This is a genomic window from Roseovarius sp. CH_XMU1461 (genome assembly GCF_037027165.1).
Classification (GTDB): Bacteria; Pseudomonadota; Alphaproteobacteria; order Rhodobacterales; family Rhodobacteraceae; genus Roseovarius; species Roseovarius nubinhibens.
Window position 1 is genome coordinate 567,596 of record NZ_JAYMDV010000001.1, and the last position, 114,284, is coordinate 681,879.

At 64.4% G+C, this 114,284-nt stretch carries 103 protein-coding genes, 1 tRNA gene and 1 pseudogene (2 of these 105 running past the window's edge); 49 read left to right on the forward strand and 56 right to left on the reverse strand.

Going from position 1 to position 114,284, the window contains the following annotated elements; translation table 11 throughout:
- The 5 genes in view from WA237_RS02720 to tsaD are tightly spaced (at most 53 nt apart) and all read right to left on the reverse strand, a layout consistent with a single transcriptional unit that may run on beyond the window.
- Window positions 1-1,225, reverse strand: partial view of a tetratricopeptide repeat protein gene (locus tag WA237_RS02720; protein ID WP_336096592.1) — the 5' portion only. The gene continues 47 nt to the left of window position 1, outside the view; the window shows 1,225 of its 1,272 coding nt (coding positions 1-1,225); its start codon is at window positions 1,223-1,225; its stop codon lies off the left edge, out of view.
- Window positions 1,226-1,278: 53 nt separating this feature from the next.
- Window positions 1,279-1,698 (reverse strand): EVE domain-containing protein, encoded by a 420-nt coding sequence (locus WA237_RS02725; protein ID WP_336096593.1) that lies wholly within the window; start codon window positions 1,696-1,698, stop codon window positions 1,279-1,281.
- The gene (locus tag WA237_RS02730; RefSeq protein ID WP_009812972.1) at window positions 1,698-1,967 is read right to left on the reverse strand and encodes a YciI family protein; all 270 of its coding nucleotides are present in this window, start codon (window positions 1,965-1,967) and stop codon (window positions 1,698-1,700) included. Before WA237_RS02730 ends, WA237_RS02725 begins: the two co-directional genes overlap by 1 nt.
- Window positions 1,961-2,923, reverse strand: a complete 963-nt coding sequence (locus tag WA237_RS02735) for an NAD(P)H-dependent glycerol-3-phosphate dehydrogenase (protein ID WP_336096594.1) — start codon at window positions 2,921-2,923, stop codon at window positions 1,961-1,963. The genes WA237_RS02730 and WA237_RS02735 overlap by 7 nt, the downstream gene beginning before the upstream one ends.
- On the reverse strand, window positions 2,920-4,011 hold the full coding sequence (tsaD, locus tag WA237_RS02740; RefSeq protein ID WP_336096595.1) for a tRNA (adenosine(37)-N6)-threonylcarbamoyltransferase complex transferase subunit TsaD: 1,092 nt from the start codon (window positions 4,009-4,011) through the stop codon (window positions 2,920-2,922). The genes WA237_RS02735 and tsaD overlap by 4 nt, the downstream gene beginning before the upstream one ends.
- A gap of 75 nt (window positions 4,012-4,086) precedes the next feature.
- Here tsaD and WA237_RS02745 point away from each other — a divergent pair, with 75 nt between their 5' ends.
- The 3 genes from WA237_RS02745 to WA237_RS02755 are packed head-to-tail and all read left to right on the forward strand — an operon-like array spanning window position 4,087 to window position 7,812.
- Complete coding sequence (locus WA237_RS02745; protein ID WP_286908329.1) at window positions 4,087-4,800, forward strand: uroporphyrinogen-III synthase; 714 nt, start codon at window positions 4,087-4,089, stop codon at window positions 4,798-4,800.
- 51 nt (window positions 4,801-4,851) lie between these two features.
- Entirely contained in the window at window positions 4,852-6,222 is a 1,371-nt protein-coding gene (locus WA237_RS02750; RefSeq protein WP_336096596.1) for a COG4223 family protein, read from the forward strand.
- 18 nt (window positions 6,223-6,240) lie between these two features.
- Window positions 6,241-7,812: a heme biosynthesis protein HemY gene (locus WA237_RS02755; RefSeq protein WP_336096597.1), complete on the forward strand. Its 1,572-nt coding sequence runs from the start codon at window positions 6,241-6,243 to the stop codon at window positions 7,810-7,812.
- 39 nt (window positions 7,813-7,851) lie between these two features.
- Here WA237_RS02755 and WA237_RS02760 read toward each other — a convergent pair whose 3' ends face one another.
- The 6 genes from WA237_RS02760 to WA237_RS02785 all read right to left on the reverse strand — a co-directional run bounded on the left by WA237_RS02760 (window position 7,852) and on the right by WA237_RS02785 (window position 15,868).
- Entirely contained in the window at window positions 7,852-8,289 is a 438-nt protein-coding gene (locus WA237_RS02760) for a response regulator (RefSeq protein WP_336096598.1), read from the reverse strand.
- Between the two features lie 127 nt (window positions 8,290-8,416).
- Window positions 8,417-10,051 carry a PAS domain-containing sensor histidine kinase gene (locus WA237_RS02765; protein ID WP_336096599.1) on the reverse strand — a complete coding sequence of 545 codons (1,635 nt, stop codon included), beginning with the start codon at window positions 10,049-10,051 and terminating at the stop codon, window positions 8,417-8,419.
- Window positions 10,052-10,238: 187 nt separating this feature from the next.
- Entirely contained in the window at window positions 10,239-13,529 is a 3,291-nt protein-coding gene (locus tag WA237_RS02770) for a PAS-domain containing protein (protein ID WP_336096600.1), read from the reverse strand.
- Between the two features lie 133 nt (window positions 13,530-13,662).
- A complete protein-coding gene (locus WA237_RS02775) occupies window positions 13,663-14,022 on the reverse strand; it encodes an Hpt domain-containing protein (protein ID WP_009812981.1) in 360 nt (119 codons plus the stop codon).
- A complete protein-coding gene (locus tag WA237_RS02780; RefSeq protein WP_336096601.1) occupies window positions 14,012-14,986 on the reverse strand; it encodes a response regulator in 975 nt (324 codons plus the stop codon). The genes WA237_RS02775 and WA237_RS02780 overlap by 11 nt, the downstream gene beginning before the upstream one ends.
- A gap of 243 nt (window positions 14,987-15,229) precedes the next feature.
- Complete coding sequence (locus tag WA237_RS02785; RefSeq protein WP_336096602.1) at window positions 15,230-15,868, reverse strand: TetR family transcriptional regulator C-terminal domain-containing protein; 639 nt, start codon at window positions 15,866-15,868, stop codon at window positions 15,230-15,232.
- A gap of 147 nt (window positions 15,869-16,015) precedes the next feature.
- Between WA237_RS02785 and WA237_RS02790 the strand changes: the two genes are divergently transcribed.
- The 6 genes from WA237_RS02790 to WA237_RS02815 all read left to right on the forward strand — a co-directional run bounded on the left by WA237_RS02790 (window position 16,016) and on the right by WA237_RS02815 (window position 23,236).
- Window positions 16,016-16,876 carry an ABC transporter permease gene (locus WA237_RS02790; RefSeq protein ID WP_009812984.1) on the forward strand — a complete coding sequence of 287 codons (861 nt, stop codon included), beginning with the start codon at window positions 16,016-16,018 and terminating at the stop codon, window positions 16,874-16,876.
- On the forward strand, window positions 16,873-17,658 hold the full coding sequence (locus WA237_RS02795) for an ABC transporter permease (RefSeq protein WP_009812985.1): 786 nt from the start codon (window positions 16,873-16,875) through the stop codon (window positions 17,656-17,658). The genes WA237_RS02790 and WA237_RS02795 overlap by 4 nt, the downstream gene beginning before the upstream one ends.
- A gap of 7 nt (window positions 17,659-17,665) precedes the next feature.
- Window positions 17,666-18,763, forward strand: coding sequence for an ABC transporter ATP-binding protein (locus WA237_RS02800; RefSeq protein ID WP_336096603.1), 1,098 nt, complete (start codon window positions 17,666-17,668; stop codon window positions 18,761-18,763).
- 40 nt (window positions 18,764-18,803) lie between these two features.
- A complete protein-coding gene (locus WA237_RS02805) occupies window positions 18,804-19,862 on the forward strand; it encodes an ABC transporter substrate-binding protein (RefSeq protein ID WP_336096604.1) in 1,059 nt (352 codons plus the stop codon).
- Window positions 19,863-19,940: 78 nt separating this feature from the next.
- On the forward strand, window positions 19,941-22,016 hold the full coding sequence (locus WA237_RS02810) for an FAD-dependent oxidoreductase (protein WP_336096605.1): 2,076 nt from the start codon (window positions 19,941-19,943) through the stop codon (window positions 22,014-22,016).
- Entirely contained in the window at window positions 22,013-23,236 is a 1,224-nt protein-coding gene (locus WA237_RS02815) for an aromatic ring-hydroxylating oxygenase subunit alpha (RefSeq protein ID WP_336096606.1), read from the forward strand. The genes WA237_RS02810 and WA237_RS02815 overlap by 4 nt, the downstream gene beginning before the upstream one ends.
- On the opposite strand, the gene WA237_RS02820 is transcribed toward WA237_RS02815, so the two are convergent.
- Together WA237_RS02820 and WA237_RS02825 are read right to left on the reverse strand one after the other, a co-directional pair.
- Window positions 23,237-24,307 carry an agmatine deiminase family protein gene (locus WA237_RS02820; RefSeq protein WP_336096607.1) on the reverse strand — a complete coding sequence of 357 codons (1,071 nt, stop codon included), beginning with the start codon at window positions 24,305-24,307 and terminating at the stop codon, window positions 23,237-23,239.
- A 126-nt stretch (window positions 24,308-24,433) separates the two neighbouring features.
- Window positions 24,434-24,520 (reverse strand) — tRNA-Leu (locus tag WA237_RS02825).
- 134 nt (window positions 24,521-24,654) lie between these two features.
- Here WA237_RS02825 and lipB point away from each other — a divergent pair.
- Together lipB and WA237_RS02835 are read left to right on the forward strand one after the other, a co-directional pair.
- Window positions 24,655-25,383, forward strand: coding sequence for a lipoyl(octanoyl) transferase LipB (gene lipB, locus WA237_RS02830; protein ID WP_336096608.1), 729 nt, complete (start codon window positions 24,655-24,657; stop codon window positions 25,381-25,383).
- Window positions 25,384-25,440: 57 nt separating this feature from the next.
- A complete protein-coding gene (locus WA237_RS02835; protein WP_336096609.1) occupies window positions 25,441-25,878 on the forward strand; it encodes a c-type cytochrome in 438 nt (145 codons plus the stop codon).
- On the opposite strand, the gene WA237_RS02840 is transcribed toward WA237_RS02835, so the two are convergent.
- The 11 genes from WA237_RS02840 to WA237_RS02890 all read right to left on the reverse strand — a co-directional run bounded on the left by WA237_RS02840 (window position 25,873) and on the right by WA237_RS02890 (window position 37,873).
- Complete coding sequence (locus WA237_RS02840) at window positions 25,873-27,840, reverse strand: sensor histidine kinase (protein ID WP_336096610.1); 1,968 nt, start codon at window positions 27,838-27,840, stop codon at window positions 25,873-25,875. The genes WA237_RS02835 and WA237_RS02840 overlap by 6 nt on opposite strands.
- Before the next feature lie 67 nt (window positions 27,841-27,907).
- On the reverse strand, window positions 27,908-29,266 hold the full coding sequence (locus tag WA237_RS02845; protein ID WP_336096611.1) for a sigma-54-dependent transcriptional regulator: 1,359 nt from the start codon (window positions 29,264-29,266) through the stop codon (window positions 27,908-27,910).
- 9 nt (window positions 29,267-29,275) lie between these two features.
- On the reverse strand, window positions 29,276-29,401 hold the full coding sequence (locus tag WA237_RS02850; protein ID WP_009812995.1) for a hypothetical protein: 126 nt from the start codon (window positions 29,399-29,401) through the stop codon (window positions 29,276-29,278).
- The gene (locus WA237_RS02855) at window positions 29,398-30,684 is read right to left on the reverse strand and encodes a c-type cytochrome (protein ID WP_336096612.1); all 1,287 of its coding nucleotides are present in this window, start codon (window positions 30,682-30,684) and stop codon (window positions 29,398-29,400) included. The genes WA237_RS02850 and WA237_RS02855 overlap by 4 nt, the downstream gene beginning before the upstream one ends.
- A 4-nt stretch (window positions 30,685-30,688) precedes the next feature.
- On the reverse strand, window positions 30,689-31,894 hold the full coding sequence (locus WA237_RS02860; protein ID WP_336096613.1) for a formate dehydrogenase subunit gamma: 1,206 nt from the start codon (window positions 31,892-31,894) through the stop codon (window positions 30,689-30,691).
- Between the two features lie 108 nt (window positions 31,895-32,002).
- A complete protein-coding gene (fdh3B, locus tag WA237_RS02865; protein ID WP_040617855.1) occupies window positions 32,003-32,596 on the reverse strand; it encodes a formate dehydrogenase FDH3 subunit beta in 594 nt (197 codons plus the stop codon).
- Window positions 32,597-32,608: 12 nt separating this feature from the next.
- A complete protein-coding gene (locus tag WA237_RS02870; protein WP_336096614.1) occupies window positions 32,609-35,662 on the reverse strand; it encodes a formate dehydrogenase subunit alpha in 3,054 nt (1,017 codons plus the stop codon).
- Window positions 35,663-35,802: 140 nt separating this feature from the next.
- Window positions 35,803-35,988 (reverse strand): twin-arginine translocation signal domain-containing protein, encoded by a 186-nt coding sequence (locus tag WA237_RS02875; protein WP_009813000.1) that lies wholly within the window; start codon window positions 35,986-35,988, stop codon window positions 35,803-35,805.
- Between the two features lie 69 nt (window positions 35,989-36,057).
- The gene (locus WA237_RS02880) at window positions 36,058-36,681 is read right to left on the reverse strand and encodes a TorD/DmsD family molecular chaperone (protein ID WP_336096615.1); all 624 of its coding nucleotides are present in this window, start codon (window positions 36,679-36,681) and stop codon (window positions 36,058-36,060) included.
- Window positions 36,678-37,343 carry a DUF3306 domain-containing protein gene (locus WA237_RS02885; RefSeq protein WP_336096616.1) on the reverse strand — a complete coding sequence of 222 codons (666 nt, stop codon included), beginning with the start codon at window positions 37,341-37,343 and terminating at the stop codon, window positions 36,678-36,680. The genes WA237_RS02880 and WA237_RS02885 overlap by 4 nt, the downstream gene beginning before the upstream one ends.
- Window positions 37,340-37,873 (reverse strand): DUF3305 domain-containing protein, encoded by a 534-nt coding sequence (locus WA237_RS02890; RefSeq protein WP_336096936.1) that lies wholly within the window; start codon window positions 37,871-37,873, stop codon window positions 37,340-37,342. Before WA237_RS02890 ends, WA237_RS02885 begins: the two co-directional genes overlap by 4 nt.
- A 386-nt stretch (window positions 37,874-38,259) precedes the next feature.
- On the opposite strand from WA237_RS02890, the gene WA237_RS02895 reads away from it, so the two are divergent.
- A complete protein-coding gene (locus tag WA237_RS02895) occupies window positions 38,260-40,209 on the forward strand; it encodes a 4Fe-4S binding protein (RefSeq protein WP_336096617.1) in 1,950 nt (649 codons plus the stop codon).
- Here WA237_RS02895 and WA237_RS02900 read toward each other — a convergent pair.
- A complete protein-coding gene (locus WA237_RS02900) occupies window positions 40,203-40,934 on the reverse strand; it encodes a c-type cytochrome (protein ID WP_336096618.1) in 732 nt (243 codons plus the stop codon). The genes WA237_RS02895 and WA237_RS02900 overlap by 7 nt on opposite strands.
- 69 nt (window positions 40,935-41,003) lie before the next feature.
- On the opposite strand from WA237_RS02900, the gene WA237_RS02905 reads away from it, so the two are divergent.
- Genes WA237_RS02905 through WA237_RS02920 form a run of 4 tightly spaced genes read left to right on the forward strand, consistent with a single transcriptional unit; the run spans window position 41,004 to window position 43,477 of the window.
- The gene (locus tag WA237_RS02905) at window positions 41,004-41,195 is read left to right on the forward strand and encodes a DUF6494 family protein (protein ID WP_009813006.1); all 192 of its coding nucleotides are present in this window, start codon (window positions 41,004-41,006) and stop codon (window positions 41,193-41,195) included.
- Entirely contained in the window at window positions 41,161-42,279 is a 1,119-nt protein-coding gene (locus WA237_RS02910; protein WP_336096619.1) for an Mrp/NBP35 family ATP-binding protein, read from the forward strand. The genes WA237_RS02905 and WA237_RS02910 overlap by 35 nt, the downstream gene beginning before the upstream one ends.
- A complete protein-coding gene (locus WA237_RS02915; protein WP_336096620.1) occupies window positions 42,276-43,001 on the forward strand; it encodes a biotin/lipoate--protein ligase family protein in 726 nt (241 codons plus the stop codon). The genes WA237_RS02910 and WA237_RS02915 overlap by 4 nt, the downstream gene beginning before the upstream one ends.
- Window positions 42,998-43,477: a DUF6505 family protein gene (locus WA237_RS02920; RefSeq protein WP_336096621.1), complete on the forward strand. Its 480-nt coding sequence runs from the start codon at window positions 42,998-43,000 to the stop codon at window positions 43,475-43,477. Before WA237_RS02915 ends, WA237_RS02920 begins: the two co-directional genes overlap by 4 nt.
- 710 nt (window positions 43,478-44,187) lie before the next feature.
- Here WA237_RS02920 and WA237_RS02925 read toward each other — a convergent pair.
- The 3 genes from WA237_RS02925 to WA237_RS02935 are packed head-to-tail and all read right to left on the reverse strand — an operon-like array spanning window position 44,188 to window position 46,414.
- A complete protein-coding gene (locus WA237_RS02925) occupies window positions 44,188-45,003 on the reverse strand; it encodes a substrate-binding domain-containing protein (protein WP_336096622.1) in 816 nt (271 codons plus the stop codon).
- Window positions 45,000-45,713 (reverse strand): ATP-binding cassette domain-containing protein, encoded by a 714-nt coding sequence (locus WA237_RS02930; protein ID WP_336096623.1) that lies wholly within the window; start codon window positions 45,711-45,713, stop codon window positions 45,000-45,002. Before WA237_RS02930 ends, WA237_RS02925 begins: the two co-directional genes overlap by 4 nt.
- Window positions 45,710-46,414 (reverse strand): ABC transporter permease, encoded by a 705-nt coding sequence (locus WA237_RS02935; protein WP_216015136.1) that lies wholly within the window; start codon window positions 46,412-46,414, stop codon window positions 45,710-45,712. Before WA237_RS02935 ends, WA237_RS02930 begins: the two co-directional genes overlap by 4 nt.
- A 391-nt stretch (window positions 46,415-46,805) precedes the next feature.
- Between WA237_RS02935 and WA237_RS02940 the strand changes: the two genes are divergently transcribed.
- Window positions 46,806-48,479: a cytochrome c oxidase subunit I gene (locus WA237_RS02940; protein ID WP_040618329.1), complete on the forward strand. Its 1,674-nt coding sequence runs from the start codon at window positions 46,806-46,808 to the stop codon at window positions 48,477-48,479.
- Between the two features lie 894 nt (window positions 48,480-49,373).
- Here WA237_RS02940 and WA237_RS02945 read toward each other — a convergent pair.
- A complete protein-coding gene (locus WA237_RS02945) occupies window positions 49,374-50,219 on the reverse strand; it encodes an urea carboxylase-associated family protein (protein WP_009813014.1) in 846 nt (281 codons plus the stop codon).
- Window positions 50,220-50,608: 389 nt separating this feature from the next.
- On the opposite strand from WA237_RS02945, the gene WA237_RS02950 reads away from it, so the two are divergent.
- The 3 genes from WA237_RS02950 to WA237_RS02960 all read left to right on the forward strand — a co-directional run bounded on the left by WA237_RS02950 (window position 50,609) and on the right by WA237_RS02960 (window position 53,248).
- Window positions 50,609-51,067 carry a thiol-disulfide oxidoreductase DCC family protein gene (locus WA237_RS02950; protein WP_336096624.1) on the forward strand — a complete coding sequence of 153 codons (459 nt, stop codon included), beginning with the start codon at window positions 50,609-50,611 and terminating at the stop codon, window positions 51,065-51,067.
- A 115-nt stretch (window positions 51,068-51,182) separates the two neighbouring features.
- Window positions 51,183-52,295: an alcohol dehydrogenase family protein gene (locus WA237_RS02955; protein ID WP_336096625.1), complete on the forward strand. Its 1,113-nt coding sequence runs from the start codon at window positions 51,183-51,185 to the stop codon at window positions 52,293-52,295.
- Window positions 52,296-52,363: 68 nt separating this feature from the next.
- A complete protein-coding gene (locus WA237_RS02960; RefSeq protein WP_336096626.1) occupies window positions 52,364-53,248 on the forward strand; it encodes a DMT family transporter in 885 nt (294 codons plus the stop codon).
- Window positions 53,249-53,316: 68 nt separating this feature from the next.
- On the opposite strand, the gene WA237_RS02965 is transcribed toward WA237_RS02960, so the two are convergent.
- The 7 genes from WA237_RS02965 to WA237_RS02995 form a co-directional block, all read right to left on the reverse strand.
- Window positions 53,317-54,096 carry a succinate dehydrogenase iron-sulfur subunit gene (locus tag WA237_RS02965; RefSeq protein ID WP_216015141.1) on the reverse strand — a complete coding sequence of 260 codons (780 nt, stop codon included), beginning with the start codon at window positions 54,094-54,096 and terminating at the stop codon, window positions 53,317-53,319.
- 15 nt (window positions 54,097-54,111) lie between these two features.
- The gene (locus WA237_RS02970) at window positions 54,112-54,432 is read right to left on the reverse strand and encodes a succinate dehydrogenase (protein ID WP_216015142.1); all 321 of its coding nucleotides are present in this window, start codon (window positions 54,430-54,432) and stop codon (window positions 54,112-54,114) included.
- Window positions 54,429-54,632 (reverse strand): hypothetical protein, encoded by a 204-nt coding sequence (locus WA237_RS02975; protein WP_336096627.1) that lies wholly within the window; start codon window positions 54,630-54,632, stop codon window positions 54,429-54,431. Before WA237_RS02975 ends, WA237_RS02970 begins: the two co-directional genes overlap by 4 nt.
- An 86-nt stretch (window positions 54,633-54,718) precedes the next feature.
- The gene (gene sdhA, locus WA237_RS02980; protein ID WP_336096628.1) at window positions 54,719-56,524 is read right to left on the reverse strand and encodes a succinate dehydrogenase flavoprotein subunit; all 1,806 of its coding nucleotides are present in this window, start codon (window positions 56,522-56,524) and stop codon (window positions 54,719-54,721) included.
- Between the two features lie 17 nt (window positions 56,525-56,541).
- Entirely contained in the window at window positions 56,542-56,913 is a 372-nt protein-coding gene (sdhD, locus tag WA237_RS02985) for a succinate dehydrogenase, hydrophobic membrane anchor protein (RefSeq protein WP_040617859.1), read from the reverse strand.
- A 10-nt stretch (window positions 56,914-56,923) separates the two neighbouring features.
- Entirely contained in the window at window positions 56,924-57,307 is a 384-nt protein-coding gene (gene sdhC / locus WA237_RS02990; RefSeq protein ID WP_216015144.1) for a succinate dehydrogenase, cytochrome b556 subunit, read from the reverse strand.
- 196 nt (window positions 57,308-57,503) lie between these two features.
- Window positions 57,504-58,550 (reverse strand): LacI family DNA-binding transcriptional regulator, encoded by a 1,047-nt coding sequence (locus tag WA237_RS02995; RefSeq protein WP_336096629.1) that lies wholly within the window; start codon window positions 58,548-58,550, stop codon window positions 57,504-57,506.
- A gap of 168 nt (window positions 58,551-58,718) precedes the next feature.
- Between WA237_RS02995 and hisD the strand changes: the two genes are divergently transcribed.
- Genes hisD through WA237_RS03015 form a run of 4 tightly spaced genes read left to right on the forward strand, consistent with a single transcriptional unit; the run spans window position 58,719 to window position 62,206 of the window.
- Window positions 58,719-60,026: a histidinol dehydrogenase gene (gene hisD, locus WA237_RS03000; protein WP_336096630.1), complete on the forward strand. Its 1,308-nt coding sequence runs from the start codon at window positions 58,719-58,721 to the stop codon at window positions 60,024-60,026.
- Window positions 60,019-60,792, forward strand: coding sequence for an SDR family NAD(P)-dependent oxidoreductase (locus tag WA237_RS03005; RefSeq protein ID WP_336096631.1), 774 nt, complete (start codon window positions 60,019-60,021; stop codon window positions 60,790-60,792). The genes hisD and WA237_RS03005 overlap by 8 nt, the downstream gene beginning before the upstream one ends.
- The gene (locus WA237_RS03010) at window positions 60,789-61,769 is read left to right on the forward strand and encodes a zinc-dependent alcohol dehydrogenase (RefSeq protein WP_336096632.1); all 981 of its coding nucleotides are present in this window, start codon (window positions 60,789-60,791) and stop codon (window positions 61,767-61,769) included. Before WA237_RS03005 ends, WA237_RS03010 begins: the two co-directional genes overlap by 4 nt.
- 32 nt (window positions 61,770-61,801) lie before the next feature.
- Complete coding sequence (locus tag WA237_RS03015) at window positions 61,802-62,206, forward strand: universal stress protein (RefSeq protein WP_216015149.1); 405 nt, start codon at window positions 61,802-61,804, stop codon at window positions 62,204-62,206.
- A 93-nt stretch (window positions 62,207-62,299) separates the two neighbouring features.
- Here WA237_RS03015 and WA237_RS03020 read toward each other — a convergent pair whose 3' ends face one another.
- From WA237_RS03020 to WA237_RS03030, 3 genes are read right to left on the reverse strand one after another with little or no spacing between them, the layout of a single operon-like run.
- Entirely contained in the window at window positions 62,300-63,337 is a 1,038-nt protein-coding gene (locus WA237_RS03020) for a MaoC family dehydratase (RefSeq protein ID WP_336096633.1), read from the reverse strand.
- A gap of 2 nt (window positions 63,338-63,339) precedes the next feature.
- Window positions 63,340-63,543 (reverse strand): DUF1737 domain-containing protein, encoded by a 204-nt coding sequence (locus WA237_RS03025; protein WP_009813031.1) that lies wholly within the window; start codon window positions 63,541-63,543, stop codon window positions 63,340-63,342.
- A 12-nt stretch (window positions 63,544-63,555) separates the two neighbouring features.
- The gene (locus WA237_RS03030; RefSeq protein WP_009813032.1) at window positions 63,556-64,416 is read right to left on the reverse strand and encodes an HpcH/HpaI aldolase/citrate lyase family protein; all 861 of its coding nucleotides are present in this window, start codon (window positions 64,414-64,416) and stop codon (window positions 63,556-63,558) included.
- 228 nt (window positions 64,417-64,644) lie between these two features.
- On the opposite strand from WA237_RS03030, the gene WA237_RS03035 reads away from it, so the two are divergent.
- Window positions 64,645-64,959, forward strand: a complete 315-nt coding sequence (locus WA237_RS03035) for a hypothetical protein (protein WP_442970236.1) — start codon at window positions 64,645-64,647, stop codon at window positions 64,957-64,959.
- On the opposite strand, the gene WA237_RS03040 is transcribed toward WA237_RS03035, so the two are convergent.
- Complete coding sequence (locus tag WA237_RS03040) at window positions 64,956-65,702, reverse strand: sulfite exporter TauE/SafE family protein (RefSeq protein ID WP_336096634.1); 747 nt, start codon at window positions 65,700-65,702, stop codon at window positions 64,956-64,958. The genes WA237_RS03035 and WA237_RS03040 overlap by 4 nt on opposite strands.
- A gap of 157 nt (window positions 65,703-65,859) precedes the next feature.
- On the opposite strand from WA237_RS03040, the gene mdh reads away from it, so the two are divergent.
- From mdh to lpdA, 7 genes are all read left to right on the forward strand, one after another.
- Window positions 65,860-66,822: a malate dehydrogenase gene (gene mdh / locus WA237_RS03045; RefSeq protein ID WP_009813035.1), complete on the forward strand. Its 963-nt coding sequence runs from the start codon at window positions 65,860-65,862 to the stop codon at window positions 66,820-66,822.
- Between the two features lie 338 nt (window positions 66,823-67,160).
- Window positions 67,161-68,354, forward strand: coding sequence for an ADP-forming succinate--CoA ligase subunit beta (gene sucC, locus WA237_RS03050; protein WP_009813036.1), 1,194 nt, complete (start codon window positions 67,161-67,163; stop codon window positions 68,352-68,354).
- Between the two features lie 84 nt (window positions 68,355-68,438).
- Window positions 68,439-69,320 (forward strand): succinate--CoA ligase subunit alpha, encoded by an 882-nt coding sequence (gene sucD, locus WA237_RS03055; protein ID WP_216015152.1) that lies wholly within the window; start codon window positions 68,439-68,441, stop codon window positions 69,318-69,320.
- A gap of 154 nt (window positions 69,321-69,474) precedes the next feature.
- Entirely contained in the window at window positions 69,475-72,435 is a 2,961-nt protein-coding gene (locus WA237_RS03060; RefSeq protein ID WP_336096635.1) for a 2-oxoglutarate dehydrogenase E1 component, read from the forward strand.
- Window positions 72,436-72,438: 3 nt separating this feature from the next.
- Window positions 72,439-73,989, forward strand: coding sequence for a 2-oxoglutarate dehydrogenase complex dihydrolipoyllysine-residue succinyltransferase (odhB, locus tag WA237_RS03065; protein WP_336096636.1), 1,551 nt, complete (start codon window positions 72,439-72,441; stop codon window positions 73,987-73,989).
- Window positions 73,990-74,075: 86 nt separating this feature from the next.
- Window positions 74,076-74,471 carry an MAPEG family protein gene (locus WA237_RS03070; RefSeq protein ID WP_216015156.1) on the forward strand — a complete coding sequence of 132 codons (396 nt, stop codon included), beginning with the start codon at window positions 74,076-74,078 and terminating at the stop codon, window positions 74,469-74,471.
- Window positions 74,472-74,564: 93 nt separating this feature from the next.
- Window positions 74,565-75,953: a dihydrolipoyl dehydrogenase gene (gene lpdA, locus WA237_RS03075; protein WP_009813041.1), complete on the forward strand. Its 1,389-nt coding sequence runs from the start codon at window positions 74,565-74,567 to the stop codon at window positions 75,951-75,953.
- A 195-nt stretch (window positions 75,954-76,148) separates the two neighbouring features.
- On the opposite strand, the gene WA237_RS03080 is transcribed toward lpdA, so the two are convergent.
- Genes WA237_RS03080 through WA237_RS03095 form a run of 4 tightly spaced genes read right to left on the reverse strand, consistent with a single transcriptional unit; the run spans window position 76,149 to window position 79,074 of the window.
- A complete protein-coding gene (locus WA237_RS03080) occupies window positions 76,149-76,754 on the reverse strand; it encodes a pyridoxamine 5'-phosphate oxidase family protein (RefSeq protein ID WP_336096637.1) in 606 nt (201 codons plus the stop codon).
- A 3-nt stretch (window positions 76,755-76,757) separates the two neighbouring features.
- Window positions 76,758-77,486, reverse strand: a complete 729-nt coding sequence (locus tag WA237_RS03085; protein WP_216015159.1) for a lysophospholipid acyltransferase family protein — start codon at window positions 77,484-77,486, stop codon at window positions 76,758-76,760.
- Complete coding sequence (locus WA237_RS03090; protein WP_336096638.1) at window positions 77,483-78,400, reverse strand: cell division protein FtsX; 918 nt, start codon at window positions 78,398-78,400, stop codon at window positions 77,483-77,485. The genes WA237_RS03085 and WA237_RS03090 overlap by 4 nt, the downstream gene beginning before the upstream one ends.
- On the reverse strand, window positions 78,397-79,074 hold the full coding sequence (locus WA237_RS03095) for a cell division ATP-binding protein FtsE (RefSeq protein ID WP_009813045.1): 678 nt from the start codon (window positions 79,072-79,074) through the stop codon (window positions 78,397-78,399). Before WA237_RS03095 ends, WA237_RS03090 begins: the two co-directional genes overlap by 4 nt.
- Before the next feature lie 173 nt (window positions 79,075-79,247).
- Between WA237_RS03095 and WA237_RS03100 the strand changes: the two genes are divergently transcribed.
- Both WA237_RS03100 and ileS read left to right on the forward strand, forming a co-directional pair.
- The gene (locus WA237_RS03100) at window positions 79,248-80,195 is read left to right on the forward strand and encodes a zinc-ribbon domain-containing protein (protein ID WP_336096639.1); all 948 of its coding nucleotides are present in this window, start codon (window positions 79,248-79,250) and stop codon (window positions 80,193-80,195) included.
- Window positions 80,196-80,393: 198 nt separating this feature from the next.
- On the forward strand, window positions 80,394-83,303 hold the full coding sequence (gene ileS, locus WA237_RS03105) for an isoleucine--tRNA ligase (RefSeq protein ID WP_336096640.1): 2,910 nt from the start codon (window positions 80,394-80,396) through the stop codon (window positions 83,301-83,303).
- 91 nt (window positions 83,304-83,394) lie between these two features.
- On the opposite strand, the gene WA237_RS03110 is transcribed toward ileS, so the two are convergent.
- The gene (locus WA237_RS03110) at window positions 83,395-85,284 is read right to left on the reverse strand and encodes an acyl-CoA synthetase (RefSeq protein ID WP_336096641.1); all 1,890 of its coding nucleotides are present in this window, start codon (window positions 85,282-85,284) and stop codon (window positions 83,395-83,397) included.
- A gap of 230 nt (window positions 85,285-85,514) precedes the next feature.
- Here WA237_RS03110 and WA237_RS03115 point away from each other — a divergent pair, with 230 nt between their 5' ends.
- The gene (locus tag WA237_RS03115) at window positions 85,515-86,540 is read left to right on the forward strand and encodes an extracellular solute-binding protein (RefSeq protein WP_336096642.1); all 1,026 of its coding nucleotides are present in this window, start codon (window positions 85,515-85,517) and stop codon (window positions 86,538-86,540) included.
- Window positions 86,541-86,593: 53 nt separating this feature from the next.
- On the opposite strand, the gene WA237_RS03120 is transcribed toward WA237_RS03115, so the two are convergent.
- Together WA237_RS03120 and WA237_RS03125 are read right to left on the reverse strand one after the other, a co-directional pair.
- On the reverse strand, window positions 86,594-87,343 hold the full coding sequence (locus tag WA237_RS03120; RefSeq protein WP_336096643.1) for an NYN domain-containing protein: 750 nt from the start codon (window positions 87,341-87,343) through the stop codon (window positions 86,594-86,596).
- Window positions 87,344-87,432: 89 nt separating this feature from the next.
- Window positions 87,433-88,857, reverse strand: coding sequence for an FAD-binding oxidoreductase (locus tag WA237_RS03125; RefSeq protein ID WP_336096644.1), 1,425 nt, complete (start codon window positions 88,855-88,857; stop codon window positions 87,433-87,435).
- A gap of 777 nt (window positions 88,858-89,634) precedes the next feature.
- Between WA237_RS03125 and WA237_RS03130 the strand changes: the two are divergent.
- A pseudogene (locus WA237_RS03130) lies at window positions 89,635-92,574 on the forward strand (baseplate multidomain protein megatron); the annotation flags it as partial.
- A 171-nt stretch (window positions 92,575-92,745) separates the two neighbouring features.
- On the forward strand, window positions 92,746-93,552 hold the full coding sequence (gene cysE, locus WA237_RS03135; RefSeq protein ID WP_009813067.1) for a serine O-acetyltransferase: 807 nt from the start codon (window positions 92,746-92,748) through the stop codon (window positions 93,550-93,552).
- Window positions 93,553-93,637: 85 nt separating this feature from the next.
- Here cysE and WA237_RS03140 read toward each other — a convergent pair whose 3' ends face one another.
- On the reverse strand, window positions 93,638-94,468 hold the full coding sequence (locus WA237_RS03140) for a hypothetical protein (RefSeq protein WP_336096646.1): 831 nt from the start codon (window positions 94,466-94,468) through the stop codon (window positions 93,638-93,640).
- A 242-nt stretch (window positions 94,469-94,710) separates the two neighbouring features.
- Window positions 94,711-95,616, reverse strand: coding sequence for a LysR family transcriptional regulator (locus tag WA237_RS03145; RefSeq protein WP_336096647.1), 906 nt, complete (start codon window positions 95,614-95,616; stop codon window positions 94,711-94,713).
- Between the two features lie 127 nt (window positions 95,617-95,743).
- Here WA237_RS03145 and WA237_RS03150 point away from each other — a divergent pair, with 127 nt between their 5' ends.
- Entirely contained in the window at window positions 95,744-96,712 is a 969-nt protein-coding gene (locus WA237_RS03150; RefSeq protein WP_336096648.1) for an LLM class oxidoreductase, read from the forward strand.
- Between the two features lie 11 nt (window positions 96,713-96,723).
- Window positions 96,724-97,518: an SDR family NAD(P)-dependent oxidoreductase gene (locus WA237_RS03155; protein WP_336096649.1), complete on the forward strand. Its 795-nt coding sequence runs from the start codon at window positions 96,724-96,726 to the stop codon at window positions 97,516-97,518.
- Window positions 97,519-97,662: 144 nt separating this feature from the next.
- Here WA237_RS03155 and WA237_RS03160 read toward each other — a convergent pair whose 3' ends face one another.
- The 4 genes from WA237_RS03160 to WA237_RS03175 form a co-directional block, all read right to left on the reverse strand.
- A complete protein-coding gene (locus tag WA237_RS03160; RefSeq protein ID WP_336096650.1) occupies window positions 97,663-98,970 on the reverse strand; it encodes a pyruvate dehydrogenase complex dihydrolipoamide acetyltransferase in 1,308 nt (435 codons plus the stop codon).
- A 10-nt stretch (window positions 98,971-98,980) separates the two neighbouring features.
- Window positions 98,981-100,363 carry a pyruvate dehydrogenase complex E1 component subunit beta gene (locus WA237_RS03165; RefSeq protein WP_336096651.1) on the reverse strand — a complete coding sequence of 461 codons (1,383 nt, stop codon included), beginning with the start codon at window positions 100,361-100,363 and terminating at the stop codon, window positions 98,981-98,983.
- Window positions 100,364-100,379: 16 nt separating this feature from the next.
- On the reverse strand, window positions 100,380-101,375 hold the full coding sequence (gene pdhA, locus WA237_RS03170; RefSeq protein ID WP_336096652.1) for a pyruvate dehydrogenase (acetyl-transferring) E1 component subunit alpha: 996 nt from the start codon (window positions 101,373-101,375) through the stop codon (window positions 100,380-100,382).
- 98 nt (window positions 101,376-101,473) lie between these two features.
- A complete protein-coding gene (locus WA237_RS03175; protein WP_336096653.1) occupies window positions 101,474-102,475 on the reverse strand; it encodes a type I glyceraldehyde-3-phosphate dehydrogenase in 1,002 nt (333 codons plus the stop codon).
- Between the two features lie 123 nt (window positions 102,476-102,598).
- Between WA237_RS03175 and ttcA the strand changes: the two genes are divergently transcribed.
- From ttcA to WA237_RS03225, 10 genes are all read left to right on the forward strand, one after another.
- A complete protein-coding gene (ttcA, locus tag WA237_RS03180) occupies window positions 102,599-103,468 on the forward strand; it encodes a tRNA 2-thiocytidine(32) synthetase TtcA (RefSeq protein WP_286909781.1) in 870 nt (289 codons plus the stop codon).
- A 98-nt stretch (window positions 103,469-103,566) separates the two neighbouring features.
- Entirely contained in the window at window positions 103,567-104,328 is a 762-nt protein-coding gene (locus WA237_RS03185; protein WP_336096654.1) for a diguanylate cyclase domain-containing protein, read from the forward strand.
- Window positions 104,279-105,082, forward strand: coding sequence for an EAL domain-containing protein (locus WA237_RS03190; protein ID WP_336096655.1), 804 nt, complete (start codon window positions 104,279-104,281; stop codon window positions 105,080-105,082). Before WA237_RS03185 ends, WA237_RS03190 begins: the two co-directional genes overlap by 50 nt.
- Window positions 105,083-105,252: 170 nt before the next feature.
- On the forward strand, window positions 105,253-107,052 hold the full coding sequence (gene yidC, locus WA237_RS03195) for a membrane protein insertase YidC (protein ID WP_336096656.1): 1,800 nt from the start codon (window positions 105,253-105,255) through the stop codon (window positions 107,050-107,052).
- Complete coding sequence (locus tag WA237_RS03200) at window positions 107,052-107,795, forward strand: MOSC domain-containing protein (RefSeq protein WP_336096657.1); 744 nt, start codon at window positions 107,052-107,054, stop codon at window positions 107,793-107,795. Before yidC ends, WA237_RS03200 begins: the two co-directional genes overlap by 1 nt.
- Window position 107,796: 1 nt before the next feature.
- On the forward strand, window positions 107,797-108,447 hold the full coding sequence (gene yihA, locus WA237_RS03205) for a ribosome biogenesis GTP-binding protein YihA/YsxC (RefSeq protein WP_336096658.1): 651 nt from the start codon (window positions 107,797-107,799) through the stop codon (window positions 108,445-108,447).
- 141 nt (window positions 108,448-108,588) lie between these two features.
- Window positions 108,589-109,452 (forward strand): acetylglutamate kinase, encoded by an 864-nt coding sequence (gene argB, locus WA237_RS03210; protein ID WP_083780905.1) that lies wholly within the window; start codon window positions 108,589-108,591, stop codon window positions 109,450-109,452.
- A 43-nt stretch (window positions 109,453-109,495) separates the two neighbouring features.
- Window positions 109,496-110,290: a sterol desaturase family protein gene (locus tag WA237_RS03215; protein WP_336096659.1), complete on the forward strand. Its 795-nt coding sequence runs from the start codon at window positions 109,496-109,498 to the stop codon at window positions 110,288-110,290.
- A complete protein-coding gene (locus tag WA237_RS03220; RefSeq protein WP_246557308.1) occupies window positions 110,266-110,919 on the forward strand; it encodes a ferredoxin in 654 nt (217 codons plus the stop codon). The genes WA237_RS03215 and WA237_RS03220 overlap by 25 nt, the downstream gene beginning before the upstream one ends.
- A gap of 31 nt (window positions 110,920-110,950) precedes the next feature.
- The gene (locus WA237_RS03225; protein WP_336096660.1) at window positions 110,951-111,448 is read left to right on the forward strand and encodes a SixA phosphatase family protein; all 498 of its coding nucleotides are present in this window, start codon (window positions 110,951-110,953) and stop codon (window positions 111,446-111,448) included.
- 95 nt (window positions 111,449-111,543) lie between these two features.
- On the opposite strand, the gene WA237_RS03230 is transcribed toward WA237_RS03225, so the two are convergent.
- The 3 genes in view from WA237_RS03230 to WA237_RS03240 are tightly spaced (at most 12 nt apart) and all read right to left on the reverse strand, a layout consistent with a single transcriptional unit that may run on beyond the window.
- Window positions 111,544-112,335, reverse strand: a complete 792-nt coding sequence (locus WA237_RS03230) for an amino acid ABC transporter ATP-binding protein (RefSeq protein ID WP_040617875.1) — start codon at window positions 112,333-112,335, stop codon at window positions 111,544-111,546.
- A gap of 12 nt (window positions 112,336-112,347) precedes the next feature.
- Window positions 112,348-113,676 (reverse strand): amino acid ABC transporter permease, encoded by a 1,329-nt coding sequence (locus tag WA237_RS03235; protein WP_216015191.1) that lies wholly within the window; start codon window positions 113,674-113,676, stop codon window positions 112,348-112,350.
- 1 nt (window position 113,677) lies between these two features.
- On the reverse strand, window positions 113,678-114,284 hold the end of the coding sequence (locus WA237_RS03240) for an amino acid ABC transporter permease (RefSeq protein ID WP_336096661.1). Its footprint extends 662 nt past the window's final position; 607 of the gene's 1,269 nt are visible here — the last part of the coding sequence; its start codon lies beyond the right edge, outside the window — the gene reads right to left on this strand; its stop codon occupies window positions 113,678-113,680.

The following is a 114,284-nucleotide window of genomic DNA, read 5'->3' on the forward strand; positions in this document are numbered from 1 at the left end:
TTGCCAACTGACGGCGCGCCTCCCGCTTCCGGCCCAGCCGCAACAGCACCATGAGCGAGGCAAACTCGATCAGATCGCGCTGCGCCCGGCTGCCGCCGATCCGGGCATGATCGGCGAGGCTCCGGGTGAGCAGATGATCCGCCCGCTCCCAATCCTGCGCCGCCAGCGCCCCAAAGGCCTCGGCCAGGTCGCGCACCAGATCGGCCGCCGGCCCCTTGGCGCCTTGGATGATCCGGTCGAGCGCCTCCGGCCACCCCGCCATCGCATAGGACAACGCCCCATGCATATCGGCAAAGCCCAGCCCCGGTTTCGGAAAATGCGCCGCCGTGTAATCCGCGATCACCTGCCAGCGCGCCTGTGGCACCTCGACCCCCGCCATCTCGGCCCGGTAGAGCACCGCCGCCAGATCGCTCACCACATTGATCGGCGGGCCAGAGCTCTGGCGCGGATCGACATCGCGGTCGATGATCCGCCACATCTCGTCCACATCGCCACGCTCCAACGCCCAGAGCGCGATATGCCACGAGATATGGCAATGCATCTGGGCGCGGCGGTCATAGCCCTGCCGCCACGCGGTGATGAACCCATAGCCCGCGTCGGTCTCGCCCCGTTCATAGAACAGATGCGAGCGGATATGCGCGGCATGGGCATTGCGGGGATTGCCCGCCAGCGAGGCGGTGATATTGCCCTCGGCCCGGTCGAGCTGCCCGGTCTCGAGCTGGGCAAAGGCCAAGAGCCCCTGATGCCACCAATCCGCGCCATAGGCCGGGGCCAGCTCCTCGGCGAGCGCCAGGTTCTCCGCCTCGCGCCCGGCCCGGCCGCTGAACCCGATAAGCCCCAGCGCCCCGAGACAGGCCTGTGCCGTCAGCACATCGCGCGGATATTCCCGCAGCTGCGCCCGCGCCGCCTCATAGCCCGCCGCTGACTTGCCAGCGATCAACATGTCGAAAATAGCCACCTGCCCGGCCTCGCGCGGGCTAAGCTCGCGACCACAGCCCCGGGCCGCCTCCATCGCCGCCTGTGCCCCCGCCCGGTCCCCCATCACCTGCCGATAGCGGCCCAGCGTGACATGGGCCAGCGCCAGATCCGGGTCTTCCGCGATGGCCTCGCTCAGCGCCTCTTCGACGCCCAGCTCCGCCCCGAGAAACCGATCCAACCCGAGAACATAGGCATCCCGCGCCCGCGCTGATCCGGTCGAAACCCTGTTGTCATAGCGATCTTTCATGGGGCGTCCCTCCGCCCCATCCTAGCACAAATGCCGCGCCCTGTCTTACCGGCTCAGGGCGCCACCCCGGCCATCTCGCAGACGATCCGCCATTCCGCCTCGCGCACCGGCTGCACCGACAGGCGCGATTGCCGCAACAGCGCCATCTCCGCCAGCCGCGGCTCTGCCTTGATCTCGTCGAGCGTCACCGCCCGCGCCACCGGCGCCACCGCCCGGATATCGACACACTCCCAGCGCGGATCATCGCTGGTGCTGTCGGGATGGGCCTCGGCGATCACCTCGACAATGCCCACCACCGCCTTTTCCGTCTGGCTATGGTAGAAGAACCCGCGATCCCCGACCGCCATCTCGCGCATGAAATTGCGCGCCTGGTAATTGCGCACGCCGTCCCATTCCTCGCCCGCCTCTCCCCTGGCCTGCTGGTCCTCCCAGCTCCAGGTCGCAGGCTCCGACTTGAACAGCCAGTAGCGCATCAGATGACCTTCTTCCACGGGACGAGCTCGACCGACGCAAAGAGCCCGGCCTTGGCATAGGGATCCGCCGCAGCCCAGGCCTCGGCCTCTGCCATATCCGCCACATCGAGCACCACGAGCGAGCCGCACATCTCCCCCGCCTCATCAAGAAGCGGACCGGCTTGGCTCACCGCCCCGGACGACTTGAGATACTCCACATGATCCGCCCGATTGTCGAGCCGCACCTGCAACGCACCGGGCTTGTCCCGGCCAATAAGAGCGATCAGCATTTTTCTTCCTTCAATGGTCGTGAGAGCAACATATCCATCGCACCGGCGACGCGCAATTGTCCCGACACGAGGCCGACGACGACCCGCGTGATCGGCATCTCGATGCCGAGCGCCTCGGCCCGCGCCACCACCGCAGGCGCGCTCGCCGCACCCTCCACCGTGACGCCGCTGTCAAACGCCTCGCCCCGGCCAAGCGCCAGCCCATAGCGCAGGTTGCGCGACTGTTCCGACGTGCAGGTGAGCGCCAGATCGCCAAAGCCCGACAGCCCGGCAAGCGTCTCGGCCCGCGCCCCCATCGCCTCGGCCATCCGCGCCATCTCGGCATAGCCCCGCGTCATGAGCGCCGCCCGCGCGCTCTCGCCAAGCCCCGCGCCCACCGCCGCACCACAGGCAATCGCGATGATATTCTTGAGCGCCCCGCCAAGCTCGGCCCCGGTCACATCCTCACTCCGGTAGAGCCGAAGATGCGCCACGCTGAGCGCCTCTTGCAACGCCTTGCCCGCCGCCCGGTCGGCACAGGCGAGGGTCAGCGCCGTCGGCAGCCCGCGCGCAATATCGGCGGCAAAGCTCGGCCCGGTGAGCACCGCCACCATGGCCTCGGGACAGACCTCGGCAATGACCTGCGACGGGCTCTTTTGGCTGCCCTGCTCGACCCCCTTGCAGGTGGCGACAAGCGTCTTGGCGTCAAACACCCCGCCCGCGTCCATGAGCATCGCACGCAGCTTCTGGGTCGGCACCGCCAACAAGATGATGTCGCAACCGGCCAGCGCCGCAACGCCCGCCCCGACCTGCACCGCCTCGGGCAATGTCACACCGGGCAGCCGCGCCACCTCGCCCGCGCGCCGGATCTCCTCCGCCTGCGCCTCGGTCCGCGCCGCCAGCACCACCGGGCCTTTCGCCGCCAGCGACACCGCCAGCGCCGTGCCGAACGCCCCCGCCCCCATCACTCCGATCATGCCTTGGCCCCTTTCTTGCCAGAGCCGAGCATCGCCGGGCTCGCCTTGTCGAGCGGCCAGCGTGGCCGCGCCGCCAGATCCATCCCATCGCGATGCCCAAGCGCAAACCGCTCGGCCCCCGCATAGGCGATCATCGCCGCATTATCGGTGCAGAGCCGCAGAGGCGGCGCGACAAACGCGGCCCCCGCCGCCTCGGCCACCTGCATGAGCCGGGCGCGAATGGGCCCATTGGCCGCCACCCCGCCCGCCACCGCCAGAACCGGGCGCGCCGGCGATTGTTCCAGATAAATCTCGAGCGCCCGGCGCGTCTTTTCGCCCAGCACATCACAGACCGAGGCCTGAAACCCCGCACAGATATCGGCCCGCACCCGGCGCGACAGACGGCCCTCCTGCATCTCGCCATCGCGGGCGCGCAGCACGGCGGTCTTCAGCCCGGAAAACGACATGTCACAGCCCGGCCGATCCAACAGAGGCCGCGGCAGCTTGAACCGCGCCGCATCGCCAAGCGCCGCCTCCGCCTCGACCGACGGCCCGCCCGGCTGCGGCAAGGCCAAGAGCCGCGCCACCTTGTCAAAGGCCTCGCCCGGCGCATCGTCGATCGTGCCGCCGAGCCGGGTGAACTCTTCCGCCCCCTCGACGAGAAGGAACTGACAATGCCCGCCCGACACCAGCAGCATGAGATAAGGATACTCCACCGCATCGGTGAGCCGCGGCGTCAGCGCATGCCCCGCCAGATGGTTCACCCCGATAAGCGGCAGCCCCGCCCCGGCGGCAATCCCCTTGGCGCACATCACCCCCGACATCACCCCGCCGATAAGACCCGGCCCGGCGGTCACCGCCACCGCATCCACTTGGCCAAGGCCAATCCCCGCCGCATCGAGCGCCGCGCGCACGCAAAGATCGACCTTCTCGGCATGGGCGCGCGCCGCAATCTCGGGCACCACGCCGCCATAGGCATCATGCAGCTCCGTCTGCCCATCGACCACCGATGACAGGATCTCCGGCACAGCCCCGCCGACGCGCACAATCGCCGCCGCAGTGTCGTCGCAACTGCTCTCAATTCCGAGTATGGTCGTGGTGTCGCTCATCGGTCTGCCCGTTGCGGTCTTGTCCCATGGCAGGTAACACCGGGACGACGCGCAAACAACCGTCACGGAGGTGACATGGCCCCCAGCCTGCTGATCACACGGCCCAGCCCCGACGACGTGGAATTTGCCCGCGACGCCCGCCATGTGCTCGGCGCTGAGGTGCCGGTGGTCCGCGCCCCCCTGATCGAGATCGAACCCCTCGCCATCCCCGATCCCGGCGATGCGATGAGCCTGATCCTGACGTCGAAACACGCGCTTTTTGCCGCCCCTCTCGGCCTGCCGCTCTGGGTGGTGGGGCCGAAACTGGGTGCGCTGGCCCGTGCCGCGGGCCATGATCTGCGCCATGTCGCCCCCGATGCCGCGCATCTTCTCGACCATTTCAAACACTCGCCGCCGCCCACCCCGGCGCTGCATCTGCATGGCAATCACATGGCCTGCGATGTGGCGGCGGCGCTGCGCGCCATGGGCCATGCCGCGCTCGATCACGCTGTCTATCATCAGCATCAGCGCCCGCTCACCGCCGAGGCCCGAACCCTCCTCGAAGGGGAGACTGCGGTGATTTTGCCCCTTTTCTCCCCCCGCACTTGCCACATATTCTTCCAAGACGCCGCCGCCCGGGCGCCGCTCGTCGTGCTTGCACTCAGCAACGCGGTCGCGGCGCGCGTGCCGCGCGGTGCGGCCCGTGCCGTGATCGTCGCCGACCGGCCCGATGCCGAGGCGATGCTGATGGCGCTGCCCGCCGCGTGGGAAATCGCGAAGCGGGTTGAGGGAGAAAATTCGCCACAGTAAGGTGGCTTAGGGTGGTTAACAAAACGCGTCCGCGCAGAGAGGGTGAGCTAAGTGTCCAGTGACAAGAAGAACTCGAAACGCGACGAGGACACGGCCGCCAAAGCCGCTTCCAAACCCGAGGCGAAATCCGAAGCCAAAACTGGGGCCACCGCCAAATCCGACGCCAAGCCCGAGGCCGCCAAGCCTGAGCCTGCCAAGTCCGAGGCCGCCAAGCCCGAGGCCGCCGCCAAAGCTGCGACCAGCGCAAAGCCCGACGCGTCTGCCAAGCCTGACGCGCCCGCCAAGCCGGACCCGGTGAAATCCGACTCTAAGAAATCGGAGCCGGTGAAATCGGACCCTGTCAAATCCGACACGGCGAAACCTGCCGACAAACCTGCCGAAACGCCCGCTGACAAACCGGCGGACAGCGCCAAAAACGCACCGTCGCAAAACAGTCGAAATACCGACGAGATACCGACGTCGAAATCTGCGGCCACACCCCCGCCCACCCCGACGCCTCCCGCCTCTGAAACCGGCGGCGGCGCGGGCTTTGGCGCGCTCTTTTTCGGCGGCGTCACCGCCGCTCTGGTCGGGGCCCTGGCCGCCTATCTCCTGCTGCCGCAACTCGGCCTCCTGCCTCAGGGCGATGACGAGGCCCTGACCCGTCTCGAAACCCGTCTCGCCGAGCAGAACAAGGAAATTTCCGCTCTATCCCAACAGCTTGCGGACATGTCCTCGGCCCAGCCCGAGACCGTCAGCCCCGATCAGATCACCGATATCGAGGCCCAGCTCTCGGCCCTTGGCGACCGTCTCGCCGCCGCCGAAACCCTCGCCCAACGCGCCGCCCCCGCGGGCGAAGCCGTCTCCTCCGACGAGCTGCAAAAGCTCCGCGAAGAAATGGACCGCCTCCTCGCCGAAGCCGCCCAAAAAGACGACCAGGCCCGCACCGCCGCCCGCGACACCCTCCGCCGCGCCGCCCTCACCCGCGTCCGCACCGCGCTCGACAATGGCAGCCCCTTCGCCGAGGCGCTCGACGATCTCGCCAACACCGGGCAAGAGATCCCCAGCGATCTCCAAGCCATCGCAAACAGCGGCGCGCCGACCCTCGCGGCCTTGCAAACAAGCTTCCCGGACGCCGCCCGCCGCGCCCTTGAGGCCGCCCGCCGCGCCGATCCCGACGCGCATGCAGGCTCGGGCGTGCTCGGCTTCCTGAACTCACAGCTCGGCGTCCGCTCGCTCGAGCCGCGCGAAGGCAACGACCCCGACGCCATCCTCTCGCGCGCCGAGGCCGCCCTCCGCGACGGGCAACTGGCCGCCACGCTGGAAGAGCTCGCCACCCTTCCCGATCCCGCCCAGGCCGAGATTGCCGGCTGGGTCGACCAGGCCCAGACCCGCCTGACCGCCACCCAAGCCGCCGACACGCTCGGCGCGCAGCTCAACTAACGCCGAAAGGGCGCATTCATGCTTTGGTCCGTGATCAAGATCGTTGTTTTCCTTGGCCTCATCCTGGCCGCCAGCTTTGCCGCCATGCATCTGCTGAGCCTCGAAGGCGGCGTGCGAATCGTCATGGCCGGCTATGAGGTCAACCTGACGCCGCTCAACGCGATCATCACGCTGGCGCTGCTTTTGCTGACGCTCTGGCTGCTGCTCAAACTCGGCGCGCTGCTGGTCGCCTTGCTGCGCTTCATCAATGGCGACGAAACCGCCATGTCGCGCTATTTCGACCGCAACCGGCAGGAAAAAGGCTACCGCGCCCTGACCGAAGGCATGATGGCGCTGGCCTCGGGCGAGGGCAAACTCGCCATGTCCCGCGCCGCCCGGGCCGAGAAATACCTTCACAAACCCGAGCTGACCAACCTGCTCACCGCCCAAGCGGCCGAGCTCACCGGCGACCGTCGCACCGCCGAAGAGGTCTACAAACGCCTGCTCAAGGACGACAAGACCCGCTTTGTCGGCGTCCGTGGTCTGCTCAAGCAAAAGATCGAAGAGGGCGACACCGACACCGCGCTCAAACTGGCCGAAACCGCCTTTGGCCTGAAACCGACCCACGAAGAGGTGCAGGACACGCTGCTGCAGCTTCAGGCCGGTCAGGCTGATTGGAAAGGCGCCCGCGCCACGCTCAACGCCAAGCTCAAGCACGGTAGCCTGCCGCGCGATCTGCACCGTCGCCGCGACGCGATCCTCGCCCTCGCCGAGGCCCGCGACATCGCCGCCGAGAACAGCACGATCGAGGCCAAGGAAACCGCGATCGAGGCCAACCGCCTGTCGCCGCATCTCGTCCCCGCCGCCGTCATGGCCGCGCAGGCCTATATCGAGGACGGGTCGAAACGCTATGCCACGCGGGTCATCCGCAAGGCTTGGGAGAGCCAGCCGCACCCCGATCTCGCCGCCGCCTATGCCGCGATCGAGCCGGATGAAACCCCGGACCAGCGCCTCAAACGCTTTGCCAAACTGTTCAAGCTCTCGCCCGATCACCCCGAGGCCAAGCTCGTCGAGGCTGAATTGCAAATCGCGGCCGAGGATTTCCCCGCCGCCCGCCGCGCCCTCGGCACCCTCGCCGAAACCGCGCCCGACGCCCGCTCGCTGACCATCATGGCGGCCATCGAACGCGGCGCTGGCGCCAATGACACGGTGGTCAAAGGCTGGCTCGCCCGCGCCGTCGCCGCCGCGCGCGGCCCGCAATGGATCTGCGAGAACTGCCAGCATATCCACCATGAATGGGCCCCCACCTGCGCCCATTGCCACGCGGTCGACACGCTCGAATGGCGCAACGCCCCCGGCGCGGCCCCGGCCATGCCCACCGGCGTGGCCATGCTGCCGCTGATCGTCGGCGCCCTCGAAGAACCGGCCCAGCCGCCCAAGGCCGAGCCCGAGAGCCCCGAGACCGATGCCGCAACCAGTTCTGGGACACCCCCCGAAGCCGATATCGTCGATGCCGAGATTGTCGATGACGCCTCGGCTTCCGACACGCAGCCCGCGACGGACACACAAGCTGCGACACAATCTGAGACACAAAAAGAAACCCGCGCCTGATCGGGCGCGGGGTCTATCAATCCCACCTGTCAGCCCAGATCAGCTGCCTGCAGGTTCCGGCGTCATCCGGCTCCAGATTTCCTTGAGCTGATCGGGCAAGGTGATCGGATCGAAGGGCTTGGTGATCACCGCCGCTTCAAACTCTTCCTTGAGCTGATCCACATCCACATTCGACGCTTTGGCGGTAACGAACACCACCGGCGTCTCTGCGAAATTCGCGCTCTGCCGCAGCTGGCGCACGGATTCCCGCCCGTCCATCCCCGGCATCATCACATCCATGAGAAACATATCCGGCGCGAAATCATTCGCCGCTTTCAACACCTCTTCGCCTGAAGCGCATTGAAGAATTTCAAACCCACCGATCATCTCGAGAGACATCCGCGCAATCTCGCGAATATCCGGGTCATCTTCGGCGTGAAGAATTTTTTTAAACCGCTGTGCCGTCATCTGAACCTTAAAGTCTACGACTTCGCCCATAGTAGCATATCCTTAGATAACTCAAAGAATATTCATGACCCCTATACAGGGAAATCACGTCGAAATTCAGGCCAAGCTGCCACCGCGGGCCCATATTCCAGTCAAATTGTGGTTCACACTTACAGGATTACGCCGCGTGGTCCAGCGCGCTTTGACGGGTTTTCGTCGATTGCGCGCATTGGGGAAGGTCGAAATAAAACGTCGTCCCCTTGCCAAGCTCGCTGACGAAATCCACCCGCCCATCGTGATGCTCGACAATCGCCTTCACGATGGTGAGCCCCAGACCCGTGCCCTTGATGCGGCCCTTGTCCTGGGCACCCGCCTGTTTGAACGGCTCAAAGAGACCCGCGCGCGCCGCCTCTGGGATGCCCGGACCACGGTCGCTGATCGCCACCCGGATCATGTCGCCATTCGGGTGGGCACTGATCTCGACCTGGCTGCCGGTCTCGGAAAACTTGGCGGCGTTGGACATTAGATTGGTCAGAACCTGCAACAGCCGCCCCTTGTCGCCCGTCACCCAAAGCGGCGTCTCGGGCGATTTGCAGCGCAGCGTGACCCCCAGCCCCGAGGCATAGCTCGCATCCGATTCGATGGCCTCATCGATCAACGCCCGAAGATCCATCCGGCCCATGGTAAATTCCATCTTGCCCGCCTCGAGCTTGCTCAGGTCGAGAATGTCATTCACCAGCCCCAGCAGACGCTCGCCATTGTTCTCGGCAATCCGCAACAGCGACATCACCCCCGGCTCGAGCGGCCCCGCCGTCCCCGCGGTCAGCAATTGCACCGCGCCCTTGATCGAGGTGAGCGGCGTGCGCAGCTCATGGGTCATCATCGACATGAAGTTCCGGCGCGTGGCCTCGGCCTCCATCCGTTGTGAAATATCGCGCAGCACCGCCACAAAGCGCTTTTGCCCATCGACGGTCTCGATGATCTGGACATTGGCCTCCATCGCCACGCCATGGCATTCGGTCTGGAATTGCAGCGTCTCGGAGGCATCCGTCGGCGTCTCCTGCGCACAAAGATCGCGAATTGCGGCCCCAAACGGGTCTGGCAGCCGGTCGGCCCCGTATGTCCGGTACTCGCCCTCCGGCCAGCGCATCCGACGCAGTGCCGCATCGTTCATGAACAAGATTTTGCCCGAGTCCATATCGACGAGATAGACATCCTCGGGCAGCAGCTGCAGGCAACGGGTCAATTGCCGCTCTTGCTCGCCGCTCCGCTGCTTGGTCACGTCATTGCAGAAATACATGGTCTTGAGATGGCCCATCCCGGTGCTGAACAGCGGCACTGCCGTGGTCCGCAGGATGCGCAGCTTGCCGCTCGCGCTCAGCACCTCGAGATCGCCGCTCCAGACATCGCCGACATTGGTCTGGCGGGCAATCGCCTCATAGGGGGCGCTGTCCGCCGCGCCCAGAAAGTGGCGCAGCTCCGAGCCCCGCAACCCATTCGCGCGAAAGCCGAGGGCATTGGTGAAATTCTCATTCACGCTGAGGATCTTACCCTCGGAATCGGTGGTCAGAATCATCGCATGTTCATTGATGGCTTTTTCGCGAAATGCCAGCTCTGCCTGCTGGCTTTTCAACAGGTGCTCCCGCAGGCGCATCGTCTCGCTACCGCGCCGAAACGCCACCACCAGAAGCCCGATGATCAGCGCCCAATGGGCCGCGTAAATCATCCAGAGCGAGCCGGAATGATCCGCCGGAACCAGATTCAAGAAGGTGAAGATGGACATGGCGGCGGTGACGAACAAGGCACCACTCAAGACCCAGAATACTCGTAAAGAACTTTTCATTTGCCAACCTGTGCTTCCAAGCACTCGCACCCCAACAGTCGAGTGGTCGGTTCAATCTCTTTTGATCAAAATGCCGGGGGAAGACGGTCCCAGTTTGATCAAAGAACGGCGAAAATAAGGCAGTTTCACACGAAACCGGCGCGCGCGCCGCGCCGGCTCAGGCGACCTTGGTCGGCACCGCGCCGCTGTCGCCGCTGGGCTTTCGCTCCTCCATCGGCAGGGTAAAGGTAAAGACGCTGCCCTTGCCCTCTTCGCTCGTCACCGAAATCCGCCCGCCCTGAAGCTCGACCAACCGGCGCGAAATGGTCAGCCCGAGACCGGTGCCGCCCTTGGCCCGGCTCGCCGAGGAATCGATCTGGTTGAACTGGTCGAAGATCAGCGCCTGCTCCTTGGCCGGGATGCCACAGCCGCTGTCGCGCACATGGATCGCCACATCCGCGCCCTTCACTTCGGCCTCGATCCGGATCTGCCCCTTGTCGGTGAACTTGAGCGCATTGCCCACAAGGTTGATCAGGATCTGACGCAGGCGCATTTCATCGGCAAACACGCTCAGCTCGCCGATCGCCCCGACGAGATCGACCGATTTCTCATGCGCCGCGTTGCTGAACTGATCGAGCACCGACCGCACCACCCGCTCGAGCTCAAGATCGACCGGATCGATCTTGAGCTTGCCGGCATCGATCTTGGCCAGATCCAGCATTTCATTGATCAGCTTGAGCAGATGCTTGCCCGAATCTTCCATCTTGCCCGCGTATTTCCCGACCTCGCGCTGCACCGCCTCCAGATGTTCGATGGCACCGGTGGCGGTCAGGTCCCCGGCACTGGCCGCCTCGCGCAGCTCCTTGACCGAGGTCAAGAGCTCCGGCTTGGCCAGGAAGGAGTTATAGCCCAGGATAACCGTCAGCGGCGTGCGCAGCTCATGGCTCATCACATTGAGGAAATCGGTCTTGGCCACATTCGCGGCCTCCGCCTCCTGCAGCGCGTTATAGAGCACGGTGATATCGGTGCCGACGCCGCGATAGCCGGCAAAATTGCCATTGTCGTCGTAGAAGGGCACACCGCTGATCTGGATCCATTTCGGCTGCCGGTCCGAGCTCAGCGCCGGGTAGACAAGATTGCGGAAGGTCTCCCGCCGGTCCTGCGCGGCAAAGAGCAGCTCCCAATCCGCCACCTCTTTCAGCCCGCTGAGCGCCTCGACGATCTCCGAGATTTTCATCCCGATGCTCTTGCGCGTGTCGCCGCCAAACAGCCGCTCGAACCCTTCGGAAATATAGGTGAACCGCAGATCGGCATCCTGTTCCCAGAACCAGTCGTTGCTGATCTCCGCCACATCCGAGAACCGTTTCTCGGCAGCGTCGCGTTCGCTCAGCGCGGTGCGCAATTTCTCATTCGACGACAGAAGCTGCGTTTCCTGCTTCTTCAGCTCGGTGATATCGACCCGGATGCCGACCCGCCCGCCATCCGAGGTCGGATGCGAATAGGACCGGACCCAGCGGCCGTTCTGCAGCGGGTATTCCCACTGATATTCGCCGCCATCCATCCGCTTGTGATGCGCCGCGAGCCATTCCTCCTCGCGCCCGACCGCCTCGGGGTATTCGCCCCGCTCGAGCCCATAGGCGACCACATCCTCCTCCGACACGCCGATCTTGATCGCCGGCGCGCTCTTTTCATAGAGGGACAGATAGTAGTCGTTGAACATGGTCAAACGGCGATCCCCATCCGTCAGCCAGAACCCCGCCGGCATCGCGTTGATCGCATCGCGCAGCCGCCGCTCGGCCTGTTCCGCCCGCGCCCGGCTCTGCACCAGCTCGGTCACATCCATCCGCAGGCTCACCCGCCCGCCATCCGGCGTCGGCCGCTCAAGGATGCGCAAACAGCGCCCATCGTCGAGCTGCTGCTCAATAATATCATCTGCCGCCCGGTGGCTCGCCATCCGGTCCGCCAGCCATTCCTCTTCCCGGCCAAGCGCCTCCGGATATTGCCCATGCCGCAGGCCAAAGCGAAGGATATCGACAAACCGCGCGCCCGGCACCATGGCCTCGGCGCTTTTCTTGTAGAATTCCTTGTACTTGCGGTTGCAAACCACCAGCCGATCCTCGGCATCATAGAGCACAAAGGCATCGGGCAGCGTCTCGATCGCGGTCATCAGAAGGTCCTTGGACTTCTGCGCCAGCTGTTCCGCCACTTCGGCCCGGTATCGGGTTTCCACCTGCCGCGTGATATCGCTGCGCAAACCGACCAGACCGCCATTCGGCGTGCCCTTTTCATAGATCCGCACCCAGCGCCCGCCGCTGAAGGCCACTTCGAAATCATTGCCGTCTTCGCCCGGCGGTTTGAGCTGCTCGGCGAGCCATTCCTCCTCGCGCCCGACCGCATCGGGGAACTGGCCACGCTCGATCCCAAGCGCCAGAATATCCTTGAAATAGACCCCGGGTTTGATCGCATCGGCAATCTTGTCATGCAGATCGAGATAGGGCTGGTTGAACAGCACCATACGATACTCTTCATCGAGCAGGATGAACCCGTCCGACAGGCTGTCCACCGCCAGTTTGAGCTGCACCTGCGCCCGACGGCGTTCGAGATTTTGCTGCCGCAGCCCCAGCGCCGCGCCCCAGATCATCGCCGCCATGATGAACAGGCTCACATAGGTTTCCCAATGCGGCTCGTATTTGCTGCCCCAACCGGCCATCGGCGCCGCGTAAATATCGAGCGCCATCCCCTTCATCGCCGAGGTTTGCGACAGCGGCTCGGCCTCGAGCGTGGCGGCATCGCCGATCACCACCTCGCGGCTGCCATTGCCCGCCTCATCGGACCGGATCGCGACCCGGTAGCCTTCCCACTCGGCGTTTTCCATGACCGTCATCGCCAGCGCCGCCTCGAGCAGCGCCTCAGCATCGAGCACCAGCGACACCACCCGGGTGACCGGCGTGCCCTCGCCCTCGGCCTGAATGGGCGACACCGGCATCCGCACCAACACACCCGGCTGCCCCTGCAACAGGATCAGCGGCCCCTGATATTCCGTCATCCCGGTCCGCTGCACCCGTTCGATCGCCGCATATTGCAGCGGCCTTTTGCGCAGATCGATCCCCACAACCTGCTTGTTGCTCTCATAGGGATGCACCAGCTCGATCCGCCCATCCATCAGATAGGCGAGGTTCAGGATCGCCGGTTCGTTTTCGGTAAACCGGCTCGAAATATGGGTAAACCGCGTCTGATCAATGCTTTCATCAAGCTCGAGCGCCGTCGCCACGCCGCGCGCGCGCAACTCCTGATCATGGAGGTAGAGATCAAACTTGTCGCCCAGCCGTTCGAGGAACCGGGCGGCATTCTGCTGCTCTTGCTTGAGAGACGCCGTCGCCCGCCGATCCTCGGCCAGATAGATCGCCACGCCGAGAAACAGCGCGATCAAAAGCCCGCCAGCAATCGCTGCTGGCGTTATGAACGGCACGCGTCCGGTATTTGACCTCGCTCTTGTCACTCAAAGACCTTGTGATTCACTCGCGCTGAACGAGCATTGGGACTTCGTCAGGTATTCTTGCGAAGATACACTAAACCCGGTTAAACCTCCTCATGACGGAGCGTCACTCCGGCAATTCGGCCTCGAGACGGTCCATCAGGGCTTCGACCGCATCCAATGCGGCCTGCAGCGCCGGGTCGCTGTCACGCTCTTCGAGCGCCTTGGACCAGGCCACTTCCGATGTCACCGCCGCCGCGCCTATGTCGGCAAAACCGAGGCTGGGTGCAAGCCCCGCGAGGCTATGCGACGCCATTTCGATCTTGCGCGCCGCCTCAATCGGGTCGTTGCCGCTGCGCAGATCGGCCAGCGCGGCTTCGAGATGCAGGATTTTCTCTTCGATCGTGTCGATAAATCTGAGCCGCATCCCGGCGATGGCCTGGCTGAGCGCGGCAGGCATATCCGTCATCTTGCGATCATCCCGCATGGCGATACTCCTCGGTCTCATAGCGCGCCGCTTTGGCCGTCTCGTCCTGCCCGCGCGCCGAAGAGATGGCCCGCGCGACCATTTCCGCCGGATCGACCCGCGCGAAGACACCGCTCGATTGCGCCGCCCCGATCTGCACCCGCGGCATCGGCAGGGCGCAGGTCTCCAGCACCGCGAGCCGCTGCGCGATCCGGTCATTGACCATGACTTCGGCCTCCTCCGGCTCACTCGCGAGCCGACCGGATTTCGTCTGCACCACGCAAAAATCCCCGGCCCCGGCATAGGCCAGCATCGCCCGGCTGTCGCCAAGGCTCTCGGCAATGGCGCAGGACACTTCGCGCAGGATGTCGACGAATTCCGATTGCGAAGATTGCAAAAAGATCTGCGAAGCATTGCTGACATGCAGCCCGACCACCGCCTGCGTCACAAAGCGCAGAGGCCCGAGCCGCAGCAGATAGTTTTCAAACCCGGCAAAGGGCAGCGTGTTATGCCCCTCGTCCAGGGTGATCTGATCGCCAAAGCCGAGCGTGTTCTCGGCCCGCTCGACTTGGTCCATCTGATCGCGCAGCCGCAGCGCCGACTGGCGCTCTTCGATGAGCGCCCGCGCCATACGGATGCGCGCGCCAAGCTCGATACTGTCGAGCGGCTTGGTCAGGTAATCATTCGCCCCATTGCGGAACGCCTGATCCACATGCGCCTTATCCGACAGCGCCGTCACCATGAGAATCGGCGTGGTGTCATAGCCCGCCTCGGCCCGAATGGCCCGGCAGAGCGTGATACCATCCATTCCCGGCATCCGAATATCGAGCAGACAGCAGTCAAACGGCATCTCCGACTTTCGAATCTCACGCAGCGCTTCTTCGCCTGACGTGCAAGGGTGCGTGTCGAAATACCCCAGGTTTCCCAGATACTTCGTCATCAGCTCCAGGAAGAGCGGCTGATCGTCAACGATCAGAATTTTCATTTTGTGCCTCGGTTATTCTTTTTGTTTTTGAGCACTCACACGGATTTCACCTTTTAGTTGTGCGATCATGTCTATGCGAATGTGGCGACAAAATGGCACCTGTCCAAATTTAAGCGATATTTTGGGAAAGAGGTCCGCGCGCCACAGCCCGCCGCCTCCGGCCTCGGATCCCCGGCAAAACACCCCCATGCGGATCATCCCGGCCCGCGCGCCGCCCGAACATCCGCACCGACGCAATACCGACTAGAAACTGTCGGGAAACAGCCCCGTCAAAAACCGCCGCACGATGCGCTCGGCCTCGGTGCGATCGAACGCGTCCATATGGGTGAGAAAGTCGGTCCACATGCCCTCCATCATCACCAGCGTGCCATAGGTCGCATCCCGCGCGAGCCGGCTGTCCGCCGCATGGCCCTCGCCGTCAGCGATCCGGTCGAACACCTGCCGCAGGGTCTGACGCAGCCGGAAATCGCGGGTGTCGCTGAACCGGGCGATCTCGGGGTTGGCGCTCGCCACCCCCCGGAACGCATGCCAGATCTTGGCCGAGCGTTCATTGAGCAACTCGGCGCTCAGATCCGCCCGCACAATCGCCATGACGGTCTCGGCCGGCGCGTCCGGCAGCCCGGCCATCTGCCGCTCCATCTCGTCGTAATAGGCCTCGTTGAACGCCTGCGCCGCCGCCACGAGAAGATTGTCCTTACCGCCGAAATGCAGGTGGATCATCCCCCGCGACAGCGCCGCCCGCTCGATGATCCGGCTGACGGTCGTTTCGGTGATTCCGTGGATCGCAATCGTGTCGAGCGTGGCATCGATCAACAGCTGCCGGTTCTTCTCAGGCTGCCGTCCGCCGCTGCGCCCGCGTGATGGGGCGTCTGACTTTTCCATTTCTTTCATGAGCTTGGGCATCGGCCTCACTGAAAATGTATCGGCACTTTAACAGGAAGATTGACACAAGGCACCCCGCTGCGCAATGGTTAATGGACGAGCGTCCATTTAGGGGATTTCCCCGGCGACAGACGGATCGGGGAACAAATGTTCAAACTGCGAAGCGACACCTCCAGGGGCCTGACCCTTGCTGCACCGGCCACGCTCTATGTGGGGCTGCTGGTTGCGGCGCCGCTGGTCATCCTCGTGGCCTATTCCATGTGGACCCAGACCTATGTGAGCATTGATCGCACCCCCACTTGGGCCAATTACCGCGAGGCGCTGACCGATCCGCTGGTCCGGCATCTGATGATCCGCTCGATCCTGATCGCCGGCGCGGTGACCGTGGCCACCGTGCTCACCGCCTATCCGATCGCCTATTTCATCGCCTTCCGCGCCCGCAAGAAAACGCTCTGGCTGTTGCTCATCACCATCCCCTTCTGGTCGAGCTACCTGCTCCGCGTCTTCGCGTGGAAACTCATCCTCGGCTTTAACGGGGTGATGAATTCGGCCCTGATGGTCACCGGCATGATCGACGAGCCGCTGACCTTCCTGCTCTATAATGAATTCGCCGTGGTCCTGACCCTCGCCCATGCCTGGGCCCCTTTCGCGATCCTGCCGATCTATGTCTCGCTGCAGAAAATCGACCCGAGCCTGCTCGAAGCCGCCACCGATCTCGGCAATGGCGCGGTCGCCCGGTTCCTGCGCGTCACCCTGCCGCTGACCATTCCCGGCATCATCGCCGCCAGCCTGATCATCTTCATCCCCACCGTGGGCGATTATGTGACCCCCTCGCTGGTCGGTGGCTCGGATGGCAAGATGATCGCCAATCTCATTCAGGTGCAGTTCGGCGCCGCCAACAACTGGCCGCTCGGCGCGACCCTGTCGCTGCTGGCGATGCTGGCGGTGGGCTTTGTCGCCCTCGTCTTCGCGCTGGGCCTCACCGCAGCAGGGAGACGCATCCGATGAAACGCGCCAATGGCCTGCTGATCTACACCACGCTCTACCTGGCCTTCCTCTACCTGCCGGTGCTGCTGCTGCCGCTGTTTTCCTTCAACGACGGCACCATCGTGGCCTTTCCGATCAAGGGCTGGACGCTCGACTGGTATCGCCAGCTCGGCGCGCAGGACACGCTGCTGAACGCGCTCGGCAACAGCCTGATTGTCGGCATCACCACCGCGCTGCTCGCCACCTCCATGGGGCTCTTTGCGGCCCGCGCCTATGTGCGCAACCGCTTCCCCGGCAAAGAGGCCTCCGAAGGGCTCGTCATGCTGCCACTGGTGATCCCCGGCATCATCGTCGCCTCCTCGATGCTGGTGCTTTTCATCTCCATCGGGCTCAAACCCTCGCTCACCGCGGTGATCCTCGGCCATAGCTTCCTCGCCCTGCCGTTCTCGGTCTCGATCATGAAATCCGCCTTTGACGATTTCGACGCCTCGCTCGAAGAGGCGGCCTATGATCTCGGCTCGACCGTGCTCGAAACCTTCCGCCGGGTGACGCTGCCGGTGGTCGCCCCCGGCATCGTGTCGAGCTTTCTGGTGACCTTCACCGTGAGCTTTGACGAATTCGTGCTCGCCTTTTTCCTCTCCGGGAACGAGCCGACCCTGCCGGTCTATATCTGGAGCCAGATCCGCTTCCCGGCCAAGCTGCCCAACACGCTGGCCCTTGGCTCTGTGCTGCTGCTGGCCTCGGTGCTGCTGCTTGTCGTTGCCGAATATTTCCGCCGCCGTTCCTCCTCCAAATCAGCCTGAGGTTTTCATGTCCGACACTCCGATCATCGACCTCCAGAACCTGGAAAAGCGGTTCGGCAAATTCACTGCCGTGTCGAATGTCTCGCTGTCGCTGCGGCAGGGCGAATTCTTCTCGCTGCTCGGCCCCTCGGGCTGTGGCAAGACCACGGTGCTGCGGATGATCGCCGGGTTTCAGGAGCCGAGCTCGGGACAGGTGCTGATCGACGGGCAGGACATGTCCGACATCCCGGCCAACAAACGCCCGACCAATATGGTCTTTCAGAGCTACGCCATCTTCCCGCATCTCAATGTCGGCGACAACGTGGCCTACGGGCTGCGCGGCCGTGGCATCGCCCGCACCGAGATCGATCAGCGCGTCTCCGAGGCGCTCGACATGGTCGAGCTGGGCGGGCTGCAATCGCGCCGCGCGACCGAGCTTTCGGGCGGCCAGCGTCAGCGCGTGGCCCTCGCCCGCGCCCTCGTCATGCGCCCCAAGGTGCTCTTGCTGGACGAACCGCTCTCGGCGCTGGACAAGAACCTGCGCGAACAGATGCAGTTCGAGATGCGCCATCTGCAGCAAAGCCTCGGCATCACCTTCGTCATGGTCACCCATGACCAATATGAGGCGATGACCATGTCCGACCGGATCGGCGTCATGTTCAATGGCGAGCTGGTGCAGGTCGATGCGCCCAATGTGCTCTATGCCCGGCCCCGCAACCGGGCGGTGGCGAATTTCATCGGCGGCATGAATTTCCTGCCCGCCGATGCCAAAGAGGATGCGAGCGGCGCGCTCGACGTGACGATGCCCGGCTTTGGCCGGATGCGGATCGACCAGAACCCGAATGTCACCGCCCGCAGCGCCCAGGCGCTGGTCGGCATCCGGCCCGAACAGCTCGAAATCGCCGCCGACCGGCCCGCCGATTACGATGCCGTCGCCAAGGGCACCGTGCGCGACGTCGCCTTCTATGGCGAGAACGTCCATTACCGCGTGCTGCTCGACGGGGTCGAAACACCCATCGCCGCCTCCGTGCCAAATTACTTTCACAGTATCGATTTCAAACCCGGCGATGCCGTCTGGCTCGGGGTCCAGAGCGCTTCGGTGATCGACCTCGGACGGGACAGCTAGAATACCGTCGCAATACAGACCAAAAACAGGGAGATAAAAAATGAAGAAAATGACACTCGGCGCCTTGGCGCTTTCCGTGGCCTCGGCACCGCTCACAGCCACCGCCGGCGGCGCGGATCTGACCGTCTTCGACTGGTCCGGCTATGAGGATACCGGCTTTTTCGGCAGCTACATGGAGGAGTATGACGAAGCCCCCTCCTACACGTTCTTCGGCAGCCAGGAAGAGGCCTTCACCAAGCTGCAATCCGGCTTCACCGCCGATCTCGCCCACCCCTGTTCCGACGCCGTGCGCAAATGGGTCGCCGCCGATCTGATCAAGCCGCTCGACCCCGCCAAGCTCGACCATTGGGACGCGCTTTTGCCCCAGATCAAAGAGGTCGACGGCATCATGATCGACGGCGAGGTCTATATGATGCCCTTCGAATGGGGCAACACCGGGCTCATCTATCGCACCGACAAGATCGCCGATGATGCAATTTCCCTGCAATTGCTGGCCGATCCGGCCTATCAGGGCAAGGTGGCCATCCCCGACGCCGCCTCTTCGGCCTATGCGCTCGCGGCGCTGGCGACGGGCAATGCCGCCGATTACACCAAGATGAGCGACGAACAGTTCCAAGAGGCCTCGGACTATCTCCGCAAGGTCCACCCCAATGTGCGTTTCTACTGGTCGGACGCCGGTCAGATGGATCAGGCCATGGCCAGCGGCGAATTGGAGATGGGCTGGGCCTGGAACCAGTCAGAGCTCAACCTGATCTGGAACGACACCCCGGCCAAGATGATGCGCGACGTCGACAAGGGCATCGCGACCTGGGTCTGCGGCTATGTGCATCTCAAATCCTCCACCGCTTCCGACGACCAGGTCTATGACCTGCTCAACGCCCTCTCGGCCAAGGAAAGCGGCAAATACATCATCGAAAGCTGGGGCTACCCGCATGGCAACTCTGAGGCTTTCGAGATCGCCGATCAAGAGCTGATCGCCACCTATGGCTTTGACGACGTTGATCAATTCTTTGAAGGCAGCCTCTTCTTCGACGCCGTGGACCCGGCGCTCGAGGCCCGGATGCTGAAGGAGTTCGAACGCATCAAATCCGGCTTCTAAGCCCCTCTCTCCCACGCGCCGGGGCTGCCTCTTCTGGCCCCGGCGCGCCCAATACCACCTCTTGTTGCAGGATCGCGGATGACCCAGGCGAGCCCCTATTCCCTTTTGTTCGACCCTGTAAAGATTGGCCCTGTTACGGCCCGGAACCGCTTCTACCAAGTGCCCCATTGCAACGGCATGGGCCATGTGCGCCCCCGCGCCGAAGCCGCCAATCGCGCCATGAAGGCCGAAGGCGGCTGGGCCGTCGTGTCCACCCAGGAGGCGGAAATTCACCCGACCTCGGATCTGTCGCCCTTTGCCGAGAACCGCATCTGGGACGCCCGCGACATCCCCGCCCTGCGCCTCATCACCGATGCCGTGCATGACAAGGGCTCGCTGGCCGCGATCGAGCTTGTCCACAATGGCAACCACGCGCAGAACCTGCTCACCCGCGGGCCGATCTTCGCCCCCTCCGACATGTCGCTGAGCTATGCGCTGCCGAAACAGGCGCGTGCCATGGACAAATGCGACATCCGCGATTTCCGCCGCTGGCACCGCGACGCCGCCCTGCGCGCCCGCGATGCGGGCTTTGACATCATCTATGTCTATGCCGGTCACAATATGACCCTCGCCCAGCATTTCATGCTGCCCCATATGAACCAGCGCAGCGACGAATATGGCGGCTCGCTCGAAAACCGCGTGCGGCTGACCCGCGAATTGCTCGAAGACACCCGCGAGGCGGTGGGCGATGATTGCGCCGTGGCCTTCCGCTTTGCCGTGGACGAGATGCTCGGCGCCGACGGTATGCAGGCCGCCGAAGAAGGCCGCGCCGTGGTCGAGATGCTCAAGGATCTGCCTGACCTGTGGGACGTCAATGTCTGCGAGTGGGCCAATGATTCGATGACCACCCGGTTTCAGCCCCAAGACGGCTATCAGAACGACTATATCTCCTTCGTCAAAAAGGTGGTGGGCGACAAGCCGGTGGTCGGCGTTGGCCGTCTGACCTCGCCCGATCTGATGGTCTCGATGGTCCGCAAGGGCATTGTCGATCTGATCGGCGCCGCCCGCCCCTCCATCGCCGATCCCTTCCTGCCCAAGAAGATCGAAGAAGGCCGCATCGACGAAATCCGCGAATGTATCGGCTGCAACATCTGCGTGAGCGCCGACACCCAGGGCGTGCCGATCCGCTGCACCCAGAACCCGACCATGGGCGAGGAATGGCGGCGCGGTTGGCACCCGGAAAAGATCGCCCCCAAGGGCCGCGAAGAGGCGGCACTCGTCGTCGGCGGCGGGCCGGCAGGCCTCGAATGCGCGCTGCAACTGGCGCGGCGCGGCTATGCGGTGACGCTGGCCGAGGCGGGTCCTGAGCTGGGCGGTCGCGTGACCCGCGAAAGCGCCCTACCCGGGCTTGGCGCCTGGAAACGCGTGGCCGATTACCGCCTCAACGAACTGCGCCAGCGCGGCAATGTCGATCTCTTCACCGACAGCCCGCTCGACGCCGACGCGGTGGCCGAGCTTGGCATTCCCAATGTCTTTATCGCCACCGGGGCCAAGTGGCGGCGCGACGGGATCGGCCGCACCACCCTGCGCAGCCCGCCCCGCATCGCCCCAGACGCCGCCATCTACACCCCCGATGACATCATGGCAGGCAGCCTGCCGCCCAAGGGCCGCATCGCGATCTATGATGACGATCAGATCTATATCGCGGGCGTGTTGGCGGAAAAGCTGGTGCAGGAGGGCTATGAGGTCGGCCTCATCACCCCCGGCCTCATGGTCTCGACCTGGACCGATCTCACTCTCGAACAGCACCGCGTGCAATCGCGCCTGATCGAGATGGGCGTCAGCCTGCATGTGACCCGGCAACTGACCGCGCTCGACGCCGGATCGATGCGCGTCGCCTGCACCTATTCGGGCTGCGAAGAGGACATCCCCTGCGACGCCGCCCTCCTGGTCACCGAACGCCACCGCGAGACCGCGCTCTACGAGGCGCTCAAGGCGCGCGGCGATCTGACCACGCTCGACCTCATCGGCGACGCGGCGATGCCCGCGCTCATCGCCGATGCGGTCTATCACGGCCATCTGGCCGCCCGCAGTTTTGAAGCCGACCCGGCAGAAGTGGATCGCAACCTCTTCCGCCGTGAAATCACCGACCTTAGCGAAGAGACACAGCCATGAACCGTCCCTCCGATCTCGACACGCTCATCGCCCGCCACCAAGTCGGGCTCGCCCTTCCCCGCGAGTTTTACACGCGACAGGACATCTATGATTACGACATCGCCGCCTACTGGAACCCGAGCTGGATCTGGGTCGGCCATGAGAGCCAGCTGCCCAATCCCGGCGATTACATCACCTTCGATTACGGGCAGGAATCGATCATCGTGGTGCGCGACAAAGAGGGCGCGCTGCATGCCCATCTCAACGTCTGCCGCCATCGCGGCTCGCGCGTTTGTACCGAGAGTGCCGGCAATGCCCGCGTTCTCGTCTGCCCTTACCACGCCTGGACCTTTGAACTGTCGGGTCAGCTCCGCTCGGGCCGCGCCATGGGCCCCGATTTCGACCCTGGCAAATGGGGGCTCTTCCCGGCCCAGCTCCGGGTCTTCCAAGGGCTGATCTTCGTCTGTGCCAGCGCCGACGCCCCGCCCATCGACGCCGGTCTGGCCGATCTCGCGCCGCTCACCGCGCCCTTCGGGCTCGACCGGCTCAGGATCGCCCATAGCGCCAGCTACCCGGTGCCCGCCAACTGGAAGCTGGCGGTGGAGAACTACATGGAATGCTACCATTGCGCGCCCTCTCACAAGGAATACGCACGCTCGCACACGCTCAAGGCGCCGCATGAGATGGAAGGGCTGATGGAGCCACTACAGGCCCGCTCTGCCGCCATCGGCCTGCCCACCGACATCTATCACACGAGCGGCGCGGCCGCGGGCGGTGCCGGGGCCGACACCTACTATCGGCGCTACCCGCTCTATGACGGGTTCGAAACCGGCTCGCGTGACGGCACCGCGCTGGCGCCGCTGCTCGGCGATCTGACCGGCTTTGACGGCGGCGCGACCGACCTGCAGATCGGCCCGCTCAACAATTTCCTGATCTATGCCGATCACGTGGTCGGCTACCGCTTTGTGCCGCGCGGGCTGCAGGAGACGGATATCCAGATCGTCTGGCTCGTCCATGAAGACGCCGAAGAGGGCCGCGACTATGACGTCGACGCGCTCACCTGGCTCTGGCATGTGACCTCGCTCGATGACGAACGGATCATCCGCCACAATCAGGAAGGCGTGAATTCGCAATTCTTCCAACCCGGCCCGCTCAACCCGATGGAATGGGGCATCCAGAGCTTTTACGAAGGCTATCTCGGCCTCATCGCCAAGCCCCCCGCCCGCCACGCGGCGGAATGATCAGACGGCTGGCATCTGTTGCGTCGCGCAATGGATGCCACCGCCCATCTCGCCGAGCGGGTCGACATTGAGCGTCACGATCTCGCGCCCGGGATAATGCCGGGCCAGGGCCGCGCGCGCGATCTCATCGGCCTCGCGGTCTCCGAATTCCGCCGCAATGACCGCCCCGTTGCACACATAGTAATTCGCATAGGATGCCACGAAATCGAGGCTCTTGATCCGCCGCCGATGCGGCTCGGGGATCACCTCGAAATTCAACCCCTCGGCCCGCAGACGGTCATAGGTGTCAAGCGCCGCCAGATGGAACGGATCGCCCATATCCGGATCATCTGGCAGGTTGATCAACACCCGCCCCGGCCCGGTGAACCGCGCCAGACTGTCGATGTGGTAATCCGTGATATCCTCGCCCCAGACCCCGTCCGACCAGATCATCCTCTCCGCGCCATAGGCCGCCAAAAGCCGCGCCTCGATCGCGTCACGCGAGAGGCCTGGGTTGCGGTTGTCATTCACCCAGCTGCTTTCATGCGCCAGCAAAAGCCCGTGCCCGTCCTGTTCAACACCGCCCGCCTCGCCGCGCAGCCCGCTTGGCAAGAGCCGCAGACCAAGCCGCTCGGCCACACGCGCCGCAATCTGCGCATCGCGCGCGTGGACCTGTTTCTCGCCCCAGCCATTGAACTGAATATGGCTGACCGCCAGATCGCCCGCGCCGTTGACGACGAAAATCGGCCCGGCATCGCGGCACCACAGATCCTCGGTGGGAATGTCCCACAGCTCGACCCGCGCCGAGAGCTTCTTGCGCGCACGCGCATGGTCGGCCTTGTCCGCCAGCAGGATTACCGGCTCGAACTCTGCGATACTATTGGCAATATCCGCGATGGTCTGTTGCGCCATATCGAGGAAAACGGGATCGGGATGGACCTTCCGGTTCACCGGCCATTGCATGAAACTGCGCGCATGGGGCGCCTCTTCCGGCGGCACAGCATAGCCCTCGCCCCCCGCCGCAACCCCGCGCCCGGCCATTGCCGCAAGCCCGGCCGCCCCGCCCGCCGCCAGCAGATTTCGCCTGTTCATATCGCGCCCCCTCCACATCTTGCCCAGAGCATAGCAAATCGCCGCCACCGCTCAAACCGGCGGGGCGCCCAAAGGCAAAAGGCCCACCAATGGCGGGCCTCATCAGGATCTACATCCAGAGAAAAATGGTGCGGTCGAGAAGACTCGAACTTCCACGGGTGTTACCCCACAGCGACCTCAACGCTGCGCGTCTACCAATTCCGCCACGACCGCACGTGGATTGGTTCCCGGCGTATAGGACAGGTGCGCGGCATTGAAAAGGGGTAAAATGCACCTTTTTCGCGGTGCTGTAATTCCCCGCGCCATGCGCTATGACAGGCATGGTTTCTCACCCCGGATTGCCTGCCATGTCACAGCCCCTCAAGTCCCCTGCCCAGTCTGCCCCCGCCCAGCCCGCCTCCCCGGAATGGATCACCACCCCGGGCCTGACCGGCTATGACGAGGCGGTACGTTTCATGGAGGACCGGGCCGAGGCCATCGCCCGGGGCGAGGCCCGCGAATGTATCTGGCTGGTCGAACACCCGCCGCTCTACACTGCGGGCACATCGGCCCGGCCCGAGGATCTTACCGATCCCGACCGATTCCCCGTGCATACGTCGAAACGCGGCGGGCAATACACCTATCACGGCCCCGGCCAGCGCGTCGTCTATGTCATGCTCGACGTCGGCGCCCGAGGCCGCGATGTGCGCTGTTTCGTCCGTCAGCTCGAGGCCTGGGTGATCGCCACGCTCGACGAATTCAACATTCGCGGGGAAATCCGCGACGGGCGCGTCGGCGTCTGGGTCACCCGCAGTGACAAGCCGCTGACCGCCACCGGCGCCCCGCAAGAGGACAAGATCGCCGCCATCGGCATCCGCCTGCGCAAATGGGTGAGCTTTCACGGCATTTCGATCAATGTTGAACCCGACCTCGATCATTTCACCGGCATCGTGCCCTGCGGCATCACCGACCATGGCGTCACGAGCCTCGTCGATCTCGGCCTGCCGGTGGTGATGGAGGATGTCGATCTCGCCCTGCGCCGCACCTTCGACGCGGTCTTTGCCGCCGATCCCACATGCGACAAACCTGCCGGTTGATCCAACCGCCCGAATGGCCCACCCTCAACGCCACACGCCAGCCCGGAGGAGACACCCATGACCGTTCGCCTGAGCTTTGCCAGCCTGATCGCCCTTGCCCTGACCACCCTGCCCCTTCACGCCGAAGGGGATCCGGAGGCGGGCGAAAAGGCCTTCAAGAAATGCCGCGCCTGCCACATGGTCGCCGATGGGGACCGGGTGATCTTCAAGGGCGGCAAGGCCGGTCCCAATCTCTACGGGCTCATCGGCCGCCCCGCCGCAGGCACCGATTTCCGCTACAGCTCTGCCATGCAGGCGCTGGGCGAAACCGGCTTTGTCTGGGACGCCGAGAATTTCACCGAATTCATGCAAGACCCGGTGGGCTTTGTGAAAACCACGCTCGACGACAATGGCGCGCGCACCCGGATGACCCAAAAGCTCAAGGCAGAGGATGCCGCCGACGTCGCCGCCTGGCTCGCCTCCGTCGGCCCCACCCCGACCGAGAGCGGCTCATAACGGCGGGCTCTCCTCCTCCACGGCGGGCAGCCAGACCCGGAACTCGGCCCCGCCATCGGGATGGTTGCGCACCGAGATAAGCCCACCGGCATTCTGCACCAGCGTCTGCGAAATCGACAGGCCGAGCCCCGTCCCCTCGGCCTGTTTCGTCGAAAAGAACGGATCGAACACCGCTGCGATCTTGTCCTCGGGAATGCCCGGCCCGCTGTCGCGCACCACGATCTGCGCGCCGCGACGCCCCTCGCGCGCCGCCTCCGACAGCGCGAGCCAGAGCGTCCCCGACCCGCCCATCGCCTGCACCGCGTTCATGCTCAGGTTGATGATCACCTGCTGCAGCTCACCGGGATAAATCCGCACCCAAGGCGCCGGCCCGAACTCGGTCTCGACCGTGATCCGCCCCTTGGCGATCACATGCCCGACGAGCACCAGACTGTCCTCCACCACCGGCCGCAGATCGACCATCTCGTCACAGTCGGAAAACTCGTTCGGCCGCGCGAATTGCAAGAGCTTGCCGACAATCGCCTGAATGCGCCCGACCTGCCGGTCGACGAGATCGATCTCGGTCGCCACCGGTCGCGCCGCCTCGCCCAGCACTTCGCGCACCACATCCATATTGCCCTGGATCACCGCCACCGGGTTGTTGATCTCATGCGCCACCCCGGCGGTGATCTCGCCGATCGAGGCGAGCTTTTCGCTCATCACCAGCTGCTGAAACGTCTCTTCGAGCTTTGCATTCGCCGCCCGCAGCTCGGCGGTGCGCTGATCGACCCGCGTGTTGAGCTCTTCGTTCCACGCCCTGAGCCGCCGGTCGCGGTCCTGCACCTGATCGAGCAGATCGTCGAGATGCCCGGCCACCTGCCCGATCTCGTCCCGCGCCCCCACATCGCCATTACGTGCCGAGAGATTGCCGCGCCCGACGTCGCGCATGGTCTGGGTCATCCGCTCGAGCGGCGCGAATATCCCCTTGGCCAGCCACAGGAAAATCGGCACGGACAAGAGCAGGACCGCAGCAAAGGCCGCCATCATCCAGACATAAGCCGCGCGCTTCGCCGCCGCAAAGGGCGCCTCGAGAAACCCGACATAGAGCATCCCCACCCGCGCCCCGAAACTATCGGTGATCGGCATATAGGCCGAGACATACCAATCGTTGACCACAAACGCCCGGTCGAGCCAGGTCCGCCCCTCGTCGAGAACCGCCCCCCGCACCGCCGCCGACACCCGCGTGCCCAGCGCCCGCACATCCTCGAAGAGCCGCACATTGGTCGAGATCCGCACATCCTCGAGAAAGAGCGTCGCCGTCCCCTGCCGATCGCCGCCCGTGACGGCGTTGAGATAAACCAGCGCATTGATCGTATCGATGAACTGCAGATTCCGGTTGAGCAATATCCCCCCGACCAACACCCCTTCGCGCCCCGCGAGCATCACCGGGCTCGCCGCGTGCACGACCATCCCCCGATCCTCCACCTCGCGGGTGGTGGGCACCGCCGCCTCCGTCGCAATGAGCGGCACCCGCGCCCGCGCCGCCAGCCCCGGCTGCAACCCTTCCAAGAGCTCGGGCGGAAATATATCGATCTGGGTTTCCGGCTCTCCGGCCATGGCCGCCGCAACCACCGGCCAGCGCGCCGCATGCGGCCCGGCATCGGCGCGGGGCAGATAATAGAGAAAATCGAGCCCCAGCGCGTCGCGCTTCTCGCGGAAATAGCTGCGTCGTGCCGCCTCGCCCCCGGCCATGACTTGCGCGAACTCGACCGAATCCGTCACCGCCCGCAGATCATTGCCGGTCCCCGCCATCAGCCGCGCCAGATATTGCTCGGCGATGCGCAGATCGCTTTCCACATTGGCGATAAGAACCTTGTCGTAATCCGCGTTCCAGCGCGTCATGCCGAGAAGCAACAGCAGCGGCATCAGGATCACAAGAGGGGCAAGCGCCAGAAACAAGAGGCGCAGGCGGACGGATTTCATCGCAGGCTCCGGCGTGGCGTCCTGGCCAGCCTAGCCAGCCCCGACCGCCCGCGCAAACTCCGGTGCCTCACTCCGACCATGCCGCCATCTTGCGGTCGATGGTCTTGCGCGACACCCCAAGCCGCCGCGCCGCCTCGGCCCGGTTGCCCTCGCAGAGGTCGAGCACATGCAGGATATGCCGCTGGGTCACCAGATCGAGCGTCTCGAGCGCCCGGCTCCCGGTGACCCGGCCCTGCCCGGCAAACTCTTCGGGAAACGCCCCGAGGATCACCGACCGCTCGATCATATTCTTGAGCTCGCGCACATTCCCCGGCCAGTCATAGCGCCGCAGCTTGAGCAGGGTTTCCTCATCAAGCTCGAGCGCCGGCATGCCGAGCGCCGTGGAAAACTGCCGCATGAAGAGCGCCGCCAGCTCGACAATATCCTCCGACCGCTCGCGCAGCGGCGGCATGGTGACCTCGACCACATTGATCCGGTGATAGAGATCGGCACGGAAATGCCCGGCACTGACCGCGGCCGGCAAATCGGCATTGGTGGCAAAGAGAAAGCGCAGGTTGAGAGGGATCTCCCGCTCGGCCCCCACCGGCCGGATGCGCTGATCCTCCAACACCCGCAAGAGCGCCGCCTGCATCGGCCCCGGCATCTGCGCCACCTCGTCGAGAAACAGCGTCCCGCCATCGGCCAAGAGCAACAGCCCGGGCTTGAGCCGCCCGGTCTCGGTGATCGTCCCAAAGAGCTCGGCCGCCATATGCTCGGGCGAAATGGCCGCGCAATTGACCGCCACAAAGGGCGCCTCGGCCCGGTCCGACAGATCATGCAGCTGCCGCGCCGCCAATTCCTTGCCGGTGCCGCTCTCGCCGGTAAAGAGCAACGGCGTCGGCAGCGGAGCAAGCTTGGACAACATCCCGCGCACCTCGCGCAGCGCCTCGGACTTGCCCAAAAGAGGCCCACGCTCGGCCCCGCCATGCAGCTCGCGCCGCAAGAGCACATTGTCCCGCCGCAGATATTTGCGATCAAGCGTGCGCTCCACCGCGCTCAGTATCTGATTGGCGCGAAACGGTTTGAGAACGAAATCGCTGACCCCGGCGCGCAGCGCGGTGATCGCGGTCTCGAGATCGGCATAGGCGGTGATCAGGATCGTATCCGCGAAAAACCCTTTGCGCCGCTGCTCGATCACCCAGTTGAGCCCGGTCACCTCGGGCATCACATTGTCCACGATCACCAGATCGAAATGTGCCTCGTCGAGCTTCTGCGTCGCCTCGCGCGGCGATGCCGCCTGCTCGACCCGCTTGACCCGTGGCCCAAGGATCTTGGTCAGGAAATTGCGCATCCCCGGCTCGTCATCGACGACAAGCACCGACGCCCCGGCGAGCTTGGTGCCGATGTCATCCGGGCTGTCGCTGTCGGTGATCTTGGCGGTGTCCATGCCGCGCGCTCACTCCACCCGGACGCTGTCGCTGGAAAACTTGTCCTGCGAGGAATAGCCGACGCCGTTGAGCGCATAATAGGCCGCCACCGAAATCAGGGCGATGGCGATAAATCCGGTGAGGATGGCTTTCATTCTTGTGTCTCTTTCCTGCTTGCCTGTTTGAGAAAGGCGATCAGATCGGCCCGGTCCTCGGGGTTCTGGATCACCTGCATGGGCATCTTGGAGCCCGGAATATAATGGTCGGGGCCGCTGTCGAACAGGGCATCGATGCTCGCGTCATCCCAGATGATATCCGACCCTTGCAGAATTGGCGAATAGCCATATCCCGGCACCGTGCCCGCGCGCCGCCCGAACACCCCCGCGAGCGTCGGCCCCGCCCTGCGCGACGGCCCCGGCTCGAGCGTGTGACAGATCGAACATTTGCGCATGAACTGCCGCTCGCCATTGGGCATGGTCTCGGGGTCGCGCAGGAAACTGCGCCCGCCGTCCCCCGCTGGCTCGAACGTATCAAGAAGCGCCACGGGCCAGCCATAGATCACATCCTCGATGCCGCCGGCATAGATCGTCTCGCCATCGCCTGAAAACGCCAGCGACCAGACCGGCCCCTCGCGCATCGCCTGGAAATCGCGGGAAATCTGCCAGCTTTCAGTGTTGAGGATCATGATATAGCCCTGCCCGTCGCCCACCGCCAACTGGCCGCTCTCGGCGTGATGGTCGAGCGACAGGATGGGCCGCCGATCAAGGGTGAAATCCGCGATCTCCGCCCCGTCGTGCCCGATCACCCGCGTGCCGCCATCGACCGCCCCATAGGCGATCCACTCCCCGGTCACGACGAGCTGATTGATGCCGAACCCATGCTGCAACAGCGGCAGTGGCACCGCCTCGCCCGCAAGCTCATAGCGCATCAGCGCCCCCGCCTGCGTCGCCGCATAGAGCGTGCCGCCATCCTCCGAGAACCCAAGATCGTTAACCCCAGCGCCGGGCCGTGGCAATTCCCGCGCCTCGCCTGCGCCCAGCGGCCAAAGATGCACCGCCCCGTCCCAGCCGCCGCTGGCCACCCATTGCCCATCCGGGCTGATCGCCAGCGCCGCCACCTTGCCCGCGTGCTGACCGAGCAGCCGCTCTTCGGGCACCCACTGGCGCACCGCGAAATCATCGCCACCACTGACCAGAACACCGCCCGTCCCGAGCGCCAGCGCCGTCACCGCCGCGTCATGCCCGTCGAGCCATCGCGGCACGCGCCCCTGCCAGAGCCCCACGGAATTGTCGAAACTGGCGCTGGCGACACGGCCCGCGCCATCCACCGCAAGCCCCATGATCGGCCCGCCATGGCCCTTGAGCGTGGTGAACTCCTGCGCCGAGACCAGCCCGGCGCAGAGCGTTCCCGCCACTATCCCCATCAGCGGCGCCCGCATCGCTCTATTCCGCGGGCGTCGCCGTGCGCGAGGCACCCTCGGCCTCCTTGGCCTTCACCTCGTCGAGCCAGATGGAATGGTGCTGCTTGGCCCAGGCCTCGTCCACCTCACCACTGGTCATCGCATCAAGCGCGCCTTCCATACCGAGCGTCCCGATATAGATATGCGCGATGATCACCGCCATCAGGACGAACGCCACGATGGCGTGCCAGAGCTGCGCATATTGCATCTCTTCTTGCGGCGCGAGATGGGTCGGCAGCGGCTCCTGCCCGATCCAGCCCATCACCCCGATATCGTTGAGAATGCCGAAACTCTTGGCAAAGAGCGGCATCTCGAAGGGAAAGAGCAGCGACAGCCCCGAGGCCGAGATCGACGCGCCGAGCAGGATCACCGACCAGAAAACGATCTTTTGCCCTGCGTTGAACTTCTTCGCCGGCGGGTGCTTCTTGCCGACAATACCGCCACCTTGGGCAAACCATGTCAGGTCGCTGCGGTTCGGAATATTGTGCCAGACCCAGAGGACAAAGACGAAGATCAGCCCCAGCATAAAGGCCCAGGCCACGTTGTTATGGATGAATTTCGACGCCACCAGCAGGTTGGCGTTGAACTCCTTGCCCATATAGGGCGCGATGAATTTCCGCCCCATCAGGGTCAACAGCCCGGTCAGCCCCAAGAGGATGAACGACCCGGCCAAGAGCCAATGGGAAAACCGCTCAAAGAACTGGAACCGCGTGATCGTGCGGCCGGTGGCCGCGGCATCGACCCGCACCCGGCCCCGCAGCAGATAGAACAGCGCCAAGAGCGCGATCGTTCCCAACAAGAGCCAACCGCCATATTTCAACAGCGGCCCTTCGCGGAAAAGAAGCCAGCGCATGCCGCCATCCTGCACCAAAACCTGGCCAAGCTCGCCGCCCGCCGAGGCCCGGGTATCGGCCTCATTGTAGCGCAGCGCCCGCCAGATCTCTGAATCCGACGCCCCGCCAAGCGGGCCGAGCCCCGGCGCGCTCTGGGCTTCGCCGCCGGTGGCATCGCGCCGGAAGGAATCGTCGATCTTCTCGCCACGCTGCCGGGCCAGAATATCCTCAAGGGTTTGCGCGCCGCCGGTGGCGGAACGGTCGGGGGCCGGGGCGGTGCCCTGCGCCGTCGCGGGCGCGGGCAGGCTCATCCCCAGCAGAACAAGCATCATCAATGCCGTCAGATGGCGAAACATGTCTGTCTCCTGAATTGCGGCGAAGGCACGCGCGCAGCCCCTGGCCACGCGCGCCCTTGGAAAAGACTGTGGACGGGCGGCACGCGGCCCCCCGTCCCTTGGACCGGCTTAGCCGCCCTTCTGGTCATAGGCGGTGCCCCAACCCCAGGCGCCCGAGCCAAAGCCGCGGGCGACCACGCGCTCGCGGTAGATGGCCGATACGACATCGCCATCCCCCGCCAGCAGGGCCTTGGTGGAACACATTTCCGCACAGATCGGCAATTTGCCCTCGGCGATCCGGTTGCGTCCGTATTTGTCGAACTCAGCCTGGCTGTTGTTCTCCTCGGGGCCCCCGGCACAGAAGGTACATTTGTCCATCTTGCCACGGCTGCCGAAATTGCCCGCCTGCGGATATTGCGGCGCGCCAAAGGGGCACGCGTAGAAGCAATAGCCGCAACCGATGCACAGATCCTTGGAGTGCAGAACAACGCCCTCCTCGGTCTGGTAAAAGCAATCGACCGGACAGACCGCCATACAGGGCGCGTCCGAACAATGCATGCAAGCGACCGAAATCGACCGCTCGCCCGGCTTGCCGTCCTGGATCGTCACCACGCGACGGCGGTTGATGCCCCAGGGCACTTCGTGTTCGTTCTTACAGGCAGTAACACAGGCGTTGCACTCGATGCAGCGTTCGGCGTCACACAGGAACTTTGCTCTAGCCATTGGATGTCCTCCTTACGCTGGCATGATCTTGCAGAGAGTCGCTTTGGTCTCCTGCATCTGGGTCACGCTGTCATAGCCATAGGTCTGGGCCGTGTTGGTCGATTCCCCCAGAACATAGGGGTCTGCCCCATCCGGGTATTTCGACCTGAGGTCCTCGCCCTGGAAATGGCCGCCAAAGTGGAAGGGCATGAAGGCCACGCCTTCGCCCACCCGTTCGGTCACCATCGCCATCACCTTGACCTTGCCGCCTTCCGGGCCTTCGACCCAGACCTGCGCGCCGTCCCGCACACCAAGGTTATTGGCGTCACGCGGGTTGATCTCGACGAACATGTCCTGCTGCAATTCGGCCAGCCACGGGTTCGACCGGGTTTCATCCCCGCCGCCCTCGTATTCCACCAGACGCCCCGAGGTCAGAATGATCGGGTAGTCCTTGGAAAAGTCCTGCTTCTGGATCGACGCATAGAGCGTCGGCAGACGATAGAACTTGCGGTCCTCATAGGTGGGATAGTCTTCCACCAGGTCGCGCCGGTTGGTGTAGAGCGGCTCACGGTGCTTCGGAACCGGGTCCGGGAAGGTCCAGACCACGGCCCGCGCCTTGGCATTGCCGAAGGGCGCACAGCCATGCTTGATCGCGACCCGCTGGATGCCGCCCGACAGGTCGGTCTTCCAGTTGATCGTCGAGGCCCGCTCGTTGAAGTCGGACGGATAAGGCGACATCGACTGTTCGCCGACCTCTTCCGCCGCGCCCTGTTCACCGCTGGGCTGGGTGAGCTGCGCGCCTTCGGTGGTCTTGTCCTCACCGTCGTCGCTCTGACCCACGTCACCAGCCACATCGACACCGGCCACCTTGGCAATCGACCGTTTCTCGGCATCCGTCAGGTCGCCGTCCCAGCCGAGATCCACCAGCATCTGATAGGTGAACTCGGGGTAGCCGTCCTGAATTTCCGCCCCGGGGTTCGACACCCCTTCGGCCAACAGGTTGTCGCCATCGCGCTCCACGCCAAACCGGGCGCGGAAGCACAGACCGCCTTCGGCCACCGGCTTCGACATGTCATAGAGGTTGGGCGTGCCGGGATGCTTCATCTCGGGCGTGCCCCATGCCGGCCATGGCAGACCGTAGAAATCGCCATCCGCTGGCCCGCCATTGGCGCGCAGCGTGGTGCGATCGAACGTGTGCTGGTTCTCCATATGCAGCTTGAGCCGCTCCGGCGATTGCCCGGTATAGCCGATGGTCCACATGCCGCGATTGATCTCGCGCAGCGTGTCCTCGACATTCGGGGTCAGCCCGTCCTCTTCCAGCTCGATATTGCGGAAGAGCCGGTCGTGGAACCCGAACTTCTTGGCAAACAGCGCGATAATCTCGTGATCGGGCTTCGATTCGAACAGCGGATCAACCACCTGCTCGCGCCATTGCAGCGACCGGTTCGAGGCGGTGACAGAGCCACGGGTCTCGAACTGGGTGGCCGCCGGCAGCAGATAGACGCCATCGGTCCGGTCATGCAGCACCGCCGAGACGGTGGGATACGGGTCGATCACGACCAGCATGTCCAGCTTCTCCATCGCGGTCTTCATTTCCGTCATCCGGGTCTGCGAGTTGGGCGCATGCCCCCAGAGCACCATCGCCCGCACCTTGTCCGGGTTGTCGGTGTTCGCGGGATCTTCCAGCACCCCGTCGATCCAGCGCGACACCGGGATGCCGGTGAGGTTCTGAAGCGACTTTTCCTTGCCATCGGCGCCGGTGACCTTGGCAAACCGATTGGAGAGCCATTCGGAATCTTCTTCCCAGACCCGCGCCCAATGTGCCCAGGCCCCGGCCGACAGACCGTAATAGCCCGGCAGGGTGTGGCTCAGCACGCCGACATCGGTCGCGCCCTGCACGTTGTCATGGCCACGGAAGATGTTGGTCCCGCCGCCTTCGACACCCATATTGCCCAGCGCCAGCTGCAGGATGCAGTAGGCACGGGTGTTGTTGTTGCCATTGGTGTGCTGCGTGCCACCCATGCACCAGATCACGGTGCCGGGACGGTTGTTGGCGAGCGTCATCGCCACCCGCTTGAGCTGGCTGCCCGGCGTACCGGTGACCCGCTCGACTTCCTCGGGCGTCCACTTGGCCACCTCTTCGCGGATCTGATCCATCCCCCAGACACGGGTGCGGATGAATTCCTTATCCTCCCAGCCGTTCTCGAAGATGTGGTAAAGAATACCCCAGATCAGCGCCACGTCCGATCCCGGACGGAACCGCACATATTCATCGGCATGGGCCGCCGTGCGGGTGAACCGCGGATCACAGACGATCAGCGGCGCGTTGTTCTGCTCCTTGGCCTTCAGCACATGCAAGAGCGAGACGGGATGCGCCTCCGCCGGGTTGCCGCCGATGATGAAAATGGCCTTGGAATTGTGGATGTCGTTGTAGCTGTTGGTCATGGCGCCGTAGCCCCATGTGTTCGCCACACCGGCCACGGTGGTCGAATGGCAGATCCGCGCCTGGTGGTCGACGTTGTTCGTCCCCCAATAGGCCGCGAATTTGCGGAACAGATAGGCCTGCTCGTTCGAATGCTTCGCCGAACCGAGCCAATAGACACTGTCCGGGCCGCTTTCCTCGCGGATGCCTTCCATCTGGTCGCCGATCTCGTTGATCGCCTGCTCCCAGCTGATGCGCTTCCACTCACCACCCTCTTTCTTCATCGGGTATTTGAGACGGCGCTCGCCATGGGCGTGCTCGCGCACCGAGGCCCCTTTGGCGCAATGGCTGCCAAGGTTGAACGGGCTGTCCCAACCGGGCTCCTGCCCGACCCAGACACCGCCGGCCACTTCGGCCACGACCGTACAGCCGACCGAGCAATGGGTGCAGACGGATTTCTTCAGATCGACCTTACCGGTCACCGCGCCTGCGGCGCTGGCCTGGGTCACGGTGCCGCCTGTCGCGGCAATCGCCGTCAGACCCCCGATGGCCAGACCCGAACCGCGCAGAAACGCGCGGCGGTCCACCGAGGCATTGGCTGCCTCGGAAAGGATACTTGTCCGTTGGGGGCGTCGCGCAACCCCGTTGGTCTTTTTCCTCAACATGGTTTCATCTCCCTTGCCAACTCGGCCTGGGGCCGGGCTTGCTTGGTTAGGTTCATGGCCTTGGGCAGTCGGGCGTCACGCAACCAGTCGCCTATGGCCGGGTTCACAAGGTCCGGGCGTCGCCGGGCCTCACCTCGTGCTTAGAATCTCGCGGATGCGAGATAGGCGCGGGTATGGGCCGTATCCTGCATCTTGTTCGACGACAGGTCCGGCTCGGCGGCCTCGGCACTGGTGGTGCCACTGGCCACGGCCACGGCCGCCACAGGCGCCGCGGTGCCCGCCAGCTTCAGGAAATCGCGGCGTGTGGCCTCTTTTTCCTCGCTCATATCGGGTCCTCCTCCATGGTTCCGACGGTTGCCCGCCGCTCGTTTGCGGGTTGCCCCGCGGCTCACGTCCTATCCGGCGCTCATGCGAAAGGCTTCCGTCTCGATCGCCATGAAATGCCGCCCCACCGTGCCCACCGGCGCGTAGAAAACCGAATTCTTCGCGCCTTCGAGATCGGCATAGAAATGCCCGGCCCAAGGGCCGATATGGCGCCCGAAAAACGCCTTTTGCTGCGCCAGATCGGCGGGCGGGCCAAACCGGCCCACGATCATCGCGCCCATCATCTCCATCAGGCTCGCGATACTGTCCTCCGGCTCGAACACCGTCTCCGACCGCGCCAGCCCCCGCGCCGACATGTCCTGCCGCAAGAGCGCCAGCGGCTTCTCATTGAGAAACCCGGTCAGGTAATAGCTCGCAAACGGCAGCAACTCGCCCCGCCCGAGCCCGATGAACAGCCGGTTGAACTCGCTCTCCACCGCCTTGGGCTTGGACAGCTTGGCCATCTTGGCCAGCGCACTGACCGCTTGGCCCAACTCGCTCGCGTCGCCCTGAAGCGCCGCCGTCTGGTCGAGCAGCATCTGATCCGGCGGCCCCGCCAACAGCAGACCGATGAAATTATAGAGATCGGCCCGCAGCCGGTCCTCCGCCGCAATGGCGGGGCTGGCTTTGACCTCTGAGGTACTCGCTGAACTCATGCTGTCCTTTCCACGCCGGCATCCTGCGCAAAACTGAACCGCATCCGCCGCGACGGGGCGGGCATCGGCTCAGGCACATCGGCAAATTCTGTCTCTTGGGGTCTCTGATCTGCGACATCTGGGGCGGTCCCCTCGCCGGGCACCGTGTCTTCCGCCGCCGCCCCGGCAAGCTCATCGGCCAACTCCTCGGCCTCCTCGTCCAGCGCCGCCAACACCTCGGGCTCCGCCTCGGTCTCGGCCACCAGGGCCTCCGCCTCCGGCGCGTCCTCCTCGGGCAGATCAAGCGCCCGTTTCACCATGCCGCGCCCCACCTCATAGATGGTCTGCATATTGGCGACCACGGTGGCGCTATCGGTGAAATCCTCGCCATAATCGACCAACCCGTCGAGATTGGCCAAGGTCGGGTTCATCCCCCAGAGCTGCCGCAGCGCCCGGTTGCGCAACCGCATCGGCAGCGCCGATTTGAGGAAATTGCGCACCGCTTCCGGCGTCTCCAACGTCTCGGGCGCGGGCAGCTCCAGCTCGGCGAGGATCTCGTCATCCTCCCGCGCCGCGAGCGCCGCCTCCTGCGCCGCCAGCTCGGCCTCGCTCAGCGCCTGCGCCTGCGCCCGGCTCTCGGCCTCGACCGCGGCCCGACGTCGGCTCCAGAAATCCCGGCTCATTGCAACCGCCTCCGCTTGAGGCTCGGCGAGGCATAGATATCCGCCGCCTTGTCGATGCGCGGATCGCCGACCCCGTCCTCGACAATGTCGATGCGTTTCTTGTCGCGCTTGCGCTTCACGAAAATCTCGTCCCGATGAAACTCTTCAACGAAATCCCGCACCCAGGCCACCAGCCCATGCGGCATCGGCACCTTTTCGACGATCTCTTCGCCACTGTCGGTGTAATCCTGCGCCTCATAGGGCGAGGCGGTGATCTGCACGATTTCAAGCGGGCACTCCCCCGCCGTCTCGCGCATGATTACATAAAGGCTCGGGATCTCGGCGGTCAGCCCATGCAGATAGGCCTCCGTCTCCGCCCCATGCAGCTCGAGCATCTCGGTCGCGGCATGAAATTCGGCCGCCTCGCCATCGCGGCGCAGCTCGCGCCAATCGGCAGGCCCGGCCCCCGGCAGAACCGCAGACGCCGTCCACACCCATTTCGCCCAGCGCGTAACACCCGGCGACCGTCTTAGGACGATGCCCACCGGCATCACCCTATAGCTGTTAGGATTGTGGATCACGTCCTGGTCTTCCTCCCTGACATCAAGACTGCGCCCGACCCCGCCCTGGCGCAAATCAAAATGTGTACCGCGGCGCACAATAGGCCCCCCGGCGGACAAAATGGCCCGCCACCGACCCCCGCCAAGACGACCACGGACCTTTTGTCTAACCCGACTGTTTTCCTTGGATTTTTTGCTGCACTGCAGGATGCGCGAATCACCCCACCGCGAATCACCTCGGCTGGCCCGGGACCGGCCCCGCCGCCAGCGCCGCGCCACCGAAAACCGGTTGTAGGACGGTCGGAAAAATGGCTTTCTTTCCGCTGGAACGGCGCGAAAAACGGGCAAAAACCGACGCTCCGGAATGGGAGAAAATCTTGGCCAACTCATTGATAACATGCTCTTGTCTGGGCACGCAGCAGATCGATTCCGAGGCGCTTTCCGAGGCCACCGGCCTAGACGTGCGCGCGCCCTGTTCGGCCCTCTGCACCACCCAGCTCGACCGCGCCGCGGCCGCCTTGGCCGAGGGCGATGCAATTTTTTGCTGCACCCAAGAGGCCCGCGTTTTCGAGGCGCTCGCCGACGAACTGGGCCACCCGGCCCCCGCCACGCTCGACCTGCGCGACCGCGCCGGTTGGAGCGAGGACAACGCCTCCAAACTGCCCAAAATGTCCGCCCTGATTGCCGAGGCCGCCCTGCCCGCCGCCCCGGAAAAGACGCTCGACGTGATCTCCGAAGGTCTCTGCCTGATCCTTGGATCAGCCGATGCCGCGCTCGCCGCCGCCGATCAGCTCAAGGACCATCTCGGCGTCACCGTGCTCCTGCCCCCCGGCAGCGACATCCCCGACAGCCGCGCCTATGACGTGATCTCCGGCAACCTGCGCCGCGCCTCGGGCGCGCTGGGCCAGTTCGACGTGGTCATCGACGCCTTCCAGCAGATCGAGCCCGGCGGCCGTGGCCCCCTCACCCTCACCGATCCCCGCGATGGCGCGATCTCGCAATGCGACATCCTGATCGATCTGCGCGGCGACACGCCGCTCTTTCCCGCGCCCGAGAAACGCGAAGGCTATCTGCGCGCCGATCCCAACCATCCGCCCGCCATGGCCGCCGCCGTGCTCGCCGCCTCGCATCTCGTCGGCACTTTTGAAAAACCGCTCTACGTGCGCACCGAACCGCTGCTCTGCGCCCATAGCCGCGCCGAACAGACCGGCTGCACCCGCTGCCTCGATCTCTGCCCGACCGGGGCCATCACCCCCGATGGCGATCATGTCACCATCGACCCGATGGTCTGCGCGGGCTGCGGTGCCTGTTCCGCCGCCTGCCCCTCCGGCGCGATCAGCTATGACGCGCCCCCCGTCGATCTCATCATGCGCCGGGTGCAGACCCTGGCCCGCGCCTATCTCGCCGCCGGTGGCACCGCGCCCCGGCTTCTCGCCCATGACAACCACGGCGCCGAGATGATCCGCCTCGCCGCCCGCCACGGGCGCGGCCTGCCCGCCGATGTGATCCCCTTCGAGATCTCCGCGCTCGGCGCTTTCGGCCATGCCGAAACCGTCGCCGCCCTCGCCGCGGGCTTTGCCAGCGTCACGCTGCTGCCCGGCCCCCATGCCGACCGCGACGCGCTCGCGGCTCAGGTGGCGCTGGCCCGCGCCATCGGCGGTCCCGACAGCGTGCATCTCATGGACACGCCCGATCCCGACGCCATGGCCGACGCGCTCTATGCCGAAACCGCGCCCGCGCCGGTCGCCACGCCACAGCGCCCCCTCGGCACCCGCCGCCAGATCGCCCGACAGGCCGCCCGCGCGCTCCATCCCGGCACCGATCATCTGCCGCTGCCCGAGGGCGCGCCCTATGGCGCGGTGCTTGTCGACACCGACGCCTGCACGCTTTGCCTCTCCTGCGTCTCGCTCTGCCCCTCCGGCGCGCTCGGCGACAATCCCGACCTGCCACAGCTCCGCTTCCAAGAGGACGCCTGCCTGCAATGCGGCCTTTGCGCCAATATCTGCCCCGAGGACGCGATCACCTATGAGCCCCGGCTCGACCTCACCGACGCCGCGCTGTCCCAGACCGTGCTCAACGAGGAAGAACCCTTTGCCTGCATCGACTGCGGCGCGCTCTTCGGGGTGAAATCCACCATCGAGGCGATCACCGCCAAGCTCGAAGGTCACAGCATGTTCGCCGATCCCGAACGGCTCAAGCTGATCCAGATGTGCGACGATTGCCGCATCGGCGCGCAATACCACGCCGAGAACAACCCTTTCGCCGGCAAGGAGCGCCCACGCCCGCGCACCACCGAAGATTACTTCACCAAGCGGCGCGATCACTGATGGGTGAGAGGTGCCCCAAGGTCCGCGGCCTCCATCGCCGCGACATAGGCCAACATCGCATCGAGCTCTTCGAGGCTGAGCCGGATCGGCACGATGGGCGACGGGCGCTCTTCGGGAAAGGGCTCGGTGACCTCGTCGATGATGGTAAACGCCGGATGCGGGTTGAGCGTGTAGAACCCCGCGAACCGCAGCTCCCAATCGGGCATGCCGCGCAGCACCGCGAAACTCGGCGTCGATCCGATGCCCGCCCCGCGCGTCGCCCGATCAACGCCATGACAACGCGCGCACTGCGCCCGCGACACCTCGTGACCGAGCCGCGCATCGCCCTCATAGACCGGTGCCGCCTCGGCCTGCTCCGCAATCTCGGGCAGGCGGAACAGCGCCACGCCCTCGGGCGCATAGGCGGTCACCGTCCGCCCGCCCACCTCGCCGCCAAGCCACTCGGCAAACCGCGCCGCATTCTCGCTGGGCGTGCCTTGCGGCCCCAGATGCCAGACCTGCCCCAGCCCCTCGAACACCGGCTGCCCCTCGGGGCCGAGCTGCAATTCCGCCTCGCCCTCGCTCACCAAATCAACGCGAACACGGGTCTTGAGCGTAAAGCGCGGCAGGATATAGGTGAAAATCCCTGTTTCGACCAAGGCCTCAGGCGCGTAGAGTCGCACCGGCGCCTCCTCGGCCCGCCCCGCAAGGGGCAGCAGGGCGGCGGCAAAGGCCAGGATCAACATGCGCAGGGCCATGGGCCAGACTAGGCCCGCCCCCCGCGCCCCGTCAACTTTGGACAAACGGAGACGACCATGAGCGATGATTTCAACATGTCGATGCGCAAATTCCTCAAACAGGTGGGCGTCACCTCGCAACAGGCCATCGAAGAGGCCATGCGCGGCGCCGACACGGCCGGCAAAAGCTTTGCCGTCAAGGCCACCATCACCATCGAAGAGCTGGACATGACCCATGAGGTCACCGGCACGATCAAAGGGCAGGACTGACCCCGTGACCACCAAGACCGCCGACCGCGAGAGCGTGATTGCCACGCTCAAGACGATCTCCGACCCCATCAGCGGCGATGACATCATGGCCAGCGGCGTCGTCCGCGCCCTCAACATCGAGCCCACCGGCGCGGTGCGCTTCGTGATGGAAATCAACCCGGCCCACGCCAAAGCCTATGAGGCGGTCAAAGCCACGGCCGAAACCGCGCTCGCCGGTCTCGACGGGGTCGCCTCCGTCTCTATCGTGCTCACCGGCCATAGCGACAAGGCCCCGCCGCCCGATCTCAAACCCTCGCGCGCGGCCCAGCCCTCGGACCCGCAGAAAATCCCCGGCGTGAACCACATCATCGCCATCGCCTCGGGCAAGGGCGGGGTCGGCAAATCCACTGTCTCCGCCAATCTCGCCTGCGCGCTGGCGCAACAGGGCCGCCGCGTCGGGCTGCTCGACGCCGATGTCTACGGACCGAGCCAGCCGCGCATGCTCGGCGTCTCGGGCCGCCCCGCCAGCCCCGATGGCAAGACCATCCTGCCGATGCGCAACCATGGCGTGACGATGATGTCGATCGGCCTGATGACCAACGAAGATCAGGCGGTGGTCTGGCGCGGCCCGATGCTCATGGGCGCGCTGCAACAGATGATGATGCAGGTGCAATGGGGCGCGCTCGACGTGCTGCTCGTGGATCTGCCGCCCGGCACCGGCGACGTGCAGATGACCCTCGCGCAAAAGGCCCATGTCGACGGCGCGATCATTGTCTCGACACCGCAGGACGTGGCCCTGCTCGACGCCCGCAAAGGCATCGACATGTTCCAGCAACTCAAAGTGCCGATCCTCGGCATGGTCGAGAACATGAGCACCCATATCTGCTCGTCCTGCGGCCACGAAGAACATGTCTTCGGCCATGGTGGGGTCGCCGCCGAGGCCGAAAAACTCGGCGTGCCGCTCCTCGCCGAAGTGCCGCTCGACCTGCAGATCCGCCTCGCCTCCGACGGCGGCGCGCCGATCACGGTGAGCCAGCCGGACGGCCCGCAGGCCCGCGCCTTCCACGCCATCGCCAGCCATCTGGTAACCGAGGGCGTCGCATGAGCCAGCAGCCCGAGCTCACCCTGCCGCCGCTGATGTGGGGCGAGGCGGTGCCGGGCGACGCCTTCGGCCATGCGGTGCGCCGCGCCGTGCTCGGCTGTGACGCCGGGCTCGTGGCCTATCACCTCGGGGCCGCCAGCATCGAGGCGGCGCTGGTCGTCGCCCCGGAACTGCCGCTCGCCCGCGCCATGACCATGCTGCCGCTCTGCGGTGTCGGGTTTCAGAACGCGCTCGGCGCGCTCGCCCCGCCTGAAGTGGCGGTGCATCTCGAATGGCCCGGCGCGATCCGCGTCAACGGCGCGCGCTGCGGCGGGCTCCGGGCGATGGCGGCCAGCGACGATCCCGAGGCCACGCCCGACTGGCTGGTGATCGGGCTTACCGTGCCGATCCTGCCGCCGAGCGAGGACACCGGCCACAGCCCCGACGACACCGCGCTCCTCTCTGAGGGCTGCGCCGAGGTCGACCCGCCCGCCCTGCTCGAGGCCTGGGCGCGCCACACGCTGAGCTGGCTCACCCGCTGGGAAGAGGACGGCCCCCGCGCGCTCCATGCCGAATGGCGCGGTCTCGCCCATGGCATCGGCGAAGAGATCACCGTGACGGATGCTCAGGGCGCGCCGCAGACCGGCACATTCCTCGGCACGGATGAGGCATTCGGCCTCCTCCTGCGTCAGGGCGAGGCGACAAGCCTCATTCCCCTCACCACCCTTCTGGAGACAGCCCCATGAAACTCGCCCGTGCGATCCATTTCGACGAAAGCGACCAGCGCGTCTTCGCCAGCCCCGCCCGCACCGGCGAATGGTGCATCCCCGGCGGGTTCGAATTTTCCAATTGGACCGAGGCCGATCTCACCGGCAAGGCGCGTCAGGCCTTCGCCAACGGCTGGCTCGGGCTCGAAACCGGCGGCCGCGTGACCTTTGTCGCGGTGACCCAGGTCGAACCCGCCGAGGCCGAGGCGCTCACCGATCTGCTGGCCGAACATTTCGTGACCTATTACGGCGCGCCCGATGCCACGGCCGCCCGCCCCGTCGCCGCCGAGGAAATCGCCCAGATGGCCGAGCTCTGCGAAGATCACGAGCCCAACACGCTCTTGACGGTGGCCCGCGAACTCACCGAGGCCGGCGTCCGCGAAGCCTTTCGCACCATCGCCCCGCAAGAGGCCGGTCTCGACCAATTCGCCATCCACGGATCGCTGGACGAGTGAGGGACAACACCCCCACCGAACGCTCTTAGGGTCTCACACGGGGGGGGGCCACACCCCCCACTGACCACTCGTAGGGCGTCACACGCGAGCCCACACAGGAGCTCTCACGGGGCCTCACCCCCGCGCCTTCCGTGACACGCCGCCTTGGCGTGTCGGGACACTCAATGGCGCATCGGAATGGCGCATCGGAATGGCGTGCCGGGATGGCGTGCCGGGATACCCATTTTGACACGTCGGGATATGTGCTGGCCCGTCGGAATATGGGCTGGCGTGCGCGCTATCGGCCCAGCGCAATCAATTGGCGCAGCCTGATCGGCCCAGCGTGATCAATTGGCGCAGCCTGCTGATGTCGCCGCCGCGCGATCACCTCCGCACTGCATGACCCCCAGAACTGCATGACATTGGCACTGCATGACCCCTCGGCCCTACATGTCATCAACGCTTAATGGCAACCGCGCCACATGACACCTGCTTTACCTGACAGGGGCGCTGCATGACATCGGTCCGGCACTACGTCCGAGCAGCACGGCACCACGCGCGGCACGAGCCTCCGAGAAACCCTCCAAACACAGCTACATACGATTATCTCCTCCATGGCTCCGTGGGACCATCACATCGTAGAAGAGAGCCTCTAAAAAACCGTGAACAAAAAACCCGCCCTGCCGTCGCAGGGCGGGCGTACCGCCTACCATACCTCTTGGGCGCTGGGCTTATTCCGCCGCCTTGGCCATCTGATCGGCGTTGAACACAAAGAGCGTCTCGCCCCCGATCGTATAGCTGTCGATCAGCTCCTTCGCCCGGTCCGACACCAGCCAGTCTTCGAGCTGCGCCACCAGATCGCTTTTCACATGCCCATGTTTCTCCGGGTTCACCGGCAGATAGGCATATTGGTTAAAGAGCACCGGATCGCCTTCGAACACGATATCCAGCCCCGCCTTGTTGCCAAAATTGAGCCAGCTCGCCCGGTCCGACATGATATAGGCGCCCATGCCCGCCGCGGTGTTGAGCGACGCGCCCATGCCGGCACCGACCTCCTTGTACCACGCCCCCTCGGGGGTGATCCCGGCGGCAGCCCACAGGCTCAGCTCTTTCTTATGCGTGCCGCTGTCATCGCCCCGGCTCACGAAATCCGCCTCGGCCCCGGCAATCGCGGCCAGCGCGCCCTTGGCATCCTCGGCCTTGCCCGCGCCCGCGACATCATCCTCGGGGCCGACAAAGATGAAATCATTATACATGATCTCGCGCCGATGGGTGCCATGCCCCGCCTCGAGGAATTTCTCCTCGGCCTTGCGGCTATGGACGAGGATCGCATCCACATCCCCCGCCTCGCCGAGCTTGATCGCCTGCCCCGTGCCCACCACGAGCAGTTGCACATCGATGCCCGTGTCTTCCTTGATCGCGGGCAGCAGAATATCCGACAGCCCGGAATTGTGGAACGACGTGGTCACCGCCATTTTCATCTCTTCGGCCTGCGCCGCGCCGGTCGCGGCCAGCGCAAATACCGCCGCCATAATCGTCCGTTTCATTCCACGATATCTCCTCTTAAAAAGGCCCGTGCCTGTGGCGTTTCGGGCTGGTTGAAAAACTTGTCTGCCGGGGCGCGCTCATGCACCCGCCCCTTGAGCAGGAAAACCACCTCATCGGCGAGCCGCCGCGCCTGCCCCATGTCATGGGTCGACAGGATGAGCCGCGTGCCATTGGCCCGCGCCGCGCCAAGGATCTCTTCGATCTCGCGCATCGCCCGCCCGTCGAGCGCCGCACAGGGCTCGTCGAGAAACACCAGCTCCGGCTCGGCAATCAGCGCCCGCGCAATCGCGAGCTTTTGCCGTTCCCCGCCCGACAGGACCGGCGCCGCCCGGTCGAGCATCTCGCCCAGGCCCACCCGTGCACCCCAGACGCGCGCCTGCGCCCGCGCCGCCGCCCGCTTCATGCCGCGCACGGTGAGCGGATAGGCGATATTGTCGAGAACCGAGCGCCGCATCATCACCGGCTGCTGAAACACAAAGGCCTGCCGCCGCCGCGCCTCTTCGGTGCTGCACGCCCAGTCAAGCCGCCCACTGCTGAGCCGCGCCGCCCCGTGCAAGAGCCGCAACAGCGTCGTCTTGCCCGACCCGTTCGGCCCGATCACCACCGTGACGCCCTCCCCGCCAAGGGTGAGATCCACCGGCCCGACGAGCTGATGCCCGGCCCGCCGCGACGTGGCCCCAGCAACCGTGAGAGGGAACAAACCGCTCACCAGCGCCCCTCCCGTTCCGTCCGCCCGACCCAATGGATTGCCAGATTGACCGAGATCGCCAGCGCGATAAGGACAAAGCCCAAGGCCAGCGCCAGCGCAAACTCGCCCTTGCCGGTCTCGAGCGCAATCGCCGTCGTCAGCACCCGCGTCGCATGATCGATATTGCCGCCGACGATCATGATCGCGCCGACCTCGCCGATGGCCCGGCCAAACCCGGCCAGCGCCGCCGTCAACAGCGCCCGCCGCGCATCCCAGAGGAGCGTCGCCACCTTCTGGCGCTGCGTCACATTCATCGAGATGAGCAGATCATGATAGTCATGCCACAGATCGCGCAGCGACTGATGCGCGATCGAGGCGATGAGCGGCACGATGATGATGACCTGCGCGATGATCATCGCCCAGGGCGTGAACAACAGGCCAAGCGCCCCCAGCGGCCCGGAGCGGCTGAGAATCACATAGACGATCAGCCCCACCACCACCGGCGGCAGCCCCATCAGCGCGTTGAGCACCGCCACCACCATGCGCCGCGCCCGAAACCGCCGCACCGCGAGCAGCGCCGCCAGGGGCAGCGCGATGACACAGGCAATGAGCAGGGCCGACAAGGTGACCTGCAAGGACCGCAGCGCGATCTCCAAAAGCTCTTTGTCAAATGTCACGACCAGCCAGAAAGCCTGCGCCAGCCCGCTCCACAGATCGACCATCCGCCGACCCCTCCGTCCCATAGTCCGCGGACCCTTACAGGTTGTTTCGCGGGATGCCAGCCCCTTCGCACCCCAGGACAGGCTCCCGGCCATCCTGACCAATCGCACCCCACGCCGCACCTCCGGGCTGGACATTTTGTCCACACCCGACTCGGATCCGCGCCTGCAAGCCGCCCGCCGCCCCCGATGCGCCACAGCCACCCGAGCCCGACCCGAGCCTAACCCAACCGTGACCCAACCCCTATCTAAGCCCACCTCAGGCGCTAAAAACTTTGATCTGCGGCAATTTCGAACATTGCCCCGCCCCGCCCGGCGTTCTAAAACGGCGCATGATCCCGGGCCCCATGGCATATGCCGTTTTGCGCCCGCACACATGCAGCAGGAGGCGCAAATGGCAGACGCAGCCATTCATGGCCATGACCATCACGATGACCGCGGGTTCTTCACCCGCTGGTTCATGTCCACCAACCACAAGGATATCGGTATCCTTTACCTGATCGTGTCGGCATTCGTCGGCCTGATCTCGGTTATGTTCACCGTTTACATGCGGCTCGAACTCATGGAACCGGGTGTCCAGTACATGTGCCTCGAAGGCGCACGTTTCATCGCCGATGCGGCGGCGGACTGTACCCCCAACGGCCACCTCTGGAATGTCATGATCACCTATCACGGTGTCCTGATGATGTTCTTCGTGGTGATTCCCGCGCTCTTCGGCGGTTTCGGCAACTACTTCATGCCGCTGCAGATCGGCGCGCCGGACATGGCTTTCCCGCGCATGAACAACCTGAGCTTCTGGCTCTACGTCACCGGCACCTCGCTGGGCGTCGCCTCGCTTCTGGCACCGGGCGGCAATGGTCAGCTCGGCTCGGGCGTGGGCTGGGTGCTCTACGCGCCGCTCTCGACCTCCGAGGCCGGCATGTCGATGGATCTCGCGATCTTCGCCGTCCACGTCTCGGGTGCGAGCTCGATTCTCGGCGCGATCAACATGATCACCACCTTCCTGAACATGCGTGCCCCCGGCATGACCCTGTTCAAGGTGCCGCTCTTTGCCTGGTCGATCTTCGTCACCGCATGGCTGATCCTGCTCAGCCTGCCGGTTCTGGCCGGTGCCATCACCATGCTGCTCACCGACCGTAACTTCGGGACGACCTTCTTCGATCCCGCAGGCGGCGGCGACCCGATCCTCTATCAGCATATCCTGTGGTTCTTCGGCCACCCCGAGGTGTATATCATCATCCTTCCGGGCTTTGGCATCATCAGCCACGTGATCGCGACCTTCTCGCGCAAACCGATCTTCGGCTACCTGCCGATGGTTTGGGCGCTGATCGCCATCGGCGGTCTGGGCTTCGTGGTCTGGGCGCACCACATGTACACCGTTGGCATGTCGCTGACCCAGCAAAGCTACTTCATGCTGGCGACCATGGTCATCGCGGTGCCGACAGGGGTCAAGATCTTCTCCTGGATCGCGACCATGTGGGGCGGCTCGATCGAGTTCAAGACGCCGATGCTCTGGGCCTTCGGCTTCCTCTTCCTCTTCACCGTGGGCGGTGTCACCGGCATCGTGCTGAGCCAGGCCGGCGTCGACCGCGCCTATCACGACACCTACTATGTCGTGGCGCACTTCCACTACGTGATGAGCCTTGGCGCCATCTTCGCCATCTTCGCCGGGATCTACTTCTACTTCGGCAAGATGACCGGTCGCCAATATCCCGAATGGGCCGGCAAGCTGCACTTCTGGGTGATGTTCCTCGGGGCCAACCTGACCTTCTTCCCGCAGCACTTCCTCGGCCGTCAGGGCATGCCCCGCCGTTACATCGACTACCCCGAGGCGTTCAGCCTGTGGAACTGGTGGTCGTCGCTCGGCGCGTTCATCTCCTTCGCCAGCTTCGTGTTCTTCTTCGGCGTGGTGATCTACACCCTGCTGCGTGGCGCCCGCGTCACCGAGAACAACTACTGGAACGAATACGCCGACACGCTGGAATGGACCCTGCCCAGCCCGCCCCCCGAACACACGTTCGAAATCCTGCCCAAGCAGGAAGACTGGGACAAGGGCCACGCCCACTAAGGCACGGCACTCTCAAGACACAGAAAAGGCCCCGGATCGCTCCGGGGCCTTTTGCTTTGGGGACCCAATCTTGAAACCGCCTCTTTGACACAGCAAAGCCCCCCAAGCTGGGCTTGAGGGGCCTCTCAGCACTGGCCTGATGCTTGATGTCGCGTCGTCGGCCAGTGGCCCTTGGTAGGGTCTTAATGCGGATGCCGAAGCAGCGCCGCCACAATCGAAATATAGGAATGCCTGCCTATTCTGTCAAAGGCGGAAGTCCCAAACTCGCTAACACACAATTGTTGATGTTACGTAAATGCGTACGGGACAGTGTATTAAACTGGTATTGCCGCGCCCCATTTTGGTCCTTACCCAATCGCAACAAATCCAACCTGTGGAACCCGACCGCATAGATCATGTCGCACTTTGCCCATCGGGAAACGTTCCCCCATCTTGCGGGCAGCCGGAACGGTATCTGAAACTTGTAATGATAGGCCTGTATCTCTTGCGGCTCAGATTTGCTCACGGCACCAATCGCGCAGAGGCCCGGCCTGTGCTTGGGTGGGGACGCGATGACGGCGCATAGGCACCCCTTCTCCATCCCCAACACGTCAAAGCCCTGATCGACATTCGCGCAAACCATGGCCCCGTATTTGACCGCAGGTCTTCGATCTCCTCTCAACCGCCTGACAAGACACCGCGTCAATGCCCGCCTGTCATCACTCTACCGCTTCAGCCTTAAGAAGACGTGAAGGCGATGACTGGGGCGCGACGGCCCCTGATAGAGGGCACTCATTTCTCATCTGAGACCGGACGCGTCTCGCCTCAACAGGCTCAAAACCCCCACTGTCGCTTTACCGCCGTAATACCGACGTCCTGCCGACGTGCCATTTTCGGGCGTTTCACAGACCCCGCTCAGCCCATCCCATGGCTGCGATCATAGCCATTGACCGGCGGCGATTGCCAGGCCCCGAGCGCCCCTGCCTCAGGCTCGAACACCTCCACCAGAAGCGGATAACAGGCCGCCGTATCGCTCGAATGCTCCGACGAACAATCGCCCCCCGGACAGGCGCTCAGCGCCCCGAGCAGGTCGATTTCTGCAAAGAATTCAAGGTAATCCCCGGGCCGCACCGGGCTCGCCTTCATGAAATACTGCCCCGTGTCCCGCGTGAACCCGGTGCACATGAAAACATTGAGCACATCATGCACCAAAGGCTCCGCCTCCTTGAGGCTCAGCCCCTCCGCCTCCGCCAGCGCCCGGATCAGGTTGGAATGGCAGCAATGATGATACTGGGACCCCTGCAAAAGATTGCCCGTATAGGGATCACACCGCGTCCCGATCACATCATGCACCGACCCGCCAAACCCATCCATCCCGTACCATTCGAGCGTGTCCTCGATGATCGTGGCCATCGGCCGCAGATAGGGAAAGCTCGACCACATCCGCTCGCCGGTCGTCAGGTGGGTGCCGTGCAAAGCTCTTGATTTCCCCGAATAAAACCGCTCGTTCAGGTCATTGGCATTCCACAGGTTGAGATCGCCGACCTGCGGGCCCTCGACGCTCGAAATCCGAAAGAACTGCCCCGCCTTGACGCGAAAGGCACAGGCCTCGCGCGGCGCGGCCAGCGCCTCGTCGACCTTGCGCGCCCCCGCCCGCGCCCCCCGGTAGAGATCGAGAGGCACCGCCGGCAGCGTCTCGTTCGGATAGCAAATCACAGGGGCAATGGCGCGGCGCGCCTCGGCATCCTTGGGGCGGGTCATGGCCTCATCCTTTCTGCGGGGGGTCTTCTCTGGGACAGATCAAAGGCGGATTGCCATCCGATGTAAAGGCCTCCGCCCCGCAATACATACAGCGGTAAAGGCTCTGCCCCGGCGCCGCGCCCGCCCCCTGCCGCCGCCACCGGCAAAGCCGCCCGCGCCGCTTGCCAAAGATCAAAAGCAGCACAAACGCTACCAACAGCCCCGCAATGATCAGCATTCGCACCTCCTGTTCATCTCTTGGCAAGATTTCTCGGCCATCCTGCCCGGGGTTGGCCTATCACGCCACGCTTTGCGACGGCAGGCCTGCGGGTCAAAATCGGCACAAACCGGGGCAAATCGGGACAATTCGCGCAATTGCACCGCGTCTCACGGATCGCTAGCGTTAGAATATGGAGATCACGCGCCCGCCCTATTCCTACCTCGACGACCCCGAGGTGCCGACATTCGACGCGCCCCGTCATCTGGCAGTGATGGACGCGCAATGCGCGCTTTGCGCCCGAGGGGCCCGCTGGATCGCCCGCCACGACCGGCGCGAGGAATTCCGCATCCTGCCCATTCAGACGCCCTTGGGCACCGCCCTGCTGCGGCATTACGGCATGGACCCGGACGACCCGAACTCGTGGCTCTACCTGACCGAGGGCCGCGCCTATAGCTCGCTCGACGCGACAATCCGGGTGGCCCAGCATTTCGGCGGCCTCTGGCGCGCCCTGTCGGTGCTCCGCCTCCTGCCCCGCCCGTTGCAGGACTGGCTCTATGCCCGCGTCGCCCGCAACCGCTATCGCCTCCTGGGCCGCACCGACATGTGCGCCCTGCCCGATCCCGCCCTGCGCAAACGGCTGATGTCCTAAGCGACGGCACCAGCGGCACGGCTGACGCAAACCCACGCCCTGCCGCCGCGTCCCCCCTGTTACAAGGGCCGCAACGCGCTAGACTATGGGCATGACTTTTCCGAAAGGTGCCGCCATGTCCAAAGCCCCCAGCCTTACCACCGCCCCCAAGGGTCAGATGATGGCCGTCGTCACCACCGGCAATGGCGGCTATGACAAGCTCGACTACCGCCCCGTGCCGATCCCGCAGCCCGGACCCGGTGAGGTCCTCCTGCAGGTGCTGGCGGCGGGAATGAACAACACCGAAATCAACACCCGCCTTGGCTGGTATTCCTCCTCTGTGACCACCGACACCAGCGGTCAGGCCGACGCCCAGGAAACCCGCGCCGAGGACAAGGACGATGGCGGCTGGAACGGGGCCACCCCCTTTCCGATCATCCAAGGCACCGATTGCTGTGGCCGCGTCGTGGCGCTCGGCCAAGGCGTCAACGCGGCGCTCATGGGCACCCGGGCGCTGGTCCGCGCCTGCATGCGGCCCAATGGCTATGAGGTGATGGACAACATCTGGATGGCCTCCGATTTCGACGGCGCTTTCGCGCAATTCGTCAAGGTCCCGGCCAGCGAGGTCTTTCCCGTCAGCTGCGACTGGTCCGATGCGGAACTGGCCACCATCCCCTGTGCCTATGGCACCGCCGAGAACATGCTGCATCGCGCGGGCCTCGGCCCTGACGACACCGTGCTGGTCACCGGTGCCTCGGGCGGCGTCGGCTCGGCCACGGTTCAGCTCGCCCGCCGCCGCGGCGCCCGCGTCATCGCCATCACCAGCCCCTCCAAGGCCGATCTGATCCGCGATCTCGGCGCCGATCAGGTGCTCTCACGCGAGGCGGATCTGGTGGCGACCCTTGGCGAGATGTCCGTGAGCCTCGTGGTCGACAATGTCGCCGGACCGGGCTTTCCCACCATGCTCAAACTGCTGAAACGCGGCGGCCGCTATGTCTCGTCCGGCGCAATTGCCGGCCCGATGGTGAGCCTCGACATGCGCGACATGTATCTCAAGGACATCCGCCTCATCGGCACCACCGCCTGGGACGCGCCGGTCTTTGCCAACCTCATCTCCTATATCGAGGCGGGCGAGATCAGACCGCTGCTGGCCAAGACCTTCCCTCTCTCCGAGATCGTCACGGCGCAGAAGGAATTCCTGCAGAAATCCCATGTCGGCAATTTCGTCCTGATCCCGCCCGCGCCCTAGCCCGCCGAAAGCGACCCCCCTGTCGCAGACAGACGCGCAGGCCCGTCCCCCCCATGGTCGCTTGGGCCATGACCATGATCGCCCCGCCTCTCGGCCCCGCCACCAACCTGCGCCTCATCGACATGCTGATGGGCGTGGCGGTGGCGATGGCCTGGGGCATGGGCTTTGTCTTTGCCAAGGCGGCGATCGGCTATTTCCCTCCGATCCTTCTGATGTCCTTCCGGTTTTTCGTGACCGCGCTGGCGCTGGTGTGGTTCGTGCGCATCCCCCGGGCGCATCTGGGACGGCTGGCGCTCATCGCGCTGATCGCCTCGACGGTGCAATATTCGCTGACCTTCACCGGGCTCAAGGGGCTCGACGCTGGCGCGGCGGCGCTCATCGTACAGCTCGAAGTGCCCTTCCTCGTCCTCATCGGCGCGCTCTTTCTGGGCGAAGCCCCCGGCTGGCGCAAATGGGCAGGCATCGCGCTGGCCTTTGTGGGCGTCTGGCAGATCGCCGGCGCGCCACAGATCGCGGCGGCCTGGGTCTCGGTGCTGCTGGTCATCTCAGGCGCCTTCATCTGGGCCGTGGGACAGGCGATGATCCGGCGGCTCGACGGGATCGACGGGCTCACCGTCACCGCCTGGATCGCCGTCATGGCGGCGCCACAGCTCTTGGTCTCCTCGCTCATCTTCGAGACCGGGCAATGGGCGGCGATCACCGGCGCGGGCTGGGTGGTCTGGGTCGCGGTGGCCTATCTCGGGCTGATCATGACGGCGCTCGGCTATGGGCTTTGGTACACGCTGATCCGCCGCAACCCGGTGAGCCAGGTGGCGCCCTTCCTGCTGCTCCTGCCGCTCTTTGCGGTGCTGGGCGGCGTGCTCTTCCTCGGTGAAAGTCTGAGCTCCCAGGTGCTTGTCGGCGGCGCGCTGGTGGTCGGCGGCGTGGGCTTTATCCTCATCGGCCGCGACTGAGCCACAACGCAAAAGGACGGCCCCAAGGCCGCCCTGTCGCAAACTCGCTCAGTCCCGGTAACCCCGGATCAGACCGCCCGTTCCACCATCAGCTTCTTGATATGCGCGATGGCCTTCGCCGGGTTGAGCCCCTTGGGGCAGGTCTTGGTGCAGTTCATGATCGTGTGGCAGCGATAGAGCTTGAACGGATCTTCCAGATCGTCGAGCCGCTCGCCCGTGGCCTCGTCACGGCTGTCGATGATCCAGCGATAGGCATGCAAGAGCGCCGCCGGCCCAAGGTATTTGTCGCCATTCCACCAATAGCTCGGGCAGGAGGTCGAGCAGCTGGCGCACATCACGCATTCATAGAGCCCATCGAGCTTTTCGCGGTCCTCGATCGACTGTTTCCATTCCTTCGCCGGACGGTTCGTCTTGGTCTCGAGCCAGGGCATGATGCTGGCATGCTGGGCGTAGAAATGGGTGAGGTCGGGGATGAGATCCTTGACCACCGGCATATGCGGCAGCGGATAGATCTTCACGTCGCCCTTGATCTCGTCCATGCCATAGATACAGGCCAGCGTGTTGATCCCGTCGATATTCATCGCGCAGGACCCACAGATCCCCTCGCGGCAGGACCGGCGGAAGGTGAGCGTCGGATCGATCTCGTTCTTGATCTTGATCAGCGCGTCGAGAACCATCGGGCCGCATTTGTCCATGTCGAGGAAATAGGTGTCGACACGCGGGTTCTGCCCGTCATCGGGGCTCCAGCGGTAAATCTGGAACTTGCGGATATTGGTCGCACCCTCCGGCTTGGGCCAGGTCTTGCCACGCGTGATGCGGGAGTTTTTGGGTAGGGTGAGTTGAACCATTTCCTAGTCTCCGTCTCAGCCGCCCAGCATCGTGATGCTGTTCTGGGCGATACATTTCACGGCCTCGGGGCGCTGGGCAATGACCAGAACCTCTTCGATCGTGGATTGGGTGATCCCCGCGACGGATGCCGCGGCGAAGTTCAGAATTTCCTTGGCCGAGGCCGCATCGATGATGCAATCGGTGACCGGCGCCGCGTTGACCCCGGGCAGCCGTTCGGACACCACGCGGTTGACCACGGTCTTGGCCCGGTCGCGCGCCAGATTGTCCGCCGCGTCATTGGTCGCCGCACAGCCCGACAGCGCCAGAGCGCCCGCAAGAATAAGCCCGCGTATCATATGCGTCTCCTCTGCGCCGCGAGACAGGCATTGGCCTTGTCCGCCTGATCCGAGGACACGCCCCGCCCCGGTTGCACCGTGACGATGGCATAGCCCTGATCATAGAACACTTCGGTGTCGAATTCGCCGTTGATCCCGGCCTGGACGGCGCAGCCCTCCACATGCTCGGTCGGCCCGCCTGTCTTGGGCGGCTCGGCCACAGGATACACCTGCGGCCCGCCCATCTGGCACGCGGCCAGAGAAGACAGAACTGGGGCCAAACCCAACAAGGTGAGCGCTGCTCGCATCAGAAGGTCCGCTCTTTCGGGGCGATCTTCTTGAGGCTGATGCCGCCCGATTTCTCGTCCGTGAGCGGGTCTTCGACCACCGGACGATAGCTCAGTTCGACGGCGGTGTCCTCGACACGGGCCACCGAATGCACGCGCCAGTTTTCGTCGTCGCGGCTGGTGAAATCCTCATGCGCATGGGCGCCACGGCTTTCCTTGCGGGCCTCGGCCCCGTGGATCGTCGCCAGCGCATTGGGCATCAGGTTGGTCAGCTCGAGCGTCTCCATCAGGTCGCTGTTCCACACCAGCGTGCGGTCGGTGACCTTGAGATCGCCCATCTTGCCCGCGATGGCGGTCATCTTCTCGACCCCCTCGGCCAGCGTCTTCGAGGTCCGGAACACGGCTGCATCTTCCTGCATCGTCTTCTGCATCTCGAGCCGCAGCTCGGCGGTCGGGATCGCCCCATCCGCATGACGCAAGCCGTCGAAACGGGCAAAGGCCTTGTCCACCTGCGCCAGATTGGTCGCAGGCACGGCACTGTCAGGATCGACAACCTTGCCCGCCCGGATCGCGGCGGCGCGGCCAAAGACCACGAGATCGATGAGCGAGTTGGACCCAAGACGGTTCGCGCCATGCACGCTGGCACAGCCCGCCTCGCCCACGGCCATCAGCCCCGGCACGATGGCGTTCGGATCGTCCTTGGTCGGGTTCACCACCTCGCCCCAATAGTTGGTCGGAATACCGCCCATGTTGTAATGCACGGTCGGCAGCACCGGGATCGGCTCTTTGGTGACATCGACACCGGCAAAGATGCGGGCGCTTTCCGAAATCCCTGGCAGCCGCAGTTGCAGCGCCTCGGGCGGCAGGTGGCTCAGGTTGAGATGGATGTGATCGCCATGCTCGCCAACACCACGGCCCTCGCGGATCTCCATGGTCATCGAGCGGCTCACATAATCGCGCGGCGCGAGGTCTTTGTACTGGGGCGCATAGCGCTCCATGAACCGTTCGCCTTCCGAGTTGGTGAGATAGCCGCCTTCGCCGCGCGCCCCTTCGGTGATGAGACAGCCCGAGCCATAGATGCCGGTCGGGTGGAATTGCACGAATTCCATATCCTGAAGCGGCAGCCCCGCACGGGCCACCATGCCGCCACCGTCGCCGGTGCAGGTATGGGCCGAGGTGGCGCTGAAATAGGCCCGGCCATAGCCGCCGGTGGCGAGCACGACCATCTTGGCGTTGAACACATGCATCGTGCCATCGTCGAGCTTCCAGCAGACGACACCGGTGCAGGCGCCATCGTCGGACATGATCAGATCAATGGCGAAATACTCGATATAGAACTCGGCCTTCTGCTTGAGGCTCTGCCCATAGAGCGTGTGCAGGATCGCGTGGCCGGTCCGGTCGGCGGCGGCACAGGTGCGCTGCACCGGCGGGCCTTCCCCGAACTCGGTGGTGTGGCCGCCAAAGGGACGCTGATAGATCTTGCCCTCTTCGGTGCGCGAGAACGGCACGCCGTAATGTTCGAGCTCATACACCGCCTTGGGCGCTTCGCGGGCGAGATATTCCATCGCATCCGTATCGCCGAGCCAGTCCGAGCCTTTGACCGTGTCATACATATGCCACTGCCAATTGTCCGGCCCCATGTTGCCAAGGCTCGCGGCAATGCCGCCCTGCGCGGCCACGGTATGCGACCGGGTCGGGAAAACCTTGGTCACACAGGCCGTGCGCAGCCCTTGTTCCGCCATGCCCAGCGTCGCCCGCAAACCGGCGCCACCGGCCCCGACGACCACGACGTCATACTCATGCGTCTCGTATTCATAAGCAGCCATTCGTTATGTCTCCGGTCTCAAAGGGCGATTTTGGCAATGGCGAAGAGGCCCGCGGCCATGGCACCATAGCTCAACAGGGTCAGCGCCATGATGCAGATCTTCTGCGCCGTGCCATGCACGTAATCCTCAAGCATGATCTGCGCGCCATCGCGGAAATGCTTGAACCCCACGATGATCGTGAGCGCGGCGACAAGCGCCGGGAAGGGCCGGGCGAAATAGGCAACCACCTCGGCATGCGGCGCGCCGAGCATCGGCCCAAAGGTAAAGATGAACAACGGCACCAGCACGAGAAGCCCCGCGCTCGACAGTTTCATCGCCCAGAAGTGATGCACACCGGACTTGGCAGAGCCAAGGCCGACAGCGCGCTTGCGGTCAGTCAGGTAACGCATGGCTGGCCCCTCAGATGATGATGATGGTGAGGATGGTCAGCACGACCGATCCCGCGATGACCGACCAGCCGAGCATCTCGGCCCGCTCCAGTTCGAGCATCATGGCATTGTCCCAGATCAGGTGCCGCACGCCCGCCAGCAGGTGATACCACAGCGCCCAGAGCGATCCGACCATGATCAGATCCCCGAGGAAACTGGTGACGATCCCGTCAACGGTGGCGAAATACTCCGGCCCCGTCGCCGCCGCGAGAAACCACCAGACCATGAGCAGCGCCCCCAGCAACAGCGCGTTGCCGGTGATCCGCGTCAGGATCGATGTCATCGAGGTCAGTTGCGGGCGATAGATCGTCAGGTGGGGTGAAAGCGGGCGGTCGCCCCTGTTCACATCTGCCATGATGTCGCGTCCTCCAGGCTTGGTGATGCGAGGCAGGCCTCCTGCGCCGCGTCAGTTGCCCCTTTTTAACGTGGCAGAACGGATTGCACAGGGGAAATAAGCGGATTATGCGGCCAATTGCCGACAAATCCACATCTTGTGATCACACTTACTTTCTCGTGATCACAAGATGTCATCACAAATGGCGAAATCCGCCTCAGACCACGGGCGGCGGCCCGAGCGAGTCGCGCAGCCGCAGCTCGGTGGCCAGCGGCGCAGGCCGTGGCCGCGCGGATTGTTCAACCATTTCAACAAGACAGCGCGCCGCGAGCCGCCCCATCTCCTGATGCGGCACATGCACCGTGGTGAGCGCCGGCGTGACCAGCGTCGCCAGCTCGAGATCGTCAAACCCGGTGATCGAGACATCCTCCGGCACCCGCAGCCCGAGTGCCCGTGCCTGCCGGATCGCCCCCGCCGCCAAAACATCATTGCCGCACAGAACCGCCGTCGGCGGCGTCTCGCCCTGCATCAATCGCGCAAGTGCCGCCCCGCCCTCATCCAGCCCATAGCGCGTCTCGATGACCCGAAGCCCCGTACCGGACCCCGTATCGGACCCCGTGTCGAGCCCCGCCGCCCCCAGCGCATCGCGCAGCCCCTCAAGCCGCGCCCTTGCCCGGTCGTTATGCGCCACCGGCGCGCTGATCATCGCCACCCGCCGATGCCCGAGCCGCAGCACCTCCCCCGCCAGCCCCCGCATCGCCGCGCGATTGTCGAACCCCACCGTCGGCAGCGCCGCCTCCGCCCCATAGGTCCAGGCTACCACCGCCGGCAGGCCGCGCTGCGCCAGAAACGCGGTGAGCGTCTCGGCCCGCTCCAACCCGATGAGCAACAGCCCATCCGCCCCCCGCGCCGCCAGCGCCCGCGCCTGCTCTTCCTCGAGATCGGCCCGATAGGATGAACTCGCCACCAAGAGCTGATAGCCCAGCCGCCGCGCCTCTTCCTGAAACGCCTGCAGACCTCGGGCAAAGATCGCATTGGCCATGGTCGGAATGATCGCGCCGATCGTGTTGGTGCGCCGCGCCACCATCGCCCGCGCCCCGAAATTCGGCAGATAGCCCAGCTCGCGCACCGCCTCCAGCACCCGCACCCGCGTCCGCTCCACCACCTTGTCCGGCGCGTTGAGACAGCGCGACACCGTGGCCGTCGACACCCCGGCCATCCGGGCGACATCTTCGAGCGTGGGGTTGGGCGGGACAGCTGTCATGGGCGCACTCTAATCTGTCACGGCAGCAGACGCCAGATCAGGCCCGCTGCGCATGGCACAAATGTAAGCGCTTGCAATGACGGCATGCAAGCGCTTACATTGCCGCTCAAGAGATTCTCCCGCGGCACCCCGCCCGGCCCCCGAAACCCCTTTGCGACAGGATCCCCCATGGCCCGTGACTATCTGAAAAAAGCCCATCTCACCTCGCGCTCCGATGCCTCGGACGTGCATGACACGGTCCGCAAGATCCTCGCCGACATCGAAGCGGGCGGCGATCAGGCGGCGCTCGACTATGCGGCGAAATTTGACAAATACGACGGCAACGTGATGCTCACCGCCGAGGAAATCGACGCCGCCTGCGCCCTCGTCCCGGAAAAGCTCAAGGCCGACATCCGCTTTGCCCATGACAATGTGAAACGCTTTGCCGAACAGCAGAAATCGACCGTCGCCAATGTCGAATACGAAATCGTGCCGGGGGTGATTGCCGGGCAAAAGGCGATCCCGGTCGATGCGGCGGGCTGCTACGCGCCGGGCGGGCGCTATTCCCACGTCGCCAGCGCCATCATGACCGTGACCACCGCCAAGGTCGCGGGCTGCAAACATATCACCGCCTGCTCGCCGCCGCGCCCCGGCGTCGGCGTGAACCCGGCCATCGTCTATGCCGCCCATATCTGCGGCGCCGATAAAATCATGGCCATGGGCGGGGTGCAGGCCATCGCCGCGATGACCTTTGGCCTCTTCGGCCTGCCCAAGGCCAATATCCTCGTCGGCCCCGGCAATCAGTTCGTGGCCGAAGCCAAGCGCATCCTCTTTGGCCGTGTCGGCATCGACATGATCGCAGGCCCCACCGACAGCCTCATTCTCGCCGACAAGACCGCCGACGCCCATATCGTCGCGACCGATCTGGTGAGCCAGGCCGAACATGGCTACAACTCGCCGGTCTGGCTGGTCACCGATGACCGCGCTCTGGCCGAGGATGTCATGGCCCGCGTGCCCGCCCTGATCGACGACCTGCCCGAGGTCAACCGCGACAATGCCGCCGCCGCATGGCGCGACTATGCCGAGGTGATCCTCTGCGCCGACCGCGAGGAAATGGCCGCAACCTCCGACGATTATGCCCCCGAACATCTCACGGTGCAGGCCGAGGATCTCGACTGGTGGCTCGACCGGCTGACCTGCTACGGCTCGCTCTTCCTCGGCGAAGAGACCACCGTCTCCTATGGCGACAAGGCCACCGGCACCAACCACGTGCTACCGACCTCCGGCGCGGCGAGCTATACCGGCGGGCTCTCGGTCCACAAATACATGAAGATCGTGACCTGGCAGCGCGCCACCCGCGCGGGCTCCAAACCCATCGCCGAGGCCACCGCCCGCATCTCGCGCCTCGAAGGGATGGAAGGCCACGCCCGCGCCGCCGATGTCCGTCTCGCCAAGTATTTCCCCAACGAAACCTTCGATCTGACCGCCCATGGCTGAGCCGATGCACCCCTCCCAGCTCTTTGATCTCACGGGCCGCATCGCCTGTGTCACCGGGGCCAGCTCTGGCCTCGGCCAACATGCGGCAAGCGTGCTCGCCCGCGCCGGGGCGCGGGTGGTGGGCGTCGCCCGCCGGGCCGAGGCGCTCGAGGCCTGGCGCAACGATCTCGGGCTGGACCGCGCCGCCGCCATCGCCGCCGATCTCTCGGACCGCGACGCGCTCGGGGATGTGGCCCGCGCCATCGCCGCGCCCTTTGGCGCGTCCGATATCGTGGTCCACGCCGCCGGGCTCAACACCCGCCAGCCCGCCGACGAGGTCACGCAAGAGGGCTGGGATGCGACCCTCGCGATCAACCTCACCGCCCCGTTCTTTCTGAGCCAAGCCCTCGTGCCCGCCATGCGCGACCGGGGCTGGGGCCGCATCGTCAACTTCGCCTCCCTGCAAAGCAGCCGCGCCTTTCCCGGCGGCATCGCCTATGGCACCACCAAGGGCGGCGTGACCCAGCTCACCCGCGCCATGGCCGAGGCCTGGTCGCCGCATGGCATCACCGCCAACGCCATCGGGCCGGGGTTTTTCCCGACCGAGCTCACCCAAGCCGTGTTCAGCGATCCCGACCGCGCCGCCCGCAACGCCGCCCAGACCTGCCTTGGCCGCAACGGCACCCTGGCCGATCTTGATGGACCGCTGCTCTTTCTCTGCTCCGAGGCCTCGTCCTATGTGACCGGACAGCTTTTGATGGTCGACGGGGGGTTCACCGCGAAATGAAGGCTCTCATCTACGACGCCCCCGAACAGCTCGGCTATCGCGACACACGCCCCCCCGCCGCCGAGGGCGAGGACCTGCTCATCCGGATCGAGGCGGTGGGCATCTGCGGCTCGGACATGCATGCCTATCTCGGCCATGACGACCGCCGGCCCGCGCCGCTGATCCTCGGCCATGAGGGCGCTGGCGTGATCGAAGGCGGCCCCCGCGACGGCGAACGGGTGACCATCAACCCGCTGGTCACCTGCGGCACCTGCCCCGCCTGCATGGCAGGCCGCGAAAACCTCTGCGCCACGCGGCAGATCATCTCGATGCCGCCCCGCGAAGGCGCCTTCGCGCAATATGTCACCATGCCCGCCCGCAATCTCGTCACCGTGCCGGATACGACGCCCCTCACCAAGGCGGCGCTGGCCGAACCGCTGGCGGTGAGCTGGCATGGCGTGCGCCTCGGCCTTGCCGCCCTGCCCGCCGACATCACGCCGCGGGCGCTGGTCATCGGCGGCGGAGCCATCGGCCTTGCCGCCGTGCTCGCGCTCCGGGCCATGGGCGGCTATGACATCACCCTGGCCGAGCCCCAGCCCGCGCGCCGGGCCTTTCTGCGCGACCGCTGCGCCGTGCATGCCGTGGAGAACCCCGAAGGTCTCTTCGATCTGGTGGTCGATGCGGTGGGCTTTGCCGCCACCCGCGCCCGCGCCAGCGCCCTCACCCGTCCCGGCGGGGTGATCACCCATATCGGCCTCGGCGAGGACACTGGCGGGCTCGACATCCGCCGCATGACCTTGCAAGAGATCACCTTTATCGGCACTTATACCTATACGGCGCAGGACTTTCGCGATGCGGCCCAGGCCATCTTCGACAACCGCCTCGGCCCGCTCGACTGGACAGAGACACGCAACCTGTCCGACGGGGCAGAGGCCTTTGCCGATCTGCGCGCGGGCCGGGTGGCCAGCCCGAAAATCATCCTGCGGCCCTGGGGCTGATCCCGACGCGCCGCCCTCTGAGGAGACACACCATGTACAAACACATCCTCGTTCCCATGGCGCTCGATCACGGGATTTCGCCCGAAACCCTCGACGTCGCCAAGAAGCTTCTGGCCGAAGGCGGCAAGATCACCGCGCTGCATATCTATGAAATGCCCAGCGGCACCGTCGGCGTCTATCTCGACGAAGAGGTGGTCCGCGCCAGCTTTGAGGCCGCCCGCACCAAGATGCATGAAAAACTCGCCGACCACCCCGAGGTCGAGCCGGTGATCAAGAAAGGCCACCCCGCCCGCAGCATCGTCGACTATGCCGCAGGCTCCGATATCGACTGTATCGTGATCGGCTCGCACAAACCCGGGCTGCGCGATTTCCTGCTCGGCTCGACCGCCGCCCGGGTCATGCGCTTCGCCGCCTGCTCGGTGCATGTGCGCCGCTGAGCGCGCAACCGGCACCCCAAAACGACCCCTCAAACGACACCGGCCCCGCATCTCTCGGATACGGGGCCGGTCTGCAATTAATCCACCTCAGGATCACATCGGCATCAAGGCCCAGTAATCGAGGTCGAGCATCACATCGGGCAGGTATTTCCCATCCTCCCCCTTGAGCATGAAGGGCGCGCCGCCCTTCGTCGCGACGAGCCGCAGCCGGATCGCACCCACGCCCGGCACCCCGGTCTCGGCCTTGTCGAGAACCTCGGACCAGGCCCGGATCGTATCGCCCGAGAAACAGGGGTTCGCATGCGCCCCGCCATTGAGCCCCACAACCATCTGCGCATTGGCCAAGCCGTTAAAGCTCAGCGTGCGCGCCATGGAAATCACATGCCCGCCATAGATGAGCCGCCGCCCATCGGGCCGCGACGAGACGTCGAAATGCACCTTCGCCGTATTCTGCCAGAGCCGCGTCGCCGTCATATGCTCGGCCTCTTCGACGGTCACCCCGTCGACATGGTCGATGGTCTCGCCGATCTCGTAATCGCCCCAGCGATGCGCCTCGCCCGCCAGCGTGAAATCGTATTCGTCAAACCGCAGCCCCTCGGGCACCACCAGATCCTCTGCCGCCAGCGCGGGCTTGAGCTCGGGGATCACCACCTCGGGCGCTGGCGCGTCGAGATCGCGCTTGCGCACCATGGCCCAGCGCACATAGTCGATCACCACCTCATCGCGCTGGCTATGGCCCTTGGTCCGCACCCAGACGACACCGGATTTCCCGTTCGAGTTCTGCTTGACCCCGATCACCTCGGACGTCGACCGGATCGTATCGCCCGCATAGACCGGTTTGAGCCACCGCCCCTCGGCATAGCCCAGATTGGCCAGCGCATTGAGCGACACATCCGGCACCGTCTTGCCGAACACCACATGGAAGGCCGCGATATCGTCCAGCGGGCTCTGCGGCAGGCCACAGGACCGGGCAAACTCATCGGAGGAATAGAGCGCATGCCGCGCCGGGTAGAGCGCATGATAGAGCGCCCGCTCTCCCGCGCCGACACTGCGCGGCACCGCGTGATGGATGGTCTCGCCGACGGTATAATCCTCGAAAAACCGTCCCGGATTGGTCTTGGCCGCCCCCATGATCACTGCGCCCCCAGCTTCATGTCAGGGCTGTATTCGGCATCGACCTCTTTGGTCACCGCCTGACCACAGCGCATGACGCCGTTTGACGCATCGAACGCATAGGTCGGATTGCCATAGAGCTCCCACCCCTTGCTCAGCGCCTCGGTCACCTTGTGACAGAATTTCGACGTGTCGTCTTCGGTCAGCAAACGGTAAATCTTCATGTCTCTACTCCCTTACCCTTCGGCCATCTCGGCCACGGCACGCGCCTTGGCGAGAATACGTTGCGCGGCCACCACATGCAGGTTTTCGACGATCTGCCCGTCGACCACCGCGATCCCCTGCCCCGAGGCCATGCTGTCTTCATAGGCCTTGATCTGACGCTCTGCGAGATCAATCTCGGAACTGGTCGGCGCAAAGGCCTGATTGGCCCCCTCGATCTGCGCCGGATGGATCAGGGTCTTGCCGTCAAAGCCCAGATCCCGCCCCTGCTCGCACTCGGCCTTGAGCCCATCGCCATCGCGAAACCGGTTGTAGACCCCGTCAATCGCCACGATCCGCGCCGCCCGTGCCGCCATCACGATGGTCTGCAGCGCGGTCATCAGCGGCATCCGGTCCGCCCGCGACCGACAGCCCAGATCCTTGATCAGATCATTGGTCCCGGTGACCAGCCCCGCCACCCGGCCATGCGCCGCAATCTCGCGCGCGTTGAACACGCTGACCGGCGTTTCCATCATCACCCAGATCGGCATGGTCGGCGGCAAAAGATCGGCCAGCGCATCCACATCCGACGGCGAATTGACCTTGGGCAAGAGGATCGCATCGGCCCCCGCATCGCGCAGCACCCGCACATCCTCGAGCCCCCACTCCGTGGTGAGCGCATTGATCCGCACAATCTTGATCCGCTTGCCATAGCCTCCCTCGCGCAGCGACGCGGCCAGCGTTTCGCGCGCCTCCGCCTTGGCATCCGGGGCCACCGCATCCTCGAGATCAAAGATGATCGCATCCGCCGGCAGGCTCCGCGCCTTGTCGAGCGCCCGCTCCTTCGAGCCGGGGATATAGAGCACGGAACGATAGGGGTGGTTGGTCATGTCCATCGGCGGCACCTCTCGGGGAGTGTGAAATTTTCTTGCGCAGAGATGCCATTTTTTGCCCGAAATGTTCAAGCCCTTTCATGCCGCAACGCAGCGACACCCCTCTTTTCAGGGCAAAGCACGCGGCGTTAACCCTGTTTTCAGGGATCATTCGGCAGGCTGTTCCCAGAGCCGGGGCGTGAACCGACCCCCGGCGTGACAGGGGCCCAACCATCTGGAAAGGACTGCGACATGAGAAAACAACTGATGATCGCCTGCACGGCCGGGCTGGCCTTCCTCTCCGGCGGGCTCACCGCCGAAGGTCAGGCACAGAATTGCGCGCCCCGTGACATGGTCGTCGGCCGGCTCGCCACGAAATACGGCGAATCCCGGCAGAGCATGGGGCTCGGCTCCAATAATGCGGTGATCGAGGTCTTTGCCTCGCCGATCTCCGGCAGCTGGACCATCATCGTCACCACCCCGCGTGGCATCGCCTGCCTCGTGGCCTCCGGTCAGGCCTATGAAACCATGGCCGAGGCACTGCCCGCCGAGGGCAGCGACGCCTAGCTCAGCGCCACCTGCACAAGACGCAGCCCGGTGACGATCAGCAACCCGTAGGTGAGCCCAAAGAACCAGCGCTCGGGAATTCGGTGATGGGCGATCACGCCGATCCACGTCCCCACCAGCGCAAAGGGCAGCAACCACAGGTCGAGCCAGAGCGTCGCCGGGCTGAACATGCCCTGCCCGGCATAGAGCGCGAATTTCAACAGGTTCATCAGGCCAAAGACGAGAACCGTCGTGGCCTGAAACACCGTTTTCGTCACGCCCCGCGCCAAAAGGACCACCGCCACCGCCGGCCCGCCAGCATGGCTGACATAGCTGGTGAACCCCGCCAGCCCTGCCAGCGCCCAGACCGCCCAATGCGGCAGATCCCGGCGCGCGGCGTCACGGCGCGGCCAAAGCCGCCAGGCGACAAAGCCGAGACAGATCACCCCGATGATGAGCCGGAACAGATCCGCATCCGCCACCCGGTAGACCAGCGCCCCAAACAACACCCCCGGCACCGACGCCAGCAGCAAATGCCGCGCCAGCGCCCAATCCCACTGCCGCCAATAGGCCCGCAATGACGCCGCATCGATCGCCAGCAACAGCGGCAACATGATCGCCAGCGCCGCCCCCGGCGACACGAACAGCGCCAGCACCGCCGCCCCGACAAAGGCCGCGCCCGATCCGAATCCCCCTTTCGAGATGCCCGCAAAGAGCGCCGCCCCCGCGCCCACTGCCATCACCTCCCAGCCCATCTCGCCCATCCGGCCCGCCTTTCAAACGCCCATGCCTGCCAAAATCCCCCGCAATTACGGTACACAACAGTACACAATTGCCCCCTGCGGCACGCTGCACCCTTGCACGCAAGGCGGCAAAGGGCTACGCACTCGGCAACATTCACATTGATGCGGAGACACTCCCATGGCCAGACCCAAGATCGCCCTGATCGGCGCCGGTATGATCGGCGGCACGCTCGCCCATATGGCGGCAATGAAGGAACTCGGCGACGTCGTCCTGTTCGACATTGCCGAAGGCATGCCCGAGGGCAAAGCCCTCGACATCGCGGAATCCGGCCCCTCCGAAGGCTTCGACGCCTCGCTCAAGGGCACCCAATCCTATGCCGATATCGCCGGGGCCGACGTCTGCATCGTCACCGCCGGTGTGCCGCGCAAACCGGGGATGAGCCGCGACGACCTGCTGGGCATCAACCTCAAGGTCATGAAATCCGTCGGCGAAGGCATCAAGGAACACGCGCCCAACGCCTTTGTGATCTGCATCACCAACCCGCTCGACGCGATGGTCTGGGCCCTGCGCGAATTCTCCGGCCTGCCCCACAACATGGTCTGCGGCATGGCCGGCGTGCTCGACAGCGCCCGCTTCCGTCACTTCCTGAGCCTCGAATTCGGCGTCTCGATGCGCGATGTCACCGCCTTCGTGCTCGGCGGCCATGGCGACACGATGGTGCCGCTGGCCCGCTACTCGACCGTCGCCGGCATCCCGCTCCCCGACCTGGTGGACATGGGCTGGACCACCCAGGACAAGCTCGACCAGATCATTCAGCGCACCCGTGACGGCGGCGCCGAAATCGTCGGCCTGCTGAAAACCGGTTCGGCCTATTACGCCCCGGCCACCAGCGCCATCGAAATGGCCGAAGCCTATCTCAAGGACCAAAAACGCGTCCTGCCCTGCGCCGCCCATGTCGACGGGGCCCTCGGCCTCAATGGCATGTATGTGGGCGTGCCCACCGTCATCGGCGCCGGCGGTGTCGAGCGGGTCATCGACATCAAGATGACCTCCGACGAACAGGCGATGTTCGACAAATCGGTCGACGCGGTCAAAGGTCTCGTCGAGGCCTGCAAAGGCATCGACAGCACGCTGGCCTGATCGCCGCTGCACGACTTCAAAGGGCGTCCCTCGGGGCGCCCTTTTTCTTTGCATACGAATGGCTTGGCCTCCCTGCGCCCCTGCACAAAACCGCGCCGGTTTGATCCCATTGCCGCGCTGTGGCACAGTGCCGCCATCCCCCCTCCACTGACCCCCGGCACATCGCGGCGGTGATTCTTTTCACAGCACACAGCCGCCCTTGTGATCACAGGAAAATATCATGTGATCACAAATCCGCGAAAATCCGCGCAATTTTCCGCAACAGCCCAGAAACCGCTTTAATTCCCTCGCAACCTGCCCAGTATACCAAGGCAATCGCACCAACACGGGATAGGTTTATGAACATCCACGAGTATCAGGCGAAGGCGCTGCTTCGCTCTTACGGCGCGCCGGTTTCCGATGGCCGGGTCGTGCTTCGCGCAGAAGAGGCGAAGACCGCCGCAGGCGAAATGGACGGCCCTCTCTGGGTGGTCAAGGCACAGATCCACGCGGGCGGCCGCGGCAAGGGCTCCTTCAAAGAGGCCGGCGCCGGTGAAGCAGGCGGCGTGCGTCTCGCCAAATCGGTCGAAGAGGCCGCCGAAGAGGCCAAGCGCATGCTCGGCCGCACCCTGGTGACCAAACAGACCGGCCCCGCCGGCAAACAGGTCAACCGCATCTATATCGAAGACGGCTCGGGCATCGAAAAGGAATTCTACCTCGCCCTGCTCGTCGACCGGCAGACAAGCCGCGTCTCCTTCGTCGCCTCGACCGAGGGCGGCATGGACATCGAGGAAGTCGCCGAAAGCACCCCTGAGAAAATCCTCAGCTTCTCGGTCGATCCGGCCACCGGCTATCAGCCCTTCCACGGCCGTCGCATCGCCTTCAACCTCGGTCTCGAGGGCAAGCAGGTCAAACAATGCGTTTCGCTGATGGGCACGCTCTACAAGATGTTCCTCGAAAAGGACATGGAGATGCTCGAGATCAACCCGCTGATCATCACCGACGCGGGCGACCTGAAATGCCTCGACGCCAAGATGGGCTTTGACGGCAACGCGATCTATCGCCACGCCGACATCGCCGAACTGCGCGACACCACCGAAGAAGACCCCAAAGAGCTCGAAGCGTCGAAATACGACCTCAACTATATCGCGCTCGACGGTGAAATCGGCTGCATGGTGAACGGCGCGGGCCTCGCCATGGCGACCATGGACATCATCAAGCTCTACGGCGCCGAACCCGCCAACTTCCTCGACGTGGGCGGTGGCGCGACCAAGGAAAAGGTCACCGAGGCGTTCAAGATCATCACCTCCGACCCCAACGTCAAAGGCATCCTCGTCAACATCTTCGGCGGCATCATGCGCTGTGACGTGATCGCCGAGGGCGTCGTCGCCGCGGTCAAGGAAGTGGGCCTCAAAGTGCCGCTCGTCGTCCGCCTCGAAGGCACCAATGTCGAAGAGGGCAAGGCCATCATCAACAATTCCGATGTCGATGTGATCGCCGCCGACGACCTAAAGGATGGCGCCGAAAAGATCGTCAAGGCGGTCAAGGGCTAACGCGACGGGCGGGCCCCGCGCCCGTCCTCTCGCCATGGCGGGCCTGAACCCCCGCCCCAACGGATTTCAAAGGAGAACGCCAAAATGGCAGTCCTCGTAGACAAGAATACCAAAGTTATCTGCCAGGGCCTCACCGGCTCGCAGGGCACGTTTCACAGTGAACAGGCCATCGCCTACGGCACCCAGATGGTCGGCGGCGTGACCCCCGGCAAGGGCGGTCAGACCCATCTCGACCTGCCCGTTTTCGACAGCGTGCACGAAGCCATGGACCGCACCGGCGCGGATGCTTCCGTGATCTACGTGCCGCCCCCCTTCGCGGCCGACTCGATCCTCGAGGCCATTGATGCCCAGATGCCGCTCATCGTCTGCATCACCGAAGGCATCCCGGTGCTCGACATGATGCGCGTCAAACGCGCGCTCGAAGGCTCGAAATCGACCCTCATTGGCCCCAACTGCCCCGGCATCATCACCCCCGACGCCTGCAAGATCGGCATCATGCCCGGCCATATCCACAAACGTGGCTCGGTCGGCGTCGTGTCGCGCTCGGGCACGCTCACCTATGAGGCGGTCAAACAGACCACCGATGTGGGCCTCGGCCAGTCGACCTGCGTCGGCATCGGCGGCGACCCGATCAAGGGCACCGAACATATCGACGTGCTCGAATGGTTCCTCGCCGATGACGAGACCGAGAGCATCATCATGATCGGGGAAATCGGCGGCAGCGCCGAAGAAGAGGCCGCTCAGTTCCTCGCCGATGAGAAAAAGAAAGGCCGCTGGAAGCCGACCGCCGGTTTCATCGCCGGGCGCACCGCGCCTCCGGGCCGCCGCATGGGCCATGCCGGTGCCATCGTCGCCGGTGGCAAGGGCGGGGCCGACGACAAGATCGAAGCGATGAAATCCGCAGGCATCGTCGTCGCCGAGAGCCCCGCAGGTCTGGGCGAAGCCGTTCTGGCCGCCATCGGGTAAGTGACCGGGCCGCGCGCATATCGTGGCCGGGCCGTCCCACCGGACGGCTCGGCCGCTGTGCCGCACCCGCTCGCCCTCCCAACCGACCTGCGCAGGCCCCGGCCCGGCGCAGGTTTTGCGTTACCACCGGTCCCAACCCAATAGAGGTGACATCATGACCGACCAATCCCCCAATGATCAGTTCCATGCCTCCAGCTTCATGCAGGGGCATAATGCCGAGTATCTCGAACAGCTTTACGCCCGCTACGCCACCGATCCCAACGCCGTGGACGAGGCCTGGCAGGCGTTCTTCGCCCAGCTCGGGGATGGCGAGGTCGAGGTCAAACGCGAGGCCGCCGGTCCCTCCTGGGCCCGCGCCGACTGGCCGCCGATGCCCCAAGATGATGTCACCGGGGCGCTGACCGGGGATTACCCGCCCGAGGTCGAAGCCGCTGATAAGGGCCGCAAGATCGCCGCCAAGGCCGCCGAAAAAGGCGTCGAGATTTCCGACGCCGCCGTGCAACAGGCGGTGCTCGACAGCGTGCGCGCCTTGATGCTCATCCGCGCCTACCGCATCCGCGGCCATCTCGTCGCCGATCTCGATCCGCTCGGTCTGCGCGAAATGCCCTACCGGCCCGAGCTTGATCCGAAATCTTACGGCTTCACCGAGGCCGACATGGACCGGCCGATCTTCATCGACAATGTGCTCGGTCTCGAAGTGGCCTCGATCCGCGAGATCCTCAGCATCGTGCGCCGCACCTATTGCGGCACTTTCGCGCTGCAATACATGCATATTTCCAACCCCGAGGAATCCGCCTGGCTCAAGGAGCGGATCGAAGGCTATGACAAGGAAATCACCTTCACCCGCGAGGGCCGCAAGGCGATCCTGAACAAGCTGGTCGAGGCGGAAGGTTTCGAAAAATATCTCCATGTCAAATACATGGGCACCAAACGCTTTGGTCTCGACGGCGGCGAGAGCCTGATCCCCGCGATGGAGCAGATCATCAAGCGCGGCGGTCAGCTCGGCGTCAAGGACATCGTCATCGGCATGCCGCACCGTGGCCGGCTCTCGGTGCTCGCCAATGTGATGGGCAAACCCTACCGCGCCATCTTCAACGAATTCCAAGGCGGCAGCTTCAAGCCCGAGGATGTCGACGGCTCCGGCGATGTGAAATACCACCTCGGCGCCTCGTCGGACCGCGAGTTTGACGGCAACACCGTGCACCTGTCGCTCACCGCCAACCCGAGCCACCTCGAAGCGGTGAACCCCGTGGTGCTCGGCAAGGTCCGCGCCAAACAGGACCAGAACAACGACAGCGACCGGATCTCGGTGCTGCCGATCCTGCTGCATGGCGACGCGGCCTTTGCCGGTCAGGGCGTCGTGGCCGAATGTTTCGGCCTCTCCGGCCTGCGCGGCCATAAAACCGGCGGCACCATCCATATCGTGGTGAACAACCAGATCGGCTTTACCACCGCGCCGCATTTCTCGCGCTCCTCGCCCTACCCGACCGACATCGCGCTGATGGTCGAGGCGCCGATCTTCCACGTCAACGGCGACGACCCCGAGGCGGTGGTGCACGCCGCCCGCGTCGCCATCGAGTTCCGCCAGCGGTTCAAGAAGGACGTGGTCATCGACATGATCTGTTATCGCCGCTTCGGCCATAACGAGGGGGATGAACCGATGTTCACCAACCCCGTCATGTACAAGAAGATCAAAAAGCAAAAGACCACCCTGTCGCTCTACACCGACGTGCTGATCAAGGACGGTCTCATCCCCGAGGGCGAGATCGAGGATATGAAGGCGGCGTTCCAGGCCTTCCTCGCGGACGAGTTCGAGGCCGGCAAGGATTACCGCCCGAACAAGGCCGACTGGCTCGACGGTAAATGGAAACATCTCGACCGCAAGGACGAGGATTACCAGCGCGGCGAAACCGCCATCAAGGCCAAGACCTTCGATGAAATCGGCCGCGCGCTGTCGACCGCGCCGGACGGCTTCCCGCTGCACAAGACCGTGCAACGCCTGTTGGAAAACAAGGCCAACATGTTTGAGACCGGCAAGGGCATCGACTGGGCCACGGCCGAGGCGCTGGCCTTTGGCTCGCTGCTCACCGAAGGCTTCCCGGTCCGCCTCTCGGGTCAGGATTGTACCCGCGGCACCTTTAGCCAACGCCACTCGGGCCTGATCAACCAGGACACCGAAGAGCGCTACTACCCGCTCAACAACATCCGCAAGGGGCAGGCCCATTTCGATGTCATCGACTCGATGCTGTCGGAATATGCGGTGCTCGGCTTTGAATATGGCTACACGCTGGCCGAACCCAACGCCCTCACCCTCTGGGAGGCCCAGTTCGGCGATTTCGCCAATGGCGCGCAGATCATGTTTGATCAGTTCGTCAGCTCCGGCGAAAGCAAATGGCTCCGCATGTCCGGCCTCGTCTGCCTGCTGCCGCATGGCTACGAGGGCCAGGGCCCGGAACATAGCTCGGCGCGACTCGAACGCTTCCTGCAGATGTGCGGCCAGGACAACTGGATCGTCGCCAACTGCACGACGCCGGCGAACTATTTCCACATCCTGCGCCGTCAGCTGCACCGCACCTTCCGCAAGCCGCTGATCCTGATGACCCCGAAATCGCTGCTGCGCCACCGGCTCTGCATCTCGAACAAGGAAGACTTTACCAAAGGCTCCTCCTTCCACCGGGTGCTCTGGGACGACGCGCAACAGGGCCATTCCGACACGAAACTGGTGGCCGATGATAAAATCCGCCGCGTCGTGGTCTGCTCGGGCAAGGTCTATTTCGACCTGCTCGAGGAACGCGACAAGCGCGGGCTCGACGATATCTACCTGCTGCGCGTCGAACAGTTCTACCCCTTCCCGGCCATCTCCATGGTCAAGGAAATGGAACGGTTCACCAATGCCGATGTCGTCTGGTGTCAGGAAGAGCCCAAGAACCAGGGCGCCTGGAGCTTTATCGAACCCAATCTCGAATGGGTGCTGACCCGCATCAAGGCCAAGCACACCCGCCCCATCTATGCCGGCCGCTCGGCGTCGGCCTCGCCCGCCACGGGCCTGGCCTCGGCACATAAGCAACAGCAAGAAGCGCTGGTCGACGCCGCGCTCACCATCGAAGGGAATTAATTCATGAGCACCGAAGTTCGCGTCCCCACGCTGGGCGAATCCGTGACCGAAGCCACCGTCGCCACCTGGTTCAAGAAACCGGGCGATGCCGTGGCGCAGGATGAAATGCTCTGCGAGCTGGAAACCGACAAGGTCACCGTCGAAGTGCCCGCCCCCGCCGCTGGCACCATGGGCGAGATCGTCGCCGCCGAGGGCGACACCGTCGGCGTCGACGCCCTGCTCGCCACCATCGTCGCAGGCGATGCCAAACCCGCCGGCAACACGGGCTCGCCCAAGGATGACGCCCCCGCCGCCAAACCCGCCTCCGGTGGCGACGCGGCCAAAGGCAACACCGATGTCATGGTGCCGACGCTTGGCGAATCCGTGACCGAGGCGACCGTCTCCACCTGGTTCAAAAAGGTCGGCGACAGCGTGAGCCAGGACGAAATGCTCTGCGAGCTGGAAACCGACAAGGTCTCGGTCGAGGTCCCCGCCCCGGCGGCTGGCACCATCGTCGAAATCTTGGCCCAAGAAGGCGACACCGTGCAGGCCAATGGCCGTCTCGCGGTGCTCTCTGGCTCGGCCGATGGCACCATCACCCCCGACACCCGCCCCGAGGCCTCCGCCGCCGAGGCGGCCCCGGCCCCTGCTGCCTCCGACTCTGGCCGCTCGGATGTCGAGGACGCGCCCTCCGCCAAAAAAGCCATGGCCGAGGCCGGTCTCAACCGCGACCAGGTCACCGGCACTGGCCGCGATGGCCGCGTGATGAAGGATGACGTGGCCCGCGCCGCCGCCGCCGGTGCCGCCACCGGGGCCAGCGCTTCGGCCCCGGCTCCGGCCGCCGCCGCCCCGCGCGCCGTCTCGGCTGACGATGCCGCCCGCGAGGAACGGGTCAAGATGACCCGCCTGCGGCAGACCATCGCCCGCCGCCTCAAGGACAGCCAGAACACCGCCGCGATGCTCACCACCTATAACGAGGTGGACATGACCGAGGTCATGGCGCTGCGCAACGAGTACAAGGACCTGTTCCTGAAGAAACACGGCGTCAAACTCGGCTTCATGTCCTTCTTCACCAAGGCCTGCTGCCACGCGCTCAAAGAAGTGCCCGAGGTCAACGCCGAAATCGACGGCACCGACATCGTCTATAAGAACTTCGTGCATATGGGCATCGCCGCCGGCACCCCCACCGGCCTCGTCGTGCCGGTGATCCGCGACGCCGACAGTATGTCCTTCGCCGCCATCGAAAAGGCCATCGCCGAAAAAGGCGCCCGCGCCCGCGACGGCAAGCTCTCCATGGCGGAAATGCAGGGCGGCACCTTCACCATCTCCAACGGTGGCGTCTACGGCTCGCTGATGTCCTCGCCGATCCTCAACCCGCCGCAATCGGGCATCCTCGGCATGCACAAGATCCAGGACCGCCCGATGGCGATCAACGGCAAGGTCGAAATCCGCCCGATGATGTACCTGGCGCTGAGCTATGACCACCGCATCGTCGACGGCAAAGGCGCGGTCACCTTCCTCGTCCGCGTCAAAGAAGCGCTCGAAGACCCCCGCCGCCTGCTGATGGATCTGTAACCCTTGCGCAGGTCTCGTGACATCGGGCAGCGCCCGACCCTGGGAGGGCGTCTCACGCCCTCCCGTGAGGAGGCTCAGACCCCCCAATGACCCCCGAGCTCACCGCCCTCACCCTCGCCGGCCTCCTCCAGGGGCTGCAATTCCTCGCCTATTCGGTGCAGGCCAATCTCGACGTGGGCCCGGGCTATGCCATGTCGGCCCGCGACCGCGCGCCCTCGCGCCCGCTCTCGATCCATGGCGGGCGGCTGCAACGGGCGCTCACCAACCATTTCGAAGGGCTCATCCTCTTCACCATCGCGGTGCTGGTCACCACGCTGGCAGGCCAGTCCACCCCCTTCACCGCCGCCTGCGCCTGGATCTACCTCGCCGCCCGCCTGGCCTATGTGCCCGCCTATTACTTCGGCCTGCGCCCCTGGCGCTCGCTGGTCTGGGCCGTGGGGTTTCTCGCCACCATGGCCATGCTCTTCGCCGCGCTGCTATGATGCCGCCCAACGCCGCATCTTCTGGCGCGAAATATCCCGGGGGGTTCGGGGGGCTGGCCCCCCGTCCCGCCACTGACAAAAGGACCAAACCCAATGGCAAGCTATGACGTCATCGTAATCGGTGCAGGCCCCGGCGGCTATGTCGCCGCCATCCGCTGCGCGCAACTGGGACTGAAAACCGCCTGCGTCGAAGGCCGCGACACGCTCGGCGGCACCTGCCTCAACGTCGGCTGCATCCCGTCCAAGGCCCTGCTCCACGCCTCGCATATGCTGCATGAGGCGGAACACAACTTCGCCAAGATGGGGCTCAAGGGCAAATCCCCCTCGGTCGATTGGCCCGGCATGCTCGCCTATAAGGACGACGTCATCGGCCAGAACACCAAGGGCGTCGAGTTTCTCTTCAAGAAGAACAAGATCGACTGGCTCAAGGGCTGGGGCTCGATCCCCGAAGCGGGCAAGGTCAAGGTCGGCGACGAGGTCCATGAGGCCAAGAACATCATCATCGCCTCCGGCTCCGAGGCCGCCTCGCTCCCCGGTGTCGAGGTCGACGAGAAAATCGTCGTGACCTCCACCGGCGCACTCGAACTGCCCAAGGTGCCCAAGAAACTCGTGGTGATCGGCGCGGGCGTCATCGGGCTCGAACTGGGCTCGGTCTATGCCCGCCTCGGCTCTGAGGTCACGGTGATCGAATATCTCGACGCGGTCACCCCCGGCATGGATGCCGAGGTGCAGAAAACCGTGCAGCGCATGCTCAAGAAACAGGGCATGTCCTTCATCATGGGCGCCGCCGTGCAGAAAACCGAGGCCACCAAGACCAAGGCCAAGGTCCATTACAAGCTCCGCAAGGACGACAGCGAACATGTGCTCGACGCCGATGTGGTGCTCGTCGCCACCGGCCGCAAACCCTATACCGACGGTCTCGGGCTCGAGGCGCTCGGCGTCGAGATGTCCCAGCGCGGCCAGATCAAGACCGACGATCACTGGCAAACCAACGTCAAGGGCATCTATGCCATCGGCGACGCGATCGACGGGCCGATGCTCGCCCACAAGGCCGAGGACGAAGGCATGGCCGCCGCCGAGGTCATCGCCGGCAAGGCGGGCCATGTGAACTACGGCGTCATCCCCGGCGTGATCTACACCCACCCCGAGGTCGCCACCGTCGGCAAGACCGAGGACCAGCTCAAGGAAGAAGGCCGCGCCTATAAGGTCGGCAAGTTCTCCTTCATGGGCAATGGCCGCGCCAAGGCGGTCTTTGCGGGCGACGGCTTCGTGAAACTTCTGGCCGACAAGGACACCGACCGCATCCTTGGCTGCCACATCATCGGCCCGGGCGCCGGCGACCTGATCCACGAGGTCTGCGTCGCGATGGAATTCGGCGCCTCCGCCGAAGACCTCGCCATGACCTGCCACGCCCACCCGACCTATTCCGAGGCGGTGCGCGAGGCGGCGCTGGCCTGTGGCGACGGCGCGATCCACAGCTGATCCCGCCCCGCAAAACGAAATCAGGCGCCGGGGGTCCCCTCCGGCGCCTTTTTCATGCCCGCTGTTTCATGCCCGCTGTTTCATGCCCGATGTGCAAAGGTTAACGCGACCCGCTGTGGCCAAAAAACCCACTGTCGTCTTGCCGCCGTAATACCGACTGGATACCGACGTCCCAAATCGTGGTTAACGCGGGCCTCACCACAGGCTCTTGGCGGCGCGCTCCGGCCAGGCCGCATCATAGGCCGCGCCCCCCACTTCCCCATCGGTCTGCTCGGCCAGAATATCGCCCATGCTGGGCAGGCCCGCGCTCTCATCCGGCCCCCAGAGCCCGGCCCGCATCACCGCCCGCGCGCATTGGCTATAGATCTCGCCGATGCGGATCACGATCACCGATCTCGGCCGCCGCCCCCGGTCTTCGAACCGGCCACAGAGCGCCGCATCCACACTGATCCGCGCCCGCCCGTTGACCCGCACCACATTGGTCGATCCCGGCACCATGAACATCAACGACACGCGGTCATCCGTCACGATATTGCGCAGCGAATCCATACGGTCATTGCCCCGCCAATCGGGCATGAGCAGGGTTTGCTCATCGAGCTCGGTCACCACCGGGCCATCATCGCCGCGCGGGCTTCCGTCGGTGCCCTCCGGCCCCACGGTCGACAGCACGCAAAACCGCGATGCCATGATCCACTGGCGATAGAGCGGCGTCATCCGATGCGCCACCTTACGGATCGAGGCCGCGCCCGGCGTCCCATAGATCGCCTCGAGCGTCGCAATATCCTCAACCCAGTCCGTCATCGCCTAGCCCTCAAACCCTGCCTCGCGCGCCAGCCGCTCCGACGCGCCTTCCACCGCCTGCTCCAGCTCGGCCATAAAGGCCTCCTTGCTCTTGCCCGGCGCGATTTCGGGCAGGAACTCCACCACCGCCAGCCCCGGCTTGCGATAGATCCCCCGCTTCGGCCAGAACAGGCCGACATTCGTTGCCACCGGCACGCAGGGCTGGCCAAGTTCTTGATACAAAACGGCGGTTCCGACCTTATAGGGCGCCTTGACCCCGGGCGGGATGCGCGTGCCTTGCGGATAGATGATGAGCTGTCCGGGCGCGGCACGGCCCTTTTCGACATCGTTAACCATCTTCTTGATAGCCTGGCTGCGCTTGCCGCGATCCACCGGCACACAACCCAGCTTGAGCGCATATTGCCCGATGATCGGCGCATAGACCAATTCGCGCTTCATGATGAACTTTCCGGCAGGGATCGACATGAAGATGAGAATGATATCGAGAAAGGATTGATGCTTGGCCGCGATCATGACCTCACCTTGCGGTGGCGTGCCGCGCACCTCGGTGCGAATGCCCACCATCCAGCGCGCCGACCAGATGGCCCAGCGCGACCAGGCCTTGCAGGCGCCAATCGCGCCCCGGCGGCTGAGCAGGGCCCAAGGCAGGTACACAACCCCGATGGGCAGCATCATGAAATAGATCTGCATCACATAGATCAGCGACCGCAGCCATTGGAACGCATAGCTCATGCCATATTCTCCAACGTCCGCCGCGCCGCCGCCCGGGTCGCCGCATAGGCCACCCCGCCCGCTAGAAGCGGGATCAGCAGCGGCCAGAGCCAATGCCAGCCCTGAAAGCCAAGGCCGGTCAGGAACCCGCCCGCCACATCCGTGCTCGGCAGGATGAGCGTCGCCAGAACCCCGGCGATCATGCCGACGCCCGCCCCCATCAGCCCGCGCAGGGTGAACCGACGCTCAAACGCCTGCGCGATATAGCCATCCGTGGCCCCCACCAGCCGCAGCACCGAAATCACCTGCGCATTGGCCGAGAGCGCCGCATTCGCCGCCAGCGTGATCATCGCCGCCATCGTGCCGCCAATCAGGAGAAGCGACAGCCAGCCCAGCAGGCGCAGCCGTGACGCCGCCGAAATCAGCGGCTTGCGCCAGCGCGTATGATCGTCGAGCACCGCCCCCGGTGCCTCTGCCGAGAGCCGCAGCCGCAGCCCGTCCGCGTCATAGCCGTCGCCCTCTTCGATGATCTCGATGAGCCGCGGGATGGGCAGCCGCTCGACCGGCAGATCGGGGCCGAACCACGGCTCGAGCAGGGCCTTTTGTTCGTCACTGGTAAGCGTCCGCGCCGAGGCGATCCCCGGCGTCGTCTTGAGCACCTTGAGCGCGGCATCGGTCTGCGCCTGGATCTGCCCCTCAGGGGCCGAAATCCGCAGCGTCGAGGCCCGCGCCAGCTCGTCGCCCCAGCGATCCGCCAGCCGCGACGTGGCCAGCGACAAGGCCAGCGCAAACACCGCGAGAAAGGCCATCGCCCCGGCACTGAAAAGCGTCAGCCAGGCGGTGAACCCGGTCGGCGGCACAACCCGGTCCGCCTGGCTATCACCAATGATAAGCCCCGAGAAACGTTCGATAAATTGACCAAACAGCTCTTTCACAGATCCGCCCCCGCCAATTGCAGCCGCCGGTTTGAGATGCGCAGCACCCGCGCCTGAACCTGGCTCTTGGCGGCGCGGATCAGCCCGAGGTCATGGGTCGCGATCATCACCGTCTTGCCCATCCGGTTGAGCTCGATCAACAGCCGCAACAGCCGCTGCGACATCTCCCAATCGACGTTGCCGGTGGGCTCGTCGGCGAGGATCACATCGGGCGACATGATCACCGCCCGCGCCAGCGCCGCCCGCTGTCGTTCGCCCCCCGAGAGCTCTGGCGGCAGCGCCTCGGCCCGCGATTTGAGACCGACCCAATTTACCAGCTCGCGCAGGTTGGCCCCTTCATTGAGCATATCGCGCCCCGACACCGTCAGGGGCAGGGCGATGTTTTCCTCGACGCTGAGATGGTTGAGAAACTGGCAATCCTGATGCACCACCCCGATCCGCCGCCGCGCCAGCGCGATGTCGTCCCGGTCGAGCGATCGCACGTCCCGATCAAACAACTGCACCTGCCCCGCCGTCGGAAACAGCGCGCCATAGCACAGCTTCAGCAAGGTGGTTTTACCGGCCCCCGAAGGCCCGGTGAGGAAATGGAAAGACCCCGGCTGCAGTCGCAGCGATATGTCGCTGAGCAACTCGCCCCCGCCATAGCTATAGGCCACATTCTCAAGCTCGATCACACGCGCCCTTTCCCATCCTGCCCGTTTCCTAAATGCCTCAGAGCCGCGCCTCTTGCAATCGGGGGTCGCAAATCCTTTGCTCTTTTCCGCCAATCCTTTACACCTTATGGTGTTGGCAAGGACAAGACGGCCCGGGCAACGGGACCGGCCAAGAGGTTCAGACAGGTGATTTCATGCGACTGACCTGCCCCAATTGCGAGGCGACATATGAGGTGCCTGACGACGTGATCCCCGAAGCGGGACGCGACGTGCAATGCTCCAATTGCGGGGATACCTGGTTTCAGCACCACCCCGATCACCCACCGCAAACCGCCGATCACCCGCAGGACCATCCGTCTCAGGACGCCGACGATTATGACGACACGACTCTCGATGACGAGGAGGACGACCTGCCCGATCTCGGCCGCGGCTCCCCCGCCGCCGCAGGCTCGCCCCTCGCCTCGGAAGAGGACAGCGACGCAGACATCGCCCGCGACATGTGGCAAGACCCCGAACCCGAGGATCACGACGACGCCGCGAGCGACGCCCCCCTCGCCGGCCAGCCGCGCCGCGCCATCGATCCCGAGGTGCGCGGCATCCTGCAAGAAGAGGCCGAACGCGAAAGCCGCGCCCGCGCCGAAGAACGCGCCCGGCTCGAGACCCAGCCAGAGCTCGGCCTCGACGACGAGGACGAGACCAGCCGCCGCACCCGCGAGGCCCGCACCCGCATGGCCCGCCTGCGCGGCGAGCCGGACCCCGAGGATGACGCCGAAATCGCCAGCGCCACGATCGACCCGACCTCGCGCCGCGACCTGCTGCCAGATATCGACGAAATCAACTCGTCCCTGCGCTCCGAAGGCGAAGCCGCGGCGGGCAGTTTCAACGAAGATGACTACCCGGCCCTGCCACCCCGCAAACGCGGCGGTTTTCGCTTTGGCTTCTTCCTGATCCTCATCCTCGCCGGGCTTGGCCTGCTGGCCTATATGCTGGCGCCGATGATCAAGGAAAACGTCCCGCAATCGGCCGATCTGGTCGATGCCTACGTCGCCCAAGTCGACAGTTTCCGGCTCTGGCTCGACGATCAGGCGCGGCTCTTGCTGGCCTGGCTCGACAGCAAATCGGGCAGCGGCGCGGGGGAATAACCCGCGCCCGAAAACGCGGTCTGGACGCCGCCCAACCGCCGCTTTATAACGCCCTCATGTTGCGGATAGACGCGATCATTATTCGAATTACCTGCCCGGCGCTCTGATCCAGACGAGCCGCCGGGACAAGGCGTATGGACCTTTCCGCGCCGCCCCAGACCTGACCCTCCGACCTATCGAACCGAAGGACGCCGTTTAATGTGCGCCGCTGACACCCAGACGCCCGACTACAAAGACACCCTGAACCTGCCCGAAACCAATTTCCCGATGCGCGCGGGCCTGCCCAAGCGCGAGCCGGAATGGCTCGCCCGCTGGCAAAAGCTCGACGTGTATCACCGCCTGCGTCAGGCCGAGGGGCGCAAGCCCTTCACCCTGCATGACGGCCCCCCCTATGCCAACGGCCATCTGCATATCGGGCACGCGCTCAACAAGACGATCAAGGACATGATCGTCCGCTCGCATCAGATGATGGGCTTTGACGCGCGCTACATCCCCGGCTGGGATTGTCACGGGCTTCCGATCGAATGGAAGATCGAGGAACAATACCGCAAGAAGGGCCGCGACAAGGATCAGGTGCCGATCAACGATTTCCGCGCCGAATGCCGCAAATTCGCCGATGAATGGGTCGATGTGCAGCGTCAGGAATTCAAGCGTCTGGGCATCACCGGCAATTGGGAAAAACCCTATCTCACGATGGATTTCCACGCCGAGCGGGTGATCGCCGAAGAGTTCATGAAGTTCCTCATGAACGGCACGCTCTATCAGGGCTCTAAGCCCGTCATGTGGTCGCCCATCGAAAAGACCGCGCTGGCCGAGGCCGAGGTCGAGTATCACGACAAGGAAAGCTTTACCATCTGGGTGAAGTTCAAGGTCGTGAATGGCGGCGATCTTGATGGCGCGCAGGTCGTCATCTGGACCACCACCCCCTGGACCATCCCGTCGAACAAGGCCGTGGTCTATGGCAAGGACATTGCCTATGGGCTCTACGAGGTCACTGGCACGCCGGACGAATGCTGGGCCAATGTCGGCGACCGCTATCTGCTGGCCGACAATCTGGCCGCCGATGTCTTTGGCCGTGCGCGTCTTGGCGATGACCAATGGACACGCCTGCGCGACGTCACCACGGACGAGCTCGCCAGCCTCTCGCTACAGCACCCGCTGGCCGGGGCCGAAGGCGGTGAGGGCGAATGGGATGACCTTCGCGACTTCCGCGCGGCGGAGTTCGTGACCGACACCGAAGGCACGGGTTTCGTCCATTGCGCGCCCTCGCACGGGATGGAGGAGTACGAGCTCTACCGCGATCTCGGGATGCTCGAGCAGGTGATCACCTATAACGTGCTCGACGACGGGTCTTTCCGGCCCGGCCTGCCCTTCTTTGGCGGCAAATACATCCTCAATCGCAAGGGCGGCGAGGGTGATGCCAACAAGACGGTGATCGACAAGCTCGTCGAGGTCGGCGGGCTGCTCGCGCGTGGCAAGATCAAACACAGCTACCCGCACAGCTGGCGCTCCAAGGCACCGGTGATCTATCGCAACACGCCGCAATGGTTTGCCGCCATCGACAAGGTGGTCGGCGATGGGCTCGACACCCATGGCAAGACCATCCGCGAACGCGCCCTGACCGAGATCGACAATGTGAACTGGGTGCCGCGCACCGGCCGCAACCGGCTCTATTCGATGATGGAGGCGCGCCCCGATTGGGTGCTCAGCCGTCAGCGGGCCTGGGGCGTGCCGCTCACCTGTTTCACCAAGAAGGGCGCGCTGCCCACCGAGGAGGATTTCCTGCTCCGCAACCCCGAGGTCAATGCCCGCATCGCCGAGGCCTTTGAGGTCGACGGCGCCGATGTCTGGTATCAGGACGGCGCCAAAGAGCGGTTCCTCGGCGGTATCGTGAACCCCGAGGATTACGACCAGGTCTTTGACATTCTCGACGTCTGGTTCGACAGCGGCTCGACCCATGCCTTTGTGCTGCGCGACCGCGAGGACGGCACCGAGGATGGCATCGCCGATGTCTATATGGAAGGCACCGACCAACACCGGGGCTGGTTCCATTCGTCGCTTCTGCAATCGGTGGGCACCACCGGCCGCGCGCCCTATCGCAACGTGGTGACCCATGGCTTCACGCTCGATGAAAAGGGCCTGAAGATGTCGAAATCCATCGGCAACACCATCGTGCCGCAGCAGGTGGTCGACCAATATGGCGCCGACATCCTGCGGCTCTGGGTGGCCCAGACCGACTATACCGCAGATCAGCGGATCGGGCCGGAGATCCTCAAAGGCACCGCCGACAGCTATCGCCGTCTGCGCAACACGATGCGCTTCATGCTCGGCGCGCTGGCGCATTTCGACGAGAGCGACCGGGTCGAGGCCGAGGCCATGCCCGAGCTCGAACAATGGGTGCTGCACCGTCTCGCCGAGCTCGATCACAAGGTCCGCAAGGGCTATGGCGCCTATGACTTCCAGGGCGTGTTCCAGGCGCTGTTCCAGTTCTGCACCGTCGATCTGTCGGCCTTCTATTTCGACATCCGCAAGGACGTGCTCTATTGCGATGGCGACAGCGCCGAACGCCGGGCCGCGCGCACCGTGCTCGACCTGCTGTTCCACCGCCTGACCACATGGCTCGCGCCGATCCTCGTCTTCACCATGGAAGAGGTCTGGCTGTCGCGCTTCCCCGGTGACGAGAGCTCGGTCCATCTCATCGATATGCCGGCGACCCCCGCCGATTGGCTCAACGAGCCGCTGGCGGCGAAATGGGCGCAGGTGCGCCGCGCCCGCCGTGTCGTCACCGCCGCGCTCGAAGTGCAGCGGACCGAGAAGGTCATCGGCTCGTCGCTCGAGGCCGCACCGGTGGTGCATGTGCGCGAACCGCAAACGCTGGCGATCTTGAAGTCGGTGCCGTTCGAGGATATCTGCATCACTTCGGACATCTCGCTGACCAAGGACCCGAGCCCGTCGGAAGCCTTCCGCATGCCCGAGACCGATGGCATCACCGTGGTGTTCGAGACGGCCGAAGGCGGCAAATGTCAGCGCTGCTGGAAGATCCTGCCCGATGTCGGCACGCATAAACATGCGGACACCTGCAAACGCTGCTCGGACGCGCTGGGCTAAGCCCTAAGCGTCACGCCACAGCACAAGATAAAAGCCCCCGGAGCCATGCGGCGCCGGGGGCTTTTTCATGTCTGGTTTGGCGTGGCTGACCTTAGTCGGTCTTCCATTCCCAGGGCCGGGTAAAGGCACCGAGCACCCCGCTCACAGCCGCGTCATCCGCGCCGTCGCCGGTCGCCTCGAGCCGCGCCACGAGGCCGCGTTTCTTGTCGTCGATGACCTCGGCCACCCGCGCCGCGACCCCGGCCTCGGCCAGCGCCGCGTCATAGACCCGGGTGATCGCCCGCTTGCGCAGATCGGGTTTGAACACCTTGCCCACAGCGGTCTTGGGCAGCTCGTCGAGGATCTCGATATGCTTGGGCAGGGCCGCGCGTTCCTTGACATGGGTTTTGCAGATCTCGGCCAGATCGGCCTCTGTCGCTTCGGCCCCCTCGACCAGTTCGACATAGACGCAGGGCAGTTCGCCGGAATGAGCGTCGGGCTGACCGATGGCCCCGGCCATGGCGACCGCATCATGCGCCATCAACGCCTCTTCGATCTCGGCGGGGTCGATGTTATGGCCGCCGCGAATGATCAGATCCTTGGCCCGGCCAGTGATCCAGAGATAGCCATCGCCGTCGAGCCGTCCGAGATCGCCGGTGCGCAGATACTCGTCGAAATAGTAGAGATCGGCGTTTTTCTCGGCCTCGGTATAGGTGTGGCCAGCATAGACGCCGGGGCTCGAAATGCAGATCTCGCCCACCTCGTCGGCGGCGCATTCGACCGGGCCGTTGGGAGTGTTCTTGACGATTTTTACATCCGTATGCGGGAAGGGCACCCCGACCGAGCCCACCTTCTTTTCGCCCTCGGGCGGGTTGCAGGACACAAGGCAGGTCGCCTCGGTCAGGCCATAGCCTTCGATCACCTTCATGTTGGTCGCGCTCTCGAACCGTTTGAAGAGTTCAAGCGGCATCGGCGCGCTGCCGGAAAACGCGTTGCGCACGGTCGAGAGATCGGCGTCCACCGGGCGCTGCATCAGGGCCGAAACGGCGGTGGGCACGGTGATCACAAAACTGATTTTCCAGCGCTCGCAGAGCTTCCAGAAATTGTCGAAAACGCCGTCGCCGCGATAGCCCGCGGGCGTCGGAAAGACCACATGCGCGCCGGATTTGATCATCGCCATCAAGATCACATGGCAGGCGAAAACGTGGAAGAGCGGCAGCGGGCACATGACGTTGTCATGCTCGGTGAAGAGCAGTTTATGCCCGATCCAGCCATTGTAGACGAGCCCGTCATAGCGGTGCTGGGCGACCTTCGGCATGCCGGTGGTGCCGCCGGTGTGGAAATAGGCGGCGACCCGGTCCCCGGCGCTGTCGGGGAAATCGAGGCTCTTGTTCTGGCGCGCGATTTCCTTGTTGAAATCGCGGCAATCGGCGGGGCGCGGACCCGGCACCTTGGGCCGGATCAGCGGCACGATCCAGCTCTTGGGCGGGCTGAGATAGCGGTTGAGGTCGATCTCGAGCACGGTTTTGACATTGGGCGCCTGGGCCGCAGCAAGGGCGGTTTTCTGGGCGATGTCGGTCTTGGGGAAGGCGCGCAGGGTGACGACGACGCGGGCGTTGGTTTCGCGCAAGATGGCGCCGATCTGTTCGGCGTCGAGCAGCGGGTTGATCGGGTTGACGATCCCGGCCACCGCCGCGCCGATGGTGGCGATGGCGGTTTCCATGCTGTTCGGCAGGACGAGGGCCACGACGTCGTTTTCGCCGATGCCGAGGCTGCGGAACAGGTTCGCGGCCTGACAGACCTTGGCGTGGAACTCGGACCAGCTCAGCGTTTCGGCGGGGTCCTTGGGGCCCGACATGAGCTGATAGCTGATGGCGGGGCGGTCGGGAAAGGCCTCGGCGGTATTGCGCAGCATCTGATAGAGCGTGCGCGGGTTGTCGAGCTGATCCCAGCTGCCTTCTGCCTCGATATCGAGCACGTCCTGACGTGTCGTGAAACTCATCCTAATCTCCTCCCCTGCGCGGTCGTTGCCGCGCGATCTCTACTGCGTCCAGCATGGGCAAGCTTTTCATTCCGCGCAAGTTTTACGCAGCGTTGTCACATATGCGGGCCCCAGCATCCCATGCCAAGGGTAGATATCTGATTTGGGTCCCCGGGAATTGACTTGACTAAATTAGTCGGACTCTCCAGAGAGGGTTCCGAGTATTTTAGTCGGAAAAGCAAGGAATCGCTATGAACTGCCTGACTTTCGCCCGCCGTGCCAGCGCTGCTGTTGCATTGGCCGCCCTTGGCACCACCGCAATGGCCGACGAGGTCAATGTCTATTCGAGCCGCCATTACGATTCGGACGATGCGCTCTATGCCAAGTTCACCGAGCAAACCGGCATCACCGTGAACCGTATCGAAGGCGAGGCCGACGAGCTCATCGCGCGGCTCAGCGCCGAGGGCGACAACAGCCCCGCCGATGTGTTCATCACCGTCGACATCGGTCGCATGGGCCGGGCCGAAGAGGCCGGCGTCCTGCAGGCGGTCGAATCCGACGTGATCGCCGATGCCGTGCCCAAGCACCTGCGCGACCCCGAGAACATGTGGTTCGGCGTGTCGCAGCGCGCGCGCATCATCTTCTACGCCAAGGACCGCGTCGAGAACCCGCCGCGCAGCTATGAAGAGCTGGCCGATCCGAGCCTCAAGGGCCAGATCTGCATCCGCTCGTCCAAGAACATCTACAACCAATCGCTGCTGGCCTCGCTGATCGAAGCCAATGGCGAAGAGGCTGCCAAGGACTGGGCCGCCGGGATCGTTGCCAACATGGCGCGTGACCCCGAAGGTGGCGACACCGATCAGCTCCGCGGTCTCGTGTCGGGCGAATGCGATATCGCCGTGGCGAACCATTATTACTTCCTGCGCGGCTACGACAAGGATGTCGAAGGTCTGACCTCGGGCATCGACGGTATCGGCTGGGTCTGGCCCAACCAGAGCGACCGTGGCGCGCATCTCAACCTCGCCGCTGCTGCGATGACGAAATCGGCCCCGAATGCCGAGGCCGCGAAAACCTTCCTCGAATTCCTGACCAGCGAATTTGCGCAGCAGCATTTCGCCAGCCAGAACAACGAATACCCGGCGGTTCCGGGTGTGGGCCTCGACGAGGACACCGCGCGCCTGGGCTTCTTCATTCCCGACACGGCGACCAACACCGCGTCGTTCGGGGATAATGCCGCCAAGGCACAGGCGATCTTTAACGAGGTCAACTGGAAGTAAGCCGCAAAAGCTTTAACGAGCAGTAAAGCGTCGGGGCCCTGCCCCGGCGTTTTTCAATTTGAGGCCACTTGTTTGCCAAGTTCGAAACCGGCGGCGATCTGGCGCACCTTGGCCTTTGGCCCAGGTGCATCGAGATTATAGAGCTCGGGTCTCTGCGCCAGATAGGTGCGCCAATTCTTTGCTGGAAGACTGCCCGTGCTGATCCCATGTCGTTCACGCATCCGCCCGCCCAGCATTCCGATCTGAAGACCCTGCCCGTTGGGTTGAAGTTCCAAAATCAGTTCGCGGACCTTCCAATCGGTCTTTGTCGGCTGACGCGGAGCCGACGCCGGGGCGGGCACCTTCACGGGCGGGAAGGACGTAAAAGCGACGACAGATGCGCGCGGCTGAACAGATGCGCCGCCCTGCCCCAGCCCGATCACCTCGAAACCGCTACAGGCGGCGCGAAAGCCCTTGGGGGCCTTGCTCTCTCCCAGGCCGAGAACATGACAGTCATGATCGAGAAGCCGCTGCGCGAGATGGCTGAAATCGCCATCCGAGGTGACAATGACAAACTGGCGTTTGCCGTCCCGGAGCGCCAGTTCCAAGGCGTCGATCGACAGCAGAAGATCGGCTGCGTTCTTGCCCGTGCCGGCGTGCATCACGCGAAATCCATGCGCCTCGTGCCAGCCGGAATTGCCCTGTGCATCGGTATAGACCCGGCAGGTCGTGATGTCGCCCAGTCGGGCGGCCTTTGTCCGAATCAGGTCGGCATGGGAGGCGCTGATATTGTCCCCATCCACCAACACCACAACCTTGGTCATACCGTTCACCTCTCAAATCGACATCTTAAAATATGCCGAACTGAGTAGCGCCCCATCTGGACAGAAATGGGGCGAGGATAGGCCGGTTTCTAGCTCTCGGGCAGGCGCAGCACGGCGCCGGGGTTCATGATGCCGCGCGGGTCGAGGGCGGATTTGATGGCGCGCATGGCGGCGAGCTTGGCCGGGTCGCCGTAATGTTCGAGATCGCCCACCTTGAGCCGTCCGACGCCGTGCTCGGCGCTGAACGAGCCGCCGAGCTCGGCCACCAGATCATGCAGCGCGCGCGAGATGGCGGGGGCCTCGGCGCGGTAGGCATCGCGGCTCTCGCCCTCGGGCGGGAAGATGTTGTAATGCAGGTTGCCGTCGCCGAGATGGCCAAAGCAATTGATCCGGTAGGGGCCGAGATCCGCCACCAGCGCGGCGCCGCGGCGGATGAATTCGGGCAGCTCGCCGAGCGGCAGGGCGATGTCATGCGAGGCGATGGCGCCGATGCGGCGGTTGCCCTCGGGGATATGTTCGCGCATGTCCCAGAGCGCGTCGCGCTGGGCCTGTGACTGAGCCACCACGCCATCATGGACGAGATCGGCCTCGAAGCCTTCGGCGAAGAGCGTCTCGAGCGCCTCGGCGGGGTCGAGCCCGCGCGGCAGTCCGACCTCGATCAGCACCGACCATTCCGGCGGCTCGTCGAGCGGCTGGCGCACGTCGGGGAGGGTCTGGCGCAGGAAGTCGAGCCCCTGGCGGTGGATGATCTCGAAGGCGCTCACCCCCGAGCCCATCTGCGCCTGGGCCATGTCGAGCAGCGCCAGCGCGGCATCGGGATCGCGCACCGCCATCAGCGCCGTGCCCTCGCCTGCAGGCACCGGGACGAGGCGCAGCGCGGCGGCGGTGATCACCCCGAGCGTGCCCTCGGCGCCGATCAGCAGGTTGCGCAGATCATAGCCGGTGTTGTCCTTGCGCAGGCGTTTGAGCCCGTGCCAGATCGTGCCGTCAGGCAGCACCCCCTCGAGCCCGAGACAGAGGTCGCGGGCATTGCCGTAGCGCAGCACATTCACCCCGCCCGCATTGGTCGACAGGATGCCGCCGATCCGGGCGGTGCCCTTGGCCGCGAGGCTCAGCGGATAGAGCCGGTCGGCCCCGGCGGCGGCGTCATGGATGTCCGACAGGATGGCGCCGGCCTCGACGATCATCGTGTTCTCGCTCGGGTGGATGGCGCGGACGCGGGTCATCCGCTCGAGGCTCAGCACCACGGGGGCGGGGCCCTCGGGCATGACCTGTCCGCCGACCAGCCCGGTGCCGCCGCCATAGGGCACCACGCCGACGCCTGCCGCATGGGCGATGCGGAGCGTTGTGGCGACCTCTTCGGTGGAGGCGGGGGCGACGATCACCCCGGCCTGTCCCTGCCAACGGCCACGGGGCTCTTCGACGTAATGCGGGGCCGGCTCGCGGAAGGCGGAGGCGGGGAGTTCGGCGGCGAGGCGGGCGCGGAAGGCGGGATCGGCGGGGGCAAGTGTCATGACAAATTTCTAGCCAGATCACGGCGGGTTGGAAAGCCAGAACTATGGCCAAATGGAGGGTCGGTTTTGCGTCGGTATCGCGGCGGCAGGACGGCGGTGCGCCTTGGCCGAAAACGCCCCGAAATGTCCTGTCGGCAGCACGTCGGTATCGCGTCGGTATTGCGACAGTGTGGATTTTGGCCCGACCAAGCCCCCCAAAACCGCGCCCCAGCCCCCGGCCCAGCCCCAGCGCCGCCCAGCGTACGGAGGGTTAACAAAATCCTGACGCCTGAGGGGGAGGCTGATCCCACTGAACGCTCCGAAGCAACAGGAGGCGACGAAAAGGCATGACGACACAGGCATATGGCGATGACGGGTTGGGGCTCAGCACCTCGATCCGGCGGCTGGAGCAACAGCTCAGCGACATGACCCGGGACCTGGAACGGATACAGAGCAAGCTGCGCGACGGGCCGCCCGAAATCCTGGGCAACTCGGGGCGGTTGATTTCGGACATACGGCAATGGTTGCGCATTGCCTTTGAAGCGGAGGCGGACCTTGAAAGACGCAAGACACGAGACACAGACACCAGTGCCGCAACGGCGCTCGACCTCGACGCAGCACGGCATTCGATCGGGTGCCGATTGGATCGCCTCCGGCGGGCCTGTGCGGCAGGAGAGGTTCCTCAACAGCCTGAGTGACGCGGAAATTCTCGCGCTGCCCTATCTTTTCGAGTTCTGGGCGCTGCCGCATCAGATGCCGCCGGAAGGTAAATGGAAGACCTGGGCCATCATGGGCGGGCGTGGCGCGGGCAAGACGCGCGCCGGGGCCGAATGGGTGCGCGCCGCCGTGGAGGGTGCGACGCCCGGCGCGCCGGGGCGGTGCCGACGGATCGCCCTTGTCGGCGAGACGGTCGATCAGGTGCGCGAGGTCATGATCTTTGGCGAGAGCGGCATTCTGGCCTGTTCGCCCCCGGATCGTCGCCCGGAATGGCAGGCGAGCCGTCGCCGGCTGGTCTGGCCCAACGGGGCAGAGGCGGCGGTGTTTTCGGCGCATGATCCCGAGGCGCTGCGCGGGCCGCAGTTCGATGGCGCGTGGCTCGACGAGATGGCCAAGTGGAAGAAGGCGCGGGCGACATGGGACATGCTGCAATTCGCGCTGCGGCTGGGCGACGATCCGCAGATTTGCGTGACCACCACGCCGCGCAATGTCGGCGTTCTTAAGGATGTGCTGGCGGCGCCGAGCACCGTTGTGACGCAGGCCCCGACCGAGGCCAACCGGGCGCATCTGGCCGAGAGCTTTCTCGCCGAGGTGCGGGCGCGCTATGTCGGCACGCGGCTAGGGCGGCAGGAGCTTGACGGGATATTGCTCGAAGAGGCGGAAGGCGCGCTCTGGAGCCTCGCCGCGCTCGATGCGGCGCGGGTGAGCGAGCTGCCCGAGCTGAGCCGCATCGTCGTGGCGGTCGATCCGCCGGTGACGGGTCATGCCGGGTCGGATGAATGCGGCATCATCGTCGTGGGCGTCGATCAAAGCGGGCCGGTGCAGGAGTGGCGGGCCTATGTGCTGGCCGATCGGTCGGTGAGCGGGATGAGCCCCACCGGCTGGGCCGGGGCGGCGATCCGCGCCATGGAGGAGTTCGGCGCCGACAAGATGGTCGCCGAGGCCTACAAGGACATGCGCAACTGGTGGCGGAACGGCCATCACGACCGGATCGACGGGGTACGCCAAGCGGTACCGACGCCCTGGGTGCCGAAGTCGAAGCCAATCCGCTTTACCGAGTTCGGCTGTGCGGCGGTGGACAAGGGCAGCAACCAGCCCAACAAGTTTCTCGACCCGAAATCCTCGGAATCGAGCCTGCCATATTTCTCGGACGGCTATCGCGACGATTACATTCAGGCGCAATATCTGCGGGCAATGGTCGAATACTGGTCGGCGCCCGAGAACAATCCGCAATCGGTCGAATATGACGGGCCGATGATCGACATGGATCATGCTTATGCCTGGGCCTGGGATGCGCGGCCCTATCCGGCCTTTCCCAATGCCCGTGCGCTCTGGTCCGATGGGGAGAATTATGCGCAGGGTCACTGGCTCAACGGGCGGGTGTCGCAGCCCGCGCTGGCCGCCGTCGTGCAAGAGATCGCGCGCCGCGCCGGGGTGCAGCATCTCGATGTGAGCCGCCTTGAGGGTGTGGTGCGCGGCTATGCCAGCGAAGAGGTGAGCGACGCGCGGGCGCTTTTGCAGCCGCTCATGCTGCGCTATGGGTTCGATGCGGTGGAACGCGGCGGGTGCCTCAGCTTTCGGATGCGCGATGGGGAGAGCGATCATCTGCTCAGTGACGAGGATCTGGTGCGCGATGAAGAGGGGGGCAGCACCCTCGAAGAGACCCGCGCCAATGCCGCCGAGATCGCCGGGCGGGTGCGGCTTCGGTTCATCGAGGCGGATGCGGATTTCGAGGTGATCGCCGAGGAATCGATCCTGCCGGACGATGCGACCCACACTGTCTCGACCTCGGAAATGCCGCTGGCCATGACCCGGGGCGAAGGGCGCGCGACGGTCGAACGCTGGCTCTCGGAGGCGCGGGTGGCGACCGATACGCTGCGCTTTGCCCTGCCGCTGTCGCGGGCCGAGATCGGCGCGGGCGATGTCGTGTCGCTGGCAGAGGCCGGGCGCACCGGGCATTTCCGCATCGACCGGGTCGAGCAGTTTGCCAGCCAGCAGATGATCGAAGCGGTGCGGATCGAGCCGGAATCCTATCGCCCGCAGATGATCGAGGATCTGCCGCCGGGCAGCCGCAGCTTTACCGCGCCGGTGCCGGTGCTGCCGCTCTTCCTCGATCTGCCGCTGATGACCGGGGCCGAGACGCCCCATGCGCCGCATCTCGCCGTGGGGGGCGAGCCTTGGCCGGGGGCGGCGGCGCTCTATGCCTCGGACAGTGACGCCAATTATCAGCTCAACCATCTGACCGAGTTGCGGGCGCGGATCGGCGTCACGCAGACCCCGCTGGCGCGGGCCAGCAAGGGGCTCTGGGATCGTGGGGAGGGGCTCACCGTCAGGATGGTGCATGGCACGCTCGACAATGTGCCGGAGGCGGATCTTCTGTCGGGGGCCAATCTCTGTGCCATTGGCGATGGCACGCCCGAGGGCTGGGAGCTCATGCAATTTGCCGAGGCCGAGCTTGTCGCCAGCAACACCTATATCCTGCGCCACAGGCTGCGCGGGCAACTTGGCACCGATGCGGCTGTGCCGGATCATTGGCCGGTGGGCAGCTATCTGGTGATGCTCGACGGGCTGCCGGCGCAGATCGCCCTGCCCGAGGCGGCGCGCGGACGCGCCCGGCATTACCGGATCGTCCCGGCCGGTCGGCCCGTGGATGACCCGTCCTATCAGCATGCGGTGATCGCCTTTGAGGGGCTGGGGCTGCGGCCACGGTCGCCGGTGCATCTGCGGGCACGCCGGGCAGCAGGCGATGTGACGCTCAGCTGGATCCGCCGAACGCGGATCGATGGCGACCGCTGGGACACGCCAGATGTGCCCATGGGCGAAGAGCAGGAGCTCTATGCCATTCGGGTGCGGCAGGGGGAAACCGTGCTGCGCGATGCGATGAGCGAGAGCCCCGCCTGGACCTATGCCCAGAGCGCGCAGGCGGCGGATGGGGCGAGCGGCACGGTCACGATCGAGGTGGCGCAGGTGTCGGGCCGGTTCGGTGCGGGGGCTTGGGCGGGCCTAGAGCTGACGCTCTAGCCGCTGGGGCGAACAGCAAACAACCAGACGGCGCGGCGGGGCAGATCCCAGCCGCGCCGCATCCTATCTGAAAATTGGTCATTCATATCGTTGATTTATCCGATCACGGCTTTGCATTTTGCGCATCCTCCCTATCTGATATACTCAGCGCCGAGCCACAGGAGCACGGATATGGCCAAAGCACATGCAAAACTCTCGGAACTCGACCCGGTCTGGAAGCAGATCACCGAGGAAGCCAAGGACACGATCGCCCAGGAACCGCTCATGGGCGGGCTGGTTCACAGTTCGATCCTGCACCACAAAACCATCGAATCGGCGCTCGCCTATCGGATTTCTCTGAAACTCGCCTCGAGCGAGATGCCCGAGCAGATCCTGCGCGAAATCTGTGATTGGGCGCTGGCCGCAGATCCCAATATTTCGCTGGCCTCGCGCGCCGATATCGTCGCCGTGAACGACCGTGACCCGGCCTGTGACCGGTTCATCCTGCCTATGCTTTTCTTCAAGGGGTTTCAGGCGGTGCAGGCGCATCGCGTGGCGCATTGGCTCTGGCATAATGAACGCAAGGATATGGCGCGGTTCTTCCAAATGCGCTGTTCCGAGGTGTTTGGCATCGACATTCACCCCGCCGCCCGGATGGGCAAGGGCATCATGATCGACCATGCGCATTCCATCGTGATCGGGGAAACCGCCGTGGTCGGCGACAATGTCTCAATGCTGCATTCCGTGACGCTCGGCGGCACCGGCAAGGAAGAAGAAGACCGCCATCCCAAGATCGGCGACGGTGTTCTGATCGGCGCGGGGGCCAAGGTTCTCGGCAATATCAAGGTTGGCCATTGCTCGCGCATCGCGGCGGGCTCGGTCGTGCTGTCCGAAGTGCCGCCCTGCAAGACGGTGGCGGGTGTTCCGGCCAAGATCGTCGGCGAAGCGGGCTGTGATCAGCCCTCGGTGGCGATGGATCAGCTGCTCGGCGTGCGCTAAGCCCACGATCCACGGATAAGACAAAAGAAAACCGGGCAGCCAAACTGCCCGGTTTTTTCATGTGTGGGCAATGTGCCCCAAGCGTTCAATAGGCCGTGTCGATCAGCGTCGAGAGCGCATTGTGGCGCGGGGTCATGACCGAACGCGCGACGCTGTTTTCCGGCGCGCGCTTGGCATTGCCAAGGGCGAAGGTCACGCCGAAACGCACGGTGTCTTCTTCGACAGAGCCGGCACCGGCGTCCAGATCGCTGCGCGCCAGTTCCAGCGACAGGTTGATCGGTGCGCTGGTGACGGCCGAGAGATCATAGCCAATGCCGACGCCATAGGTCGTCACATCGGTGTTGATCTGATCGGCATCGACGAAATTCACGCCGCCAAAGGCCGAGAAACCGCGCCCAAAGCTATGATCCGCGCCAATACCGATACTGGTGATCTCGAACGATCCGCCGCCCGCGACATCGCCTTCGCTCATCATCCAGTGGCCGCCGATCCGGGTGGCGTCGGCCGGCCGAAAGCGCAGGGTCACGCCGTAATCGGTCCAATCGCCACCACCGTCGACCTCACTGATGCCGAGATGGAATTCGGCGCCAAAACTGTCGTTCACATAGCCGCCATTGAGACCGTAGGAGATCACCTCGGTATCCGTGTTGCCGAGAACCGGACCGGTCGTGTCGAAATTCATGAAATCGCCATAGGCGCCGATGGTCGCGCCCGAGGCCATTTGATAGGCGAAATTCACCCCGAGATCGGTCGTGTCGAAATCGCCCGGCCCTTCCGGGTTCATCTTGGCCAGGGTCGCATCGAGGCCCATCACCCAGCCGTTCTGGAACTGGATCGCGCCGCTGCCATCCAGCGTCAGCGAGTCGATGTCGCCGCCGCCGTTGGAGATCGACCCAAGCCCATAGCCCAAGGTCACCGCGCCCGAAAAATCCTGTGCCTGTGCGGCGGCCGGCAGAGCGGCCAGGGCACAAGCGAAAAATCTACTGCTGTTCAAAGTCTTCACAATGTTCACCGTAAGTTAGTTTGTACCGCACATAATCGTGCGAGACGGCAAGAATCACACACAGCCATAAGTTGCAATTCCCGAAATGCGCCTATTATTTCAGCAAGATGGAGGGTGGCAAAAAAGACTCACTCAGCCCGTTTGAGACGGGGCGTTCAGGTCATCCAAACCGGGTTTCGGCCAATCTTGCCGATCAGGAAATCCATGAACACCCGCACCTTGGGCGAGAGCACATGAGAGCTTGGATAGACGAGCCAGAGCTTGGCCTGATCGTCGAGCTCATAGTCAGGCAAAACCCGGACGAGCGCGCCGGAGCCAAGCTCGGCATGGACGCTCCACAGTGAATTGAGCGAAATGCCCGCGCCCTGCACCGTCAGGAGTTTCTGGCTCAGCCCGTCATCTATGATCACCCGTCCTTTGGAGAGAGCGGGATGATAGCTGCTCTGCCCGCCGTCCTTGTGCAAGAGCGGCCGTGGCCCTTGATCGCGAAACGCGATGAGCCTGTGATCGGCCAGATCCTCCGGCGTCGCGGGCGCACCATGGGTGGCGATATAGGAGGGCGCGGCGCAGAGGATGCGCCGGTCTTCGGCAAGCTTGCGGCCCTTGAGACTGCTGTCCTGAAGCGGGCTGTTGCGCAGCGCCAGATCGAAACTGCCCTCAATGGCGTCGAAGGGGCTATCGGAGAGGCGCAGATCCAGCCTCACCCCGGGGTATTGATCCAGAAACTCCGGCAAGAGCGGCACGATGTAGAGCTGGGCAAAGCTGCTCGGTGCGGCGAAGCGGAGCGTGCCGGCGGCCTGCAGCCCGCCAGACCCGAGCGCCGCGCGCGCGGCCTCTTCCTGTGCCAGGATTTCGCGTGCGAAGGGCAGGAAATCCGCCCCTTCCAGCGACAGCGACACCTTGCGCGTGGTCCGGTGCAGCAATTCCGCCCCGAGCGCCGCCTCGAGCTTGGCCAGCCGGGCGCTCGCCACCGCGGGGGCCAGACCGAGATCCCGGCCAGCAGCGCTGATATTGAGCAGGTCAGCGGCCCGCACGAAGAGCCGAAGCGCGTCGGTGTCCATCGGTGTTTGCCCCGCGATTATATCGAAATACCGAAATCAGAAACAAGGTTGCCCCGGTTTTTATAGGTTTTGCAAGGGATATACTTGGGATCAACGCCTTCCTAAGCGCGCAAATCAAGGACCACCCATGCTCACGCAGACCGATCTTCGCCCGTTTCCAACGCTCAACCCCGGCTATAACCAGATCTTTCGCCCTGGCGAGCTGAGCCTTGGGCTCGTCCTGCCTATTGAGCGCTATGACCAAGGCCCGGTGCCCAGCATGGAGCGGGCGACCGAACGGGCGCAGCTTGCCGAGACGCTTGGGTTCAGGGCGCTCTGGCTGCGCGACGTGCCTTTCAACGTGCCGAGCTTTGGCGACGCCGGGCAGCTCTATGATCCGTTCGTCTATCTCGGCTATCTCGCGGCCCAGACCCGCGACATCACCCTTGGCGTGGCAAGCATCGTCCTGCCGCTGCGCCATCCGGCGCATGTGGCCAAGGCGGCCGCCAGCGTCGATCAGCTCTCGGGTGGGCGGCTGGTGCTCGGGGTGGCGTCGGGCGACCGGCCCGAGGAATACCCTGCCTTCGGCATGGGCTATGAGGATCGTGGCGAAAGGTTTCGCGACAGCTTTGATTATATTCGCGCGATGGGGGGCGACTATCCCGAGGGGATCTTTGACCAAGGGGCCTTTTCCGGGCAGATTGATATGCTGCCCAAACCGGTGACTGGCCGCATCCCGATGTTGATCACCGGGGCGAGCCGGCAGAGCCCGGATTGGATTGCCAGCCATGGCGACGGTTGGATGACCTATCCGCGCAACGCCACGGCGCAAGGCCAGATCATCGACGCCTATCGCGGCAACCTCGCCGCTTTGGGCGACACCGACCGGCCCGTGATGCAGTCGCTCTATGTCGATCTGGTCCCGGATGCGGATGCCGCGCCTCAGCCCATTCACCTCGGGTTTCGCTCCGGGGTCACCTATCTGCGCAAGTACCTCCGAGACTTGCGACAGCTTGGCGTGAACCACGTGGCCCTCAACCTGCGGCTCAATCAGGCCGAGACCGAGGGCACGCTCGAACGGATCGCAGAAACGTTGCTTCCTGAATTTCACCAGTGAAAGGGTATCTCATGACCAAGACCATTCTCATCACCGGGGCCACCGACGGGATCGGCCTCGAAACCGCGCGGCATCTGGCGGCGGAGGGTCACAGCCTCATCCTGCACGGGCGGAGCGCGGCCAAGCTCGACGCCGCACGGGACAAGATCGGCGGCACCACCTCCGGCTATCTCGCCGATCTGTCCGATCCGGCAGGGACGCTCCGGCTGGCCCGTGACATCGCCCGGGATCACGACGCGATCGATGTGATCATCAACAATGCGGGCGTCTACAAAATCCCCGATCCGGTGACCAAAACCGGTCATGATCTTCGGTTTTTGGTGAACACCATTGCCCCCGAAATCCTGACCCGCGAATTGCTCTCGACGCTTGGCGAGAATGGGCGCGTGGTGAACCTGTCGTCGGCCGCACAATCGCCCGTCGATCTGGAGGCATTGGCCGGGCGCAAGCGGCTCGCCGATTTCGAGGCCTATGCCCAGAGCAAGCTCGCCCTGACCATATGGTCGCGAGAAATGGCCGCGAAGCATCGCAACGGTCCAGTATTCGTGGCGGTGAACCCCGGCTCTCTTTTGGCCTCGAAAATGGTCAAGGACGGGTTTGGCGTGGCCGGCAAGGACCTGGGCATCGGGGTGGATATTCTCGCACGCGCCGCCTTGTCGGATAGCTTCGCCCTGGCCTCGGGGAAATACTTTGACAATGACATTGGCGAATTCACCCCGCCGCATCCCGCAGCCTTGGATGATCAAAATTCGGCCAAAGTCTATGATCAGATCGTCCAGCTCGCCAAGGAGCTTGGCGGGGCATAGACGGCGAAACTCAACGTCGCAGATGTTGAGACGAAACCCGACAAACTCGCATTTGCGTGGCCCTGTTTGTCGGGCCACCCACAAAGAAAACGCGCCGCAGGCCAAGGCCCGCGGCGCGTCAAATCTTTGGCTTAACAACCTATTTCAGGCGAGCATCACCATCGGATTCTCGAGGTTCTGCACGATGGCATCGAGAAGCTGCGCCCCCAGCGCCCCGTCGATCACCCGGTGATCCACGGACAGGGTGACCGACATCACGGTCGCCACGCTGAGCTCGCCATCCGCGCCAACCACCGGTTTTTTGACCCCGGCGCCGACGGCGAGGATCGCCCCATGCGGCGGGTTGATCACGGCATCGAAATTGTCGATCCCGAACATCCCGAGGTTGGAAATGGCAAAGCTGCCGCCCTGGTATTCATGCGGCGCGAGCTTGCGGTCGCGGGCCCGGCTGGCGAGGTCCTTCATCTCTGACGACAGGGCCGACAGCGATTTCATCTCGGCGTCCTTGAGAACCGGGGTAAAGAGCCCGCCCTCAATGGCCACGGCCACGGCCACATCTGACGGCTTGAGCTGAAGCACCCGGTCCCCGGCCCAGACCGCATTGGCGGCGGGAACGGATTGCAGGGCCAGCGCGCAGGCCTTGATGATGAAGTCATTGACCGACAGCTTGACCGAACGCGCCTCAAGCTGCTTGTTCAACTGACCGCGGAACTTGAGCAGCGCATCGAGGCGGATATCGCGCCGCAGGTAGAAATGCGGGATCGATTGCTTGGCCTCGGTGAGACGCGCGGCAATCGTCTTGCGCATCCCGTTGAGCGGGATTTCCTCGTACTCGCGCCCCTCGTACATGGCGATGACCTGCGAGCTGCTCGGGCCCGTGGCGGCAGGGGCGGCAGCGGCCGGGGCAGCTGCAGGCTGATCCTTGGCCGCGGGTTTGGCGGCAGAAGGCTGCGCGTTCTCCACATCGGCTTTGACGATGCGGCCACGCGGACCAGAGCCGCTGATCTGCGACAGATCGAGCCCCTTGTCCGCCGCGATGCGCCGGGCCAGCGGCGAGGCAAAGATGCGCTCGCCATCAGCCTTGGGCGCGGCTGGCGCCGCCGACGCAGCCGGGGCCGCCTCGGGTTTGGGCGCGACGTCGGATTTCGGCGCCTCGGCTTTGGGCTCAGCGGCAGGCGCGCTGGCCTCACCGATGTCATCGGCGCTTTCGCCCTCTTCGAGCAGCACAGCGATAGGCGTGTTGACCTTGACCCCTTCGCTACCCTCGCCGACGAGGATCTTGCCGATGACGCCCTCGTCCACGGCCTCGAACTCCATCGTGGCCTTGTCGGTTTCAATCTCGGCCAGCAGATCACCGGAAGAGACGGTATCGCCTTCCTTGACCAGCCATTTGGCAAGCGTGCCCTCTTCCATCGTGGGCGAGAGGGCGGGCATGAGAATTTCTGTAGGCATCGCTCTCTCCTTACTTGTAAGTCACTTTGCGCACCGCCTCGATCACCTCGGCAGTCGATGTCAGTGCCAGTTTCTCAAGATTGGCGGCATAGGGCATCGGAACATCCTTGCCCGTGCAGTTGATGACCGGCGCATCGAGATAGTCGAAGGCGCGCTCCATCAGCGTGGCCGAGATATGGTTGCCAATGGAGGCCACCGGCCAGCCCTCTTCGACGGTCACACAGCGGTTGGTTTTCATCACGCTGGCGATGACCGTGTCGTAATCGATGGGGCGCAGGGTACGCAGGTCGATCACCTCGGCGCTGATCCCGTCCTCGGCCAATTTCTCGGCCGCGTCGAGCGCATAGGTCATGCCGATGCCAAAGCTCACGATGGTCACATCCTCGCCTTCGCGCCAGACACGGGCCTTGCCGAAGGGAATGGTGAAATCATCGAGCGCGGGCACCTCGAAGGATTTGCCATAGAGAATTTCATTCTCGAGGAAGACCACCGGGTTGGGATCGCGGATCGCCGATTTCAAAAGCCCTTTGGCATCTGCCGCCGAATAGGGCTGTACGACCTTGAGGCCGGGCACCTGGGCGTACCATGCGGCATAGTCCTGGCTGTGCTGGGCCCCGACGCGAGCGGCGGCGCCGTTGGGCCCCCGGAACACGATGGGACAGCCGAGCTGGCCGCCGGACATGTAATTGGTCTTGCCGGCCGAGTTGATGATCTGGTCAATCGCCTGCATGGCAAAGTTCCAGGTCATGAATTCGACGATGGGCTTGAGCCCGCCCCAGGCGGCCCCGACCCCGATCCCGGCAAAGCCATGCTCGGTGATCGGCGTGTCGATGACCCGTTTCGAACCAAACTCGTCGAGCAGGTTCTGGGTGATCTTATAGGCGCCCTGATATTCGGCCACCTCTTCGCCCATGACAAAGACGGTCTCGTCCGAGCGCATCTCTTCGGCCATGGCTGAATTGAGCGCCTCGCGCACGGTCATCGTTTTCATCGGCGTCCCCTCGGGCCAGTCCGGCTCGGTATTTGGGGCGAGGTTTTCGGCTTCGGCGGCGGGTGCCTTGGCTTTGGCCGGCGCAGGCTTGGCCGCGTCCTCGGACTTGGGGGCCTCAGCCGGTGCGGCGCTGGCCTCGCCGATGTCATCGGCGCTTTCGCCCTCTTCGAGCAGCACCGCGATGGGCGTGTTGACCTTGACCCCTTCGCTGCCGTCTCCGACGAGGATCTTGCCGATCACCCCTTCGTCCACGGCCTCGAACTCCATCGTGGCCTTGTCGGTTTCAATCTCGGCGAGGATATCGCCGCTCGATACGGTGTCGCCCTCTTTGACGAGCCATTTGGCGAGCGTGCCCTCTTCCATGGTCGGGCTCAGCGCGGGCATCAGAATTTCAGTTGGCATAATCAGTTACTCCCGCTCACGCTTCGACGTAGATGTCAGTCCACAGCTCCGAGACTTCGGGCTCTGGGCTGGTCTTGGCAAATTCGGCGCTCTCGTTGACGATGGATTTGATCTCCTTGTCGATCGCCTTGAGATCGTCCTCGGTGGCGTGCTTGCCCTGCAAAAGCAGCTCGCGCACATGTTCGATCGCGTCCATTTCGTCGCGGACCTTCTGCACCTCGTCGCGGGTCCGGTATTTGGCCGGGTCCGACATCGAATGGCCGCGATAGCGGTAGGTCTTGACCTCGAGAATATAGGGCCCCTTGCCCGAGCGGCAGTGCGCCACGGCCTTTTCGCCCGCTTCTTTCACCGCGAGCACATCCATCCCGTCGACTGCCTCGCCGGGGATGCCGAAGGCCGCGCCACGGGTGTAGATATCGGGGCTCGAGGTCGAGCGCTTCTGCGAGGTGCCCATGGCATATTGGTTGTTCTCGATCACGAAGATCACCGGCAGCGACCAGAGCGCCGCCATGTTGAACGTCTCGTAGACCTGACCCTGGTTCGCGGCGCCATCGCCGAAATAGGTAAAGGTGACGTTATCATTGCCCTTGTACTTGTCCGCAAAGGCAAGCCCCGCGCCCAGCGGGACGTTCGCGCCCACGATGCCGTGACCGCCATAGAAATGCTTGTCGCGGCTGAACATATGCATCGAGCCGCCCTTGCCTTTGGAATAGCCGCCTTCGCGCCCGGTCAATTCGGCCATGACGCCGTTCGGGTCCATGCCACAGGCCAGCATATGGCCGTGATCGCGATAGGTGGTGATGCGTTTGTCACCCTCTTTGGCGGCGGATTCGAGACCGACAACAACCGCCTCTTGACCGATGTAGAGATGGCAGAACCCGCCAATCAGCCCCATCCCGTAAAGTTGACCTGCCTTTTCCTCGAATCGGCGGATCAGCAGCATGTCTCGGTAAAATCCTTTCAGCTCGTCAGCTGAAACATTTGGCTTCTTTGGCTTTTTCGGGGTGGCCATGAACGGGCATCTCCTCGGCTACACAAATGGTTTAGCATTAAACTATCCATACACGATCAGGCCCCGCGTTGCGAGTATGTAATTGCACAACGCTGCAATCAGGCGCGTCTGCGCGCAATCAGCCGTGCCATATCGAGCATCCGGCAGGAGAAACCCCATTCGTTGTCGTACCAGCCAAAGACCCGCAGCAAACCGCCTGTGGAGACCGACGTTTCATGCCCGCAGAGGATCACCGATTCAGACCGCCCCCGCAGATCGCTCGAAACCAGCGGCTTACGCGTATAGCCAAACACCGGCCCGGTTTTCGACGCCGCCTCCAGCACCGTGTTCACCTCGGGCACTGTAACTGCCACCTCGGTGTGCAACGTGAGATCGATGGCGGACACGCTGGCGGTGGGCACGCGGATGGCACGCGCTTCGATCCGGCCCTTGAGCTTGGGCAGCACAAGCCCCGTCTGATGCTGAGCCGAGGTGGTCGTGGGCACCATCGACAGGGCCGCGGCCCGGCTGCGTTCCGGCGCGCCGCGCGGCTTGTCCACCGTGGGCTGGCTGCCGGTGTAGCAATGGACCGTGGTCATCTGGCCGCTGATAATACCGAACGCGTCGTCCAAGAGCCGCGCCAGCGGCGCCAGCGCATTGGTGGTGCAAGACGCGTTGGAAATGATCCGCTCGGACCCCAGCGCCGCGTCATTTGCCCCCAGGACCAGCGTGATATCCGCCTCGGCCGAGGGCCCGGAGACCAGAACCGCCCCGGCCCCGGCGGCAAGGCCGCGTTCGGCCACCGGCCGCGCGCCGGCCATGCCGGTACATTCCAGCACGAGATCGACGCCGGATAGGTCGAGCGCGCTCAGATCGGGAGCGGCCAGAAAGGGGATGCTGCGCCCGTCGACGATCAGCGTTTCGGGACCGGTTTCGACCGTACCGGACCACGGGCCAAAGACGCTGTCATATTCAAAGAGATAGGCGCAGGTTTCCAAAGGCTCGATCTCGTTGATCAGGACCAGCTCGAAATCCTGCCCCTCGCGCAACAGGATGCGGAGGATGGCGCGGCCAATACGTCCAAACCCGTTGAGCGCGATGCGGATGGGCGGCTGTGCCATGACGATTCTCCCGGTCTTTTGACGTCTGATGTCAAATCGCTAGCGCATCGCCCCCGGCAACACCACCGGCAACACCGGATGAGGCATCTTGCCCGAAGCAGGGCCATGCTCTATGTCCGCCACATGCTCGACGATGCCGACGATATTCATCCGCTCTTTCACGGAGCCCCCCGCAGCACCGAGTTTCGGAAGCTGCGCAAACGCATCGTGCGACAGACGCGCGAGGCGATTGAACAGTTCGGCATGATCGAACGGGGCGCGCGCTGGCTCGTCTGCCTGTCGGGCGGCAAGGACAGCTATACTCTGCTCGCCGTGCTGCACGAGCTGAAGTGGCGCGGGCTCTTGCCGGTCGAAATCCTCGCCTGCAATCTCGATCAGGGGCAGCCCGGCTTTCCGGCGACGGTCCTGCCCAAGTTCCTCGAAGACATGGGCGTGCCGCACCGGATCGAGTATCAGGACACCTATTCTGTCGTCATGGACAAGGTCCCCGAGGGGCGGACCTTCTGCGCGCTCTGCTCGCGGCTGCGGCGCGGTCATCTCTATCGCATCGCCCGCGAAGAAGGCTGTAGCGCCGTGGTGCTGGGCCATCACCGCGATGACATGCTCGAAACCTTTTTCATGAACCTCTTTCACGGCGGGCGTCTGGCGACGATGCCGCCCAAGCTGGTCAATGAAGAGGGCGATCTCTTTGTCTATCGCCCGCTGGCCTTTGTGGCCGAAGAGGATTGCGAGAAATTCTCGCGGGCCATGCAATACCCAATCATTCCCTGCGACCTTTGCGGAAGCCAGGACGGGCTGCAGCGCCAGCAGGTCAAGAAAATCCTCGACGGTTGGGAGGCCAACCGCCCCGGCCGCCGCCAGGTGATGTTCCGCGCGCTGATGAACGCGCGCCCCTCGCATCTTCTCGATCCCAAGCTCTTTGATTTCGCCGGGCTGATGCGTGATCCGGACAAGATCGACGAAAATTCTAACGATATTCCCTCGCTCCGTTAAGCGCGCCTTGAGCCGCAAATGCTATCCCCGTGCAGCGATGCCGCGGCCCCGTGTTTCCCGCACGGCTGCGGGGTCGGCTGACCACCGGGGACCATGCGATGCCTTTGCGCCTGAGGGATTTGATCGACGACTGCTATGAGCGCCTCTATCCCGTTCTGACCGGGCCGCCGATGCTTGCCTTTCTGCCCGCCTTGGTGCTGGCGGGCTATTGGCTCGGGGGTGAACTGGTTCTCGTGGGGTTGGCGCTCGGCTCACCCGTGATCCTCGTGCTCATCGGCCTGCTGCGCCCGGGTGACGAGGATGGGCTGCGCATTGAGCGGCGTCTTCGCAATAGTGACAGCTTTGCCGACATGCTCGGGACCATGGTGCAAGCCGCGGCGCAATCCTCACGACACACCGGCTGTTTGCTCATCGCCCCCGATGAGCCGGAGGCGCTGCGCGCCCGGCTGGGCGAGGCAGAATTCACCACCGTGATGCAACAGATACATGATCGCGTCGCCTCGGTCGTCCGAGGCCGCGATCAGGTCCGGCGTCTGGGCGAGGACCGCATCGGTGTCGCAATGGCACCGGTTCATCGCCTCTCGCATGGCAATGCGCTGCACCTGGCAAACCGGCTGCACGCCGCGCTCGAGCCGCATTTCCCGCTCGGCGGTGGCGGCCAGCGCATCTATGTGGCGATCGGCCTCGCCCTCGCCTCAGATGTCGAGGATGCGGGCGGCGGCGCGCTCAGAGCAAGCGCTGGCACTCGCCCGCAAGCACCCGCCCGGCGCCCTGCGCATCTATGCCCAACGGGCCCCGTCCGGCGGACGTGTGGACCTGCCGCAGCTGTCCGACATTCTCGCAGGTCTCGACCGCAGTGAATTCACGCCGTGGTATCAGCCGCAGATTTCGACAGATACAGGACAGGTGTCGGGCATCGAGGCGCTGGCCCGATGGCACCGGGGCAAAGACACGATCATGACGCCAGCCGGCTTTGTCGGCGCGCTGGAAAAGGCGGGGCAAATTCCCCGGCTCGACGAACAGATACAGATCCGCGCCCTCGCGCAATGGGCCAATTGGCAGGCTTCCGGCCTCGACATCCCGCAGCTCACGCTCAACCTCTCGTCGCAAACCTTGGGGCAGGTTGATCTCGCGCAACAGCTGGAATGGACCTTTGATCAGTTTGGCGTGGAGCCCGGGCAAATCTGCCTTGATCTGCCCTATGCCATAGCAGCCCAAACCCGCGCCACGGAACTGATCACAACACTCGCCCGATTGCACCAGATGGGATGCCAGCTCGATCTCGATGACTTTTCCGCCAGCGCATTCGACACAGAGCACCCGCTTCATGAGCACATCACGCGGCTCAAACTCTCGGCAAACCTGACCCACAACATCGCCTGGGATACAGCGGCCCAAAGACGCCTCACCGACCTGATCGAAACCTGCGAACCGCGCGGCATAGAGATCCTTGCCAAGGGCGTCGAGACACCGGAAGACCACGCCATTCTGGCGCAATTGGGCTGCCGTCACATTCAAGGCTTTGTCGTGAGCGCCCCCATGCCGGGCCCCGACTGCGCCCGCTGGCTTGCCGCGTATGGCACCACCCGCGCCGATCTGCCCGAAGTGGGCTGATTGGGCGAGTGACCGCCCGCATCAGAGTCCTTGGCGCGGTAGCCCCCCCGGCACAGGGCGCAGCCAATTCGCGCCCTATCGCCGCAATACAAGGGGAATCCCCTTGACCTTTGGGCCTCTACTCTGTTGAACCGCCGGGAACGCTTCAAACAGATGGACGATCCGGCGCAATGGACGATCAAAACAAGAACCTCATTCTCGCGAGTATTCTGAGCCTTCTGGTGATCATCATCTGGACGGTGCTGTTCCCCGCCGCCGAGACGGATCTTCCCGCAGACACGGTAACGACCACGACTTCTGCACCGGCGGGCGACACCGCATTGACCCCCGGCAGCGCTGGCGGCGAGGTCAGCACCGGCACAACCGCCCCGGCAGAGCCCCTCCCCGAGAGCGCCCCGCGCGTCGCGGTCGAAACACCGTCGGTCACCGGCTCGATCTCGCTGCGCGGCGGACGGCTCGATGAGCTGGCACTCAACAATTACCGCGAAAGCCTCGATCCCGGTGCCGAGATCGTCACCCTGCTCAACCCGACGGGCAGCTCCAGCCCCTATTACGCGCTCTTCGGCTGGGCCCCGGGCACTGGTCTCGACAGCGATTCCGTCCCCGGCGCCAACACGCTCTGGTCGGTGGAATCGGGCGAAACGCTGACCCCCGACAGCCCGGTCACCCTGCTTTGGGAGAACGGCCAAGGCCTCACCTTCCGCCGCGAAATCAGTGTCGATGCGAAATATATGTTCACCATCCGCCAGACGGTCGAGAACACCGGCGACGCCGCCCCGGTTCTGGCCCCCTACGGGATCATTGCGCGCCACGGCGAACCGGCGGACCTCAAGAATTTCTTCATCCTGCACGAAGGCGCGGTGCAGATGGCGGATGGCGAGCTCAACGAGATCGACTACGACGATTTCGAAGGCGCTGGAAACCACACACCGCTGAAAGTCGCCACAAATGGCTGGACCGGCTTTACCGATCACTACTGGATGACCACCCTGATCCCGCGCGGCGAAACCGGGTTCGACCTGTCGACCTTCCAGGACCCGCGCCGCAACATCTATCAGACCACCGTCAAACAGCCCGCGATCACCCTCGAACCGGGTCAGACCGCCGAGGCCACGACCCAGCTCTTTGCCGGTGCCAAGGAATGGGAAACCATCCGCAACTATCAAAACAAGGGCGGCGTCGACAAGTTTCTCGACTCGATCGATTGGGGTTGGTTCTTCTTCCTGACCAAACCGATCTTTGCCCTGCTGCATTGGCTCAATCAGCAAATCGGCAACATGGGCTGGTCGATCATCGCCCTGACGCTGATCATCAAACTGGTGCTGCTGCCGCTGGCCTATAAATCCTACGTCTCGATGGCCAAGATGAAGGAACTGCAGCCGCAGATGGAAAAGATCAAAGAGCGTGCAGGCGACGACCGTCAGGCGCTTCAGAAAGAGATGATGGCGCTCTACAAGAAGGAAAAGGTCAACCCGGCCTCCGGCTGTCTGCCGATCCTTCTGCAGATCCCGATCTTCTTCTCGCTCTACAAGGTGATCTTCGTCACGCTCGAACTGCGCCACGCGCCTTGGATCGGCTGGATCCGCGACCTTTCGGCCCCTGATCCCTCGTCGCTCTATAACCTCTGGGGTCTGCTGCCCTGGAACGCGCCCGAGCCCGGCTCGCTGCTGGCGCTGATCTTCATCGGTATCCTGCCGCTCTTGCTCGGTATCTCGATGTGGCTGCAGCAAAAGCTGAACCCGGCGCCCACCGACCCGACGCAAAAGATGGTTTTCGCCTGGATGCCCTGGATCTTCATGTTCATGCTCGGCAGCTTTGCCAGCGGGCTCGTGGTCTACTGGATCGCCAACAACACGATCACCTTTACCCAGCAATACGCCATCATGCGCAGCCAAGGGTACAAACCGGACGTGTTCGGCAACATCAAGTCGGGCTTCAAGCGTACACGCAAAACCGACGAAAAGAAGTGATGAAACTGGCCGCTCTCTGGCGACACCCGATCAAGTCGCATGGCCGTGAGACCCTGACCGAGGTCACGCTGAGCCCGGGGCAAACCATGCCCTGGGACCGGCGCTGGGCGGTGGCGCATGAGGCGGCCAAAATCGATGGCGACGGCTGGGCCCATTGCGCCAATTTCTCGCGCGCCGCCAAAGAGCCCAGCCTCATGGCGATCACCGCGACAAGTGACGAGGCCGAAAACCGCGTGACCCTGCGCCACCCGGACCTCGCCCCGCTGCGCTTTGATCCCGACAATGAAGCGCAGGCCTTTCTCGACTGGATCCGCCCCATGATGCCCGAGGGCCGCGCCCAGCCTGCGCGGATCGTGCGCGCCCCCGGACGCGGCATGACCGATAGCGATTTCCCCTCGATCAGCCTGCTCAACCGCGCCTCGCATGACGCGGTCGCGAGCCATTTGGGCCGCGAGGATCTGTCGATGGAACGCTGGCGCGGCAATCTCCATATTGAGGGCGCCGAAGCTTGGGAGGAATTCTCCTGGCTCGGGCGCAGCCTGCGCATCGGCGAGGCCGTCCTTGATATCCGCGAACGCATCACGCGTTGCATGGCCACAACGGCCAATCCGGCCACCGGCGAGCGCGACGCAGACACGCTCGGCGCGCTGCGCGACGGCTTTGGGCATCAGGAATTTGGCGTCTACGCCGTGGTGCGCCAAGGCGGCACGCTGCGCCGAGGCGATACGGTCGAGGTACTCTGACATGGCGCTCCCCTTCCCTCTCGTCGAAGAACCGGACCCCCAGACCCTTGAACGCGGGCGCAAGCTCTTCCTTGGCGAGGTCGACTTTCTCAAAGGCGTCGTCGCCATGTCCGGCCTGCCGCCCGCCGACCGGATCGAGGTCTGTTTCGCCGGCCGCTCAAATGTCGGTAAATCGAGCCTGATCAACGCGCTGACCGGCCGCAAGGCGCTGGCCCGCGCCTCCAACACACCGGGCCGGACCCAAGAGGTGAACTTCTTCACCATGGCTGACAGCCATTATCTCGTCGACCTGCCCGGCTATGGCTATGCCAATGCGCCGTTGCCCATCGTGGCCAAATGGCAAGCGCTGCTCAAATCCTATCTCTCGGGCCGCGCCAACCTGCGCCGCGCCTTTGTGCTCATCGATGCGCGCCACGGCGTCAAAGCCGTCGATGAAGAGATCATGGCGCTGCTCGACAGCTCTGCTGTGACCTTCCAGACCGTGCTGACCAAGGCTGACAAGGTCAAAGAGGCCGAACGCGAGAAGATACTGACACAGGTGCGTAGCCGCCTTGCCACCCATCCCGCCGCCTTCCCCGAGCTGATCGTCACCTCGAGCGAAAAGGGCTGGGGCATCCCCACCCTGCGCGCCACGATCGCGAGCCTCGTCTGACGCCCCGGCTCTTTCTGGTTTCAAATACCCCTGCGCCGACGCCCGCCCGACACAGGGCGGCCCCTGAGGTGCGCCCCTTTTGGCTTCCCCTTGCAAGCGCGCGGGCTTGCGGCGATAAACGGCCAAACAAGGATCACCGAGATGAAGACACGCCCTATGAACCGTGACTGGATTGCCACCGCCCGCACGCTGAGCGAGGCCCTGCCCTACCTGCAGCGCTATGACGACGCCATCGTCGTGATCAAGCTCGGCGGTCATGCCATGGGCAGTGACGAGGCGATGGAGACCTTCGCCCGCGACGTGGTGCTGATGCGTCAGGTCGGCGTGAACCCGGTGGTCGTCCATGGCGGCGGGCCGATGATCAACGAGATGCTCGGCCGTCTCGACATTCAGTCCGAATTCGTCAACGGCAAGCGCGTCACGGATGAGGCCACGATGGAAGTGGTCGAGATGGTCCTCTCGGGCCGCGTGAACAAGCGGATTGTCGCGGCGATCAATGCGCAGGGCGGCCGCGCGGTGGGGCTCTCGGGCAAGGATGCGAACCTCGTCACCTGCACCCCGGCCAATCCCGAACTGGGGCTCGTCGGCGATCCGACCAAGGTCGATCCCTCGATTCTGCACACGCTTTTCCGAGACGACATGATCCCGGTGATCGCCCCCTTGGGCGCGGGCGAGAACGGCGAAACTTATAATATCAACGGCGATACGGCCGCGGGGGCGATTGCGGCGGCGTTGCGGGCGGATCGGTTGTTGTTGTTGACGGATATCGATGGGGTGCGGGATGCGGAGGGTCGGGTGATTACCGAGCTGACGGCGCAGGACATTCACGATCTCGTCGCGGATGGCACGATTGCGGGCGGTATGATTCCCAAGACCGAGACCGCACTGGCGGCGATCGAGGGCGGCGTGCGCGCGGTTGTGATCCTCGACGGGCGGGCACCCAATGCGCCGCTGCTCGAGCTCTTCACCGATCACGGGGCCGGTTCAATTATCCGTGCAAAGTGACGGCTTTGCTTGCGTGACACGCCGGGCCGCCTAAGGTCTGCCCATGCAAAACGAAGCCCTCATCCGCCTCGGCGTCTTCCTCGGCCTCTTCGCGCTCTTCGCGCTGATCGAGGCCTATGCGCCCCGGCGCGCCCGCGTGCAACCACGCGGCAAGCGCTGGCTAACCAATTGGTCTATCGTCATAATCTCGACCCTCGCCCTGCGGGCCTTGGCCTTTGGCCTGCCCCTCTTGGCGGTGGGTGCGGCTATCGATGCCGAGGCGCAGGGGTGGGGTATCTTCAACGCCCTAGCCCTGCCCTATTGGGTCGAGGTGGTCGTCGCGATCCTGCTCTTGGATCTGGCGATCTGGACGCAGCATCTGGTGACCCACAAGGTGCCGCTCTTGTGGCGGCTGCACCGGGTGCACCATGCGGATAGGGATGTGGATGTGACCACGGCGATCCGGTTTCACCCGGTGGAAATCGCCCTGTCGATGCTGCTCAAGATCGGCTTGGTCTATCTTCTCGGCCTGCCCGCGCTGGCGGTGATCCTCTTTGAAATCATCCTCAACGGGACGGCGATGTTCAACCATTCCAACCTGAAATTGCCTGTCGGTATCGAGGCGGTATTACGTCGGTTTCTCGTCACCCCTGATATGCACCGGGTTCACCACTCGATTCACCGCGACGAACATGACAGCAATTACGGCTTTGCACTCTCGATCTGGGACCGTATCTTTGGCACTTACATCCCGCAGCCGCGGGGCGGGCATGACGGGATGACGACCGGGCTGCAGTGGCAGGACGAGCGGCCCGCGAAATTGGGGTGGAGCCTATGGTTGCCGTTCAGGCGCAAGTGACTTTCGACAGCATCGCGGAGCGCGCCGCCAAAGAGCGTCTCGCCGTGATGTGCGCGCTGCATGAAAAAGGCGACACGATCCTGCTATTGGGGCCGGAGGCGGATTTCTGGACCCTGTTCAAGACCTCGCCCGAGTATCAGGACAAGACCCCCGATCCGATGGACCGCTGGTCGTCGCGGGTGATCACCGCCATCGCCGAGGAGATCGGGGCCGAGCCGCTCTTTCCCTTTGGCGGGCCGCCCTATCAGCCGTTCCTGCGCTGGGCGCTGCGGTCGGGCTGGGCCTGGTCGAGCCCGGTGGGGATGCTGGTCCATGACCGGGCGGGGATGATGATTTCGTTTCGCGGCGGATTGCGGATCGCGGGCGAGATGGATCTGCCCGCGCCGCCCAAGGCCGCGCCATGCGAGAGCTGCGAGGACAAGCCCTGCACCACCGGATGCCCGGTGGGGGCGCTGAGCGACCAGCATTTCTACAAGGTCGATGACTGCTATGATTACCTCGACACGCTGCCCGGCGCGATCTGCCGCAAGGGCGGCTGTCGGGCGCGGCTCGCCTGTCCGGTGAGCGCAAAATTTGACCGCGACCCGGCGCAATCGGCGCTGCATATGTCCTATTTTCACCGAAAGTGATGGTCACAGGTTTTTGTGAGGGAATGAGTAAATGCCAAAGCGATTGATCCTGATGCGCCATGCCAAGAGCAGCTGGAACCATCCCGGGCTTGAGGATCACGACCGCCCGCTGAACGACCGGGGGCGGCAATCGGCGCAGGCGCTGGGCGTCTGGCTGCGGGCGCAGGGCTATGTGCCGGATGCGATCCTGAGCTCGACCGCCACCCGCACGCGCGAGAGCGCCGCGATGCTCGGCTTTGACGATGTGCCGGCCACATTCACCCATGATCTCTATCTCGCCGATGCGGGCGACATGATCGCCACGCTGCGCAAGGCCGAGGGCGACTGTGTGCTGCTGCTGGGCCATAATCCGGGCATCGCCTGGCTTGCCGAGCTGTTGGTGGCGCGCCCGCCCGCCCATGGGCGTTTTGCCGATTACCCGACGGGGGCGACGCTGGTCGCGGATTTCGGGATCGACGCCTGGGCCGAGCTAGAGCCCGAGACCGGCAAGGTGGTGAATTTCACCGTGCCGCGCGATCTGTTGGCCTAAGCCGCCCGCCACCAATCACAGCCGCAAAAGAAAACGCGCCGCAGAGGGCGGCGCGTTTCCGTTTTGACAAAGAGCACTGGCCGATCAGTGGCTGATCAGTGTCCGAGGATCTGGCTGAGGAACAGCTTGGTCCGGTCGCTCTTGGGGTTGTTGAAGAACTCTTCGGGTTCGTTCTGTTCGACGATCTGGCCTTGGTCCATGAAGATGACCCGGTTCGCCACCTGACGGGCAAAGCCCATCTCATGGGTCACGCAGAGCATGGTCATGCCTTCCTCGGCGAGCTCGATCATCGTGTCGAGCACCTCTTTGATCATCTCGGGGTCGAGCGCCGAGGTGGGTTCGTCAAAGAGCATGATCCGCGGCTTCATGCAGAGCGAGCGGGCAATCGCCACACGCTGTTGCTGACCACCCGAGAGCTGGCCGGGGTATTTGTTGGCCTGATCGGGGATCTTCACCTTTTCGAGGAAATGCATTGCCGTATCGACGGCCTCTTTGCGCGGCACCTTGCGCACCCAGATGGGCGCGAGGGTGCAGTTTTCGAGGATGGTCAGATGCGGGAAGAGGTTGAAGTGCTGAAAGCACATGCCCACTTCGCGGCGGATCTTGTCGATGTTTTTCAGGTCCGACGTCAGTTCGGTCCCATCGACGATGATCTGCCCCTGCTGATGTTCCTCGAGCCGGTTGATGCAGCGGATCATCGTCGATTTCCCCGAGCCAGACGGCCCGGCGATGACGATCCGTTCGCCTCGGTTCACGGTCAGGTTGATGTCACGCAACACATGGAACGAGCCGTACCATTTGTTCATGTTGGTGATCTGGATCGCGATCTCGTCCGAGATCTGCATTTTGGAGCGATCGATTTCGCGGTCGGTAACAAGATCAGACATAGCGTGATCTCCTTAATTATGGCCAGTCTGAAGCTTGCGCTCCAGGTACATGGAGTAACGGGACATCGAGAAACAGACGATGAAGAACAGGAACGCGATGAACGCGAAGAGTTCCCAATAGATACCGTTCCACGCGGTGTCCGCCCGGATGGCGTTGCTCAGTCCGATGACGTCGAAGAGACCGATGATCGACACAAGGGTGGTGTCCTTGAAGATGCCGATGAAGGTGCTCACGATGCCGGGGATCGAGATTTTCAACGCCTGTGGCATGATGATGAGGCGCTGCGCCTGCCAGTAGTTGAGGCCGAGACTGTCGGCGCCCTCATACTGGCCCTTGGGCAGGGCCGCGAGACCACCCCGGATCACCTCGGCCATATAGGCCGCGGCAAACAGGGTCATCATGATCATCACGCGCAGGATGATATCGAAATTCGTGCCGGGCGGCAGAAAGAGGTTCAGCAGAAGCGACGCCACGAAGAGCAGCGTGATCAGCGGAACGCCCCGGATGAATTCGATGAAGCCGACGCAGATCGCCTTGACCAGCAGCAGGTCGGACTGACGGCCAAGCGCCAGCACGATGCCGATGGGAAGCGAACAGCCGATGGCCACGATGCCGAGCAGGATCGCCAGCATGAAGCCGCCGAACTTGCGGCTCTGCACCGCCTCGATGCCGATGGGCATGAGGTCTGTCAGCGCCCCGGTGATCAGGCCGGAGAGGCCGAACCACCAGATCACCGGCAGCAGCACCGCCGCGATGATCGCCGCCAAAGAGCCCGCGATAGGTTCGAGGATCTTGTAGGCGTAGTAGCCGATGACAAAGCCCAGTGCCGCCGCGATCGGCCCCCAGATCGACCCGCCCCAGAGGAGCCAGGGCATCACGAAGGGATAGAGCGCGGTGACAATGAGCATCTTGCGCGGCAATTGTTCAGAGAACAGCACCGGCGCCATGGCCACCAAGGTCAGCACGAAGGCGAGGTTCACCCGCCAGTAGAGGTGATCGGGGTAGAACCCATAGAGCAGCTGTAGCCAGCGCTCCTTGACCACGCCCCAGCAGGCATGACCATGGGTGTCGCCCCAGGTGGCGTTCATGATCTCGCGGCACTCGTTGAGCGACCCCGCGTTCCACACCGACTGAAACAGCCAGGGCAGCAGCCCGGACATCACATAGGCGATGAAGAGAAGCGCGATCACCGTCAGGATCGAGTTGGCGACGCTGGAGAACAGGTTCTTGCGCAGCCAGCCGACGAAACCGATGGTCGTGGCCGGCGGCTCTTGTTCGGGCAGCATGTCTGTCCGGACAAAGGCGATGGCGCGGGCTGCTTCGGAATGTGTATCGCTCATATTACCGCTCCACCAATTTAACGCGCGAGTTGTACCAGTTCATCACCGCCGAAATGGAGAGCGAGATGATCAGGTAAGCCAGCATCAGCATGAGAACCGATTCGAGCTCGCGCCCGGTCTGGTTCATGGTGATCCCGCCAAGCGTCCCGGTGATGTCCATGTAGCCCACGGCAATCGCCAGCGACGAGTTCTTGGTCAGGTTGAGATAGTTCGAGATCAGCGGCGGGATGATCACCCGCAGCGCCTGTGGCAGGACCACGAGGCTCATGATCCGCTTGGGCCGCAGACCCAGCGCACCGGCGGCTTCGGTCTGGCCGTGGCTGATGGCGAGGATACCGGCGCGGACGATCTCGGCGATAAAGGCCGCCGTATAGAGCGACAGGGCCAGCCAGAGCGCGGTTAGCGAGTTGCGCAGATGGGTGCCGCCCTGGAAGTTGAAGCCCTTCAGCTCGGGATAGCCGAGGTGAAAGCCCAGCGCGATGAGCAGCACGATCAGCGGCACGAAGAAGATGCCGAGATTGACATGCCATGTGGTGGGCCGCAGGCCGGTGCTGTTCTGGATCGCGGTGGCGCGGGCGTTGACCTTCTTGATGGCGAAGATGCTCGCG

What these genes read in the sequence shown, in the direction of transcription:
- WA237_RS02725 (WP_336096593.1), bottom strand. Translation starts at nt 1,698, where the DNA reads ATGCGCTACTGGCTGTTCAAGTCGGAGCCTGCGACCTGGAGCTGGGAG.
- WA237_RS02730 (WP_009812972.1), bottom strand. Translation starts at nt 1,967, where the DNA reads ATGCTGATCGCTCTTATTGGCCGGGACAAGCCCGGTGCGTTGCAGGTG.
- WA237_RS02735 (WP_336096594.1), bottom strand. Translation starts at nt 2,923, where the DNA reads ATGATCGGAGTGATGGGGGCGGGGGCGTTCGGCACGGCGCTGGCGGTG.
- tsaD (WP_336096595.1), bottom strand. Translation starts at nt 4,011, where the DNA reads ATGAGCGACACCACGACCATACTCGGAATTGAGAGCAGTTGCGACGAC.
- WA237_RS02745 (WP_286908329.1), top strand. Translation starts at nt 4,087, where the DNA reads ATGGCCCCCAGCCTGCTGATCACACGGCCCAGCCCCGACGACGTGGAA.
- WA237_RS02755 (WP_336096597.1), top strand. Translation starts at nt 6,241, where the DNA reads ATGCTTTGGTCCGTGATCAAGATCGTTGTTTTCCTTGGCCTCATCCTG.
- WA237_RS02760 (WP_336096598.1), bottom strand. Translation starts at nt 8,289, where the DNA reads ATGGGCGAAGTCGTAGACTTTAAGGTTCAGATGACGGCACAGCGGTTT.
- WA237_RS02775 (WP_009812981.1), bottom strand. Translation starts at nt 14,022, where the DNA reads ATGCGGGATGATCGCAAGATGACGGATATGCCTGCCGCGCTCAGCCAG.
- WA237_RS02780 (WP_336096601.1), bottom strand. Translation starts at nt 14,986, where the DNA reads ATGAAAATTCTGATCGTTGACGATCAGCCGCTCTTCCTGGAGCTGATG.
- WA237_RS02785 (WP_336096602.1), bottom strand. Translation starts at nt 15,868, where the DNA reads ATGGAAAAGTCAGACGCCCCATCACGCGGGCGCAGCGGCGGACGGCAG.
- WA237_RS02790 (WP_009812984.1), top strand. Translation starts at nt 16,016, where the DNA reads ATGTTCAAACTGCGAAGCGACACCTCCAGGGGCCTGACCCTTGCTGCA.
- WA237_RS02795 (WP_009812985.1), top strand. Translation starts at nt 16,873, where the DNA reads ATGAAACGCGCCAATGGCCTGCTGATCTACACCACGCTCTACCTGGCC.
- WA237_RS02800 (WP_336096603.1), top strand. Translation starts at nt 17,666, where the DNA reads ATGTCCGACACTCCGATCATCGACCTCCAGAACCTGGAAAAGCGGTTC.
- WA237_RS02805 (WP_336096604.1), top strand. Translation starts at nt 18,804, where the DNA reads ATGAAGAAAATGACACTCGGCGCCTTGGCGCTTTCCGTGGCCTCGGCA.
- WA237_RS02810 (WP_336096605.1), top strand. Translation starts at nt 19,941, where the DNA reads ATGACCCAGGCGAGCCCCTATTCCCTTTTGTTCGACCCTGTAAAGATT.
- WA237_RS02815 (WP_336096606.1), top strand. Translation starts at nt 22,013, where the DNA reads ATGAACCGTCCCTCCGATCTCGACACGCTCATCGCCCGCCACCAAGTC.
- WA237_RS02820 (WP_336096607.1), bottom strand. Translation starts at nt 24,307, where the DNA reads ATGAACAGGCGAAATCTGCTGGCGGCGGGCGGGGCGGCCGGGCTTGCG.
- lipB (WP_336096608.1), top strand. Translation starts at nt 24,655, where the DNA reads ATGTCACAGCCCCTCAAGTCCCCTGCCCAGTCTGCCCCCGCCCAGCCC.
- WA237_RS02835 (WP_336096609.1), top strand. Translation starts at nt 25,441, where the DNA reads ATGACCGTTCGCCTGAGCTTTGCCAGCCTGATCGCCCTTGCCCTGACC.
- WA237_RS02840 (WP_336096610.1), bottom strand. Translation starts at nt 27,840, where the DNA reads ATGAAATCCGTCCGCCTGCGCCTCTTGTTTCTGGCGCTTGCCCCTCTT.
- WA237_RS02845 (WP_336096611.1), bottom strand. Translation starts at nt 29,266, where the DNA reads ATGGACACCGCCAAGATCACCGACAGCGACAGCCCGGATGACATCGGC.
- WA237_RS02850 (WP_009812995.1), bottom strand. Translation starts at nt 29,401, where the DNA reads ATGAAAGCCATCCTCACCGGATTTATCGCCATCGCCCTGATTTCGGTG.
- WA237_RS02855 (WP_336096612.1), bottom strand. Translation starts at nt 30,684, where the DNA reads ATGCGGGCGCCGCTGATGGGGATAGTGGCGGGAACGCTCTGCGCCGGG.
- WA237_RS02860 (WP_336096613.1), bottom strand. Translation starts at nt 31,894, where the DNA reads ATGTTTCGCCATCTGACGGCATTGATGATGCTTGTTCTGCTGGGGATG.
- fdh3B (WP_040617855.1), bottom strand. Translation starts at nt 32,596, where the DNA reads ATGGCTAGAGCAAAGTTCCTGTGTGACGCCGAACGCTGCATCGAGTGC.
- WA237_RS02870 (WP_336096614.1), bottom strand. Translation starts at nt 35,662, where the DNA reads ATGTTGAGGAAAAAGACCAACGGGGTTGCGCGACGCCCCCAACGGACA.
- WA237_RS02875 (WP_009813000.1), bottom strand. Translation starts at nt 35,988, where the DNA reads ATGAGCGAGGAAAAAGAGGCCACACGCCGCGATTTCCTGAAGCTGGCG.
- WA237_RS02880 (WP_336096615.1), bottom strand. Translation starts at nt 36,681, where the DNA reads ATGAGTTCAGCGAGTACCTCAGAGGTCAAAGCCAGCCCCGCCATTGCG.
- WA237_RS02885 (WP_336096616.1), bottom strand. Translation starts at nt 37,343, where the DNA reads ATGAGCCGGGATTTCTGGAGCCGACGTCGGGCCGCGGTCGAGGCCGAG.
- WA237_RS02890 (WP_336096936.1), bottom strand. Translation starts at nt 37,873, where the DNA reads ATGCCGGTGGGCATCGTCCTAAGACGGTCGCCGGGTGTTACGCGCTGG.
- WA237_RS02900 (WP_336096618.1), bottom strand. Translation starts at nt 40,934, where the DNA reads ATGTTGATCCTGGCCTTTGCCGCCGCCCTGCTGCCCCTTGCGGGGCGG.
- WA237_RS02905 (WP_009813006.1), top strand. Translation starts at nt 41,004, where the DNA reads ATGAGCGATGATTTCAACATGTCGATGCGCAAATTCCTCAAACAGGTG.
- WA237_RS02910 (WP_336096619.1), top strand. Translation starts at nt 41,161, where the DNA reads ATGAGGTCACCGGCACGATCAAAGGGCAGGACTGACCCCGTGACCACC.
- WA237_RS02915 (WP_336096620.1), top strand. Translation starts at nt 42,276, where the DNA reads ATGAGCCAGCAGCCCGAGCTCACCCTGCCGCCGCTGATGTGGGGCGAG.
- WA237_RS02920 (WP_336096621.1), top strand. Translation starts at nt 42,998, where the DNA reads ATGAAACTCGCCCGTGCGATCCATTTCGACGAAAGCGACCAGCGCGTC.
- WA237_RS02925 (WP_336096622.1), bottom strand. Translation starts at nt 45,003, where the DNA reads ATGAAACGGACGATTATGGCGGCGGTATTTGCGCTGGCCGCGACCGGC.
- WA237_RS02935 (WP_216015136.1), bottom strand. Translation starts at nt 46,414, where the DNA reads ATGGTCGATCTGTGGAGCGGGCTGGCGCAGGCTTTCTGGCTGGTCGTG.
- WA237_RS02940 (WP_040618329.1), top strand. Translation starts at nt 46,806, where the DNA reads ATGGCAGACGCAGCCATTCATGGCCATGACCATCACGATGACCGCGGG.
- WA237_RS02945 (WP_009813014.1), bottom strand. Translation starts at nt 50,219, where the DNA reads ATGACCCGCCCCAAGGATGCCGAGGCGCGCCGCGCCATTGCCCCTGTG.
- WA237_RS02950 (WP_336096624.1), top strand. Translation starts at nt 50,609, where the DNA reads ATGGAGATCACGCGCCCGCCCTATTCCTACCTCGACGACCCCGAGGTG.
- WA237_RS02955 (WP_336096625.1), top strand. Translation starts at nt 51,183, where the DNA reads ATGTCCAAAGCCCCCAGCCTTACCACCGCCCCCAAGGGTCAGATGATG.
- WA237_RS02960 (WP_336096626.1), top strand. Translation starts at nt 52,364, where the DNA reads ATGACCATGATCGCCCCGCCTCTCGGCCCCGCCACCAACCTGCGCCTC.
- WA237_RS02965 (WP_216015141.1), bottom strand. Translation starts at nt 54,096, where the DNA reads ATGGTTCAACTCACCCTACCCAAAAACTCCCGCATCACGCGTGGCAAG.
- WA237_RS02970 (WP_216015142.1), bottom strand. Translation starts at nt 54,432, where the DNA reads ATGATACGCGGGCTTATTCTTGCGGGCGCTCTGGCGCTGTCGGGCTGT.
- sdhA (WP_336096628.1), bottom strand. Translation starts at nt 56,524, where the DNA reads ATGGCTGCTTATGAATACGAGACGCATGAGTATGACGTCGTGGTCGTC.
- sdhD (WP_040617859.1), bottom strand. Translation starts at nt 56,913, where the DNA reads ATGCGTTACCTGACTGACCGCAAGCGCGCTGTCGGCCTTGGCTCTGCC.
- sdhC (WP_216015144.1), bottom strand. Translation starts at nt 57,307, where the DNA reads ATGGCAGATGTGAACAGGGGCGACCGCCCGCTTTCACCCCACCTGACG.
- WA237_RS02995 (WP_336096629.1), bottom strand. Translation starts at nt 58,550, where the DNA reads ATGACAGCTGTCCCGCCCAACCCCACGCTCGAAGATGTCGCCCGGATG.
- hisD (WP_336096630.1), top strand. Translation starts at nt 58,719, where the DNA reads ATGGCCCGTGACTATCTGAAAAAAGCCCATCTCACCTCGCGCTCCGAT.
- WA237_RS03005 (WP_336096631.1), top strand. Translation starts at nt 60,019, where the DNA reads ATGGCTGAGCCGATGCACCCCTCCCAGCTCTTTGATCTCACGGGCCGC.
- WA237_RS03010 (WP_336096632.1), top strand. Translation starts at nt 60,789, where the DNA reads ATGAAGGCTCTCATCTACGACGCCCCCGAACAGCTCGGCTATCGCGAC.
- WA237_RS03015 (WP_216015149.1), top strand. Translation starts at nt 61,802, where the DNA reads ATGTACAAACACATCCTCGTTCCCATGGCGCTCGATCACGGGATTTCG.
- WA237_RS03020 (WP_336096633.1), bottom strand. Translation starts at nt 63,337, where the DNA reads ATGGGGGCGGCCAAGACCAATCCGGGACGGTTTTTCGAGGATTATACC.
- WA237_RS03025 (WP_009813031.1), bottom strand. Translation starts at nt 63,543, where the DNA reads ATGAAGATTTACCGTTTGCTGACCGAAGACGACACGTCGAAATTCTGT.
- WA237_RS03030 (WP_009813032.1), bottom strand. Translation starts at nt 64,416, where the DNA reads ATGGACATGACCAACCACCCCTATCGTTCCGTGCTCTATATCCCCGGC.
- WA237_RS03035 (WP_442970236.1), top strand. Translation starts at nt 64,645, where the DNA reads ATGAGAAAACAACTGATGATCGCCTGCACGGCCGGGCTGGCCTTCCTC.
- WA237_RS03040 (WP_336096634.1), bottom strand. Translation starts at nt 65,702, where the DNA reads ATGGGCGAGATGGGCTGGGAGGTGATGGCAGTGGGCGCGGGGGCGGCG.
- mdh (WP_009813035.1), top strand. Translation starts at nt 65,860, where the DNA reads ATGGCCAGACCCAAGATCGCCCTGATCGGCGCCGGTATGATCGGCGGC.
- sucC (WP_009813036.1), top strand. Translation starts at nt 67,161, where the DNA reads ATGAACATCCACGAGTATCAGGCGAAGGCGCTGCTTCGCTCTTACGGC.
- sucD (WP_216015152.1), top strand. Translation starts at nt 68,439, where the DNA reads ATGGCAGTCCTCGTAGACAAGAATACCAAAGTTATCTGCCAGGGCCTC.
- WA237_RS03060 (WP_336096635.1), top strand. Translation starts at nt 69,475, where the DNA reads ATGACCGACCAATCCCCCAATGATCAGTTCCATGCCTCCAGCTTCATG.
- odhB (WP_336096636.1), top strand. Translation starts at nt 72,439, where the DNA reads ATGAGCACCGAAGTTCGCGTCCCCACGCTGGGCGAATCCGTGACCGAA.
- WA237_RS03070 (WP_216015156.1), top strand. Translation starts at nt 74,076, where the DNA reads ATGACCCCCGAGCTCACCGCCCTCACCCTCGCCGGCCTCCTCCAGGGG.
- lpdA (WP_009813041.1), top strand. Translation starts at nt 74,565, where the DNA reads ATGGCAAGCTATGACGTCATCGTAATCGGTGCAGGCCCCGGCGGCTAT.
- WA237_RS03080 (WP_336096637.1), bottom strand. Translation starts at nt 76,754, where the DNA reads ATGACGGACTGGGTTGAGGATATTGCGACGCTCGAGGCGATCTATGGG.
- WA237_RS03085 (WP_216015159.1), bottom strand. Translation starts at nt 77,486, where the DNA reads ATGAGCTATGCGTTCCAATGGCTGCGGTCGCTGATCTATGTGATGCAG.
- WA237_RS03100 (WP_336096639.1), top strand. Translation starts at nt 79,248, where the DNA reads ATGCGACTGACCTGCCCCAATTGCGAGGCGACATATGAGGTGCCTGAC.
- ileS (WP_336096640.1), top strand. Translation starts at nt 80,394, where the DNA reads ATGTGCGCCGCTGACACCCAGACGCCCGACTACAAAGACACCCTGAAC.
- WA237_RS03110 (WP_336096641.1), bottom strand. Translation starts at nt 85,284, where the DNA reads ATGAGTTTCACGACACGTCAGGACGTGCTCGATATCGAGGCAGAAGGC.
- WA237_RS03115 (WP_336096642.1), top strand. Translation starts at nt 85,515, where the DNA reads ATGAACTGCCTGACTTTCGCCCGCCGTGCCAGCGCTGCTGTTGCATTG.
- WA237_RS03120 (WP_336096643.1), bottom strand. Translation starts at nt 87,343, where the DNA reads ATGACCAAGGTTGTGGTGTTGGTGGATGGGGACAATATCAGCGCCTCC.
- WA237_RS03125 (WP_336096644.1), bottom strand. Translation starts at nt 88,857, where the DNA reads ATGACACTTGCCCCCGCCGATCCCGCCTTCCGCGCCCGCCTCGCCGCC.
- cysE (WP_009813067.1), top strand. Translation starts at nt 92,746, where the DNA reads ATGGCCAAAGCACATGCAAAACTCTCGGAACTCGACCCGGTCTGGAAG.
- WA237_RS03145 (WP_336096647.1), bottom strand. Translation starts at nt 95,616, where the DNA reads ATGGACACCGACGCGCTTCGGCTCTTCGTGCGGGCCGCTGACCTGCTC.
- WA237_RS03150 (WP_336096648.1), top strand. Translation starts at nt 95,744, where the DNA reads ATGCTCACGCAGACCGATCTTCGCCCGTTTCCAACGCTCAACCCCGGC.
- WA237_RS03155 (WP_336096649.1), top strand. Translation starts at nt 96,724, where the DNA reads ATGACCAAGACCATTCTCATCACCGGGGCCACCGACGGGATCGGCCTC.
- WA237_RS03160 (WP_336096650.1), bottom strand. Translation starts at nt 98,970, where the DNA reads ATGCCTACAGAAATTCTCATGCCCGCCCTCTCGCCCACGATGGAAGAG.
- WA237_RS03165 (WP_336096651.1), bottom strand. Translation starts at nt 100,363, where the DNA reads ATGCCAACTGAAATTCTGATGCCCGCGCTGAGCCCGACCATGGAAGAG.
- pdhA (WP_336096652.1), bottom strand. Translation starts at nt 101,375, where the DNA reads ATGGCCACCCCGAAAAAGCCAAAGAAGCCAAATGTTTCAGCTGACGAG.
- WA237_RS03175 (WP_336096653.1), bottom strand. Translation starts at nt 102,475, where the DNA reads ATGGCACAGCCGCCCATCCGCATCGCGCTCAACGGGTTTGGACGTATT.
- ttcA (WP_286909781.1), top strand. Translation starts at nt 102,599, where the DNA reads ATGCTCGACGATGCCGACGATATTCATCCGCTCTTTCACGGAGCCCCC.
- WA237_RS03185 (WP_336096654.1), top strand. Translation starts at nt 103,567, where the DNA reads ATGCCTTTGCGCCTGAGGGATTTGATCGACGACTGCTATGAGCGCCTC.
- yidC (WP_336096656.1), top strand. Translation starts at nt 105,253, where the DNA reads ATGGACGATCAAAACAAGAACCTCATTCTCGCGAGTATTCTGAGCCTT.
- WA237_RS03200 (WP_336096657.1), top strand. Translation starts at nt 107,052, where the DNA reads ATGAAACTGGCCGCTCTCTGGCGACACCCGATCAAGTCGCATGGCCGT.
- yihA (WP_336096658.1), top strand. Translation starts at nt 107,797, where the DNA reads ATGGCGCTCCCCTTCCCTCTCGTCGAAGAACCGGACCCCCAGACCCTT.
- argB (WP_083780905.1), top strand. Translation starts at nt 108,589, where the DNA reads ATGAAGACACGCCCTATGAACCGTGACTGGATTGCCACCGCCCGCACG.
- WA237_RS03215 (WP_336096659.1), top strand. Translation starts at nt 109,496, where the DNA reads ATGCAAAACGAAGCCCTCATCCGCCTCGGCGTCTTCCTCGGCCTCTTC.
- WA237_RS03220 (WP_246557308.1), top strand. Translation starts at nt 110,266, where the DNA reads ATGGTTGCCGTTCAGGCGCAAGTGACTTTCGACAGCATCGCGGAGCGC.
- WA237_RS03225 (WP_336096660.1), top strand. Translation starts at nt 110,951, where the DNA reads ATGCCAAAGCGATTGATCCTGATGCGCCATGCCAAGAGCAGCTGGAAC.
- WA237_RS03230 (WP_040617875.1), bottom strand. Translation starts at nt 112,335, where the DNA reads ATGTCTGATCTTGTTACCGACCGCGAAATCGATCGCTCCAAAATGCAG.
- WA237_RS03235 (WP_216015191.1), bottom strand. Translation starts at nt 113,676, where the DNA reads ATGAGCGATACACATTCCGAAGCAGCCCGCGCCATCGCCTTTGTCCGG.